The sequence below is a fragment of the Oceanibacterium hippocampi genome (assembly GCF_900172325.1).
GTDB lineage: Bacteria > Pseudomonadota > Alphaproteobacteria > Sneathiellales > Sneathiellaceae > Oceanibacterium > Oceanibacterium hippocampi.
The window spans coordinates 340,081-453,984 of sequence record NZ_FWFR01000002.1 but is presented as its reverse complement, the minus strand read 5'-3'; the positions used below and the strand labels follow the sequence as shown (position 1 = coordinate 453,984).

Sequence of the window (113,904 nt, the reverse complement as noted above, 5' to 3'; positions counted from 1 at the left end):
ACATGGGCGGTCTGTCCGAGGCGGCGCGGGCGCGCCATCTGGCGGAAATGCGGGACCAGGGTTTCACTGTGGTTCCCGACGTGGTGCCCGCCGAGCTGATCGCCGGCCTGCGCGCCGCCATCGATCGGCTGGAAGCGGAGGAGGGGCAGGGCTATGCCCGTACCCGCTTCGAAGGGCTGAAGACGCTGCGAATCTACAATCTGCTTGCCCATGACGCGATCTTCGCCCGGATCCCGGTGCATCCGCCGACCCTCTCCATCGCCGAAGGTGTGCTGGACAGCGGCCTGCAGCTCTCGTCGCTTTCCGCGATCGTTCTCGGGCCGGGGCAGGAGGCACAGCCGATCCACGCCGACAGCCAGTTGATCCCGCTGCCGCGGCCGCATCCGCCGCTCGCGGTCAACTGCATGTGGGCCCTGACCGACTTCACCGAGGCGAACGGCGCGACGCGGGTCGTGCCGGGCAGTCACCGTCTGGACCACGCGCCCGACTATTTCAGTTCGCATGACAGCCTCGCCGCCGAGATGCCGGCCGGCAGCGCGATGTTCTTCGACAGCGCGCTCTGGCACGGCGGCGGCGGCAACCGGACCGCCGAGCGGCGCTACGGCATCGCCTGCTATTACTGCGCCGGCTGGGTGCGCCAGCAGGAGAACCAGCAGCTCGGCGTCCCGGCCGGGAAGATGCGTGGCTTCCCCCGCCGGCTGCAGGAACTCTGCGGCTACAGCGTCTACCAGGGCCTCTACGGTCACGTCGACAATCGCGACCCGATCGAGATGCTGGGCTGCGCGCCCGGCAGCCGGATGATATGGGAGGCAAGCGACGAAGCCCATGACCGGCAACGGGACTGAGCTGTGCGAATCCGCCCGGTTGTCCGCCGCCGGTCGCCACGTCTATGCTCCGCGTGACCGTATCGCTCTTGATTGTCCCGGACACTGGCGGACTCCATGCTGCGCTCCATTGCCATCGTCGGCGCCGGCCCGGCCGGGCTCTATCTCGCCTATCTCCTGAAGCGGCGCTGGCCAGCGCTCGACGTCACGGTGCACGAGCAGAACGCGGCCGACGCGACGTTCGGTTTCGGCGTGGTGTTTTCCGGCCGGGCGCTTGAATTCCTCGCGGCGGACGATCCGGAAACCCATGACGCGATCATCCCGCACATGGAAAGCTGGGACGACATAACGGTCATCCATCGGGGCGAGACGATCCGGATCGACGGGGTCAGCTTCTCGGCCATCGGACGGCTGCACCTGCTGACCCTGCTCCAGGCGCGTGCGCGCGACGCCGGCGCCCGGCTGGTCTTCGGATCGCGGCTGGAGAGCCTCGATGCGCTTGCCGGGGCCGATCTGGTGGTCGGTGCCGACGGCGTCAATTCGCTGGTCCGCGAGGCGGCGCCGGTCGATTTCGGCGCCCGTATCGATCATCTTGGCAACCGCTTCGTCTGGTACGGCGTGGAGAAGCCGTTCGACACCCTGACCCAGACCTTTGTCGAGACCGAGTTCGGTGCCTTCAACGCCCATCACTATCGCTACACGCCGACGATGAGCACCTTCATCGTCGAGGCCGACCCGATTGCTTGGGAACGGGCCGGCTTCGCCGGGATGGACGAGGCCGCGACGCGGGCGCTCTGCGGCGAGATCTTCGCCGATGTGCTCGAAGGGGCGCCGCTTGTCGGCAACAAGTCGCACTGGCGGAACTTCCCGAAGCTCGCCTGCGCGCGCTGGCACGGCGGCCGGCATGTCCTGCTCGGCGACGCGCTGCATACCGCGCATTACTCGATCGGGTCCGGCACCCGGCTTGCCGTGGAGGACGCGATCGCCCTCGACCGGGCGCTCGGCGCTACGCCCGATGACCTCGGGGTGGCGCTCGCGGCTTACGAGGCGGCCCGCCGGCCGGTCGTCGACAAGCTGGTCGCCGCCGCCAACCGGAGCGCCGAATGGTACGAGGATTTTGCCAGCCACATGGCGCAGGATCCCTGGCGCTTCGCGCGGAGCTACATCACCCGGGCCGGGCGCGTGGACGAGGAACGACTGAACCGGATGGCGCCGCGCTTCATGCGCGACTATCGCCGCAATTGTCACTGAAGGAACGAGAGGGGGAGCATGTCCGACTTGCCTGAAGGCTTTAAACCGCTGTTCCGGACGAGCCCGTTCATCGATCTCGTCGGACCGGTCTTCTACCGGGACGGCGTCGAGGGCGGTTTCGTGCTGGGGCTCAGGATCGAGGAGAAGCATTGCAACGGCCGCGGCTTCGCCCACGGCGGGCTGTTCATGACGCTCGCCGACATCGCGCTCGGCTACAATACCGCGCTCTCGGTCGATCCTCCGGCCAATCTCACCACCGCGAGCCTGACGACCGATTTCGTCGGAACGGTCCGCAAGGGCGACTGGCTGGAAATCGAGGTCGAGATCGAGCGCCTGGGCAACCGCCTCGCCTTTGCCAACGCGCATATGAACGTCGACGGCAAGCGAGTCTGCCGGGCGAGCGCCGTGTTCTCGCGAAGCGAGGCAGCCGTCAGGTCCGCCGGCTGACGCCTTCCCGGTCGGGGCGCGGCGGCGGCCCGCCTTCGGGGAGGCGACGAGGATCGCGCGAGGCGTTCGCTGGGAACATAGCTGCCGTGCGAGCTTTGCTCTGACTGGATGGGTAAATAAAGGTTAGATTTCTCAGCGAATGACCGCAAAGCAGAGTTGACAGATGGTTCCGTCTTCAATCCGGGCCATCGGCGCCCGCATGTCCGGCAATACGGCCGGTGTGCTCCTGATGGCGCTCGGCGGTATCTGCTTCGCCGGCTTCATGGCCATCGTCCGTTATCTCGGCAGTGACATGAACCCGGTGCAGGCGGCCTTCCTGCGCTATTTCTTCGGGCTGATCCTGATGCTGCCGATCCTGCTTCGGCTGCGGATCGTCGACATCGTCGGCTCGAGCATCCGCTGGCATATCATGCGCGGAATGGCCCACGGCACCGGCGTGATGCTCTGGTTCTACGCGATGGCGCGGGTCCCGCTCGCCGAAGTCACGGCGCTCGGGTTCACCTCGCCGGTCTTCGTGACCATCGGCGCCGCGCTGTTCCTTGGCGAGCGCATCCGCATCTACCGGATCGGGGCGATCGTGCTCGGCCTCGTCGGCGTGCTCATCATTCTCCGCCCGGGCGTGGCGGCGATCGAGCCGGGCGCGGCCGTCATGCTGATCGCGGCGCCGCTGTTCGCCATGTCCGACCTGATCGCCAAGCGCCTGACCCGGACCGATCCGGCGCTGGTGATCGTCGCCTTCCTGTCGGTATCCGTGACGGTGATGATCGGCCCGGTCGCCTATTTCATCTGGCGCACGCCGACAATCGCCGAACTGATCTGGCTGTTCCTGACGGCCGCACTTGCGACCGGCGCCCATCTCGCCATGGCACAGGCCTTCAAGGTCGCCGACCTCGGCGTGACCCAGCCGGTCCGCTTCCTGCAACTGGTCTGGGCGGCGCTGATCGGTTATGTCGCCTTCGGCGAAGCGCCCGACGCCTTCACCTGGATCGGCAGCGCCGTCATCGTGACCAGCGCCGGGGTGATCATGCATCGCGAGATGCGCCTCCGCCGCAGTCTGTCGGTCCCGGGCATCGCCGACAAGATGTAGGCCGGCTCAGCCCTTGAGCCGCCGTTCGCGGTGGAAGACATAGACCCCGGAAAGGACGATCAGGACGATGCCGAGCCAGGTCGTCGGTCCGGGAAACTCCGCGAAAACCAGGTAGCCCAGGATGGTCGCGCTGACAATCTCCAGATACTGGAACGGTGCAAGCAGTCCGGCCGAGGCGCGCCTGAGGGCGAGCACGACGAGCTGGTGGCCGATCGTCGCGATGACCCCGAGACCGGCCAGCATCAGGAACTCGCGGCCGTCAGGCATCACCGGGTCGAGCACGGCGATGCCGGCGAATGAGCCGATGACCAGCGCCACCGCCATGATCAGCGCCCCGAAGACGCCGGCGAGGAACTGCATCGTCACGGCGTCGCCGGAGGGCGCCAGCCGGCGCGTCAGGATCAGGTAGAAGGCGAAGCAGGTCGCCGCGCCAAGCGGCAGGAAGGCCGCGAGGCCGAACAGGGCGGCGCTCGGCCGGATCACGATCATCGCGCCGGCAAGGCCGACGGAGATCGCGACAATCCGGCGCCAGCCGATCTTCTCGCCAAGCAGCGGTACCGAGAGCAGGGTCAGGATCAGCGGTTCGACGAAGAAGATCGCGACCGTTTCGGCGAGCGGCATGTAGGCCAGGGCGCTGAAGAAGAGCAGGGTCGCCGCGGCCAGCAGTCCGCCACGGAGTGCATTCGGCAATAGCCCGAGACCGGCTGTCCTGCGCGGGCGGAACAGCATCAGCGGCGCGAGAAGCACGCTCTGGAAGACGAAACGGGCAGCGGCGATCTCGCCGCTCGGCATGGTCTGGGTCAGGACCTTCGCGAAGGCATCGATACCGGGCACCATCAGCATCGCCGTCACCATCATCAGCATGCCGGTTTCGTTGTCCCGGCTGCCCGGGGCCGGGGCGGCCGCCTTCAGCACGGCCGGTCGCCGGCAGGCAACGGGGCCGGACAGACCGGACAGAACCGCGGCCGGGCCGCCTCGGCTTCTATTGTTTCCATTCAGGATACGAAGTGGTTCTGGATGTCATATTGTTGAACAAAGGTGCCGTTCCCTAATTGAGAGGCATGAGCCGGCGGGCCTGCCGGCAGTCGATCCGAACGAGGAACAGGACCATGACCGTACACCCCGCCGAAGCATTGCTCGATCGCCAATTCCGCAAAGCACGTACGCACATGCAGTGGACCGATAAGCCGGTCGACCCGGCCCTGCTGACCGAAGCCTATGATCTGGCCAGGTGGGCGCCGACCGCCTTCAACGCCTCGCCGATGCGGGTGCTCTTCCTGCGCTCGACCGAGGCCAAGGAACGGCTCCGTCCGCTGCTCTCGCCGGGCAATGTCGACAAGACGATGCGCGCGCCGGTGACGGCGATCGTCGCCCAGGACAGCCGCTTCCAGGATCACCTGCCGACGCTTTTCCCGTTCATGGACGTCAAGCCGCTGTTCGACGGGAATCCGGACATGGCGGCGGAAACCGCCTTCCGCAATTCCTCGCTCCAGGGCGCCTACCTGATCGTCGCGCTCCGTTCGGTGGGGCTCGATGTCGGGCCGATGTCCGGCTTCGACGCCGAGGGCGTGAACCGGGAATTCTTTCCCGACGGCCGCTACCGCTCGAACTTCCTGATCAACATTGGCCACGGCGAGGCATCGGCGCTCCATCCGCGCGGCCCACGGCTTGCCTTCGACCAGATCGCCGAGATCATCTGAACCGTGACGGGCCGGCTCCGGTGGGGCCGGCCCGTCTGTCCGGCCGTTCAGCCGAGCACCGAGAAGGAGCTTTCCGGGTTGATGTGGCGGTTGCGCGAGTAGAAGCCGACGCTGATCTCGCGGCCGATGTTCGGCAGGCGGAAGGTCAGGGGATCGCGGTCATGGTCGTGACCGGCCTGGCAGGCCTCGACCAGCGCCGCCATCATCTTGCCGGCAATCGGGGCATTCTTGAACTGGTTGCCGCTGGTGCCGATCGCCATGTAGAAGCCGTCCAGGTCGGAGCGGTCGTAAATCGGGATCCAGTCGTCGGTGACGTCGTAGAGGTCGACCACGCCCTTCATGCGGCTCGGGATGCCGAGGCTCGGGATCCTTTGCGCGGCGCGCAACGCCTGGACCCGCCACTGATCGGTGAAGTCGGTGTTGTAGTCGTCCGGATCGACCCATTCGCGCTCGTCGCATTCGGGATCCTCGGAACCGACCAGGATGTTGTTGCCAAGCTCGGGCCGCATGTAGCAGGCGATGTCGCTGTCCGACGTGACATAGCCGGTCTTCTCGACGTCGTAACCTGCCGGGGCCGGGACATGCACGACCTCCTGCCGCAGTGCCCGGGTCTTGATCTTCATGCCCTCCTCGACGCCGGCCATGCGGTTGATCTTGGAGGAATGCGGGCCGGCGACGTTGATCACCACGGGGCTCGCGATCGTCCGCCCGTCAGCCAGCTCGATCCCGGTGACCCGGCCATCGGCGCGCAGAATCTTCACCACCTCCGCATTGAACAGGAATTCGCCGCCCCTGGCCTCGGCGGCGCGCTGGACGTTGTGGCTTGCCAGTTGCGGGTCGCTGATATAGCCGGCGAGCGGGAAGAACACGCCGCCGGCAAGCTCGCCACCGGTCGGTTCGCCGAAATGCGGGTCGTCGAGACGCTTCGGCGGTGAGAACAGTTTCGTGTCGAAGACCGGGATCGCCTTGCGCACCCGCTCCGCGTCCCAGTCCTCCCACGGGATGCCAAGCGCATCCATGTTGTCGCAGACCGGCTTCAGGTAGCGGTTCTGCCGTGTCTTCATGACGACGCAGCCGGTCTTGTGGAATTTCGCCAGCCCGCGCTCGTCCTGCACGCCCAGGTAACTCGCCCAGTCGTCCCAGTAGAAGAAACCCTCGTAGGCGAGGGCAGAGCCGTCGAACGTCGAGTAATGGGTCCGGATGATCGCGCAGGAGCCGCCGGTGGAGCCGTAGCCGGCCGCCGGCAGCCTGTCGACGTTCAGCGTCTTCCAGCGCTTGGCGGCCAGTTCATGGCCGATCGAGCCGCCGATGATCCCGGCCCCGATGATGATCGCGTCGTACTGGCTCGCCAATGCTCCCTCCCTGAACGCCATGCCATGCCGTGCGGCCCATGACGGCCGTGGCGGGCGGTTTCGCTCCGCCGATTTGCGGCCGCCTCGAACGTCGATGATAGACGATTTGCGTCATGGCGATGCCCGTGCGCGACGGGCCTTCCCGAAAAAGAATTCCGGGCGGGCCTCGGCCGGGACGGGTGGTCGGCGCGGCCCGGTTCCGGTCGCGACGCAGGCGGAAGAGCGTCAAACAAGGTTAATGAAAATGGTTAACAGTACAGATGAGGTGCGGCCAAGCATCATCTTGCGAAAAGCAAGAATTTGGTTAAAAATTGGTTAAAATTATCCGCAACAGAACGGAGGCAGAACAATGATCTTCATAAAATCGGCTCTGTACGGATATGCGGGTGCTGCGCTCGCCGGTACCGCGATCGCCGTATTCGGCTTGATGTTCGGATTTGCCGAGAAGGCGATCATCGGCGCCGCCGCGCCGGCCGGGATCGCCGCCGGACTGTTCGGGTTCGGGTTGCCCTGGGCGCGGCAGGCGCTCGCGTCGGCCCGCCGCGACCCGACCTGATTGAAGGCGCGGGCAGGGGCGGCAGGCGCCGCTATTGCCGCATCTTCGCGCCGGTCGGATCGTAGACCGGTTCGAGTGCCAGCCTGGCCGGGCGCCGTTCGCCCAGGATTTCCACTTCGAAGTCTGCCGCGGCGTCGCGCAGGGCCGGCGGGATGTAGCAGTGGGCATAGCTCCGCGCCGTCCGGTGGCCGTAGGCGCCGGAGGTCGTGAACCCGACCACCCGGCCGTCATGGAAGACCGGCTCGTTGCCGCTCGCGTCGGCGTCGACCGCCTCGATGACGAGGGTGGAGAACATCCGCGCGACCTCGCCGTCGCGCTCGGCCAGCGCCGCCTCGCGGCCGATGAAGGCGCTTTTCCGGAAATCGACGAAACGGTCGAGACCGGCCGCCCTGGGGCCGTAGTCGGGGGTGAATTCCAGCGTCCAGGCGCCGAAATTCTTCTCGAAGCGAACCGAGTTGAGCGCGCGTCCGCCAAACGGACGGATCCCGAGATCGGCGCCGGCGGCGAGCAGCGCGTCGAGCAGGCGGCGGACATAGTCCATCCGCACATAGATCTCGTAGCCGAGTTCACCGGTATAGGAGATCCGGGCGACCAGGGCCGGAACGTTCGCGACCTCGGTCTCGCGGATATGCAGGAACGGGAAGGCCTCGGTCGCGAGATCGTCCGGGCAGAGCCGGGCGAGCAGTTCGCGTGCCTTCGGGCCGGCGATCGCGAAGCCGCCGAGATCGGCCATGCGGGGGCTGAGCGTCACCCCGGCATCGGGCAGCAGGCCGCGGAACCAGCGCAGGTGATAGGCCTCGGCCGCGCCGGAGCCGAACAGCATGAAGCGGTCGTCGGCGAGCCGGGCGACGGTGAGGTCGCCGATGATCCGGCCCTTCGGCGACAGCATGGGCGAGAGCAGCATGCGGCCGGACTTCGGCAGCCGGTTGGCGAGGATGCCGTCGAGCCAGCCTTCGGCGTCCGGGCCGGCAATCTCGTATTTCGCGAAGTTGGCGATTTCCAGCAGGCCCACAGCGTCGCGGATCGCGTGGCATTCCCCGGCGACAACCTCGAAGGCGTTCGAGCGGCGGAAAGTCGGCGTCTCGTGCGGCTCGGTCCCGGCCGGGGCGAACCAGAGCGCGTGTTCCAGCCCGTATGACTGGCCGAAGACCGCGTTCATGTCCTTGAGGCGATCATAGGCCGGCGTCGTCCGCTGCGGCCGGGCGCCGGGAAGCTCCTCGTTCGGGAACGAGATCGAGAAGCGCCGCTGGTAGTTCTCCCGGCTCTTGTCGTGGGTGTAGCCCTTCGTCGCGAAGCCGCCGAAGCGGGCGACATCCATGGCGAAGACGTCCATCGGCGGCTCGCCCTCGATGATCCATTCGGCGACCGCGAGGCCGACGCCGCCGCCCTGGCTGAAGCCCGCCATCACGCCGCAGGCGGCGAAATGATTGCGCAGGCCCGGCACCGGGCCGATCAGCGGATTGCCGTCCGGGGCGAACACCATGGCGCCGTTGATCACCCGCTTGATGCCGGCATTGGCGAGCGCCGGGTAATGCCGGTAGGCGACCTCCATCTGGTCCATCAGCCGGTCGAGGTCGGCGGGCAGGAGCTCGTGGCCGAAGTCCCACGGCGTGCCGTCGCGCGACCAGGGCACGCAACCCTGTTCGTAGGTCCCGATCAGGAAGCCCTTGCCCTCCTGCCGGGTATAGTTTTCGCCCTCGAAATCGATGGTCGCGACCAGTTCCCGGTCGAGCGCCTCGATCTCCGGCATCGCCTCGGTGATGAGATACTGATGTTCCCAGGGGAGGATCGGCAACTCGACGCCGGCCATGTGGCCGACCTCCCGGGCCCAGAGGCCGCCGGCATTGACCACGACCTCGCATTCGATCGTGCCGCCCTCGGTGACCACGCGCCAGCCGCCGTCGGCGGTCGGCACAAGTTCGGTGACCCGGTTGTGGCGATAGACCTCGGCGCCGTTCTGCCGGGCCGCCTTGGCATAGGCATGCGTGACGCCGGACGGGTCGACATTGCCGTCGTTCGGATCGTAGAGCGCACCGATGAAATGACTGCTGTCGACCAGCGGATTGAAGCGTTCGACATCGGCCATCGAGATGAAGTCGAGATCGAGACCGAGGAAGCGGGCCTTGGCGCGCTCCGCCTTCATGTAATCGAGGCGGTCCGGCGAGGCGGCGAGATACATCAGCCCGGTCCGGTGCAGGCCGACCGACTGGCCGGATTTCTCCTCGATCTCGTTATAGAGGTCGATCGTGTATTTCTGCAGGCTGGCGAGGTTGCGGTTCGAGTTGAGCGTGTGCATGCCGCCGGCCGCGTGCCAGGTCGAGCCGGAGGTGAGCTCGGCGCGCTCGACCAGCACGACGTCGTGCCAGCCGAAGCGGGTCAGGTGGTAGAGGACGCTGGCGCCGACCACCCCGCCGCCGATCACCACGACGCGCGCATGCGATTTCATTGCATCGAACTCCCTCGACCATCCCGTTCCGGTCATGAAAGCATGTCAGAGGGAAGAGGGGGCATGGCTGTCCCGTATTGACCTCAGAGCGGTCGAATTGCGACATAGGCGCACAGCGACAGCGCAGGGACGGGCAGGACCATGGGCGAGACAGGCAGCGGCAGGCGTTACACCATCCACGACCGGTCCCGGCTGCTGGACGGCTTCCTGCCGGTCGACACGGTCTCCGTCAGCTTCGAGCGCTTCGACGGCGGCTTCGCCGGGCCGATGGAACGCCGGGTGCTGATGCGGGGCGATGCGGCCGCGGCCGTGCTCTACAATCCATCCGCCGGCACCGTCGTGCTCGCCGAACAGTTCCGCGTCGCAACGGTCGACGGCGGCAGCGGCTGGCTGGTCGAGATCCCGGCCGGGATGATCGACGCGGGCGAAGAGGCGGAGGCGACGATGCGCCGCGAGATCCTCGAGGAAACCGGCTATCGCGTCGGCGCGCTGGAAAGCTGGGGCTGGTATTTCGCCTCGCCCGGCGGCTCGGCCGAGCGGGTCCACATGTTCTATGGCGAGATCGGATCGGGCGATCGGGTCGCGGGCGGCGGCGGCCTGGATCACGAACATGAGGACATCCGCCTGATCGAACCGACACTGGCCGAGGTCTGGCGGATGCTGGACAACGGTTCGATTCTCGACGCCAAGACGCTGATTGGCCTGCAGGGGCTCAGGCTGCGCCTCGCCGGGGCCGGATAGGCGGCGGTTGCTCACCATCGTTGTTCCCGATATGTTCTCATAGTCCTGCTATTGCAGCGCGCGAGGGAGATGACGCCATGACCGACTTTCCGGGCTTTTCACCGGCTTTCTTCGCCTTCTTCAGGGAACTTGCGGCGCATAACGACCGCGACTGGTTCAATGCCAACAAGGATCGCTACAAGGCCGAGGTCGTGGCCCCGTTGTCGAGCTTCATCGAGGCGATGGCGCCCCGGCTCGGCGCGATCTCGGCGCATTTCGTGGCCGACCCGCGCCCCAATGGCGGGTCGATGTTCCGCATCTACAAGGATGTGCGCTTCTCGAAGGACAAGCGGCCCTACAAGGAGCATGGTGCCGTCCAGTTCCGGCATGCCGCCGGCAAGGATGCCCATGCGCCGGGATACTACGTGCATCTGGCGCCGGACGAGATCTTCTTCGGCGGCGGCATATGGCTGCCGCCGTCGCCGCAGCTCAAGGCTATCCGCGAGGCCATCGCGAAACCCGACGGCGGCTGGGACAAGGTGATCGGTGACCGGGATTTCGCCAAGACCTTCGGTGGCGTGCATGGCGACGGGCTGTCGCGACCGCCGCGCGACTTCGACAAGGACCATCCCCATATCGAGGACCTGAAGCGGAAGAGCTTCTTCGGCATGCGGCGGGAGGCACCGGATTTCGCCCTCCGGCCGGATTTCGTCGAGGCCGTCGGCGCGACCTTCCGGGCGGCCACACCGCTGATGCGGTTCCTTACCCGCGCGGTCGGCCAGCCGTTCTGAACGGGATGGAACCGGGGGGCGAACAGTCACCGACATTGGCGATTGTCACGATTGGGACTATCTTCTTCGGATAAGTGTTTCGCGTCCGCGTCTCGTCCTGCCCCCTGACATCCGGTGACCGTGCCATGAAAAAACTCCTGATCGGCCTTCTCGTCCTCGTCGTGATCGTGGTCGCGGCGGCGGTGATCCTGCCCTTCGTGATCCCGATCGAGACGATCCGCGAACAGGTCATCGTCCGTGCCAAGGAGGCGACGGGTCGCGATCTTGCGATCGACGGCGACTTCAGCCTGTCGCTGCTGCCCCGGCTGGAATTGCAGGCCACCGATGTCCGTTTCGCCAATGCCCCCGGACAGGAGCCGGCCGACATGGTGCGGCTGAAGGAACTCGGGATCGAGCTCGAGGTGCTGCCGCTGCTGAGCGGCAACGTCAAGCTCGGCCGCTTCGTGCTCGTTGAGCCCGACATCCACCTGGCAGTCGACAAGGCGGGCAAGCCCAACTGGGCCTTCGGGACGCCGGGCGAGGCGCCGGCCGCCGAAAGCGGCGCCGGCGGGGTCGGAGGGCCGAGCGAGATCAGTCTCGGCGAGGTGCGTATCGTCGACGGCCGGGTCATCTACGACGACCAGTCGACCGGCCAGAAGGTGGTTCTGGAGCAGATCAATTTCGACGTCGCGCTGACCGGGCTCGACAGTCCCTTCAAGGCGAGCGGATCGCTGGTGCAGAACGGCGAGAAGCTGGAACTGGCAATCGATTCGCCGACCATCCGGCCGATCCTGGAAAATGGCACCTCCGAGATCGTGATGAACCTCAAGTCTGCCGTCGTCACCGCCGGATATGCCGGGACCGTGACCGTCGGCAAGGCGCCGCGGGTAACCGGCGACGTCGATCTGGAGATCCCGTCGCTGACGGCGCTCGCCGCCTGGGCCGGGCAGCCGCTTGAGGCCGACTTCGCGACGCCGCTGGCCTTTGCCGTCAAGGGCGCGCTCGACGCAACCGGCCAGAAGGTCTCCTTCAACGAGGCCACGATCGCCTTCGACGACATCAAGGGCACCGGCGATCTGGCGGTCGCGCTTGGTGGCGCGCGGCCGGCGCTCAGCGGGCGGCTCGATCTCGGGCTGGTCGACGTCAATCCCTACCTGCCGAAGGAAAAGGCGGACGCCGCCGGATCGGGCGGGCAGGGCTCCGGCACCACGTCCGGTTCGGGCGGCAAGGCTGCCGCTGCCGGCTGGAGCGACGAGCCGATGGACTTCTCCGGGCTCGGTGCTGCCGATGTCGATTTCAAGCTCAGCGTCGAGGGCCTGCATGTGCAGGAACTCAAGATCGGCCGCAGCGCGCTGGCGATGACGCTGAAGAACGCCGTTCTCGGGGTCGATCTCAGCGAACTCAACCTCTATGGCGGCAAGGGGCAGGGCAAGATCGGCCTCGATGCCTCGAAGGCCGTGCCGGCGCTCAGCGAGCAGTTCGTGCTCGAGGGCATCCAGGCCCAGCCGCTGCTGACCGACGCCGCCGGCTTCGAGAAGCTGGAAGGCACCGGCCGGATCGAAGTCGCCGTCACCGCCAGCGGCAAGAGCCAGCGGGCGATGGTTGAAAGCCTCAATGGCAAGGGCGCGATCAAGTTCGAGAACGGTTCCATCAACGGCATCAATCTCGCCGCCATGGTGCGCAACGTCACGACGGCCTTCTCCGGCGGCGGCGGCGAGCAGAAGACCGATTTCGCGGAGCTTTCGGGCACCTTCACGATCACCGACGGCCAGCTCGAGAACAAGGACATGGTGCTGCTGAACCCGCTGATCCGGGTGAACGGCGCCGGAACCTCGGACCTGCCGGCGCGGACCGTCAACTACCGCGTGACGCCGAAGGTGGTGGCGAGCCTCGAAGGCCAGGGCGGCGCGACCGACAAGAAGGGGCTCGCGGTCCCGGTCATCATCGAGGGGCCGTGGGACAATCTGTCCTATCGTCCCGACATGGAAGGCGTCGTGAAGGACCTGGTGAAGGATCCGGGTGCCGCGGTCGACAGCGTCAAGGACACCCTCAAGGGGGTCAAGGAAGGCGGCGCGGCGGGCGCCCTCGGCAAGGTCCTGCAGGGCGGTGACGGCGGCGCGGCGACGTCCGGGAGTGGCGAGGCGCCGGCCAAGCCGGACGTGAAGAAGACGCTGAAGAACCTGCTCGGCAACTGAGCGCCACCGCCTGAGGGTTACCGGGACGGGCGGCAGTTACTGGCGGATCTGCCAGCTGCCGTCCGGCTGCCGGCAGGCCTCGCCATAGGCCTCGCTCTGGCGGCCGCCGATCCAGACGGTCTGGGTATATTCCCGGCAATAGCGCCCGTCCGAACGATATGTGCGGAGCGGGGTGACGCTGCCGTAATGGCCGCTGTCGGGGTTCTGCCATTCGATCGTCTCGCCGCTCGGATAGCGTTCGAGCGCTGCCTGCTGAGCCTGCGCCGCATAGGTCGCGTCGGCGCGGTCGAGGCTCTGGCCGACGGCATTGCCGAGCACGGCGCCCCCCAGGGTGCCGATGGCGGTTGCCACCAGGCGACCCTTGCCATGGCCGAACTGGGCGCCGGCAATGCCGCCGCCGATGGCGCCGAGGATCGTGCCGACACCCTGTTTCGGGCCGGGCTGGTTGGTCGCGCAGCCGCCGAGTACGAGAGCGCCGGCGAGCAGGGCGGCGAGGGGGAGGGCTGATTTGCGGGTCATTTCTTGTTCTCCTTACGCGTGTCGTTGGCGATGCGGGCGGGGATCAGTCCGGAACCGGGGTGAGCGGCCCGATGATCTTCCAGCTCCCGTCGGCTTGCTGGCAGGCGGTGCCGTACATCTCGCGCGGCTGGCCGCCGATCTGAGCGGTGGTGCTGTATTCCCGGCAATAGCTGCCGTCGTAGCCGCCGCTCACGGACGGAACGGGTGCCGGTGCCGGTGTCGGTACAGGCACGTAGACCGTGCGCGGCGGCGGGGTATAGACCGGCGCCGGGCGCGGTGCCACGACGATCGGGAAATTCAGGAAGAGGGACGAGCTGCTGCCGTGGCGATGGCGGTGCTTGTAGTGCTTGTGGTGCGGACGGTAATGCCGGTAATCCCGGTGATGGCCGTAGCCGTGGCCCTTCCCGTGATAGGACCGATCATGGTGACGGGGGCCGCCGGCCGTGGCGGCGCCGGTCGCCGCGATCAGCAGCGCCGCGGCAAGGCAACCGGTAACGAACAGATTCCTCATGTGACCTCTCCAACGGAGCGCCGCGACCCGTCGCGGCTCATGCAGGTGACAATAGGGAACGCCGTTTGAGCGGAGCCTGAACGCGCCGTTCATCGGCCGTTCATGTTCGCGGCCCCGAACGGCGGGCTTCTATCAGCTGTTCCGGCGCGGCAGGCCCGGCAAGGTGAGGCGAGCCTCGAGACCACCCTGGGCAGCGGTGCCGAGTTCGAGCGTCCCGCCGTAGAGTTCGGCGATATCCTTCACGATCGACAGGCCGAGGCCGGAGCCCGGGACCGACTCGTCGAGCCGGCGGCCGCGAAGGACCGCCGAATCGAGAACCGAGGCGTCCAGTCCCGGTCCGTCGTCGGCGACGGCGATCCGCAGCGCGCCGCCGCTCGTGCCGAGCGACAGGACGACCCGGCTCCCGGCCCACTTGCAGGCATTGTCGAGGAGGTTCCCGAGCATCTCCTCGAAATCCTCCCGCTCGCCGCGGAAGTCGGGCAGGTCGTCGCCCTGCAGCGATATGTCGAGATCGCGGTCGCGGTGCAGTCGCTCGACGGTCCGGACCAGGGCCTCGGCGACCGGGCGCACCTCGGTGCGGGCGCCGATGACCCCACCGGTGGCCGCGGTCCGCGCCCGGGCCAGGTAGTGATCGAGCTGGCGGCGGATCAGCTCGGTCTGGTGCGTGACCAGTTCGCCGAGGCCGGAGCGGTCGCCGGCCGCCTCGTTGCCGAGCACCGTCACCGGGGTCTTCAGCGCGTGGGCAAGGTTGCCGACATGGCGTCGGGCGCGCTCGACCACGGCCGCGTTCTGGCGAAGTAGGGCATTCAGCTCGCGGGCAAGCGGGCGGATCTCGTCCGGGACGCCCTCGTCCAGGGTCTCGGCGCGACCGTCGCGGATCGCCGCCAGGCCGTCGCGCAGCTTGCGGAGCGGTCGAAGACCGAAGCGGACCTGCAGCAGGATCGCGACGATCAGGCCGAGCCCGAGAGCGGTGAGGGAGAAGATCAGGGTCTGCTGGAAACTCGCCGCGGCGGCGTCGATCTCGGCCCGGTCACCGGCCACGGTGACGATAAGCGGCCGGTCGGGCATGGCGGGCAGGGTGATCCGCAGGCTGAGCGCGACCAGCGCCTTGTCGTCCGGTCCGTCGAGAGCGCTTCGGCGCGGACCGCTCCCGCCGTCCGCCCAGGACGGTGCGGCGAGTGCCTGGTCCCACAGCGAACGCGAGCGGGCAATCGCGCCGTCGGCGCCATCGACCTGCCAGTACCAGCCCGAGTAGACTTGGTGAAAACGGGGTTCGCCGGGCGGCGAGGCGGCATCGAGCGCGCCGTCCTCGGCGACGTCGAGTTCCGCGACGAGACCGTAGAGGAGGACCGTCAGGCGCTGTTCGAAATTGTCCTCGACCCGCTCGCGAAAGATTGCCGAGAGAGCGATGCCGCCGGCGACCAGGGCGATCGCCGACCAGATCGCGGCGCCGAGAAGGAGCCGGAAAAGGAGCGAGTTAGACCGCATCACCTTCGCCGGCCAGGACGTAACCGAGGCCGCGGACGGTCCGGATCAGGTCCTGCCCGAGTTTCTTGCGGAGACGCCCGATGAAGACCTCGACGGTATTCGAATCGCGGTCGAAATCCTGATCGTAGAGATGCTCGATGATCTCGGTGCGGCTGACGATGCGGCCACGATGGAGCGCCAGATAGGAGATCAGCCGGTATTCGAGCGCGGTCAGCCGGACCGGGTTCCCGTCGACGGTCACACGCGCGGCCCGGGTGTCGATCCGCATCGGGCCGCATTCGATCTCGTTGCTGGCGCTGCCGGCGGCGCGGCGAATCAGGGCGCGGATCCGGGCCAGCACTTCCTCCATGTGGAATGGCTTGGCGACATAGTCGTCGGCGCCGGCGTCGATTCCGGCAACCTTCTCGCTCCAGCGGTCGCGGGCGGTGAGGATCAGGACCGGCATGACCCGGCCGTCGCGGCGCCATTGCTCCAGCACGCTCAGGCCGTCCATCTTCGGCAGGCCGATATCGAGAACGACCGCGTCATAGGGTTCGGTATCGCCAAGAAAATGGCCTTCCTCGCCGTCCATCGCCACGTCGACGGCATAGCCGGCGTCGCCGAGCGCCGTGGAAAGCTGGCGCGAGAGATCGGGTTCGTCTTCGACGACCAGAATTCGCATGTCGTTCGCTCCCTATCTGCCGATGATCTGGCCGGTCCGGCCATCGACGGTCAGCCCGCGGACGCGACCGTTCGGCTCGAGGATCTTGATCCGGTATACCCAGCGTCCGCCGCGCCGGTCGAGGTCGGCGTCGAGCAGCTTGCCCGGATAGTTCTGGCGGATCGGGCCGAGAATGCGGGAGAGCGGCAGCACCTCGCCCGAGCGGACCGCCTGGCGCGCCTCGTCCTGGCTCACCGCAAGGGCGGGCGTCGCCGCGCCGAGGGCGAGAAAAGCGCAGATCAGGGCAAGGAGTAACCGTCGTCGCATGCGGGAATTCCTAATGCCGGCAAACTGAACGGCGCATGAATGATCGTCTCAGGCGGCATTCATGCACGGTGCGTCATGGTCGAACCCGTTCACTCGGACTAGATCTAACGCAGGAGACGATGATGATGCACAAAACACTGCTTGCCGTCGCCATGATTGCCGCGACCGCCTTCACCCTTCCCGCCGCCGCCGATTCCGCGAAACGCCCGGCCGCGGCGGTCGTCATCCATGTCGACGGCGGCCATGACGGCTACCGCGACGGTCGTAACGACAAGGGTCGGCACGACAAGGACCGTCACTACAAGAAACGCGATTACAAGGATCGCCACGATTACAAGAAACACCATGGCGACAAGCACGGCCGGTCCGACTGGTCGAGGCGTCCGGGCGCCCATGGCAGCCCCTATGGCGGTGGCCGATGGCATCGGGATACCTATCGCCATCCGGCATCGCCCTACTACGAGGGCCGCCATTATTACAACCAGCGCCATTACCGGGATCTCGGGCCGGTCCATTTCGACGGCCGCCACTACTGGCGGAACGGCCGCGACGCGCGCGGCGGATGGGTCCGCCTTGCCATCGACCCGCGGTCCGGTCTGATCGTCGCCGTGATCCCGTTCCGCTAGGACGGCCTCATGCCCCGTCGTTCAGTCCGGGTAACAGTTGAACGACAGGCTGATTCGTTCCGCCTCGTCGGTAAACGGCACGGTTCGATGGAACAATGCCGATGGGAACAGCACCAGAAGACCGGGTTCGGGCCGCACCAGATGAACCAGCGGTTCGAACCCGGCGGTGAAGAACGGGGTCGGCCGGCCGAACTCGATCCAGCCTTCGGGGTTCTCCGGGCTGGTTCCGTTCATGTCGGGGAGAGTCGCGTAATAGGCTCCGGACAGCCAGGAATGTTCGTGGATATGGCTGTCGATCAGGCCCCCGGCGCGGGTCAGCGTCGCCCAACTGACCATGTGATAGGCCTTTGGCCGGGCCCGCAGGATCGGGTGCGAGGGCTCGATCGGCAGCGCCGTCCGGTAATCCTCGATCGCCCGGCGGACGGCACCGATGAAGGCGGCGTGGGCCGGGCTCGGGTCGGCCAGCAGGTTGTCGGTCAGCGCGGCGCCGTGGGCGACACGACCCTCCGGATCGAACCGCAGGGTCGGATGGGCACGGATCTCCGCCGCGAGCTTGCGATTGAGCTCGGCATGATCGGCGAAGCCCTCCGGCAGCGGCAGCAGCGCCGGGCGGACCAGCCGCCTGTAATCCATCAGGGGGGCAGCCAGCTCGCCATGACTGAGCGCCTGCAACGTAACGAAAAGCGCGGCGACGCATTCAGCGTGGCTCGGCGACCGGTTTTCCGGATCGCGGGCGAGGCTGGTCTCGAAGGCGGCGCGTGCCGCCTCGACGCGGTTAAGCTTGTAAGCCGCGGCCCCGGCCAGGTAATGCGCCTCGGCGGAGTCCGGATCGGCCTCGATCGCCCTGGACGCGGCTGCTTCCGCCGCCTCGTAATCGCCGGCCAGGATCGCGGCGCGGGCGAGGCCGACCTGGGCGGAGAGCGCCCGGGGCGCCAGCGCGGCGGCCTCCCGGGCGGCGGCCAACGCCTCTGCCCGGCGGCCGGGGGCGCCGATGACCTGGGCGAGGATCTCGTGCGCCCGTGCCAGTCCCGGGCGCGCGGCGATGGCGCGGCGCAGCAATGCCTCGGCCTCGTCGCGGTGTTCCGTCTGGTAGCGGTTGGCGAGCAGGGCGGCCAGGTTGACCATTGCCTCGACCATGCCGGGGGCGTGCGCGAGCGCCTTGCGGAAATGTCGCTCGGCCTCTTCCAGCGCGCCGCGCCGGCGCAGCAGGTCGCCGAGGTTGTTCAGCGCGGCCGGATCGTCCGGGGCGCGTTCGAGACAGGCGCGGATGCTCGCCTCGGCCTCCTCGGTCCGTCCGGCTGCGGTCAGTGCGATCGCCAGGTTGAAATGATTGCGGGGATCGTCGCCCGCGCGCCGGACCAGCATCCTGAAGCAGTCGACGGCGGCGCCCGCCTGGCCGAGGCCGAGCCGGGCGGCGCCGAGCAGGGAACGCGTCGTGTCATCCCGGGGGTCGGCCTTGAGCGCCTTTTCGTAGGCCCGTGCCGCCTCCTTCAGCCGTCCGGCCTTGTGCAGCGCGCGACCCTCGCCGGCGGCATCGACGCCGGCCTTCGTTCGTGCTCTCGCTGATCCTGTCGTTCTCATTCGTGCCGTCGTTTCCTGGCCGCCACGGGAGGCCGGGCGCTCCCGTTCAGTGCGGCGGATGGTGACAATTTTTTGCCGCCCCGTCCACCCGGCGGCGCGTCTCAGGCGGCGGTACGGGTGAGCCGCGGGGTCGCCATGTTGAGCCCGAGGAAGAGCAGGGCCGCGGCGAGGGTGTATCCGGCCATCGCCAGGATCTGGTCGGTGATGTCGATCCCGAGATCGATCAGGGCGCCCATCATGCCGGGTGCGACGCCGGTGGCGAAGACCATCGAGGCGACCGCCAGTGCCCGGATCGCGCCGAGATGGCGGGTGCCGTAGATCTCCGCCCACAGGGCGCCGAGCAGGGTCGTCGCGGCCCCGGCGGTGAAGCCGCTGAGCGCCATGAAGGCCAGCGGCGTCCAGGGTGCCGTTCCGAACGCGAGAAGGACCAGGGCGCTGGCCAGCGGCAGCAGGTAGACCGGCAGCAGCCGCCCGGAGCCCCAGCGGTCGGTGGCGATCCCGTAGAGCAGCGAGGCGCTGACCGCGGCCAGCGAATAGGCCGGGTAGGCGACGGCGAAGGCGGCAAGGCTCCAGCCCTTGACCTCGACCAGATGGACCTGGTTGAAGATCACCCCGGTCAGGATGAAGGGCGGGGCGAGCAGGCCCGGCATGAGGGCGTAGAACAGCGGGTCGCGAAGCACCTCGCCGCGGGTCCAGTCGCGCGGCGCGGTTCCGTCATCGTCGCCACCGTCGGCGCGGTAGCCCTTCGGGGTGCGGCCACGGCTGAGCAGCAGGAGCATCGCCGGCAGCAGGACCGCGAGCAGGACGCCGGCGGCGACCAGCCAGGTCTCGCGCCAGCCGATCCATGCGACGAGGGCCACGGCGACGATCGGGAAGAGTGCCTCGCCGGCCGGGAAGCCCATGGCGGCGATGGCGATCGCCTGGCCCCGCTGCGCCCGGTACCAGCGCCCCATGGCGGTGAAGGCGAGATGGCTCAGCATGCCCTGGCCGAGCAGCCTGAGAGCGTAGAAGACGACGACGAGCATGATCGGCGAGAATACCGACGCCATGGCGATTGCCGCCAGCGCAAGGCCGACGATCGTCATCGACGCGAGCCGGGCAAGCGGCTGGCTGTCCGCCAGCTTGCCGAGCCAGACCAGGGTCGCCGCGCTGGACAGGGTCGCGATCGTGTAGAGGCCGCCGAACTCGCCATGACTGAGACCGAACAGGTCCCGGAGATCGCCGGAGAACAGCGAGATGAAATAGGTCTGGCCGAAACTGGACGAGAAGCTGAGCAGGAAGCCGGCGCCAAGCCAGCGAAGATTGCTGCGGATGAAGTCGATATTCAGCATCGCGGAAGTCCCGTTCGTACGGACGCGGCTGGCAGGGCGCCCGGGATAGCGTGTCTCGCCTCTGAGCCGGATCGCGCGGAGCGGTCCCGCGCGGTTGCAGGTATCGGCCGACCCCGGCCGGGCGGCGGCGCGAAGGCGACCATGATCCGGAATCGGCGATGCTGCAAGGTCCGGCATGCCTGTCCCGGCGGGAACAGGATGGTCAGGGAAATCGGATACCGCTAGCCTTGGCCGAAATTCGTAGCGTCGAGCAATCTGGGGGAAGTGCCGTGGGGCCGCTCAAGGGTAGGAAGATCGTTGAAATCGCCGGGATCGGGCCGGGTCCGATGTGCGCAATGTTGCTTGCCGATCTCGGCGCCGAGGTCGTCCGCGTCGACCGGACCGTCGATTCCGGGCTCGGGCTCCGGCGGGGCAAGGGCGACGATTCGGCGTATAACCTGCTCGCCCGCGGCCGGAAGTCGGTTGCCGTCGATCTGAAGAAGCCGGAGGGGGTCGAGACCGTGCTCCGCCTGGTCGAGCAGGCCGACGGGCTCATCGAGGGTTTCCGGCCCGGCGTCACCGAACGCCTCGGTATCGGGCCGGATGTCTGCCTCGAACGAAATCCCCGCCTGGTCTACGGCCGGATGACGGGTTGGGGGCAGCATGGCCCGCTCGCCCAGGCGGCCGGACACGACATCAATTACATCGCGCTCACCGGGGCCCTGCATGCCATCGGGCGCAAGGACAGCGGGCCGGTGCCACCGCTCAACCTGGTCGGCGATTTCGGCGGCGGCGCGCTTTACCTGGCATTCGGCATCGTTGCCGCGATGCTCGAGGCGGAGCGTTCCGGCAAGGGGCAGGTCGTTGACGCGGCGATGACCGACGGCGCCGCGTCGCTGATGACCATCTTCTACGGCATGCATGCCTCGGGCATGTGGCGGGACGAGCGTGGCGTGAACGTTCTCGATACCGGGTCGCATTTCTACGAGGTCTACGAGACCGCCGATGGCAAGCATGTCTCGATCGGCTCGATCGAGCCGAAATTCTATGCCGAACTGGTCCGTCTCGCGGGTCTCGAGGGCGAAGAACTTGCGCCGCAAATGGACCCCGCCAACTGGCCGGGCCTGCGGGCGCGATTCGCCGAGATCTTCCGCCGCAAGACCCGGGAGGAATGGTGCGCGATCATGGAAGGCACCGATGTCTGTTTCGCGCCCGTGCTGTCGCTTGCCGAAGCGCCCGGCCATCCACACAACAAGGCACGCGAGACCTTCGTCGAGGTTGCGGGAATCGTCCAGCCCAACGTCGCGCCGCGCTTCAGCCGCACTCCCGGCGCGGTACGGATGCCGCCCGCCAAGGCAGGCGAACATTCCCGGGAGATTCTCGCCGATTGGGGGTTTTCCGAGCAGGAAATAGGCAGTCTGCTCGCGAACAAGGCAGTCCTCCAGCAAGAGGTGTAGCGGATCGGCCACGCTCCGGCAGGGCAGTTTCGCGATGCAGCAATTCTATATTGCATGCGCGTTCAAGAGAGCGCTTGGTTGGCATCGCTATTGCTTGTAGTGAAGTAACGGGACTGGCTGTTCCGTCTTTCGGGAGCCTTTGAACATGCGAAGACTATTATTCGGAACGACGGCGCTCGGCGCCGTCGCGTTCGCCGCTGCCACGGCGCAGGCCGCCGAGCCGATCCAGATCGGCGTTGGCGGCTTTTTCAGTGCCTTCGGCGTCTACGTGAACGAAGACGACGGCGCCGGCGAGCCCGGCGCGGGAACCCGTGACTATTATCTGGCCCGTGAAGGCGAGATCATCTTCTCGGGTTCGACCGTGCTCGACAATGGCCTCAGGGTCGGCGTCAACGTCCAGCTCGAAGCGGAGACCTGCGGGGACCAGATTGACGAAAGCTACGTCTTCCTGGCCGGCAACTGGGGCGAGATCCGGCTCGGCTCGGACGATCCGGTCACCGATGCCTTCTCCACGGGTTACATGACGGTCGTCCCGGAACACGGCATCAACGACCCGACCCATTTCCATGTTCATATCGGGGCGAACTCGCTGGAGACCCCGATCACGACGCTCGGAATCGGCGGTGACTCGGAGAAGGTCAGTTACTTCAGCCCGACCTTCTCAGGCTTTCAGTTCGGTGTCTCCTACACCCCCGACAATTGCGAAGAGGGCGGTTGCGGCGGTACCTACAGCGGCAGCGAGACCGACAATGATCCGTCCGAGCAGGGCGACATCATCGAGGTCGCAGCGATGTACGAGGGCGAGTTCCGGGGCATCGGCATCGCGCTCAGCACCGGCTATTCGCGCGGCGAACTCGAAGCCGATGCCGGCGGCGACGACGATCAGGAAGTCTGGGGTTTCGGCGCCGTCCTGTCCTACATGGACTGGTCGGTCGGCGGCGGCTTCCGGCATGACAATCTGGGCAGCGACAACTTCGACCGGCGCGACTGGACGGTCGGCGTGAACTACAACCCTGGCCCGTGGGGCGTCAGCCTCGAATATGGCGAGGCCGAGCAGGAGACGGCGGCCGGTGACGACGAGGTTCGCGGTGTCGAGCTCGGCTTTGCCTATGCGGTCGGACCGGGCGTGACCTTCGGCGCCGCGCTGCAATACTGGGACCTGGAATCGGGCGCCAACAATCCGGCGGCCGAGAACGAGGCCTGGGTCGTTTCGGTCGGTACGATGCTCGAGTTCTGACGGGCGTTCTTCGATCGTCCTGATGCGACGGGGCCGGCCAGCAAGGCCGGCCCTTTTCGTTTTTCATCGGTATTGGTGACCGGCTGCCGGTGGGGCCTCGGGATGCGTGGCCGGTGGCGCCCGTTCGTTAAGGAGTTGTTCAGGGATTTGAACTGAAATGATTTCCTTCGGCGTCGTGATCGATACTCCGGCAAGGGAGGATCGGTCTGGCGGTGTTGCCTTGCCTTCGACCGGCGAAGGCAGGCCAGTAGTATGAGAGGAAAGGGTTCGATGGCGCCGCTTGGCGACGGTCACAGCCATGGCGCGCGACCGGGCAACGATTCGTCGGTCGATCCGCGGATATTGTCCGAGCAGATCGACGCGCTTTTCCGGATCAATTCCCTCTCGACATACAAGACCCTGCTCGCACTCGGAGCGATTGCGCTGGTCTTCTGGCCGGTCGCGCCGGTCTGGATACCAATCGTTGTCCTGTTGGCCCACGGCGGCGGTACGGTTTGCCTGGTTCTTCTTGCCAAGGCCTACCAGCGAAATCGGCAGCCGGGAGACAGCCTGCGCTGGGCGCGGGTCTTCTCCGCGATCACGGTCGCCACCGGTGGCGCGTTCGGGCTCGCGGCATTCTGCTATTTCGGCTACGGCGATACCGGGACCCAGGCGTTTCTGCTGGTTGTCGTGGTCTCGGTCGCGACCGGCAGCGCGGTGACACGCTCTGCCTATCTGCCGGCTTTCTATGTCTACATCGTCGTCAGTGGGGTGCCGGTACTGGCGGTACTGGCCACCCAGGGCGATTTCCTGTCGATCCTGCTGGCGCTTCTCGGAATCGTCTATTTCAAGACCCTGATCGGCGTGGCGCGGGAGAACAACCGAATTCTGGTCGAGCAGATCAGGCTCCGGTTCGAGAACTCGGAGATGGTCGAAAGCCTGAAGCAGGCGCGCGCGGATGCCGAGCGCGCGCGCGAGGAGGCGGAGATCGCGCGCGATGCGGCGGAAGCCGGGAATCGCGCCAAGACCGAATTCCTGGCCACCATGAGCCACGAGCTCCGGACACCGCTGAACGGCATTCTCGGCATGGCCGAGCTCCTGCTCAAGACGCCTCTCGACGGAACCCAGCGGGGCTTTGCCCGAACCGTCATGGAATCGGGCCGCGGGTTGCTCACGCTGATCGGCGACATACTCGATTTTTCCAAGATCGAGGCCGACAAGATCCAGATCGAGGCCACTGAATTCGATCCGGGCGAACTGCTTGTCGAGGTGGTCGACCTGATCGCGCCGGCCGCCTGGCAGAAGGGCCTTGAATTCGCCCTCCATGTCGATCCGGCGGTTCCTGCTCTGGTCGTCGGCGATGCCCAGCGCTTGCGTCAGGTGATCCTCAATATCGCCGGGAACGCGATCAAGTTCACCGACACCGGCGCCATTGCCGTGACGCTTGCGGTCGAATCGATCGACGACGATGTCGCCCATCTCGTTTTCGTGGTCCGCGATACCGGTTCGGGCATCCCTGAATCGCATCTTCCGTACCTGTTCGAACGCTTCGTGCAGGGCGATGCGTCCTACAGTCGCCAGCATGGCGGGACGGGTCTCGGCCTCGCCATATGCCTGGGGTTCGTGCGCGCGATGGGCGGCATGATCGGAGTGCGAACGCTGCCCGGTGTCGGTAGCAGCTTTCGTGTCGATCTGCCGTTTCGCATCGCCCAGCGCAAGCGATCGCTTCGCGACTTCACCGGCCGGCGCATCCTGTTCCTGCACCCGGTCGGCTGGAGTCGTGACCTGACGATCCAGAAGCTCCGCTCACGGCGGCTCGAATTCGCTGCCGCGGCCGATGTCGCCGTCGCCGTCCGGCAGTTGCGGGAGGGCGAACGACCGGACGCGATCGTCGTGCGCGGTTGCAAGGATGCCGTGACCTTTCGCCAGACCGTCCAAAGGCTCCGCGAGGCCTGTGGCGGTGAACGTCCGATCCTGCTGGCGCTCGTCAACGGGGGTGAGGAACTGCGGGCGGCGCTGGCCGTCGAGAGCGAGATTGACGGCCATCTTCTCGGGCCCCTCAAGGCGCGTGCGCTCGATACCGCCTTCTCTGCTATCTGGCCGGCGCAGGCCCCGGATCCCGCGGCCGGGGACGCGGCCCCGTTGCCGGGGCTGGAGGCCGGGATTTCCCCGAGCGCGGAAGTGGTCTCCGGCGCCGCCGTCCTGGTCGTCGACGATGTCGATCTCAATCGCAAGCTGGCGGACATCCAGCTCACCAAGCTGGGCCACCGAGTCGCGGTCGCGGCCGACGGTGACGAGGCAATCGCCCACCTCGCCGGGCACCGACCGGATCTCGTCCTGCTCGACATCCAGATGCCGAAGCGCGACGGCTTCTCGGTCGCCCGCGAGATCCGGAGGATGCCCGGTGGAGACAGCCTGCCGATCGTCGCCATGACGGCACATACCGGTCCGGAGTACGAGCAGCGCTGCCTCGAGGCCGGCATGGACGGCGTGCTGACCAAGCCCTTCCATCTCGAGCAGCTTCGCGATGTCGTCGTCCGCTGGGCCCGGGGCAGGGCGCCGCGGCGGGACGATCCGCGCTTGTCAGGCGATGACGACTCGCTTAAGGCTTCATCTCGTCCCTGATATTCGCGGGTTCCGCATGTCCGATCGGTTTCGCGCGCTTCTGGCCGAGCGTCCGTACCTCGTCGCCGACGGGGCGATGGGGACATCGCTGTTCGCGGTCGGCCTGGAAAGCGGCGACGCACCCGAGCTCTGGAACCTGAGCCGGCCGGAAAAGGTCGAGGCTGTGCATCGCGCCTTTGTCGCCGCCGGGGCGGACATCCTGCTGACCAATTCCTTCGGCGGCAACCGCTACCGCCTCGCCCTGCACAGGGCCGAGGGCGAGGTCGGGCCGCTGAACCGGGCCGCCGCGGCACGCGCCCGGATGGCCGCCGACGACGCGGGGCGGCCGGTTCTCGTCGCCGGCTCCATGGGACCGACCGGCGAACTCATGGCGCCGCTCGGCAGCCTCACCGAACAGGCCTGCGCCGATTCCTACCGGGAGCAGGGCGAGGCGTTGCGCGACGGCGGCGTCGACCTGCTTTGGCTGGAGACCTTGTCCTCGGCGGAGGAACTGCAGGCGGCGGTCGCCGGGATTGCCGATCTCGGCCTCCCCTTCGTCTGCACCATGACCTTCGACACGAACGGACGGACCATGATGGGCCTGACCCCGGCCGCGATGGTCACGCTGATGGCGGGGTTGCCGGTCGCGCCCGCCGCCTACGGCGCCAATTGCGGGGTCGGCCCGGGCGAGCTGCTCGACAGCGTGCTCGCACTCTCGGAGGCGGCCGCGCCGGACGCGGTGATCGTGGCCAAGGGCAATTGCGGTATTCCTGAATATGACGACGGGGCGATCCGCTACCGCGGGACGCCGGCGACGATGGCCGAATACGGCCGGCTCGCCCGTGGCGCCGGAGCGCGCATCATCGGTGGCTGCTGCGGCACGACGGCCGAGCACCTGGCCAGTCTTGCCAACGCGCTCGCCGCGTTCGACGGAAACCCGCTGCCGCGCCCCGACCGCAAACAGGTGGCTGCGGCGCTCGGGCCGCTCTGGGGCGGCCGTTCGACGACGCCGTCCGGCGAACCGTCGCGCGGTCAGCGGGAACGCCGTCGGCGCCGTTAGGCAGGGCCTAGCCGCGCCGGCTCTTGTCCTGTTCGTTCGCCGCCTTGATGGTGTCGCGGATCGAATGCCATTGCGCGTCGTCGAGGGCCCAGAGATCGGCGAAGCCGCCGGCCGATACCAGCCACTGACCGCCGTCGATATTGACGACCTCGCCGGTGATGTAGCCGGATTCGTCGGACAGCAGGAAGACCGCGAGATTGGACAGTTCCGACATCTTGCCGACCCGGCGAAGCGGGATGCGATGGGTCATGTCTGAGCGGACCTCGGACGAGCCTTGCGGGCGCAGCCGTTTCCACGCGCCCTCGGTCGGGAAGGGGCCCGGCGCGATCGCGTTCAGGCGGATATTCTTCGGACCCCATTCGACGGCGAGCGACTGGGTCATCGCCTTGACCCCGGATTTCGACATCGCGCTCGGCACCACGAAGGGCGAGCCCGTCCAGACCCAGGTCGTCAGGATCGACAGCACGTTGCCGGGCCGGCCCTCGGCGATCCAGCGGCGGCCGCAGGCGCTGGTCACGTAGAAGGTGCCGTGCAGGACGATGTTGGCGATCGCGTCGAAACCGCGTGGCGACAGGTCCTCGGTGCGCGAGATGAAGTTGCCGGCGGCATTGTTGAGCAGCCCGTCGAGCGGCCCGCCCTGCCAGATCTCCCCGACCATCTCGTCGACTGCCTCGGCCACCCGGATGTCCACCTGGTGCGCGGTCACCCGGCCGCCGGTCTTCTCGGACATCTCGGCGGCGGCATCCTCCAGGACCTGGCGGCGGCGGCCGCAGATCGCCACCTCGGCGCCGAGTTCGAGCAGGCGCTCGCTCATCACCCGGCCGAGACCGGTGCCGCCGCCGGTCACCAGGTAACGCTTGCCCTTCAACAGGTCGTCACGAAACATCGCGGTCTCCTCCGGTTGTCGTTGTGATGGCAGATGCACCGCTGGCAACGGGCCGCGCGGGGCCGTCGGGTTGCTCTTGCCAGCGCGCGCGGCCGGGTCATAATCCGGGACGCGTCCACCGGTAACGAGGCCAGAAATGAAGCTCCGTCACAGCCCGATCTCGCCCTATTCGCGCAAGGTCCGCATCGTTGCCGCCGAACTGGGCCTGGCCGGGCGCATCGACCTCGTCGATCACGATACCTCGCGCCCCGGAACGGGGGAAGCGCCCGAGAATCCGCTCGGCAAGATCCCGACGCTGACGCTCGACGACGGCGAGGTGCTGGTCGATTCGCCCGTGCTCTGCGATTACCTGGAGGAGATCGCGGACCGGCGCCTCACCGCCACCTCGGGGCCGGCGCGTCGGCGGGCGTTGCGCCTGCAGGCGATCGCCGACGGTATCTGCGACGCCGCGCTGCTTCGCCGCTTCGAAACGATGCGTCCGGAAGCGCAGCGCTCGGCCGCATTCGATGCCCGCCAGAAATACGCGATGACAACCTCCCTCGACTGGCTCGAGGCGCACGCGGGCGACCACGAGGCTGCCTTCGATGTCGGCGCCATCTCGGTCGTCTCCGCGCTCGGCTATGTCGGCTTCCGCTTCGCGCACGAGCCGTGGGCGGACGGCCGGCCGAAGCTCGCTGCCTGGTACGAGACAGTACTGAGCCGCCCGAGCGTCCGGGATACCGCGCCTGCCTGACAGGGTTCTCTCCTTGCCACGGCACGCGGTGGCGTCATAATCCCCGCCAGACAACATCGGGACAGAGGCTAGGAATGAAACTTCGCTACAGCCCGCTTTCGCCTTACGCGCGCAAGGTGCGCATCGTCGCCGCCGAACTCGGACTGGCCGACCGGATCGAACTGGTCGATCTTGACGCATCGCGGCCGGAGGCCGGCCTCGCGCCCGAGAATCCGCTGGGCAAGATTCCCGCGCTGACGATCGAAAGCGGTGACGTGCTCGTCGATTCCCCGGCGATCTGCGACTATCTCGAGGATCTCGCGGGCAAGCGGGTCACGGCGCCTACCGGCGCGGCGCGCTGGCGGGCCCTGCGCCTGCAGGCGATTGCCGATGGAATCTGCGATGCGGCGCTGCTCCGCCGCGCCGAGTCGCTGCGTCCCGAGGCGCAGCGCTCGGCCGAGTTCGATTCCCGCCAGAAACACGCGATGGAGGCGTCGCTCGACTGGCTGGAGGAGAATGCCGTCGAACTGGACGGCGATCTCGATCTCGGGCAGATCTCGGTTGTCAGCGCGCTCGGCTATATTGCCATCCGCTTCGCGCACGAACCCTGGGCAAAGGGCCGGCCGAAGCTCGCCGCCTGGTTCGAGAGGATCATGGCCCGGCCGAGTGTCCGGGATACCGCTCCGGCCTGACCGGGGTTATGCTCTTGCCATGAAAATCGACGGCAAACCCTATCGCACGATCTGGCTGAACGACGACGGCCGGACGGTGCAGATCATCGACCAGACACTGCTGCCGCATGAATTCGCGACGGTGACCCTGGGCTCCCTCGAGGACGCGGCGCACGCGATCCGAGTCATGCAGGTTCGCGGCGCCCCCCTGATCGGCGCGACCGCGGCGTACGGGCTTTGTATGGCGCTCGCCGTAGATCCGTCCGACGAGGCGCTGGAGGCGGCGGCGGCAACACTGCTGGCCACGCGGCCGACGGCCGTCAACCTGCGCTGGGCGCTCGACGAGATGGTCGCGGCGGTCCGCAACCTGCCGCGCGGCGAACGCCGGGCCGCCGCCTATGCGCGGGCCGCCGAGATCTGCGACGAGGATGTCGCGCAATGCTACGCGATCGGCGGTTACGGGCTGGAACTGATCCGTGCCGTCCATGGCGGGAAGGGGGCCGGGGAACCGGTCAACATCCTCACCCATTGCAATGCCGGCTGGCTCGCCACCGTCGACTGGGGTACGGCGCTGGCGCCGATCTACCGCGCCCACGATGCCGGGATCCCCGTGCATGTATGGGTCGACGAAACGCGGCCGCGCAACCAGGGCGCGGCGCTGACCGCCTGGGAACTCGGGCGGCACGGCGTTCCGCATACCCTGATCGCCGACAATGTCGGGGGTCACCTGATGCAGCATGGCAAGGTCGACCTCTGCATCACCGGTACCGACCGGACGGCGGCGAACGGCGACGTCTGCAACAAGATCGGCACCTATCTGAAGGCGCTCGCGGCCAGCGACAACGACGTGCCGTTCTATGTCGCGCTGCCGCGGAGCACGATCGACTGGGGAATCGCCGACGGTGTCGCCGAGATCCCGATCGAGGAACGCGACGCCGCCGAGGTGACCCGCCTGCGGGGCCGGGATACGGCGGGCCGTGTCGCGGAGTTCGATATCGCGCCGGAAGGCACGAATGCCGCGAACTATGCCTTCGACGTCACCCCGGCGCGGCTGGTCACCGCCCTGATCACCGAGCGCGGGGTCTGCGCCGCCAGTCGGGAGGGGTTGCTGTCGCTCTATCCGGAACGGGCCGACGGCGCCTGAGCCGGCCGGCCCGGACGGTTAAACCGGGGCCGGGCCGTAGCGTTTGGGTGACACCAGGGCGACGCCCAGGAGCAGCAGGGCGAGGCTGATCCAGACGCTTTCGTCGAGCCTCTCGCCGAACAGCACGATCCCCCAGACGACCCCGCACAGGGTGACGAAATAGCCGACCTGGCTGGTGAAGACCGGCCCGGCCCGGCCGATGACGAAAAAGAACACCGTCTGGGACAGTCCCGCGATCAGCACCAGCGAGAGGATCGCCGCGTGCGTCCTGTCCCAGGGCGGGGCGATGTCGTAGACGACGTCGAAGGGCACGACGTAGGCGGCGAGGAAGGTCGCCGCGACCGCGAGCATGCCGCAGGCGAGCGCCATCGAATCGCTGTCGGCGGGTCGCAACCGGGTCGCCACGATATTCTGCGACGCGTAACAGATGGGCGCGATGAGCGCGACCAGGGCCCAGCCGGCGGCGGCCCTGTCGGGCAACGCGGCCGAGGGGCCGACCAGCAGGGCGACGCCGCCGAAGCCGACCACGATGCCGAGCGCCCGGCGCCGCTCGAAGCGCTCCATGCGGAGCAGCAGCGCGAAGAGATAGGTCATCATCGGCCCGGTCGAGACGAGGATCGCCATGATGCTGGCCGGCAGGTGCGGCGCGGCGACATAGATGGATGTCGAGGGAATGGCGACGCCGACCAGCCCGGAGGCGGCGTAATAGCGCAAGTGCGCGCGGTCGATGACCGGCCGCTTGCCGCGCGAGACGGCCACCGCGAACAGGATCAGGGCGCCGCCGAACGCCTGCCAGAGGGCGATGCCGGCCGGATGGCCCCCGGTCGAGATCGCGATCTTGGCGGCGCTGAAGGAAAACCCCCACAGCATGCCGAGACCGAACAGCGGCAGGTAGAGCCAGAGCGAAGGCCCAGCGCCACCAGCGGTCTTGAGCGGCAGGCTCATACGCGAGTCAAAGCGTGGTCGGCCAGTTGGCCAGCAGATGCTCGCCGATCCCGCCGTTCGGACGCCGGGCGAGGATCTTGAGCATGCGGATCAGCCAGTCGCGGCTCTCGCGCGGATCGATCACCGCGTGCGCCAGGTAGGGGCCGGCGAGATCGTAGGCGGAGGTGCCGCGCGCCAGCTCGCTCACCAGTTCGGCGAACCGCGCCGGGTCGTCAGCCTGGCGCACGCCATGGACCACGTTCACCCCGACCGCCGGATCCATGAAGCCGATCTCGGCGCCCGGCCAGGCGGCGAGCACGTCGACCCGGCCGCCGCCCATGTTGATATAGGCCTGGCCGTAGGACTTGCGCAGGATGATGCCGAGCTTCGGCACGGTCGCGAGTTCGAGGGCCTGCAGGAAATTCATGATCTTGCCGGGCATCCGGCGGCGCTCGCCCTCGACCCCGATCAGGAACCCCGGTGTGTCTGTCAGCAGGACGAGCGGGATGTTGAAGCTGTCGCAGAGCGTGATGAAGGACGCCGCCTTGTCGCAGGCGTCCGGGTCGAGTGCGCCGCCCTTGGCGATCGGGTTGGTGGCGATCATGCCGACGCTCTGCCCGCCGAGCCGGCACAGGGCGGTCACGATGGATTTCCCGAAGCGTTCCTTGAGCGGAAAATAGCTGTCCCGGTCGACGATCGCCTGGATCGCGCGCCGGATGTCGTAGGTCTTCACCCGTTCCGCTGGCACGATATCGAGGATCGACGCGGCCGCATCGTCGGAGCCGGCCGGCACCGCGACAGTCGGCGGGAGCTCGCCGGCATGGCCCGGCAGGTAACCGAGATAGGCCTTCAGTGCTGCCAGTGCCTCTTCGTCGTTGTCGACGGCCATGTCGACCTGTCCGGTCACCGCGGTCTGCATGCGCCAGCCGCCGAGTTCCTGCTCGTCGATGGCCTCGGCGATCGCGACCTCGGTGACGCGGACCGACGAGACCGCCATGACCGCGCCCTTCCGCATCACCACGAAATCGGACATAGCCGCGTTCCAGGTGCTGCCGCCGTAGGACTGGCCAAGGACCGCGGCGATCCACGGTACCTTGCGCCGCCGCATGTAGTGGCCCTTGGTCGCGATGCCGCCGATCCCGCCATGGCCGTCCGGCCCGGCGGCACCCATCGTGTCGGGCATGCGGGCGCCGGAGCATTCGCCGAGGAAGACGATCGGGGTGCCGTTCTCGACGGCGAGACGCGCGAGGTGGGCCTGCTTCTTGCCGGCGACCATCGCCGAGGACGCGCCCATCGTCGTGAAGTCGCTGGCCGAGACCGCGGCGATCCGCCCGTCGATCTCGCCGAAACCCTCGATGATGCCGTCGGCGGGGGTCTTCCCGGCGTCGGACATGCGGGACGAATGGGCGAACAGGCCGAGCTCGGTGAAGGTCCCGGGGTCGACGAGGCGGGCGAGCCGTTCGCGCGCATTCAGGATCCCGGCGGCGCGGCGTTCCGCTAGCCGTTTCGGGGAGCCCATGGCAAGCGCCCGGGCCTTGCGGCGCTCGTAGTCGGCAAGTGCCTCGTCGTGATCCATGACCATCCCCCTGGCGCGACCCGGACGGATCCTCTTATGGATTTTGCCGGGGGATGTCAAAAGCCGCCGTTCTGGGTCAGCTCGCGGCGCGGGCCATCCGTTTCCGCTCATGCGGGTCGAGGAAGCGCTTGCGCAGGCGGATCGCCTTCGGCGTGACCTCGACCAGCTCGTCGTCGGAGATGTAGGCGAGGGCCTGCTCCAAGCTCATCCTGCGCGGCGGCGTCAGGCGGATCGCCTCGTCGGTGCCGGCGGCGCGGATATTGGTGAGTTGCTTTTCCTTGAGCGGATTGATGTCGAGATCGTTGCCGCGGCTATGCTCGCCGATCACCATGCCGGAATAGACGTCGGCGCCGGGTTCGATGAACAGCGCGCCGCGCTCCTCCAGGTTCCAGAGCGCGTAGGCGACCGCCTTGCCCTGGCCGTTCGAGATCAGGGCGCCGTTCCGGCGGGCCGCGATCGCCCCCTTGTAGGGCGCGAACGAATGGAAGACCCGGTTCAGGATGCCGGTGCCGCGGGTGTCGGTCAGGAACTCGCCGTGATAGCCGATCAGGCCGCGCGTCGGGCAAAGGAAGAGGAGCCGCATCTTGCCGCCGCCAGACGGCCGCATCTCCTGCATCTCGCCCTTGCGCTGGGCGATCTTCTCGACGACGACGCCGGAGTATTCCTCGTCGACATCGACGACGACCTCCTCGATCGGCTCCATCTGCTGGCCGGTTTCCGGGTCGCTCTTGAACAGCACGCGTGGCCGACTGACCGAAAGCTCGAAACCCTCGCGGCGCATCATCTCGATCAGCACGCCGAGCTGCAGTTCGCCGCGGCCCGAGACCTCGAAGGCATCGCGTTCGGCGGTTTCCGCGACACGGAGCGCGACATTGCCCTCCGCCTCGCGAAGCAGGCGGTCGCGGATGACCCGGCTCTGCACCTTGTCGCCGTCCCGACCGGCAAGCGGCGAGGTGTTGACCGAGAAGGTCATGGCGAGCGTCGGCGGATCGATCGGCGTGGAGGCGATCGGCTCGGTCACGCCCGGATCGGCAATGGTGTCGGCGACGTTGGCCTTGACCAGCCCGGCAATGGCGATGATGTCGCCCGCCTCGGCGCGCTCGACCGGCGTGCGATCGAGGCCACGGAAGGCGAGCAGCTTGGTCGCCCGGCCGTCCTCGACCGTCTTGCCATCGCGCGACAGCACCCGGATCGGGCGGTTGATCTCGATAATGCCGGATTCGATGCGGCCGGTCAGGATGCGGCCGAGATAGGGATCTGCCTCGACCGTCGTCGCGAGCATCCGGAACGGGGCATCGAGCGTCACGTCGGGGGCGGGGACATGGGCGATCAGGGTCTCGATCAGCGGCGCCAGGGATTCGCGCGGATCTTCCAGGTTGTGGGCGGCCCAGCCGAGCTTGCCCGAGGCATAGAGGACGGGGAAATCGAGCTGCTCCTCATTGGCGTCGAGGGCCAGGAACAGGTCGAAGCATTCGTCCAGCACCTCGTGCGCGCGGGCATCGGGACGGTCCGCCTTGTTGACCACCACGATCGGGCGCAGGCCGAGCTTCAGCGCCTTCTGGGTGACGAACTTGGTCTGCGGCATCGGGCCTTCGGCCGCGTCGACGAGCAGCAGGACACCGTCGACCATCGACAGGATGCGCTCGACCTCGCCGCCGAAGTCGGCATGGCCCGGGGTGTCGACGATGTTGATCCGCGTGCCGTGCCAGTCGACCGAGGTGCATTTGGCGAGGATCGTGATCCCGCGCTCGCGCTCGAGGTCGTTGGAGTCCATCGCCCGCTCGGCGACTTTCTGGTTGTCGCGGTAGAGACCGCTCTGCCGGAACAGGCCGTCGACGAGGGTCGTCTTGCCGTGGTCGACATGGGCGATGATGGCGACGTTGCGAAGCTGCATGATATGTGATCCAAAAAAAACAAGGCGGGCACCGTTATGGGTGCCCGCTTGTGCACTGCAACATAATCGAATATGCCGACAAAATCAAGTCCGGCTGTGGCCGGTCAGATTTTTTCGAGACCGCACCAGTCGGCGATGAACAGCGCCATGGCCTGCGTGTTCCGGCGCACGGATTCGAGATTCACCCGTTCGTTGAAGCCGTGGATATTCTCCGAAACCGGTCCGTAGACCAGCGCCGGGGTGTCGGCATACAGCCCGAAGAAGCGGGCGTCGGTGGTCGCCGTGGTCGCGACCTCGCGCAACGGTTCGCCGTAGACGGTGCGGTGGGCATGGCCGAGCTTGGCCTCGGCCGCCTCGGCGCCCTTCAGCTCGTAACCCTCGGCGAGGAAGCCGTGATAGGCAATCTCCGGCGGCGAGTTGGCGAGGAAGCGGTTGTTCCGGGCGGCCTCGCGGATGACCGCCTCGATCTCGGCACGGGCCTCGTCGAGCGGCTGGTCGGGAAAGATCGCGACGCGGACGTCGAAAACGCACCAGGCCGGCACGCTGGACGGCCAGTCGCCGCCCTGGATGCGGCCGATGTTGAGATTGATCGGATGCTCGACCCCGGCATAGGCCGGATGGCGGCGCCCGGCGCTGTTCCAGTCGGCCTCGAGCCGGTGCAGCGCCTCGATGATCGGCATCGCCGCCTCGATCGCGTTGGCGCCCGCGCCGGCGTCGGCGACATGGACCGGATAGCCGGCAATCTTCACCTGGAACCAGATGACGCCGATCTGGGCGCGGATCAGCTTCTCGCCCATCGGCTCGGGAATCATCGCCAGGTCGGCCCGGTAGCCGCGTTGCAGGCAGGCCAGCGCGCCGTTGCCCGTGCATTCCTCCTCGACCACCGACTGGACGTAAACCTCGGCCGCCGGCGCGTGGCCGGTGCGCTTCAGGGCGTCCAGCGCGAAGACGCAGGCCGCGAGCCCGGCCTTCATGTCGCCGGCGCCACGGCCGTACATCCAGCCGTCGTCGACATGGGGGTCGAAGGGCGGACGGTCCCACATGTCCAGCGGACCGACCGGCACCACGTCGATATGCCCGTTCAGGATCAGCGACTTGCCCGTCGCGCCGCGCGGCCGGTGCGTGCCGACAACGTTCCAGGCGTTCTCGTAGGAGACATGGACCGGCGAGAAGCCGGGCAGGTGGGCGATGTCGTCGACCTCGATCTTCCAGCGGTCGACGGCGAGACCGCGATCGCGCATCTCGCGGGCCATGAAATCCTGCGCCGTCTGCTCGGCGCCGCGCGTGGAAGGAAAGCAGGTGAGTTCGGCGGTGAAGTCGCATTGCGCGTCGAAGCCCGCATCCACGGCCTTCATGATCTCTGCGGTCGGCAGGGTTCCGCTCATCCCGGTCTCCTCCAGCATGCCTTGACGAAGCTTATCATCGTCGCTACCCGGGCCGGCAAGCGCCGTCAGCCGGCGACGGTCGCGGCGGCCTGGACAATGGCGCGGACCTCCGCCTTCAGAATCTTCCCGTTGGCATTCCTCGGCAGCGGCTCATGGTCGAAGACGATCGAGACCGGGACCTTGAAGCCGGCCAGGCGTTCCCTGACCCAGGCTTGCAACTCAGCCTCGGAAACCCTTGATTCCCTTTTCACCTGGACCATCGCGGCAACTTCCTCGCCGAGTACCCTGTGGGGGATGCCGACGACCGCGGCGTCCATCACGCCGGGATGGCTGTAGAGGGCATCCTCGACCTCGACGCAGTAGACGTTCTCGCCGCCGCGGATGACCATGTCCTTGGCCCGGTCGACGATATAGACGAAATCGTCCTCGTCCTTGCGGGCGAGATCGCCGGAATGGATCCAGCCCTCGGTGATCGCCTGGGCGGTCGCTTCCGGATTGCGCCAGTAACCGGCGATGACGTTCGGCCCTTTCATCCACAATTCGCCGATCTCGCCGGGGCCGAGGTCCTGGCCGTCGGCTCCGACGATCCGGTAGTCGCAGACGGCCACAGGCGCCCCGACGCTGTCCGGGTGGGCGACGAAATCGTCGGCCCAGTTCATCGCCGCGACAGACGAAGTTTCGGTCATGCCATAGCCATTGCGAACAAGGGCTTGCGGGAAGTACTTGCGGCATTGTTGCAGCAATTCGGGAGCCGCCGGCGCGCCGCCGTAGCCGACGCTTACGACCTTCGACAGGTCATAGCGGGAAAAGTCCGGGGACTCGATCAGCTGCCAGATCATGGCCGGCACGCCGCTGATCGCCGTGACCCCCTCGCGGTCGACCAGCGCCAGCGCGCGTTCCGCGTTCCAGCGATGCATGAGCACCATCTTGTTGCCGGCGAGCGTGTTCGTGACGAGCGCCGAATGGCAGCCGGTGACGTGGAAGAGCGGGACCGGGACGATCGAGGCGCCGGGCGGTGAGGGCCGGACCGCGTCTTCCGCCGAAAGACCCCGGCGGAGCGCCGCACGGGCGCGGGTGAAGGCGACGCTGACCGGATTGGTGCAGATGTTGCGGTGGGTGCCGAGCGCGCCCTTGGGCCGGCCCGTGGTGCCGGAGGTATAGAAGATCGTGGCCGGATCGTCGGGCGCGATCGCGACATCGGGCAGCTCGGCGTCGGCCGGCGCGGTGTCGAGCAGCGCCTGCCAGTCGACCGCCTTCGGCGGCAGGGTGCCGTCGTGGCGGGTGGCGACCAGGCCGCGCAGGGCCGGCAGGTCATCCAGGTAGGGTTGCAGGCTGGCCAGCCGCTCGCCGTCGGCGATCAGCACCGAAACCTCGGCATTCTCGAGGCCGTAGTGCAGTTCCTCGCCGGTCCACCAGGCATTCAGTGGGACGACGATGGCGCCGGTCGCGGCCGCCGCCCAGAAGGCGGTGATCCATTCCGGCCAGTTCCGCATGGCGATCGCAACCCGGTCGCCCTTGGCGACCGCGAACCGCGAAACCAGCCGCTCGGCCAGCCGCGCCGCCCGTCGATACTGCTCGCCGTAACTGATCGGCGGCTCGTCCTCGAAGACGAGGTAGGGGCGGTCGCCGAAGGCGCGGCTTTCGACCAGGATCGTCCGGAGGTCCGGCCTGGCATTCTTCCAGACCCTGAGCGACACGCCGCGGATCGTCGCTTCCTCCATCTCGAAGGGACAGCCGGGGGCGGTCAGGCGCCGGGTCGCCTCCGCGTTGGTCATGGCCGCTGGCATCAGGGCTCGGCTCCGACGCGAACGATCAGCTTGCCGAAATTGCGGCCTTCGAGCAGCCCCTGGAACGCCGCGACCGCGTTCTCCAGCCCGTCGACGAAGTCTTCCTTGTACTTGATCGAGCCGTCGCGAACCCAGCCGGCCATCTCGGTCAGGAACTGCTGCTCCTGCTCGGCGAAGTCCCAGACGATGAAGCCGCGCACCAGGATGCGCTTGGTCAGGATCTGGCGCATCAGGATCGGCAGGCGGTCCGGTCCCTCCGGCAGCGAGGTCGCGTTGTAATGGGCGATCAGGCCGCAGACCGGCATGCGCGAGAATTCGTTCATCAGGGGCAGGACCGCGCCGAACACCGGGCCGCCGACATTCTCGAAATAGACATCGATACCGGACGGACAGGCGCCCTTCAGCGAGCCGGCGAGGTCCTGGTCGCGGTGGCTGACGCAGGCATCGAAGCCGAGCTCGTTGACGACGAAGTCGCATTTCTCGCGGCTGCCGGCGATGCCGACGGCCCGCGCGCCCTTGATCTTGGCGATCTGCCCGACCAGCCCGCCGACCGCGCCCGAGGCGGCGGCGACCGCGACCGTCTCGCCGGCCTTCGGCTGGCCGATGGTGAGCAGCCCGGTATAGGCGGTCATCCCCGGCATGCCGAGAACGCCGAGCGCCGTCGAGATCGGCGCCAGCGACGGGTCGATCCGGCGGACGTCGGACCCGTCGCTCAGCGAATATTCCTGCCAGCCCGTGCGGCCCTCGACGATGGTGCCCGTTGGAAAGTCGGGATTGTCGCTTTCCATCACCTCGGCGACAACGGCGCCGGTCATGACGTCGCCGATCTGCACCGGCTTGGCGTAGGAGGGGCCGTCGTTCATCCGTCCGCGCATGTAGGGGTCGAGCGACAGGTGGATCGTGCGGAGCAGGATCTGGCCGGCGCCCGGGCTCGGGATCGGCGTTTCCTTGAGTGCGAAGTCGCTGTTCTTGGGCGCGCCGGACGGACGGGCGGCAAGGACGATCTGACGGTTCTTACCCGCGGACATGCTTCTCTCCCTGAAACTGATTTGTCGGCAACTCTAGTCGACTTTGCCGGCCCGGCAAGGGCTGTGGCTGCAAGAGAGCCGTATCAGGGATCGAAACCCCGTGCCGCATGACGGCGTTGCGCGGCCCGGCCGAGCCCGGCCCCGCATCGCCCTCGGCGCGTCGGTCAGGCGGCGCTGGCGGGTCGCCGCCGGCGTTCGGCGATCAGGTCGGCGATCGTCATGACCGGGATATTGTGGAGCAGCGCGAACTCGACCACCTGCGGCAACCGCGCCATGGTGCCGTCCGGGTTGGTCAGTTCGCAGAGCACCGCCGCCGGTTCGCGCCCCGCCATCAGGGCGAGATCGACCGAGGCTTCGGTATGTCCCGGCCGCGTCAGCACACCGCCGGCCGAGGCCCGCAGCGGGAAGATGTGGCCCGGCCGGGCGAGATCGCCTGGACGGGTGGCGGGATTGGCGGCGGTCCGCACCGTGGTTACCCGGTCGGCGGCCGAAACGCCGGTCGTCACGCCTTCCTTCGCCTCGATCGAGACGGTGAAGGCGGTACCCATCCGGGAACTGTTGTCGGCCACCATCTGCGGCAGTTCGAGCGCCGCCAGCCGCTCGGCCGTCATCGCCAGGCAAACGATACCGCTGCAATCGCGGATCAGCATGGCCATCTGTTCGACGCTGATCGAATCGGCGGGAAAGATGAGGTCGCCCTCATTCTCGCGATCCTCGTCGTCGACGACGAGCACGCCGCCGCCGGCACGGAACTGCTCGACGGCCCGGCGGACCCGGGTTTCGGAATCGCCGAAGGAGGCAAGCGGCGCCCCCAGCGGATCGGCAAACTGTACGGGTTTCGTGTTGATCTGATTCATGGTTGTCACCTCGAACGAACGGCGGACCAGAATCAGGGCTTTGGCGGGATGCGCCTCCGATCGGACCGGGACCCGGTGACCGGCAGACGCGAACAGACACGACATGCGACAGGCACGAATGCCCGGCGAACGCGCGGCTTATCCTCTCCCATCCGGACTGTACCGTCGGCTCCGGCTTCTCACCGGATCTGCTGACCCCGTTCCGTCGGAACGGGCGCTCGCGGGCTCGTCCCAGTCACCTGGGACATACCGCCGGTCGGGAATTTCACCCTGCCCTGAGAACAAGCGCCAAATTGCACATCGCCCTCCCACCGGGAAGGCGAGGGAAGTTTAGGACCACTTTTCCGCGCCCGCAATGGCGGAAGCGGACAAAAGCCGGTCGCCCAGCGCTGGACAGGCGGGCACCGGCTCGCCTTTCATGGTCGGGTCGTCCCATCGGCAGGGAGCCCGCACGCGCATGTCCGGCAACGATCCGCTACTCGAACCATATCAGTTGAAGCATCTGACGCTGCGCAACCGGATCATGTCGACGGCGCACGAGCCGGCCTATTCCGCGAACGGCATGCCGACCGACCGCTACCGCCACTACCACGTGGAGAAGGCAAAAGGCGGGATCGCCCTGACGATGACCGCCGGGTCGGCGATCGTGGCGGAGGATTCCGCGCCGGCCTTCGGCAACCTGTTCGCCTACAAGGACGAGATCGTCCCCTGGCTCCGGCAGCTGGCCGACGAATGCCACGACCATGGCGCCGCGGTGATGATCCAGCTCACCCACCTCGGGCGCCGGACCGGCTGGAACCATTCCGACTGGCTGCCGGTGCTGGCGCCGTCGCCGGTCAGGGAGCCGGCCCACCGGGCCTTCCCGAAGGAGGCCGAGGACTGGGATCTCGACCGTATCGCCGGCAACTACGCGGACGCCGCGGCGCGCATGCAGGCGGCCGGGCTCGACGGCATCGAGCTCGAATGCTACGGCCATCTTCTCGACGCCTTCTGGTCGCCCGCCACGAACCGGCGCGAGGACGAGCATGGTGGCCGGCTCGACAACCGGTTGCGCTTCACCCATCGGGTGCTCGACGCGATCCGCTCGGCGGTCGGCGAGGAGTTTGTCGTCGGCCTGCGCCTCGTCGCCGACGAGGACTGGCAGCGCGGGCTGAGCCGTGACGAGGGGCTGGAGATCGCGCGCCGCCTGGCGGCGAGCGGCAAGATCGACTTCCTGAACGTGATCCGCGGCCATATCGAGACCGACGCCGCGCTCTCCCGGGTGATCCCGATCCAGGGCATGAAGGCCTCGCCGCATCTGGATTTCGCCGGCGAGGTGCGGGCGCTGACCCGCTTCCCGGTCTTCCACGCGGCGCGCATCAACGATGTGGCGACGGCCCGCCACGCGGTGGCGAGCGGCAAGCTCGACATGGTCGGCATGACGCGCGCCCACCTGGCGGATCCGCATATTGCGCGCAAGATCGCGACTGGACGGGAGGCGGAGATCCGCCCCTGCGTCGGCGCGACCTACTGCCTGGACCGGATCTACGAGGGCCACGAGGCGCTCTGCATCCACAATCCCTCGACCGGGCGCGAGGCGACAATGCCGCACGAGATCGCGCCTGGCGACGGTCCGGCGCGGCGCGTCGTGGTGGTCGGGGCCGGTCCGGGCGGGCTCGAGGCGGCGCGGGTCGCGGCGCTGCGCGGGCATGATGTGATCCTGTTCGAGGCGGCCGACCGTCCGGGCGGGCAGATCCGGCTCGCCGCCCGCAATCCCCGACGCAGCGAGCTGATCGGCATCGTCGACTGGCGCATGGCGCGTTGCGAGGCGCTCGGTGTCCGCTTCCGCTTCAACTGCCTCGTCGGCGCCGAAGAGGTGCTGGCCGAGGACCCGGACTTCGTGATCGTCGCCACCGGAGGCCTGCCGGATTGCGGTTTTCTCGAGACCGGTGCGGAACACGTGGTGTCGAGCTGGGATATCCTCTCGGGCGACGTCAAGCCGGCTCGCGAGGTGCTGCTGTTCGACGACAATGGCGGGCACCCCGGGATGCAGGCCGCGGAAATGCTGGCGGAAGCCGGCGCCGGACTCGAGATCGTCAGCCCGGAGCGCTACTTCGCGCCCGAGATCGGCGGCCTCAATCATGTCCCTTACGCGGAGGCGTTCCAGCGCCACGGCGTCAGGATCACGATCAACCGGCGTCTCGCCGCCGTGGCGCGGGTAGGGAACCGGCTCCGCGCCACGCTCGGCAGCGACTACGGCGATTTCCCGGAGACCCGCGAGGTCGACCAGGTGGTGGTCGAACACGGGACCCTGCCGCTCGACGAGCTTTACCGGGCGCTCAGGCCGGACTCGGTCAACCAGGGCGCGGTCGACTATCGCGCCCTGATCGACGGCCGGCCGCAGGCGCTCGCGCGGAATGCCGAGGGCCGCTACCGGCTCTACCGGATCGGCGATGCCGTGGCGTCACGGAACATCCATGCCGCGATCTATGATGCGCTGCGTCTCGTGCGGACGTTCTGACGCCCGCGTTCAGCGGTGATGCTTCTCGGCGTAATCCTGCAACTGTCGGCGGGCGGCGGCAAAGGCATCGCGAACCGCCACATAGACATCCTCGTGGGCCCGGTTCGCTTCCGGCTCGCGATCGACGACGAGCGTCGAGCCCGGCACGGAAATATTGATGCGGGTGTGAAAGATCCTTCCCTTGTTCTGGCTCTTGTGATCGGCGGAGACGACGACACGACAGCCGATCAGCGCGCTGTTGAAGCGTCCCAGCTTCTCGATTTCGTCCCGCACGCGGGTTTCGACCGCGTCCGAATGATCCATGTTGTGAAAGGTGATTTCGGAAGGAAACTGCACGGGGTACCTCCTGAGTTTCTTCGCCGTTTTCCGGTGGCGCGGGAACGCTCCCGGTATTCGCGGCCGCGTGCCGCTACGGATCGGACAGGTCCCGGTCGGAACCGGTCCGGCGGATCCGGACGAGGCCCACGAAGGCGCCTGACCCGGGTTCGCAGGGAACCGGCGCTCTTGCCCGAACGGGCTACTTTAATAGATGGTATTGATGCCCCCCGCGCCAAGCGATGGCATCACGCGGCGATCACGATTATGGTTTTGTGACGGGTAGTGGTGGCCTTGTCGGCACGAGCGTCGCAAGGTTATAGAATTCCTTCATTTCTAGGGCTTATTAGGAATGGATTGCACCCTCCCTCGCGAAGCCGAGAGCGCTTCGCCCGGGATCTGTCCAGTTACTCCCGATTTGGCAGCTCATGGCCTTGCAACGCGTCACAACGGATAGACCGGTTCTGCTGACCGCGATTCATGCGGAGGAGGAGTTCGACTGGCACGCCGATTTCGACCGCGCCTCAACCGGCGTCGGTCACATGCGCGAGATCGACCGGCTGCAGGATGTGTTTGCCGCGACCGGGACCCGGGCGACCTATCTCGTCGGCTATCCGGTCGCGACCCAGGACGAGGCGATCAGGCCGCTGCGGCGTCATCTCAAGGCGGGCTCGATCGAAATCGGTGCGCACATGCATCCGTGGGTCGCGCCGCCCTATGACGAAGCCGTCAACCGGCGGAATTCCTTTCATCACAACCTGCCGCCGGCGCTCGAACGCGAGAAGCTCCGGCAATTGACGAAGGCGATCCAGGGCTCGTTCGGCATCCGGCCGCGAAGCTATCTCGGTGGACGCTACAGCTACGGTCCCAATACCGGCCGGATCCTGCGCGAACTCGGCTACGAGATCGACCTGTCGATCAATGTGACCGGTGATTATTCGCCGGAAGGCGGGCCGGACTACACCGGCTACAGCAACCAGTATTTCTGGGACCCGGAAGCTGAAGGGTTGCTTCGCCTGCCGGGTAACGGCGGCTATCTCGGCCTGCTCGGGCCATTGGCCGGCGCACCGCTTTACCGGCTGATCGTGCGACACGGACTGCAAAGCACCCGGCTTGAGGGGCTGCTGTCCCAGCTCGGACTGTTCGAATGCATCCGGCTGTCGCCGGAGGGTTACACGCTGGCGGAACTGAAGCGGCTGACCAACCGGCTGATGAAGACGGGGATTCGGGCCTTCGTCTTCAATTTCCACTCGACCTCGATCGTCCCGGGCTGCACGGAATATGTCCGGAGCGCTGACGATCTGCGGGCCTTCCTCGGGCGAATTGACGCGTATCTCCGCTTCTTCCACGAGGAACTGGGCGGCGTCAGCATGACCGCGTCCGAGTTCCATCAATCGGTCAGCGGGTCGGCGGAATCCGTCGCCTCCGACGACCGGTTGCCGGCGGCGGCGGCCCAGTAGCCTCAGTCGCCGGCGCGGAAGCAATCCTCGAACGCGCCCGCCAGTCCCTCCATCAGCAAGAAATAGGCGTTGTCGCCGGGTTGCAGCGTCGCTCCGAGGGGGTCGAGCATGACGATCCGTGTCGCCGTGTCGTCGACTAGCATGCGGGCGATCGCCGGCTCGAACTGCGGTTCCACGAAGACGCAGGCCGCGCCGGCCTCGACGATCGTCTTGCGGATCTCGTGCAGGCGACGGGCGCCCGGCGACTGGTCCGGGCTGACGGTGATCGAGGCCGCCGGCGCCAGGCCGTAGCGCCGTTCAAAATACTGGTAGGCATCGTGGAAGACGACATAGGGGCGCCCCGCGAAGCCGGCCAGGCGGGTGGCAAGCGACTGGTCCAGTGCCCGCAATCGCGCGTCGAGACGGGCGGCGTTGGCTGTGTAGTTCGCAGCGTTGTCCGGGTCCCGCGCGCCGAGCACCGCGGCGATCCGCGCGCTCATGGCGATCGCGTTCTCAGGATCGAGCCAGATATGCATGTCCAGATCGAGTTCGCCGTGGCCGTGGTCGTGGTCGTCGTGGTCGGCGCCATGATGGTCGGCGTCATGGTCCTTGTCGCTGGCCTGCGCGCCGGCATGATCGGCGTGGCCCTCGCGGAAGCGGAGAATGCCGACGCCGGGCGCCTCGTGCAGCGCGATGGCGCGATCGTTTCCGCCCAGTGCGGCGATCGGCTTGGCCAGGGCCATTTCCATGGTCGGCCCGACCCAGAAGACAATTTCCGCGCGTCGCAGCTTCAGGGCATCGGACGGACGTAGAGCGTAGTTGTGCGGCGAGGCGAGCCCCCGGATCAGCAGGTCCGGCGTACCGACGCCGGCCATGATGGCGGCGACCAGCGCATGGACCGGGGGAATCGAGACAAGCACGGACGGCGCCGCCGCGGTGGCCGGCAAGGACCCCATGAGCAGGGCGACGGCAACGATCGGCAGGCGTAGGAAACGGTACATGGAAAGCGGTCTCCGGGCTTGAAGCGGCGAGATCGGCGCGATAGTGTGTCGAGGTATGAAATGTTATGTTGTAACATGTCAAGCCGTGACGAATGAAAATCGACGGGCAGGGATTGCAGCCGATGCCGAAACGTGACGACGAGGCGATCGAAACCGCCTTTCCGGACGAGACGCACGATCACCGGGCCTGCGTGCGGAGCTCGCTCGCCGCGGCCGAGCGGATCTGCGAGGCGCGCGGCCGCCGGCTGACCGCGCAGCGCCGGCAGGTGCTCCGTATCATCGCCGATTCTCACCGGGCGATCGGCGCCTATGACATCCTCGAGCGGATGGCGTCGTCCGGCCGCCGCCCGGCGCCGATCACCGTCTACCGGGCGCTCGATTTCCTGATGGAGAATGCGCTGGTGCATCGGCTGGCAAGCCTGAACGCCTTCGTTGCCTGCCGCGGCGGCGGGCACGAACACGGCGCGCAGTTCCTGATCTGCGCCGAATGCGGCAATGTCGGCGAACTGGCGAGCGACCGGGTCGACCGGGCGATCGACGCGGCGGCGGCGTCAGCCTCTTTCCGGGTGGTGCAGCCGATCATCGAGGTGACCGGGGTCTGCGGCGACTGCAACGACGGGGCACCGGCGGAGCAGGGCCGGTGAACGCCGTCACGGATCCGTCCGGGGACGCCGGGCCGCCCGGCGAACGGCTGATCGCGGCGGAAGGGCTCGAAGTCGCATTCGGCGGGCGTCGGGTACTCGAACATGTGGACATCACCGTCTCCGCCGGCGAGATCGTCACCGTGATCGGCCCCAACGGTTCCGGCAAGTCGACCCTCGTCCGCACGCTTCTTGGCCTGCAACCGTTGAGCGCGGGCCATGTCTGGCGGAAGCCGGGACTCACGATCGGCTACGTGCCCCAGAAGCTGCAGGTCGATGCGATCATGCCGCTCACCGTCACGCGTTTCCTGACGTTGACCGGACGCCACGACCGGGCGACGGTCGAAAGGGCGCTCGCCGAAACCGGCGTCGGCCATCTCGCCGACGCACAGTTCCATGTGCTGTCGGGCGGCGAGCATCAGCGCGTCCTGCTTGCCCGCGCGCTGCTGCGCTCGCCCGATCTGCTGGTGCTCGACGAACCGGTTCAGGGTGTCGATTTCACCGGCGAGGCGGCGCTCTACGAGCTGATCGGTGTGATCGCGCGGCGGCACCGGTGCGGCATCCTGATGGTCAGCCATGACCTGCATGTGGTCATGGCGGCGACCGACCGGGTCGTCTGCCTGAACCATCATATCTGCTGTGCCGGAACGCCGGAGGCGGTGACCCACCATCCGGAGTATCGCCGGCTGTTCGGGGCGCGGGCGGCCGGCGCGCTGGCGCTCTACAGCCATCACCACGATCATCACCATCATACCGTGTCGGGCGCCGTCGTGACGCCGGAGACGAACCGGCCGGAGCCGCCCCATGCCTGAGGATTTCCTGGTCCGCGCGGCGCTCGCCGGGATCGGCGTGGCGCTGGCGGCGGCGCCGCTCGGCTGCTTCATCGTCTGGCGGCGTATGGCCTATTTCGGCGACACGATGGCCCATTCGGCGCTGCTGGGCGTCGCGCTCGGCTTCCTGCTCGGGCTCGCGCCGACGGTCGGCGTGATCCTGGTGACGACCGGCATCGCGATCCTGCTGATCCTGCTGCAACAGCAGCGTCGGCTGGCGACCGACACGCTGCTCGGCATTCTCTCGCATTCGGCACTCTCGACCGGGCTGGTCGCGCTGTCGCTGATGGCCTGGCTCCGTATCGACCTGATGGGCTACCTGTTCGGCGACATCCTCGCGGTGACGGCGCTCGACCTCTACCTGGTCTATGGCGGGGGGGCGCTGGTTCTGGCGACGATGGCGGCGATCTGGCGGCCGCTGCTGGCGGCGACCGTGCACGAGGACCTGGCCCGCGCCGAGGGCGTGCCGACCCTGATCGTCCGTCTCGTCTTCATGCTGCTGGTCGCGCTGGTCATCGCCATCGCCATGAAGATCGTCGGGATCCTGCTGATCACCGCGCTTCTGATCATCCCGGCGGCCGCGGCGCGGCGCTTCGCCCGCACGCCGGAACAGATGGCGGTGATGGCGGCGCTGATCGGGGCGGTCGCGGTGCTGCTCGGGCTTGGCGGCTCGTTCGGCTTCGATACCCCGTCGGGGCCATCGGTCGTGGTGGCCGCGATGCTGCTCTTCGTTCTCAGTCTGGTCCCGATCGGTCGGCGGATCGACGGCTGACCGGTCCGTCCTGTCAAGCGGCGGTCAGCCGCCCCAGGAGCGGACCCGGCCGGTATCGAGATGCACGAAGTTCGATTTCGGGTAATAGCCGACGCCGCCGGCCTTCATCGCGCGGGCCGCATTGCGAAGCCTGGCCAGCTCGCAGCCGGGCAGCCGGATGTCGATCGCCTGTCCGAGCATGTGCATGCTTTTCTTGGCGACGCCATTGCTCTTGCGCGCCAGTGCGGCGTTGGTTTTCGGCGAGCGGTAGCCGGAAATGATCTGGATCGGCTTCTGGCAGCCGAGTTTCTGGCCGAGCGCATGAACCAGGTCGAGCAGCTTCGGATCGATGGGGTGAATTTCGCCGGAGCGCCAGTCGCGCAGCAGGCGGTTGAATTCATCGATGGCATCGGGCTGGTAGGCGCCGCCTTCCCAATAGGTCGCCTTGAGCCGCTCTCCCGTATTCAGGGAGACGAGCGATAGCGTCCGATGAGTACTGCGGGGAAGGGCCGCCCGGACCGCCGAGGGGGCGAGGCCCGACAAAAACATGCCGCCGGTGACGCTGGCGGCCGATTGAATAAAGAAACGTCGGGTGAGAAGAGTCTGTCGTTCCGCCAATCTTTCGCGCCCCTGATCGCGAGCCCCGTTGGCTCCATGATGCTGATTGCTGGATAGCACAGCCATGGTTAATCGAAAATCGACAAAGCCCGCGAAACGGCCGCCAAGGCTGTGCCATTTCTGTGACCTTGGGCGAAATCGCCCGGCGCGGCGCGGTCAGAGGTCGGTTCGGGGGTGCCTCATGGCGTGGCGCGCGGACCAAGCAAGGCGCGGGCGAGCAGGGCATCGCGGCCGTAGACGTCGTTCCGGAACTGGACCAGGCCCACGTCGTCGACCCAGGCGGTGAGGTAGACGATATGCACCGGTACGGGCACGCGCAGATTGACGACCTGGCGGTCGCCGCGCTCGATCGCGGCGCGGACCTTCGCTTCGCTCCAGTCACCTGAATCGGCCAGCAGCGCGACCGCCAGATCGATCGGCCGGGCCACCCGGATGCAGCCGTGGCTGAATGTCCGCTCGGTTTTCGCGAACAGCGATTTCGATGGCGTGTCATGGAGGTAGATGTTGAACTTGTTCGGGAACATGAACTTGACGCGGCCGAGCGCGTTCTGATCGCCCGGGCGCTGGCGGATCAGGTAGGGAAACGGCCGGGCGGCAAGGTCGACCGTCGCGGCCGGCACGACCCTGTCGCTGTGCACGAATTCGTAACCCGCCTTGTCGATCTCGGCCGGGCTGCGCCGGAATTTCGGCAGCAGTTCCTTGCGCGCGATCGAGGTCGGCACGTTCCAGTAGGGGTTGATTTCCAGGTAGCGCATCCGGTCGCTGAAAACCGGCGTCCGGTGGAACGGCGCGCCGACGACGACGCGGCTTTCGAAGACCGGCAGGCCCCGGTCGACGATCTGCAGGGTGAAGTCCGCCAGATTGACGATGATGTGGCGTTCTCCCCGCTCGTCACTCATCCAGCGGAGCCGTTCCAGATTGATCTGGATCTGGTTGATTCGCGCCTGCACGGGCGTGTCGAGCGCCGCCCGGGTCTTCTCGCCCACGACGCCGTCGCTGTCGAGGCCCTGGCGCGACTGGAACCGGCGGATCGCGGTGACGATTTCGCCGTCGTAGAGATCCGTCTCGCCGGCGGCCGGCGCGCTGTCGTCCGCGAGCTCGCCGGTTGCCTGCAGTCGCTTGCGGATCGCGGCGACGCGGCCGTCGCGCATGCCGGGCTTGAGCGCTGACCCACTTGCCACGCGCGGCCAGCCGCCAGCCTCGGCGATCGCGCGATAGCGGGCGAGGGCACCCTTCAGGCGGTCATAGTCAGGATGCTGCGGGGCGAAGGAGGCGAGCGTCGTGGCGATGTCGGGATTTGCCAGTGCCGCTTCCCAGATCGCGAGCGGCGGGATGTCCTGGGGATAGACGAACAGCTCCTCGTCGACCTGGCTGGGCTTGAGGCGCCCGGCGCCGAGGTCGGCGGCATAGTCGAGCAGTGCCTGGCTCAGGCGGACCTCGAGGTCGATCAGATAGGGCGGCGACGAGGCGGAGAGCAGCGCATGGGTCGCGTCAGCGCCGTAATCGTCCGGGTCGAGACCTTCCTCGGCCGCGGCGCGAAGCACACGATCCAGCGCCACAGCGCGCGGCAGGACGGCCTTGTCGGACACCCAGACCGGCTCATGATCCCGGGCCGCGTAGAATTCCCGCAGCGCCTTGTAATCGGCCGCGGCGCGCGCCGAGAAAAGCGGGCTCCCGGTTTCCTGGAGCCGGGTCGCGAGCGCCGCGCGGAAACCGTCGCTGGCAGCACCGGCGGGCCCGCCGAACGCGGCCACGAGAAGCAGGACGACGAACAGGGGGAAGAGGCGGAAGTGAACTCGCATCGGGTACCTGCCTTCCTACGCACGACTACGGGACGGGAGCGCCCGTCGGAACAAGCCGGACAATGTGATTGTGGTGCTCGGGGCAGGCGGCGGCAACCCGTTATTCGGGCGTGAAGGCGGCGGCCTCGCGGTCCAGTTTCTCGCGCGTCGCTTCATCGAGTTCGCGCCTCAGGTCCCGCAGATAGACGGCCGCCAGATCGGCATTCTGCGAGGCGGCGATCGTCATCCAGTAGTAGGCCCGCTCCGGGTTGCGGGGCTGTCCCTCGCCGAGAAAGAGGATACGGCCGAGAAAGATCTGCGCCTCGCCGTTGCCGGCCCGCGCGGCATTCTCGAAATGCCGGGCAGCACGCTGGTAGTCGGGCTCGACGCCGTGGCCGCGATAGTAGATCCGGCCGAGATCGAACTCGGCCTTGTCGAGGCCGTCGTCCGCGGCCTCCTGGAACAGCGCCGCGGCCTTCGCCAGGTCGCGTGGCGTGCCCCAGCCGAAATAATAGCGATAGGCCAGGTTGCGCTTCGCTTTCAGGTTGCCCGCGCTGGCCGAGAGTTCGAACAGTTCCATGGCTTTCTTCGGGTCGGCGGCGACGCCGTGCCCGGCCACGTAGAGCGTGCCGAGATTGCGCATCGCCTTGTCGTTGCCCTGGGCCGAGGCCAGCGTGTACCACCGCGCCGCTTCCTCGAAGTTGCGCTCGGTGCCCTTGCCCTCCTCGAAATAGATGCCGACGATGCGCTGGCTCTCGGAATGCCCGGCCTCCGCCGCGCCGAGGAACCAGCGGAAGGCCTCCTTCGGGTTCGCCTCGACGCCGAGCCCGGCGTCATGGATCCGCCCGAGCCAGTATTGCGCCTCCGCATCGCCGCTTTCGGCGAGCGGCGTCAGTTCGGCCAGTGCGCCGGGGTAGTTCCCGGCCATGTAGGCGTCCTTGGCGGAGGCCAGGTCGGCCTGGGCCGCAAGCGGATAGAGGACGGCCCAAAGCACCAGAAGCGTTGCGATCGGTCGCATGTAAGAGCCCGTTCCAGAATGATCAGCGAGGATAATGCGGGTCCGTCCGCGATGTCTAATCAACAAAAACCTTTATATACCGGCTCGGCAGCGTCGCGGCCGATTTCGCGATTCATTGACGCGTCCGGCCCGGTCCGTCTACCCTGCGCGAATATTTGCGAACGCGAATTTGCGCGACGATGATGCCGTCGCGCATGACTGCGGAAAGGTAGTGCCATGTCGATCCCTCTGTTTCAGTTCGCCGCGCGTTGCTCCGCTGTTCTCCCCGTCGCTGCCATGTCTCTTGCGATCGCGCTGGCGCCGGCCGCGACCGTCGTCCTTTATCTGGATGCCGCGCCGGCCCTGGCGAAAGGGGGCGGAAATGGCGGCGGCAACGGCGGTGGCAACGGCGGTGGCAACGGCGGTGGCAACGGCAACGGTGGTGGCAATGGCGCCGGCAACGGCAACGGCGGTGGAAATGCCGGCGGGAATTCGGGGAACAGTGGTAACGCGGCCGGGCATGGACAGGGCTCGGCGACGAGTTCCAGTGCCGGCCATGGCAATGCCTTCGGACACGACAAATCCGGGAAGGGCGTTGCGTCTTCGCTCGGCGCCAAAGGCGCGAAAGGCGCGAAAGGTTCGAAATCATCCGACGATGCCGAGAGCGGACATGCCAAGAGCGCGATGAAAAGCGCGCTCGGCCGTTTGAACGCGGCGCATGCCTCGACCACGGCGCAGGCCAACGCCGCGCCCCATTCGGCGGTCGGCCAGATCGCGGCCTATTCCCGATCGGCCACGGATTATGCCGAGACGATGAGCGAGGAATCGCTTGCCGCCGCGGCCCAGGCGCTCGCCAATGCCGCCAACAAGAGCGTCAATCCCGAGGTCGTCGCGGCGCTCAACGACTTGCTGGGTCTCGAGACCACGCTCAGCGAAGAGGAGCAGGCGGCCGTCAACGAGGATATCGCGACCGCGGCCGAGGATATCCAGGCGACGGAAAGCAATCAGGGGCTGGGACAGGCCAAGGGTGACGACAGCGATGTCGCCGACGCCGACGATCCGGACGCCGAGATCGACGACGACTGAGCCCTAGCGCCCGGTGGCTCTGAGGGCCGCCAGCAGCTCCGCTTCCGGAAGCTTGTCGGCGGGAAGACCCGAATCCGCCCGGAACCGGGCGAGGGCGGCATTGGTGCGGGGGCCGCGAAGCCCGTCGACAGGACCCGGAGAATACCCCAGCGCGGCAAGCCGGACCTGGATGTACCGGGTCGCGGCATCGCCGCTGGCGGTGTCGTTCGCGATGCCGCCGCGAATCGACCGGGCGCCGGCCCGCTCGGCGGGGGTGGCGCGGGCGGCAAGCGTCCGCTCGGCGGTGATCGCCGGTTCATGACCCTGTGCCGCTGCCGCCGCCATCCATGCGAGGGCCCGAACCCTGTCTGGCGGGCTGCCGATCCCTGCGGCGAGCTTGGTGGCGAACATGAAGCGGGCCTCCGGAAGGCCCTGGCGGGCGGCGCGCTCGTACCAGTAGTTCGCCCAGTCCTGCTCGACTGCGACGCCGCGGCCATGGCTGAAGGCTTCGCCGAGCAGGAACTGCGCGCGGGCATGGTTCCGGGCGGCGGCGCGTTCCAGCCAGGCGACGCCGCGCACCTCGTCGCGTTCGCTGCCGGTGCCGGACATGTAGGCTGCGCCGAGGAAATACTGCGCCGCCGGATGGCCGCCCTCCGCCGCGCGCACCATGAGCTCCGTGGCGCGGGCGAGGGCGGTCTCTCCGTCGTCTCCGCCGTTCGCATCGCCGATCAGAACGAGCGCCCGCTGGTAGTCGGCCTCCGCTTCGGCGGTCGTTTCGTCCGACACCGCGACCGGGTCCGACGTCGGCGCTCCGACGTCGAGGGCCGTGCATGCGGCCCCGATCGGCATCGCGAGCGCGAGGACGAGGACGGCGGAAAAGGGACGTCGCCGTATCGCATCCGGATCACCGCGTTTGGGCACTCGGGGGCTCCTGTTCAGGCCGCGTCGAAGCGCGTCGCCGCATAGGGGGCGAGGTCGACCAGGGGGGTGTCGCCGGCGATGATCTCAGCCACCAGCCGTCCGGTGACCGGCCCAAGGGTCAGCCCGATATGGCCGTGGCCGAAGGCGAACCAGAGGCCCGGATGGCGCGGGGCCGGCCCGATCACCGGCAGCGAGTCGGGGAAGGACGGCCGGCGGCCCAGCCAGGGTTCGTCCTGCAACGGTTCGCCGAGCGGGAAGGCGGCCCGGGCGAGCGGCACGACCTTGTCGATCTGCCGACGGCTGGCCGGCGCGTCGAGGCCGGCGAACTCGACGCCCGAGGTGACGCGGATGCCCTTCTCCATCGGCGCCAGCACGAAGCCGCCGTCGATGTCGCAGACCGGCCGCGCAAGGCTGGCGCCGTCGCCGGCCGTGAAATGCAGGTGGTAGCCGCGTTCGAAATCCATTGGCAGGCGATAGCCGAGAGGCTTCAGGAAATCCCGCGACCAGGGCCCGAGGGCTACGACCACATGGTCGGCGTCCAGATGGCGGCCCGGCAGCCTGACCCGGTAACCGTCGTCGCGCGCCTCGATGCCCTCCACCCCGTCGATCAGGAGCGCCCCGCCGGCCTCGCGGAACCAGCGGGCATGGCTCTCGCAGACCGCACCCGGATCGGTGAGCGAGGCGGTGTCGAGGATATGCAGCGCCCGGGCGTAAAGCGGCCGCAAGCTCGGTTCGCGCTCGGCCAGCGCGGCCGGATCGTAGATCGCGTGGCGGATTCCGGCCTCGTCTAGGCGGGCCCGTTCGAAGCCGCTGGCCCGGAAACTCGCCTCGCTCCGGTAGAGCTTCATCCAGCCCTCGCGGACCAGGTAGCGGCCGGCGCCCGACAACTGCATCAGCGCCTCATGCTCGGCCAGGGCATGACGGGCGAGAGCGTCGAGCGCGGCGACGGTCGCGGCGAGCCGGGGGCCGGTGATCGCCCGGGCGAGGCGGGCGAGCCACGGCACGATTGCCGGCAGGTAGCGCCAGTCGACCCAGACCGACGGATCGGCGTTGCTCATGTAGCGCGGCAGCGCGCGCCACATGGACGGCAGCATGACCGGCATGATCGAACCGCGGCTGATGACCCCGGCATTGCCGTAGCTGGTTTCCCCGGCCGGGCCCTTGCGATCGACGAGTGTGACCTGGAACCCGCGCCGCAGGAGATGCACGGCACTCGCCGTTCCGACCATGCCGGCGCCCAGCACGACCACATGTCCCCGACCGGTCATCGACGAATTCTCCCGCTGCGGTCCGATTGCTTCCGGCGCTACTATGCGGGGGTGAAACGGGCGAACGCAATCGGCGGGTGAATGCATGGCGAGCGGCGACGACGGGCCGGCGGGGACGGTCGGAATCGTGATGCTGGATACCGCCTTTCCCCGTCCGGCGGGTGATATCGGCAACCCGGCGAGCTTCGACGGCCCGGTGCGCCTGGCGCGGGTTCCGGGCGCGGCGGTCGGTCGCGTGGTCGTCGACGAGGCGATCGATGAGGGGCTGGCGTCCGACCTGCTGGCCGCGGCCCTGCGCCTCGAGGCGGAGGAGGCCTGCGCCGTGATCGCCACAAGCTGTGGCTTCCTGGCGCCGCTCCAGACACGATTCCAGGCGGCCCTGCGCGTTCCCTTCCTGTCCTCGGCCCTGCTCTGGCTGCCGATGCTCGGCGCCCAGTATGGCGGCGATGCGCCGCTCGGTATCTTGACGTTCGACGCCGACCGTCTCGGGCGGCGGCATGTTCCGGGCGGCAACCTGGACGGCCTGGCGATCGAGGGCCTGCCGAAGACAGGCGAACTCTATCGCGTGATCGCGGAAGACCGGCCGGCGCTTGACGAGGAAAAGGCGGCGGCCGACGTGGCGCTTGCAACCGGGCGGCTGCTCGGTCGCGCACCCGGATGCCGGGCGATCATCCTCGAATGCACGAATCTGGCGCCCTATCGCGCGGCGATCCGCAACCATTTCGATGGTCCGGTCCTGGGTTTGTGCGAGCTTGTGCGTACTTACCTCGACCCGCACGCAATATGCGCGTGGCGCCCGGCGGCAACCTCCGGTTAAGATACCGGCCATTGCCCGAGCGCAGAAATGCCGATAACGGCGACAGGGTAGGCGATTCATTACCAACAGGGAGCAAAAACATGCGCTTTCAATCGATCCTTCTGGCCTCCGCGATGGCCGCGGCAAGCCTTGCGGCCCCGGCGCTGGCGGCCGACAAATGGGACATGCCGCTCGCCTATTCGGCGACCAACTATCATTCCGAGAACGCAATCCGCTTCGCCGCCGCGGTGACCGAGGCGACCGGTGGCGCCCTCGAGGTCGTCGCCCATCCCAGCGGCTCGCTGTTCAAGGGCGACGAGATTTTCCGCGCCGTGCGGACCGGGCAGGCGCCGATCGGCGAACGCCTGATCTCCGCCCTCGGCAACGAGGACCCGCTGTTCGAGATTGACGCGCTGCCGTTCCTCGCCACCAGCTTCGACGACGCCTGGAAGCTTTATGTGGCGAGCAAGCCGGCAATGCAGGAACTGCTGTCCGAGAAGGGGCTGATGCTGCTTTATGCGGTGCCGTGGCCGCCGCAGGGGCTCTACAACAAGACCCCGGTGGCGAGCGCGGCGGACATGAAGGGCGTCAAGTTCCGCGCTTACAACGCGGCGACCTCCCGGCTGGCCGAACTGCTCGGCGCCATCCCGACCAAGATCGAGGCTTCCGAGCTCAGCCAGGCCTTCGCCACGGGCGTTGCCGACAGCATGATTTCCTCGGGCTCGACCGGCTATGACCGGAAGATCTGGGAACATGTGAAATACTGGTACGACGTCCAGGCATGGCTTCCGAAGAACATGGTCATCGTCAACAAGGACGCCTGGAACGATCTTGATGCCCAGACGCAGGGGATCGTGCTCGGCGCGGCGGCGATGGCGGAGCAGGCCGGCTGGGCGAAGGCGCGCGAACTCTCCGACTGGTACAAGGAAAAGCTCGCCGAGAACGGCATGACCGTCGAGGGGCCGAGCGACCAGCTCAAGGCCGACTTCCTCAAGATCGGCGAGACGATGACCGCCGAATGGGAAGCCAAGGCCGGCGAGAAGGGCAAGGCGATCGTCGAGGCCTATCGCGCCAAGTGACGCTAGCGACGGGCCGGGCGGACCGGATGGCAGCCGTGCCGTCCAGCGCCGTCCGGCCGTTGTGCCCCCCGACGCCCGGATTGCGGAGGCGACATGACCTTCCTGCGCGCATTGGAGCGCGGCCTTGACCGACTCTACCTGCTGAGCGGTTACCTGGCGGCGCTGTTTCTCGTCGTGCTCGGGGTGCTGATCTTCATCAGCATCGCCAGCCGCGCCCTCGGCGTCTACATGGCCGGACTGACTGCCTATTCCGGCTACGCGATGATCGCCTCAACCTTCCTCGCCTTTGCCTATACGCTGAAATCGGACGCCCATATCCGGGTCGAGCTGTTCATCAACCGCGCCGGCATCCGGCTTCGCAAGGGCATGGAGATCTGGTGCCATGTCGTCGCGGCCGGTTTCGGCAGCTATTTCGCCTTCTACAGCATCCGGATGGTCTGGGTTTCCTATCGCTTCCAGGAGCGCAGCGAGGGATCCGACGCGATCCTGCTGTGGATCCCGCAACTGGCCATGGCGCTCGGGACGACGATCTTCGCCATCTCGCTGGTGCATTCGCTGGTCCGCGTGCTGATCACGCCGGCGGCGGAGATCCGGCGGGCTCCGGCGCAGGAGATCGGCCATTGACGCCGGTAGGGGGAGGCTGAGGCGATGGACGAGTTGATCCTGATCGGGGTCTTCCTGACGATCCTGCTGTTCTTCCTCGGTTCCGGCATCTGGGTCGGGATCTCGCTGATCGGCGTCTCGGTGGTCGGCATGTTCCTGTTCACCTCGCGACCGGTCGGCGACGCGATGGCAACGACGATCTGGAGCGCGTCGTCATCCTGGACGCTGACGGCGCTGCCGCTCTTCATCTGGATGGGCGAGATCCTGTTCCGCACGAAGCTGTCGGAGAACCTGTTCCGTGGTCTGGCGCCGTGGCTGAACCGCCTGCCGGGCGGCCTTCTGCATGTCAATATCGCGGGCTGCGCGATCTTCGCGGCGATTTCCGGCTCTTCGGCCGCGACCGTCGCGACCGTCGGCAAGATGTCGATCCCGGAGTTGCAGCGGCGGCAATATCCCGAACGGATGATCATCGGCACCCTGGCCGGCGCCGGCACGCTCGGGCTGCTCATTCCGCCCTCGATCATCCTGATCATCTATGGCGTGACGATCAACGAATCGATCGCCAAGCTGTTCATGGCCGGGGTCTTCCCGGGGATCATGCTGGCCCTGCTGTTCATGAGCTACGTGGTGATCTGGTCGCTGCTCAACCGCTCGAGGATGCCGGACCCGGACCCGCCGGCGAGCTGGGGCCTGAAGATCCGGGCCTTCATGGAGCTGGCGCCGGCGGCGCTGCTGATCATCGCCGTGCTCGGCTCGATCTATCTGGGCATCGCGACCGCGACCGAGGCCGCCGTGCTCGGCGTCATCGGCGCTTTTCTGATCGCCGCCTTCCAGGGCTCGCTGACCGTCGAGAGTTTCCGGGAATCGCTGCTCGGCGCGACCCGGACCTCGGCGATGATCGCGCTGATTCTCGCCGGCTCATCCTTCCTGTCGCTCGCCATGGGCTTTACCGGCCTGCCACGCGGGCTGGCGAGCTGGATCGGCGAACTCGGCCTGAGCCCGCTGACGCTGATCGTCGCGCTTACGATCTTCTACATCGTCCTCGGCTGCTTCCTCGACGGGATCTCGGCGGTGGTGCTGACCATGGCGGTGATCGAGCCGCTGGTCCGCCAGGCAGGTTTCGACATGATCTGGTTCGGGATCTACCTGGTGGTCGTCGTCGAGATGGCGCAGATCACCCCGCCGATCGGCTTCAACCTGTTCGTGCTGCAGGGCATGACCGGTCGCGACATGGATTTCATCGCCCGGGCGGCACTGCCGATGTTCGGGATCATGATCCTTGCCGTCGTCGTGCTCTACGCGGTCCCGGAGGTGGCGACCTATCTGCCGCACGTCATGTCGCAACCGACCCGTTGAGAGAAGAGGTATCCTGGTGAACGTGATCCTGCCGGCGCTTGAGCTGCCGGCCGCACGGGTCGAGACCCCGCACGGCGCGATGGTCGTTCCCGGCCGCGCGCTGCCGGCCAGGTCCGTCGATATCGATGCATCGCTCGTCGCCCGCCTGATCGGCGCCGCGCGCAGCGCGGCCGGCTGCGCCCATGTGCCTTACTCGAACTTTCATGTCGGCGCGGCGCTGGTCATGGCGGACGACCCGCAGGCCCGGGTCTTCACCGGCGCCAACATCGAGAATGCGAGCTACGGGGCGACCAATTGCGGCGAACGCTCGGCGATCTTCGCCGCCGCTGCCGCCGGGTTCCGGCGAATCCGCTATCTCGCCGTGTCGACCGTGGATTCGCTCGGCCAGCCGATCGAGCAGCGCTCGCCCTGCGGCATCTGCCGCCAGGTGATCGGCGAGTTCGCGATGCATGCCGATCCGGGAAATCCGGGAAGCCCGGGCGATCCGGACGCCCTGGCCGCGTCGGGGGACGAGACGCTCGTCTTCATCGACAGCGGCGCCGAGGGCGTGCTCTGCGAGATCCTCGACATGGAGCGCCTGCTGCCCTTCAGCTTCCGCCTCGGTTGAGCGGTTCGGCCCCCGGGCGGAGGCTTCAGGGCAGGGTGCGCCAGTCGCAGCGCAACTCGCGTTCGCCGAGCCGGTCGGTGCGGAGTTGTTCGCAGACCTGAAGCAGCCCTCGCTTCCGGTCGACCAGCCAGACGCGCTTGCCAGCGACCGCCTGCAATCCGGACGACGCCGGCGCCTCGACCCGGGCGCGGTGGACGACCGGGGTGCCACGCTGGACCATGACACCCTGGATCTTTTCGGCGTTCACCACCTCCGGGGACTGACCGCCGCGATGAACGACGACGCCCTCGGCCCAGGCCGGGCCGGTGATGAGCATGAGAAGCGCCGCCGCCGACGCCGTTCCAATATTCATGATGCTGCCTCCCGGGCCGGGATCGATCGCCCGGACCTTCATGGTTTCTTTACCATGACCCGCAAGTTCCTTGCCATTTACGGGGCGAGAGAAATCAACGGCTTGGCGGAACCGGACTATGCGGGAACGGCGGGAGTGTCAGGCAGGCCGACAGTTTCGGCGGGTGACGGTCAGGCCCTGTTGAAGAACAGGAGATGGACCAGACGGCCGTTCTCCGGCTTGTCGCCGAAGGAGTTGCCGGGCGCGTGCCAGAGCCAGGGACGGAGCAGGATCAGCCGATTGAAGCGCATCGGGATCGTTGTCAGCAATTCCCACTGGTCGGGATCCTTGCTGCTGTCCGCCAGGATCTCTTCCGAGGCCTCGAAGGAGGAATTGTAGCCAAGCGGCTTGTAGTCCGATTCGAAAATGGGCGCCTGGTCGGTGCCGAGCTTCCTGTGGCGGTAGAGATGGGTGCCGCCCTGGCAATGCTCGGGCAGGGTCAGGTAGATGATCCCGGACCAGTAAACCGCGTTGTCGACGTGGATGTCGGAGGTCGCTGCCTCGTCGTCGCCGGCAAGGCCGATCCGGAAATTGCCGTGCGGGGTCTTCATCGCCCCCTTCACCGGTTCGTTGACGAGGCGGGAGACGATGTCGTCGACCTCGCGGAAGAGGACTTTCCCCTTCGAATTCCGGCCGTGATAGATGTTCGGCGGCGGCTGGACGGGATAGTCCAGCTCGAGCGCGCGCTTCCGCACCTCGTGCGGGTCCGGGTAGAAATCGTCCACGACTAGGAAGGAAAGATGCATCGCCTGGTCGGTCCCCAGCTTCGGCCGGCCGGCACGATCCGGTCGCCGGCCATCGGTCCGCTTTTAGCGGAGCCGGCGCGGACGCTCAACCATCGCTGGCTTCGCGCCCGGCCGGAAGGCGGCGCTCAGAGCGGACGGTCGTCCCAGTCGATGACCGCCTGGCGCTGTGCGCCGAGGCCATCGACCCCCAGGGTGACGGTCTGGCCCTTGCGGAGATAGGTCGGCGGCTTCTTGCCCATGCCAACGCCCGGCGGCGTTCCGGTCGAGATCACGTCGCCCGGCTCCAGGGTCATGAAGCGGCTGACATAGGCGATGATCTCGCGAACCGGGAAGATCATCGTGCCCGTGTTGCCGGCCTGCTGGCGGACGCCGTCCACGTCGAGCCAGAGATCGAGTGCCTGCGGATCGGCGATCTCGTCGGCCGTCACCAGCCACGGGCCGAGCGGCGCGAAATTGTCGGCGCTCTTGCCCTTGGTCCACTGGCCCGTGCTCTCGAGCTGGTAGGCGCGCTCGGAGACGTCGTTGCAGACGCAGTAGCCGGCGACGTGATCGGCCCAGTCGGCCTCTTCGATATAGCGGCCGCCCTTGCCGATGACGAAGGCGAGCTCGACCTCCCAGTCGGTCTTCTGCGAGCCGCGCGGCAGCAGGATCGGGTCGTCCGGTCCGCAGATCGAGCTGTTGGCCTTGAGGAAGATCACCGGCTCGGCCGGCGGCGCGACGCCTGCCTCGGCGGCATGGTCGGAATAGTTGAGCCCGATGCAGACGAGCTTGCCGATCCGCCCGACGCAGGGGCCGAGGCGCGGCGTGCCCGGTACCGTCGGCAGCGTCGCCGCGTCGAGCCCGGCCAGTTTCGCAAGGCCGGCCGGCAGCAGCACATCGCCGGCAACGTCGTCGATCACGCCGGAGAGATCGCGGAGCGTGCCCTGTCCGTCGATCATGCCGGGCTTTTCGGCGCCCTTCGGGCCGAAGCGTACCAGTTTCATCGTTCGTGGATTCCCTGCTTGATTCGTTGTCGCTCGGTCGCTGCGGGACGCGAGCCGGATTCAGACCGGTGTGACCGCCCGCCGGCCCGCGAAATGCGCCCGCAAATTCTCGATGACCAGGTCGCCCATGGCATGGCGCGTCTCGATCGTCGCGCTCGCTTTATGCGGCTGAAGGACGACGTTGTCGAGGGCGAGCAATGCCTCGGGCACATGCGGTTCGTCCGCGAAGACATCGAGCCCTGCTGCGCCGAGGCGCTTCTCGACCAGGGCGGCGACCAGTTCCGGCTCGTCGACCACCGTGCCGCGGGCGACATTGATCAGCGTGCCCTCGGGGCCGAGCGCGTCAAGTACGGCGCGGCCGACGAGATTGTCGGTCGAAGGTCCGCCGGGGCAGAGGACGACCAGGTGGTCGCAGGCCGCGGCCATCTCGACCAGGTCGGGCATGAAGCGGTAGGGCTGGTCAGGCTGTTCCCGGCGGCCATTGTAGACGATTTCCATTCCGAAGAGCCCGGCCTTGCGGGCAAAGTCCTTGCCGATCCGGCCAAGCCCGAGAATGCCGAGCCGGGTGCCGCGCAGGCCGTGTTCGAGCGGCATCGGCCCGTCGCGCCATTTACCCTCCCGGACGAAGCGATCGCCGGCCACGAGCCGCCGCGTCGTCGCGAGCAGCAACGCGAGGGCCATGTTGGCGACTTCGTCGTTCAGCACGTCCGGGGTGTTGGTGACGATGATGCCGCGGTCATGCGCATGCTCGACGTCGATCGTGTCGACGCCGACGCCGAAACTGGCGATGATCTCCAGGTTCGGCAGCCGGTCCATGAGCGCGGCGTCGGCGCCGCTTCGGCCGCCCGTGCCGATGGCGCGGATCTGTCCCGCGACCCGGTCGAGCGTCTCCTCGCGATCCTCGGCCTCCCAGAGGCGATGAACGATGTAGTCGCTTTCCATCGCGGCCATGACATGCGGCATCATGGGGCCGACGAGAAGCAGCTCCGGTTTTTTCATTATCTCCCCCCGCGATATCGTCGCCGACTCATTAGACTTGACGACCGATTCACGAACGGGCGTAGGGTAGCTTCCATTGGACGCCGGAACAATGCGGGTTGTCGGGCAATCCGGACGTGCGTTTCAATAACATCTGGACAGCCGGAAAGTCGGGGGACGACGTGACGACGACGAAGCGGAAGATGCGTAGCAGCGAATGGTTCGGAAAGGCCGGCAAGGACGGCTTTCACCGGCGCAGCTGGATGAAGAACCAGGGCCTGCCCGATCATCTGTTCGACGGGCGCCCCGTCATCGGGATCTGCAACACCTGGTCCGAGCTCACGCCCTGCAATGCGCATTTCCGGGTGCTGGCCGAGCGGGTCAAGCGCGGCGTCTACGAGATGGGCGGCTTTCCGCTGGAGTTCCCGGTCATGTCGCTCGGCGAGACGCTGATGCGTCCGACGACGATGATGTTCCGCAACCTTGCCTCGATGGATGTCGAGGAATCGATCCGCGCCAACCCGCTCGACGGCGTGGTCCTGCTGGTCGGCTGCGACAAGACGACCCCGTCGCTGGTCATGGGGGCGGCGTCCTGCGATCTGCCGACCGTCGTGGTCTCGGGCGGGCCGATGCTCAACGGCCGCTGGCGGGGCGAGGAGATCGGTTCCGGCACCCATGTCTGGAAATTCGATGCGATGGTCAAGACCGGCGAGATGTCGCTCGACGACCTGGCCGACGCCGAGGCCTGCATGTCGCGCTCGGTCGGCCATTGCATGACCATGGGCACCGCCTCGACGATGGCCTCGATGATGGAGGCGCTCGGCATCGGGCTGCCGTCGAACGCGGCGATTCCTGCCGCCGATTCCCGGCGCAATGCGCTCGCCCACGTTGCCGGGCGGCGGATCGTCGAGATGGTGCGGGAGGATCTCAGGCTGTCGAAGATCCTCACCCGCGCGGCATTCGAGAATGCGATCCGCGCCAACGGCGCGATCGGCGGCTCGACCAACGCCATCGTCCATCTGCTGGCGATCGCCGGCCGGATCGGTGTCGACCTCACCCTCGACGACTGGGACCGGCTCGGCCGCGAGGTGCCCTGCCTGGTCAACCTGATGCCGTCCGGGGCGCATCTGATGGAGGATTTCTACTACGCGGGCGGTCTGCCCGTGGTGTTGCGGGAACTGGGCGAGAACGGCCTGCTGCATCGCGACGCGCCGACGGTGAGCGGCCGGACGATCTGGGAGAATGTGGAGGGGGCGACCTGCTACAACCGGGACGTCATCCACGGCTTCTCGGCGCCGTTCAAGGCGCATGGCGGGATCCGCGTGCTGCACGGCAACCTCGCCGCCTCGGGCGCGGTGATCAAGCCCTCGGCGGCCACCCCGGCGCTGATGATCCATCGCGGGCCGGCCGTCGTGTTCGAGGATATCGACGATTACAAGGCCCGCATCGACGATCCCGATCTGGACATCGACGCGGACAGCGTGATGGTCCTGAAGAACTGCGGGCCGAAGGGCTATCCGGGCTTCCCGGAAGTCGGCAACATGGCGCTGCCGGCGAAGCTGCTGAAAGCGGGCGTGACCGACATGGTGCGGATTTCCGACGCCCGTATGAGCGGCACCGCCTATGGCACCGTCGTGCTGCACGCCGCGCCCGAGGCCGCCGTTGGCGGTACCCTGGCACTGGTCCGGAGCGGTGACATGATCGAACTCGACGTTGCCGCCGGACGCCTGCACCTGGATGTCACCGAGGACGAACTGGCCCGACGCCGCGCCGCCTGGCGGGCGCCGGAGGCGCCGGCGCCGCGCGGCTATGCCTGGCTGCATCACCAGCATGTCATGCAGGCCGATGTCGGCGCCGACTTCGACTTCCTGCGGGGCGCATCGGGGGCGCCGATCCCGCGCGAGAGCCACTAGCAGGAAAAGCGTGCCTTCAGAGCCGCCTCGAGATTTCCAACTGGCCGGAAAATGGATTAGGGTGCCGGCCGCACGCGGATGGAATCGGGGGACGATGCGGCGATGAGCGGGGACGGCGACATCAAGATCAGGCTGGTGGATGTCTGCAAGCGCTTCGGCGACAAGCAGGTGCTCGATCATGTCAGCCTGGATATCGCCGCGCGGCGGAATGCGGTGCTGGTCGGCAGCGCGGCGAGCGGCAAGTCGGTGCTGCTGAAATGCCTGGTCGGCCTGCATCGCCCGGAAAGCGGCCGTGTCGAGATCGACGGTGTCGACACGGTCCATCTCAAGCGCGGCGAGCGGATCCGCATGATGCTGCGCTTCGGCGTGCTGTTCCAGCGCTCGGCGCTGTTCGACAGCCTGCCGGTCTGGGAGAATATCGCCTTCAAGCTGATCCAGGCGGAGCGGATGCCGCGGCCGAAGGCGCGCGAGCATGCGCTGGAGAAACTGGGCCAGGTCGGTCTCTCGGCCGATGTCGCCGACCTGATGCCGGCCAGCCTTTCCGGTGGCATGCAGAAACGCGTCGGCCTGGCACGCGCCATCGCCGGCGATCCCGAATTCCTCATTCTCGACGATCCGACAGCCGGCCTCGACCCGATCAACACCCGCAACATCAACCGCCTGATCAACAAATGCGTCGACGAGCTCGGAGCGACCGCGCTCAGCGTCACCGGCGACATGGCGAGCGCACGCGAGGAATACGACGACCTGACGATGATCCACGAAGGCCGGGTCATCTGGTCGGGGCCGACCGCCGATATCGACAGGTCGGACGATCCCTATCTGCAGCAGCTGATTAACGGACGGGCGAAGGGGCCGATCAAGATGCGCGTCCGGGCCCGCGGGCCGTCCTAGGTCGGCGCAACCTTTGCCGGCGGCTTTTCCCGGCGGCGGTCGAGCCCTATATCGCAGATGCAGGTAACGTGAGGACTGGGCAGCGGAGTAGCGCCATGTGGATGAACATGTTCGGAACCAGGAAGACGGAACTGCCGTCGGCGGCCGACGCGCTGCCGGGTCGGCCCGATCCGCTCGAAACCGCGGCCACCCACTACGTGAACGGCAATCCGCTGAAGGGGCCCTATCCGGACGGCGCCGCCTTCGCCCTGTTCGGTCTTGGCTGCTTCTGGGGCGCCGAGCGCCTGTTCTGGAAACTGCCGGGCGTCTGGGTAACGGCCGCGGGCTATGCCGGCGGGTTCACCCCCAATCCGACCTATGAAGAGGTCTGCAGCGGCCGGACCGGTCATACCGAGGCGGTCTTCGTGGTATACGATCCGGCGCTGACCTCCTACGAGGCCCTGCTCAAGGCCTTCTGGGAGGGGCACGATCCGACCCAGGGGATGCGCCAGGGCAACGATGTCGGCAGCCAGTATCGATCGGCCGCCTATTATTTCGACGCGGCCCAGAAGGCGGTGATCGAGGCAAGCCGCAAGAACTTCGAGAAAAGTCTGAAGAAGGCCGGCTACGGCGCTGTTACCAGCGAGATCGCGCCGGCGCCGGAGTTCTATTTCGCCGAGGATTATCACCAGCAGTATCTGGCGAAGAATCCGCAGGGATATTGTGGTCTCGGCGGGACCGGGGTGACCTGTGGCGTGACCGCCTGAGGCGATGGCGGCGCGGCCCGGCTTTGCCGGCCACTGTGTCAATCACCGGTTCTTGTGCGCGAAGCGGCATTCCGGCGGTGAAAGCCGGGACCGGCATCCTATATCGTCAGGGAGATGTCGATCCCTGGCGAAAAATCACAAAGGGTGCGCCGTGCCGTTCTTCGAAGAGATCAACACCGATGCGCTGACGGTCAATGCCGACGGCGCCGACCGGGAACTGGACTTGCGGGGCGTCGGCCTTGCCGAGGCGCTCGGCCGTCTGCAGCAGGCGTTGCGTGGCGGGCGGGACGATCCGGCGGCGCGGCTGTTCGTACGCATCGACCCGGCCGGGCCGGACAGCGGCGAGACGCTGTTCCAGCCGCTGGCGCGCTATCTCCTCCGGATGCGCCAGAAGGGCCATATCGTCCGATTCATGCCGGTCGCGCCGGGCGACGACGCCGGCTTCATGATCGAACTCGGCATGGGTCTTGACGACGCGGCCGGGGCGATGGACAAAAGCGGCGGTGAACCTTAGGTTTCCAGTTACTCACGGGGGAGTGGCAACAACCGGCGGCGGTCGCGGCGGATGATCCGCCCGGCGCCGGGTTCGGGGAAAGTTCGATGGTCGCGCTCAAGGACCTGTATACGAAGGAGATCCTGCGTTACGCGCTGGAAATCCCGCTGACCGACCGGCTGGACGCGCCGGACGGGGCAGTGAGCCTGAGCAGCCCGGTCTGCGGCAGCCGCTACAGCGTTTCCCTGACCTACGGGGATGGCCGGGTGACCGGCTTCTCGCATGCCATCAAGGCCTGCGCCCTCGGCCAGGCAGCCGCCTCGGTGCTGGCCCGCCATGTGGTCGGCGCCACGGGCGACGAATTGCGCGATCTGAGGGAGCGGATGTGGGCGATGCTGAAGCGCGAGGGCGAGCCGCCGACCGGCCCCTGGGCCGAACTTGAAGCACTCCTCCCCGTCAGAGATCTCAGCGCCCGCCACGGCTCGGTCATGTTGCCGTTCGAGGCGGTCGTGCAGGCCATCGATGAAATAGAAGGACGGACAAACGGGCAGGCGACGCCGTTGGCGGACGTCGTCCGGGTCTAGCGATCACTCCGCTCCGACAGGACAAGAACGGAAGAACAAGATGATGCGTATCGTGCTGCCGGACGGCTCCGTCCGGGAATGCGAGGACGGCGCCACGGGCGCTGATCTCGCTTCGCAAATCGGCAAGTCGCTGGCCAAGGCGGCGGTCGCCGTGAAGGTCGACGGCGAACTTCGCGACCTGTCCCGGCCGCTGCATGACGGGGCGAAGGTGGCGATCGTGACCCGGACCGACGAGGACGGTGTCGAACTGCTTCGCCACGATGCGGCGCATGTCATGGCCGAGGCCGTGAAGGAGCTCTATCCCGAGACCCAGGTCACGATCGGCCCGGCGATCGAGAACGGCTTCTATTACGATTTCGCGCGCGACGAACCATTCACGCCGGAGGATCTGGAACGGATCGAGGCGAAGATGCGCGACATCGTCGAGCGCAACGAGGAGATCGTCCGCGAGGTCTGGGAGCGCGACCGGGCGGTCGAGTTCTTCAAGCAGCAGGGCGAGGCCTACAAGGCGGAGATCATTGGCGACCTGCCGGCCGGCGAGGAGATCACGCTCTATCGCCAGGGTGACTTCATCGACCTCTGCCGCGGCCCGCATCTGCCCTCGACGGGCAAGCTCGGCAAGGCCTTCAAGCTGATGAAGCTTGCCGGCGCCTACTGGCGCGGCGATTCCCGGAACGCCATGCTGCAGCGGGTCTACGGCACCGCCTGGCCGGACGAGAAATCGCTCCAAGCCTACCTGCACCAGCTCGAGGAGGCGGAGCGCCGCGATCACCGCAAGCTCGGCCGGGAGATGGACCTGTTCCATTTCCAGGAGGAGGGGCCGGGCATGGTGTTCTGGCATCCCAAGGGCTGGCGCCTGTTCCAGACGCTGATCGACTACATGCGCGATCGCCAGACCGAGGCCGGCTATGTCGAGATCGCGACGCCGGAAGTGCTCGACCGCTCGCTGTGGGAGGCATCCGGCCACTGGGAGAAGTTCGGCGAGAACATGTTCACCACGGAATTGCCCGATGAACGTGTGCATTGCCTGAAGCCGATGAACTGCCCGGGCTGTGTCCAGATCTTCAAGCAGGGTATCAAGAGCTACCGCGATCTGCCTCTGTCCATTGCCGAATTCGGCAAGGTTCATCGATACGAGCCGTCCGGCGCCCTGCATGGGCTGATGCGCGTGCGGGCCTTCACCCAGGACGATGCGCATATCTTCTGCACCGAGGAGCAGATTTCCGAGGAATGCGAGAAGGTCTCCAAGCTGATCCTCTCGATCTACCGGGATTTCGGCTTCGAGGACGTCCGCATCAAGTTCTCCGACCGGCCGGCCAAGCGGGTCGGTTCGGACGAGATCTGGGACAAGTCGGAAGCGGCGTTGAAGGCCGCGGCCGAGGCCTCGGGCCTCGAATTCTCCTACAATCCGGGCGAGGGCGCATTCTACGGCCCGAAGCTCGAATTCGTTCTACGCGACGCGATCGGGCGAGACTGGCAGTGCGGCACGCTGCAGGTCGATCTGAACCTGCCGGGCCGGCTCGGCGCCAGCTATGTCGGCGAGGACGGCCAGAAGCACGTGCCGGTGATGCTGCACCGGGCGCTGTTCGGTTCGCTGGAGCGCTTCACCGGGATCCTGCTGGAGCATTATGCGGGGCGCCTGCCGCTCTGGCTGGCCCCGGTACAGGTGGTGGTCGCGACGATCACCTCGGACGCCGATGCGTTCGCGCTGGAGGTCAAGGCGGCGCTGAAGGCGGCCGGGATCCTGGCCGAGGTCGATCTGCGGAACGAGAAGATCAACTACAAGGTCCGCGAGCACAGCCACCAGAAGGTGCCGGTGATGTTCGTCGTCGGCAAGCGCGAGGCCGAGAACGGTTCGGTCGCTGTCCGCAGGCTCGGCCTGAAGGACCAGGCCGTGCTGCCGCTCGGCGAGGCGATCGCGCGGCTCCAGAAGGAGATCGGCGGACGCATCAACGAGGCCGAGGAGGCCGCGGTCGAGGCCGCCTGACGCCGGGCTTTCTGCAAGAACGACGGGGCGGTCCGGTGGGCCGCCCCGATTTCGTGTCGCCCGTCTGCCCGGATGAGCGGCGGCGGTTATTCCTCGGGCGCGATCGTCAGGGCCAGCCCGTCGAGATCCGGCGTCATGCGGATCTGGCAGGACAGCCGCGAATTCGGCTTGTGGAAGATTGTCTCGCCGACCAGTTCCGCTTCCGCCTCGCTCTTCGGCTGCAGCTTGGGCAGCCAGGCATCGTCAACGAAGACATGACATGTGGCGCAGGAACAGCAGCCGCCGCAGATTGCCTCGACCCCGAAATCGTGGTCGCGCAGATTCTCCATGACGGAAATACCGACATCCGCCTCGATCAGATACTCGTCGCCCTCGCGGTCCGTGACCCGGATCTTTGGTAGTTCGTTCATGCACTTGTCCGCCTACGCTTCATCTTCCGTGCCGATGTTCTGCCAACCGGTGTTTGCCGGAACAACCCCGGTTTGTTCCATATAGGACAGATAGCGCCTCCCGACCCGAAAATCGCCCCTGTCGCCTGCGTTGCGTTGTCGCGTCCGCCGGGGGCGGGGAGTTATCGCGCCGTGCGGTCCGGATCGCTGTCCGGATTGGCGATGGCCAGGAGCTTGGCCCGCGAGAGCACGGTGATATGGCCGCGTTCGAGGCGGATCATGTGTTCGCGTTCGAGCGACTTGAGCTGCTTGTTGACCGCCTCGCGGGTCACGCCGAGAAGCTGCGCCAGGTCGGTCTGCGACTGCCTGAGGCGGATGAAGGTGCCGCTCTCGGTCGTCTCGCCGTGCGAGATGCCGAGTTCGAGCAGCCACTTGGCGAGCCGTGCGCGCAGGTCGAGGAAGGCGGCGTCGGCGATATCCTCGGCCGAGTTGCGCAGCATCTCGCACAGCATGTCGATGATGTTCCGCATGATCCGCGGCTCGTCGTCGAGCAGCGCCATGAACGGTTCGCGCGGCAACCGGACGAGGGTCGTATCCTCCGCCGCGCGGGCGTCGGCGGTGCGCGACAGGCCGTCGAGAAGCGCGATCTCGCCGAAGAAGTCGCCCGGCTCCATCAGGTTGAGACTGACTTCCTTGCCGTCGGGACCGACGATCGAGATGCGGACCGTGCCCTCGTACACCGCGTAAAGTGCATCGCCTTCGTCGCCGCGATAGAACAGCACGTCGCCGCGCTTCAGGGGGACCACGGTGCTGAGGCCGGCCAGCCGTTCGAGGGTTTCCTCCGCCACGTCGGAAAACAGGAAATGCCGGCGAAACAGTTTCTGTCGGTCGTCCAGGGTCGGTATCATCGTCTATTGCATCCGCGCCGCTAAATTGCCAATAGGGGCGGGACAGACGCGATGGTGATCGCCTTCACATCGCGTTTCCGGTGTGAGTCCCAGCTTGTCATGCAACGGCTCGTCCCCCGATCGCGCCCGGTCGGTGTGCTTTTCAGCCCCGCACAGGGACCGATGAACGGACTATGGCACGATTTCGTCATGCGTAGCACCGGGCAGGGCACCCGCCCCTGCCGACGGAAGTAGTTATTTCATCCGATAGATACGCGCGATGCCTGCGGGCGCGCTATACCTTTTGCGTGTGGGGGAGAGGATGTCTGCCATGCTATTCGCCGTGTGGCGCCCGGGCTGGTCGCCGTCGCGTTCGATGATCCTTTGTGCCGCGGTCGTCGGGCTTTGCCTCGCCGCAGCGACCTGCGTCCGCGCCGATGAGGCCGCGATCGGCCGCGTCATCAAGCAGGTCGGGAATGTCGTCGCCATGCGCAACGGCACGACCCGTGCGCTCCATATCGGCGCCGACGTCCATGCGGGCGACAGGATCGTTACCCCTGCGCGGTCGCGGGTGAAGATCGAGTTCGCCGACAGTTCGATCATCAGCATCGGCGCCTCGACCGACCTCGAACTCGTGACCCCGACAGATCCAGGGCGCGGTCGCGGCGTCTTCAGCCTGATCAGCGGCATCGTCCGCATGCTCCTGATGCCGTCGGACGAACGGGACGGATTCGACATCGAGACCCGGACCGCCGTGGCCTCGGTACGCTCGACGGAATGGATGATCGAGGCGGCAGACGACAGCACGGCAGTGGTCGTCCTTGCTGGCAGGGTGGTGGTGGCCGCCAGGGCAAGCGGCCAGGACGTCCTCCTCGGCCCGGGAATCGGGACCGACCAGAAGGGGGACATGCCGCCGAGCGCGCCGAAGAAATGGGGAGCGAAGCGCGTTGCCGCGTTTATCGAGCGCACGACCGTCGAGTGATCCGGGAAGCCGCCTGACCGGAGGTCCCCCGGTCCGGCGCGGCCGCGTCGTCCTCCGTGTCGCGCTGTTCCTGGTCGCCGCGGTTGCCGGGCTCGTGGTCTATGGCAACTGGCGCGACCATGCGGTGCTGCAGGCCATGGAAGGGGCGGCGCTGGACTGGCGGTTCCGTTTGCGCGGCTCGGCCCCGCCGCCGCCCGATGTCGTGATTCTCGCGATCGACGAGCGAACGATCGCCGAGACGGGCGGCTGGCCCGTCGCCCGCCACGTGCTTGCCGAGGCGGTTCGCGGCCTCGACGCGGCCGGGGCGCGGACCGTCGCGTTCGATCTCATGCTGACCCGCCGCGCAGGCGACCAGACCCAGGAACTGCTCCGCCGTGGCAACGCGGAGCTGGCGGCCGCGCTCGATGCTGCCGGCAACTGCGTCCTTCCCATCGCCTTCGTGTTCGGGCCGCGCGCCGGCGACAGCCGCGACATCGAGAGGGAGCATCTGCAGGATGCGGCCTACAAGGTCGTTCGCATGGCGCCGAGGCAACGGCCGCGGGTTGCGCCGCCGCCGTCCGGCGTGCTGATGCCGTCGAAGGCGCTGCTCGGCCATGCCGCGCTCGCACATGTCAACGTCGTGCTCGATCGCGACGGTGCGCTCCGCCACCTGCCCACGGTGCTTGCCTATGCCGAACAATACTATCCGCCGCTCGCGATCGAGGCGGCGCGTCGCCATCGCGGCCTCGCTCGGGGCGAGGTGGTCGTCGATTTCGCCGCCGGCATCGTCTTCGGCGGTCATCTGAACGCGGCCGATTCGGCGATGCGGTTGCCGATCAACTATTACGGCCCGACCGGGACCTTCCCGACCTATTCGATGATCGACCTGTTGCGCCGGGAACTCCCGCCCGACGCGCTGGCCGGCAAGCTGGTGCTCGTCGGCTCGATCGCGACCGGGGTCGGCGATTTCTTCCGCTCGCCCTATGCCTATCTCCTGCCGGGCGTGGAGTATTTCGCTACCGCGACGGCCAATCTGCTGGAAGGTCGCTTTCTTGATCGCAGCGACAGGGTCGTTCTGCTGGACGCGCTGGCGATCATGGTGATGGCGGCCGCCGGCACGCTGGTGACCCTGCTGCCGTCGATACGGCTGATCGCGTTCGCCGGTATTGTCCTGTTGGTCGGATTCGGGGCCGTCGCCCAGATGGCCTTTCAGGGGGCGCTGATCTGGCTCAATGTCACGGTGCCGGGCCTTGTGTTGGCGCTCGTTGTCATCGCCGCCGCAGCCATGCGCGCCCTTCAGGACGCCGGCGAGGCTCGTGAGCAGGCGCGCCAGCGCGGCGTCCTCGCCAGCCACATGCCGGCGACCTTTGCCGACATCCTGACCAGCCGCGGCGGACCCGCGCTCGACGGCAGGCCCCGACCGGCCGCGGTCCTGTTCGCCGACCTGCACGGATTCACCAGTGCGTCCGAACGGCTCGGGCCGGAACGGACGGCGGCGCTGCTCCGTCGGCTGCACGGCGTCGTCGAGGAGGTCGTCCTGCGCCATGGCGGGATCATCCAGATGTTCGTGGGCGACGGCGCGATGATCCATTTCGGCCTGCCCGAGGGCCGGCCCGACGACTGCGTGCGTGCCGTTGTCTGCGGCATCGAACTGATCGACGACATGGCGTCGCAGGCGCGCGATCCAGCTTTTGAAGGCGCGATTCCCGATATCCGGGTCGGCATCGATTACGGCGCGGTCAGCTTCTCCGAGCTGGGCGGCAGCCGCCAGCGCCAGCTCACGGCGAGCGGCGATACGGTCAACGTGGCAAGCCGGATGGAGGCGATGACCCGAACGCTGGACGCGGACATTGCCCTTTCAGGCGCGGTCGCGACTTTGGTCCGGGCGAACGGCCGTGGCGACCTGCTGGCGTCCTTCAAGCGTCTCGATGACCAGCCGATCCGGGGCCGCGCCGGTCATCTGGATGTCTGGTATCGGCCCCGGGCGGCGAGCCCGCCCGATACGTGAGGGCAGATGTCCGGCCGGCACGAAAACGGGCGGCCGGACCGGGATCCGCGCCGCCCGTGCATTCGGTGCCGGTGTCGCTTACTGAGCCAGGGTCTGACCGGCGCCGCGCTTGCCGATCAGGCCGTCGAAGGCCGCCCAGGCGCCGTCCGCGCCATGCCAGCTGCCGCGCGTCGCGCCCTTGGAATACTCGGTCGCGCGGGCCTCGAAGAAGTTGGCATGCTCGACGCCGTTCAGGATCTCGGTCAGCCAGGGCAGCGGGTGCTCCTTGACCGCGAAGACCTCGGGCAGGCCAAGCTGGCGCAGCCGCCAGTCGGCGATGTAGCGGATGTAGTTCTTGATGTCGTCCGGCGTCATGCCCTCGACCGGGCCCATCTCGAAGGCGAGGTCGATGAAGCGGTCCTCGAGCCCGACCACGGTCTTGCAGCAGTCGACGATGTCGTCCTTGACCGCCGGGGTGAGCGCGTCGGTCTCCTTCGAGAAGGCATGGAACAGCTTGATCATGCCCTCGCAATGCAGGCTCTCGTCGCGCACCGACCAGGAGATGATCTGGCCCATGCCCTTCATCTTGTTGTGGCGCGGGAAGTTCAGCAGCATCGCGAAGCTGGCGAACAGCTGCAGGCCCTCGGTGAAGGCGCCGAACATGGCCACGGTGCGCAGGATGTCGGCATCGCTCTCGACGCCGAAGCCCTGCATGTAGTCGTGCTTGGCGGCCATCTCGCCATATTCGAGGAAGGCGGTGAACTCGCTTTCCGGCATGCCGATGGTTTCCAGCAGCAGCGCGTATGCGGCGATGTGGATCGTCTCGATATTGGAGAACGCGGCCAGCATCATCTTCACCTCGGTCGGGAGGAAGACGCGGGCGTAACGCTCCATGTAGTTGTCGTTCACCTCGACATCCGACTGGGTGAAGAAGCGGAAGATCTGGCTCAGCAGGTTGCGCTCGGAATCGCTCAGGCGATTGGCCCAGTCCCGGCAATCCTCGCCGAGCGGCACTTCCTCCGGCATCCAGTGGAGCTGCTGCTGGCGCTGCCAGAAGTCGAAGGCCCACGGATAGCGGAACGGCTTGTAGGCATGGCTGGGCGTCAGCAGGCCGGGGCGCATGGCGATTTCAGGCTTCATGTTCATGATGTCCGGCTTTCACTGGCAACTGAGGCATTCTTCGTAGTCGGTCCGTTCGGCGAGCTGCCGTTCGGGCCAGGCGCGCGTGTTGTCGCCCTCGACGCCGGCGAAGGAGGCCCGCTGGACCGACTTCGAGCGGCAGTAATAGAGGCTCTTCACGCCGCGTTCCCAGGCCACCCAGTGCAGCATCATCAGGTCCCACTTGTCGATGTCGCCCGGCAGGAACAGGTTGACGGACTGGCCCTGGCAGATGAAGGGCGAGCGGTCGGCGGCGAGATCGACGACCCAGCGCTGGTCGATCTCGAAGGCGGTCCGGTAGCAGGCCTTCTCGTCCTCGGTCAGGCAGTCGAGATGCTGCACCGAGCCCTCGTTCCCGAGGATCGAGGTCCAGGTCGCGTCGTCGTTCCGGCCCTTCTTCTCGAGCAGGGCGGTCAGGTGCCGGTTCTTCACCGTGGTCGAGCCCGACAGCGTCTTGTGGGTGTAGATGTTGGCCGGGATCGGCTCGATGCAGGGGCTGGTGCCGCCGCAGATGATGCTGATCGAGGCGGTCGGCGCGATCGCCAGCTTGTGGCTGAAGCGTGCCATCAGGCCGCGTTCCTGGGCATCGGGGCAGGGTCCGCGCTCGTGCGCCAGCGCCACCGAGGCGGCGTCCGCGCCGGAACGGATCGCCTTGAACAGGCGCAGGTTCCAGCTCTTCGCCATGGCGCTTTCGAAGGGCACGCCGAGCGATTGCAGGAAGGAATGGAAGCCCATCAGGCCGAGGCCGACCGAGCGTTCCCGCATCGCGGCGTATTTCGCCCGCTCCATGCTCGACGGCGCGCGGTCGATGAAGTCCTGCAGGACATTGTCGAGGAAGCGCAGGACGTCCTCTATGAACTGCGGCTCTTCCGACCATTCGAAATATTTCTCGGCATTGATCGACGACAGGCAGCAGACCGCGGTCCGTTCCTTGCCGAGGTGATCGGTGCCGGTATGCAGCATGATCTCGCTGCACAGGTTCGAGGTCGAGACCTTGAGGCCGAGTTCGCGCTGATGCAGGGCCATCGAGCGGTTCACGGTGTCGGAGAAGATCAGGTAGGGCTCGCCGGTCTGCAGCCGGGTCTCGAGGATCCGCTGCCAGAGATCGCGGGCGCTGGTCTGGCGGAGCGCCTCGCCGGTCTTCGGGCTGCGCAGCGAGAAGTCGGTCCCGTCGCGCACCGCCTCCATGAATTCGTCGGTGATGTTGAGGGCGTGGTGGAGATTGAGGCTCTTTCGGTTGAAATCGCCGGACGGCTTGCGGATCTCGAGGAATTCCTCGACCTCGGGATGATGGACGTCGAGATAGACCGCCGCCGAGCCGCGCCGCAGCGAGCCCTGGCTGATCGCCAGCGTGAGCGAATCCATGACCCGGACGAAGGGGATGATGCCCGAGGTCTGGCCGCAGCCCTTGACCCGCTCGCCGATCGACCGGACGCCGCCCCAGTAGGTGCCGATGCCGCCGCCGTTCGAGGCCAGCCAGACATTCTCGTTCCAGACGTCGACGATGCTGTCGAGGCTGTCGGAGACCGAATTCAGGAAGCAGGAGATCGGCAGCCCGCGGTCGGTGCCGCCGTTCGACAGGATCGGCGTCGCCGGCATGAACCAGAGGCGCGAGATATAGTCGTAGATTCGCTGGCCATGCCGGGAATCGTCGGCATAGGCGCGGGCGACGCGGGCAAACATGTCTTGGTAGGATTCGCCCGGCAGCAGGTAGCGATCGCGAAGGGTCGCCTTGCCGAAGTCGGTCAGCAGCGCGTCGCGCGACGGATCGGTCCTGATCTGGATGATCTTGCTGATACTTGCGGTTGGCTGTTCGGCCTTTGCCGGCTTGGCATTGGCTTCTCGTTCGTTGACTACATTCTGCGCAACGTTCATCGGACCCCAGTATCCCCTAATCGCTTGCCGGTCATCCCTCCCGGCCCCAACTCACACAGCAACGCCTGTCCCAGACCGCCGTTCGCTTCGTCCGATGTCTGACCGGTTGGCAAAACCGCCCCGTTCGCGCACAATGGAATGCGCGCCGGTCGACACGTGTTTCTATATGAAGCGTTCGACTGAACCGTCGCTACAAGATATGGTATTGAAAGCGGGTCGGGGCGTCAACAGCTTCTGTCATGGGATGACAGACAAGGCCCCCGGGCCGGAGGACCATCATGAAGGCCGCCAACGGAAAATGGCTGATCCTGGGTGCGCTGCTGATCGCGGTTGCCGGCCTGGCACTCTGGCCGGGCGAGGTGCAGGCCCTGGCCGAGCGCCTGTCCGCCTCGGTAGAAGGCGGCTATCTGCGCGTCCTACTGGACGGCGCCGGCGGTATTCTCGGCTGTTTCTGAGGCTCGTGACCGCTCGACGATACTGAGCAGGAGGTCGCGCTCGAAGCCCGGATGATCGAGCGACTGCGCCTCGCCGCCAGAGATCTCCAGCGCCGGGGCGACCGGCTCGAGAGTGCGCGGATCGAGCCAGGACACGCGATACTGCCCCTCGGGGAGCGCCCCGATGGTGAGCTTGCCGGGCATCGTCGCGCCGGTGTCGCCGGTTGCGGCGAAATAGGTGACATAGACGGCGCCATCGGCGACCCGGGTCCGCGAATAGTCGACGCCCCGGGGACCGCCCGATGCCCAGTTCCCGACCGAGCGCATGGTGTTGATGTCGACAGGCAGCGCCTCGATGTAGCGGCGCAGCGTCTGCTGATCGGCCATCACGTTCAGTACCGCCTCGTCGAGCGGCTTGCTGATATCGAGCCAGGTCGCCTCGGTCGAACCGGTGCCGCCGTAGGTGAAATTGCGCCAGAAGGTCCGGCGGTAGCTGTAGCGGCTGGCCGGGTCGCGCATGACCTCGTCCTTCCAGAGCACGTCACCCTCGCCGCCGAAGACCAGTTCGTTCATCATCGCCGGCCGCCGCGAATCGATCCAGACGCCATGGATCAGCCGCTTGCCGAGGCTCTTGGCGCCGTGGATCAGGCGGTCGGTCAGCCCTTCGCCCTTGGGCAGGGGCGGCAGCCGGTCGGTCTGGTGCAGGAAGGCGATGTCGACGTTGGTCGTCCAGTGGATCCCCTCGGACAGGCCGATCGGCAGGTCGTGGGGATCGGCCTCGCGAATCCACGGCAGGTAGAACTCGTTGGCGAGATCCATGAAGACCTCCCCCGAATTGGTGTGCTCCATCTCGTTGCCGAGTTCCCAGTAGACGTTCGGGAAACCGGCGAAGCGGGCGACGATGGTGCGGACATAATTCCGCTCCGCCGCCATGTCGTTCCGGTCCCAGACGTTGAAGACATGTCGCTCGCCGTGGGTGTCGTGCTCGAACCATTTCCCGGCCACGCGCGACCAGGTGTCGAAGATGTTGAGGTGGACGTAGATGCCACGCGCCGCCGCTTCCCGGACCAGCCATTCGGCCCGGCGGATCCACGCGAGGTCCCAGCGCATCTTGTCGTCGGCGAGCGGAAACAGCGCGGTCTTAACGAGAATGCCGTTATGGTCATACTCGACCAGCCGGTCGAGATAGGCGAGCAGGGTGGCGTCGTCGAGGAAGTGCTCGTTCTCCTGTCCACCCTTCCGCTTCGGTCCGTAGTTCGGGCCGTTCACCCATTTGCCGCCCCACCAGTAATGCGGGGTGCCGTCCCGGTAGCGCAGGCCGTAGGGGTTCTCCGGATCGATCGCGACATGGCCGTGCAATGCCGGGTTCCGGCGGGGGCCGACCGCGAAGCTGCCGTCGCCGCTCTTGCTGTCGTCGGAGAATCGATAGCTGTAGCGCCAGGTCCCGGTCTCGTCGGGCTGGAAGCGGAGCGCCCATACCATGCCCTGCTGTCCGCCTGCGCCGTCGCCGTCGTAATAGCCGGCGAACGCGTATTCCCGGCCGGACGGTGCGATGAAGCGGGCCTCCAGCGCGATTTCGTCATAGTCGAAGGGGTTGGTGTAGGTCCCGGGGTTCTCGACCTGCAGTTCGAACGGCTCGTATAGCGCGACGTCGCAACCGGAACAGACCGCGACTGAGGCCGGCGCCTCGTCGTATTCGCCGAGCACGATCTCCGCCTGGGCGCTGGCGGACGCACCGGCAAGGCCGAACAGAAGCACGAACAGGCCGCGGCGCAACAGACCGATCGGCCGTCCCGCCGCCACTCGAATACCCATGCCGTAGTTCGTCATTGCCTCGTACACGATAGGGATCCCCTGCAACCGTCGCCGTCGCCGAACGCCCGGAGTCTAGATTTGGTTCGCTGAAGAATTGTTAAAAGGGGACGGCCGCCTTGCCGCCGTTCCCGACGGCGGTCAGGGCGCGGCGATCAGCGCGGAGGCAGGCTGCCGGCCGTCTGGCCGAAGAGGATCTTGTTGGCCTCTTTCGGATCGTTCCTGTTGAGATTCTTGATCGGCCGCGATTTCGAATAGGCCCGCGCCGTGCCGGAACGCGCGTAGATCGTCTCGTACCAGCGCTTGAGATGGGGGAAGTCCTCGAGGTCCTGGCCCAGGCTCTTGTAGGGGCGGACCCAGGGGTAGCAGGCCATGTCGGCGATCGAATAATCGCCCGCGAGGAACTCCCGATCCTCGAGCCGCTTGTTCATGACGCCGAACAGGCGATTGGTTTCATTGCGATAACGGTCGAGCGCGTAGTCGATCTTCTCGGGCGCGTAATTGACGAAATGGGAGTTCTGCCCGGCCATCGGCCCGAGCCCGCCCATCTGCCAGTGCAGCCATTGCAGGACCTCGGCGCGGCCGCGGATGTCGGTGGGGAGGAAGCGGCGATACTTGTCGCCGAGATAGACCAGGATCGCACCGGATTCGAAGACCGTGAGGCTTTCGTAGCCGTCGGCCGGATCGTGGTCGACGATCGCCGGCATGCGGTTGTTCGGCGAGATCTCGAGGAATTCCGGGGTGAACTGTTCGCCCTTGCCGATATTGAGGGGCACGAACCGGTAGGGAACCGCAGCCTCTTCGAGAAACATCGTGATCTTGTGGCCGTTCGGCGTCGGCCAGTAATAGAGGTCGATCATTCTCCGCTCCGATTCCCGTGCGATAGCGTATCCTGAAGACGAATCTAGTGCGTGCGGGCCGCCGGTAACAGTCCGCATTCACCGAACTGCCACGGGCGCCGATCTTTTCGCCGTGCCTTAACTTGCCGGTATGGCTTCAGGCGATATGATCTGGACCACCCACGAATTTTCGCCGTTCCCGCCGCCATTTCCCGGATGCCCATGACCCTGCCGACCCCGAAGCCCGACTGGGCCCTGTTCCTGGACTTTGATGGCACCCTTGCGGAGATTGCCCCGACCCCGGAAACGGTCGCGGTCGAGAGCAGCCTGCCCGCCTTGCTCGGTCGCATCGACATTGCGCTCTGCGGCGCCCTTGCCGTCGTTACCGGGCGGCCGCTTGCCCAGGTCGATCAGTATCTTCAGCCGCTGGCGCTCGCAGGCGCCGGTCTGCACGGGGTCGAACTGCGCTTCTCCGCCAACGGCGCGGTGAACGGCGCGCTCGCCGGGCAGGGGGAGAAACCGGTGATGGTGGCGCTGCGCCGTCGTCTCGATGCCGTTGCCGCCGACTGGCCCGGCGTTCGCGTCGAGGACAAGGGCCAGAGCCTGGCGCTCCACTACCGCGCCCGGCCCGACGCCGCCTGGGCCTGCCGGACGGCGGTGCGGGAAGCCGCCGACGCCGCCGGCGGCGCCTTCGAGGTGCTGGAGGGAAAGATGGTCGTCGAACTGAAGCCCGCCGGCTTCGACAAGGGCAGCGCGATCCATGCCTTCATGACCGATCCACCTTTCCGGGGCCGGGTCCCGGTCTTCGCCGGCGACGACGTCACCGACGAGGCCGGCTTTCGCGCGGTCAACGCGCTTGGCGGGCATTCGATCCGGGTCGGCGGGGCAGGGCCGACCGAAGCCGGTCACAGGGTCGACGACGTCGGCGCCCTGCTGGCCTGGCTGGTCGAGGTGGCGACCGCGCTCGACTGAAGCGAAATCCGGAAGAAAATGGCGCAAGCCATTGGTAAGAAATACGGAAAGGCTAATCGATGAACGAACTTGAGCTCGGCGCGATCGGCAATTGCCGGATCTCTGCCCTGGTCGATCGTCGCGGGCGGATCAACTGGTGCTGCTGGCCGCGGCTCGACAGCGATCCGGTCTTCTGCGATCTGCTGTCGGGCGCCGACAGCCCGGAGGCGGACGACCGGCGCGGGCTCTACGAGATCGCACTCGACGGCATGGTCGAGGCCGAGCAGTCCTACGTGTCGAACACGGCGATTCTCCGCACGCGGCTCGCCGATGCGGCGGGCAACGCCATCGAGATCACCGACTTCGTGCCGCGCTTCAACCAGTTCGGCCGGATTTTCCGGCCAACCATGATCGTGCGCCAGGTGCGGCCGGTTTCGGGGACGCCGAGGATCACCATCCGCATCCGTCCGGCCTTCGAGTACGGCGCCGCCGGGCCGCAACTCACCCACGGCAGCAACCATGTCCGCTATGTCGGTCCCGACGAGACGCTTCGCCTGACGACCAATGCCCCGGTCGCCTACGTGCTCGACGAACGGCCGTTCCAGCTCGCCGAGCCGATTTCCCTGATCCTCGGTCCGGACGAGAGCCTGACCCGGCCGGTCGTCGAAACCGCCCGCATGTTCGAGGAACAGACCGAGAGCTACTGGCGCAACTGGGTGCGCTATCTCTATCTGCCGCTGGAATGGCAGGAAGCGGTGATCCGCGCCGCGATCACGCTCAAGCTCTGCGTCTTCGAGGAGACCGGCGCGATCATCGCGGCGATGACCACCTCGATCCCGGAATCGCCGAACAGCCAGCGCAACTGGGACTATCGCTTCTGCTGGCTGCGTGACGCCTTTTTCGTCGTGCGCGCGCTGAACCGGCTCGGCGTCGTCGATATCATGGAGGAGTATCTCCGCTACCTGAACAACGTCACCGCGCTCGCCGACGGCGGTCATTTGCAGCCGGTGTACGGCATCGCGCTGGAAGCCCGCCTGACGGAACGGATCGTGGAGACCCTGCCGGGGTACCGCGGCATGGGCCCGGTGCGGGTCGGCAACCAGGCCCACGAGCATCTGCAGCACGACGTCTATGGCGACGTGGTGCTGGCGGCGACCCAGTCCTTCTTCGACCACCGGCCATTGCGCAGACCGGGCGAGGCCGATTTCGACCGTCTCGAGAAGATGGGGGAGCGCGCCTTCCGGCTGCATAACGAGCCGGACGCGGGGATGTGGGAACTGCGCTACCGGGCCCGTGTCCATACGTCGTCGAGCCTGATGTGCTGGGCGGCCTGCGATCGGCTGGCGAAGATCGCCGGCCATCTCGGCAAGACGGATCGGGCGACCTACTGGCGCGACCGGGCCGACGAGATCCACGAACGGATCTGCACCGAGGCGTGGAACGAGGAGCGCCAGACCTTCACCGAGAGCTTCGGCGGCACCGATATCGACGCCAGCCTGCTGCTCATGGCGGAAGTCGGCTTCGTGAAGGCGGACGACCCGCGGTTCGTGAAGACGGTCGAGGCGATCGAGGGACATCTGCTCCGCGACCGCCACCTGATGCGTTACCATGCGCCGGACGACTTCGGCGCCCCGGACGCGGCCTTCAATATCTGCACCTTCTGGTATGTCGAAGCCCTCGACATGATGGGGCGACGCGAGGAGGCGCGGGAGATCTTCGAGGAGATGCTGCGCTGCCGGAACGGCCTCGGCCTGCTGTCCGAGGATTACGTGCCGCGCACCGGCGAGCTCTGGGGGAACTTTCCGCAGACCTACTCGTTGGTGGGCATCATCAACTGCGCGATGCGCCTGAGTCGAAGCTGGGGAGAGGTTTTGTGAGCCGCCTGATCGTCCTGTCCAACCGGGTCGCCGATCGATCGAAGAAGGCATCCGCCGGCGGACTGGCGGTGGCGCTCAAGGCGGCGCTCGCCGATTCCGGCGGCGTCTGGGTCGGCTGGAGCGGTCAGTTCGCGGATGTTTCCGACCCGCATGTCGCCGAGGAAACCCACGAGGGCGTGACCTATTCGACCTTCGATCTGAGCCGCACCGACTACGAGGATTATTACAACGGCTTCGCCAACCGCTCGCTCTGGCCGCTGTTCCATTACCGGGTCGATCTGACGACCTACGACCGGCGCTATTATGCCGGCTACCAGCGGGTGAACAGCTATTTCGCCCGCGCCGTCGCGCCGCTCCTGACCGACGACGACATCGTCTGGGTGCACGATTTCCATCTGATGCTGGTCGGCGAGGAACTGCGCCGCATGGGCAAGCAGCAGGCGATGGGCTATTTCCTGCATATTCCCTGGCCGCCATCGGAGATCCTGCTCACGCTGCCCAATCACCAGGCGCTGGTGCGCGGCCTGTTCGCCTATGACGTCATCGGCTTCCAGACCCAGTCGGACCTTCGATCCTTCACCGACTACGTGCTGTTCGAGGCCGGCGGTGAGGTTCACGACGACGGTTCGATGAGCGCCTTCGGGCGGCGAATCCTGGCACGGGTCTATCCGATCGGGATCGACGCCAAGGAATTCGAGGACCTGACCCGCTCCCGCGAGGCGCGCCGCATCCACCACCGCATGCACACCGCGCTCGGCGAGCGCTGGCAGATCATCGGGGTCGACAGGCTCGACTATTCCAAGGGCCTGCTGGAGCGCTTCGGCGCCGTCGAGAAACTGTTCGACGCCTATCCCGAGAACAAGGGACGGGTCTCCCTGCTGCAGATCGCGCCGCTCTCGCGCTCCGACGTGCCGGAATATATCGAGATGCGGCACGAACTCGAGGCCGCCGCCGGGCGCATCAACGGCCGGCTTGCCGAATATGACTGGAACCCGATCCGCTACACCAACCGGCTCTATACCCGCACCGCGCTTGCCGGTCTCTACCGGGCGAGCCGGGTCGGCCTGGTCACACCGTTCCGCGACGGCATGAACCTTGTGGCCAAGGAATATATCGTCGCCCAGCCGTCGGAAGACCCGGGCGTCCTCGTGCTGTCGCGCTTTGCCGGCGCGGCGGAGGACATGGATGCGGCGCTGATCGTCAATCCCTACGACAGCGCCGATGTTGTCGACGCGCTTCAGAAGGCCCTGCACATGTCCTTCGAGGAGCGGCGCAACCGTCACCAGTCACTGCTCGGCCGGCTGTTCCGCTACGACGTGCACGACTGGCGGAACCGCTTCGTCGAGACCCTTGAGGCTGTCCGGACGCAGCGGCGGGACGTGCCGGCCTGATCGGCCCGCTGCCTCCGGGCCTGCGTTGACGGTGGCGATATCCTTTCCTACGGTCTGCCGGTCAGCCCGGAGCGCGAGGAGAAGCCAATGGCCTCCGATATCAGCGAAACGTTGAACGCCTTCATCGTCGATGGCCGGATCAAGGGCTACCCGCCGGCCCGTCCGTCGGTCGCGCTCGGCGAGATCGGCAGCCTCGGTCTCAACCTGTTGCGGGGCGACCTGCCGTTCCCGGTGGCCGTGATCGACCGTGCCGCTCTCGAGCACAACAGTGACTGGATGCGCCGCTTTACCGAGGCTTTCGGGGTCCGCATCGCGCCGCACGGCAAGACGACGATGAGCCCGGCGCTGTTCCATCGCCAGCTTGCGGACGGCGCCTGGGCGATCACGGTGGCGACGGCCCAGCAACTGAAGGTCTGCCGGGATCATGGCATCGGCCGCGTCGTCATGGCGAACCAGCTCGTCGACGAGGCGTCGATCGCCTACGTCCTGGACCAGATGGCGGGCGATCCGGATTTCGAGTTCTATTCGCTGGTCGACAGCCCGGCGCTCGCAGCACGCCTCGCCGCCCGCCACCGCGCGGCAGGGTTGGGACGGCCGCTCCGGCTGCTGCTCGAGATCGGATACGAAGGCGGGCGGACCGGATGCCGGAACCTCGAACAGGTGCAGGCGGTCCGGGCGGCGGTTCGCGAGGCGGGCGGCGCCCTTTCGCTCGCCGGCGTCGAGGGCTTCGAGGGGATGATCGCGGGGGCTGACGCGGCCGCACGGGATCGCAACATACGGGCCTTCTCGGCGCGCATCGTCGAGGCGGCGACGCTGCTTGCCGCCGATGGCGCGTTCGGCGACGGGCCGGTGATCCTGAGCGCCGGCGGCTCGGCCTTCTTCGACATCGTGGCCGGCGATCTCGCCGCCGCCCGGATCGGCGCGCCGGTGCTAACGGTAATCAGGAGCGGGTGCTACCTGACTCACGATTCGCGGATGTATCGCGACTATTTCGAGCAGCTCCGTCATCGCACCCCGGAAGCGGGCTCGCTCGGCGAGGGCCTACGTCCGGCGCTCGAGGTCTGGGCAATGGTGCAGTCGCGTCCCGAGCCCGGTCTTGCCATCTGCACCATGGGCAGGCGCGACGTCTCCTTTGATGCAGACCTGCCGGTGCCGTGGCATGTCGCCCGTGCGGGCGAGGGCGCACGCGCCGCGCCGGAGGGCTGGCGGGTCAGCGGTCTCAACGATCAGCATGCCTATCTGCGGATACCGGAGGACGCGGCGCTGGCGGTCGGCGATCTGGTCGGCTTCGGGGTGTCCCATCCCTGCACGACGTTCGACCGCTGGCAGCTCGTTTATCTCAGGGAAGCCGATTATTCGATCAGCGGTGCGATCCGGACCTTCTTCTGAGCGGCGCGATTCATACAAACAGAAAATGTTGAGAAATTATCAAGAAAAGATTGCAATGACTCGGCGGGGAGCCTAACTTTCGGTTGTAGCCGATCGTTGATGTCGGTCGAACCCGGTCCGGCCTGCCGATGCGGCGGAGGGACCCTATCCGATGGAGGAGAGATGCCATGGCGAGCCAGGCCATCGCACAGCCGGTCCGACCGGCGCTCGACGCTGACGAAACCGTTCCAGTCGTTGCCCCTTTGACCGCCGAAGCCGCCTGCGGCGAAGTGAACGAGATCCTGTGGCGTGCGGCGATGACCAAGGTTCTGACCGATCAGGAGATCGCGAAGCGCTTCGCCCTGCCGGCCGAGCGGGTGGCCTCGCTCAGGCAGGACTCATTCGACAGCTGCGAGGTGATGCGCGGCACGCTCTGAGCCGGCTGCGTTCCGTCAGGGGGCGGCGGTCTCCGTGACATCGGCGGCCGTCGCGTCCCCGTCCGGCGGCATGTCGTCCGGGCTCTCGTCGCTTCGCGGGTCCAGCTCCGTGGTCAGGGTCGCCTGCGGGACCGCGACGACGAAGGGCGCCTGGTCGACCATCGGCGGCGATTGCCGTTGCGACATCCGGCGAATGCCGAACAGCATGAGAATCAGATAGCAGGTACCGGTGAAGCCGAACAGCATCTGGAAATGGATGTGGTCCATCATCGTCGAGGCGATGATCGGGCCGGCGACCGCCCCGATCCCGTAGGTCAGCAGCAGCCCGCTTGAGCCGGTGACGAAGTCGCCGCGGTCCATGTGGTCGTTGGCATGGGCAACCGCCAGCGCGTAGATCGGGAAGGACAACGCGCCGTAGATGAAGATGGTGAGCAGCAGCATGCCGAGGTGACTGCCGCCGAAATAGACCACGCCGCCGGCCGAAAGGGTGCAGAGACCGGTGACCGTGACCAGAACAACGCGGCGGTCGAGAACGTCCGACAGCTTGCCGATCGGCCATTGCGCGATGGCGGCGCCGATGATCGCGATGCTGATCATCATGGCGACCTGGTCGACCGTCAGGCCGCGTGCCTGGGCATAGACCGGGGCGAGGCCCCAATAGGCGCCCGTTGCCATGCCGGACATGAAACAGCCGAAGAAGCCGAGCGGTGACACCCGGATCAGCATGCCGAGGCGGAGACGGACGGATTGCGGCGCCGCCGGCTGCAGCTTGGCGGTCAGCGCGACCGGCACCAGGGCGAGCGAAATCAGCACCGAGACGATGCCGAACAGGGTGAAGGCGAGCGGATCGGCAAGCGGCAGGATGAACTGGCCGATCACCACCGAGACATGGTTGATGGTGGCGTAGATCGACAGGACCCGGCCCCGGTTCTCGTTCGTCGACTGCTCGTTCAGCCAGCTTTCGATGACCATGTAGAGACCGGCGAAACAGAAGCCGGTGAGCGAGCGCAGCATCCACCAGACCACCGAATCGATTGCCAGGACGTGGATGATCGAGGCCGTCGAGGCCATTGCCGTCAGCACCGAGAAGGCCCGGATATGACCCGCCCGCTTGACCATCCAGGGCGTCGCCATGCAGCCGAGCACGAAGCCGACCGCGTAGCCGGCGACCAGCAGACCGATCATGGTCGTGGAAAATGATTCCAGGTTGGCGCGAACCGCGACCAGCGTGTTCTGCAATCCGTTCCCGGCGAACAGGATGCCGATCGACAGGAAGAGCGCCCCGAAATTGCCGATCGCTGCAATCATCTCGCTACACCCTGGAAGGGCCGTTCAGGGCCCGGTCGGCGGTTGCCGCGCCGACATACCGGAGGCGCCAGCCGCCTTTAGCGGCGGCGATGACGGCTGTCCATCGTCAACGTACGACGAGGACGGAATTCTTCGCGAGGCTGGCCACCTTGTGCGCGACGCTGCCGAGCAGCAGGGCCTCGAGTTCGCCCAGGCCGCGAGCGCCGAGCACTGTCAGGTCGACATCGTGGTGGTCGGCATAGGCGACGATATCGCGGGCCGGCTTGCCGGTCATGACCGCGGTTCGGATCTTGGCGACGCCGGCCTCGCGCGCGCCCCGGGCGGCGTCCTCGAGCGTCTTCTCGGTGCGCTCGTCGAGAATGTATTGCGGCGTCCGGGACTGATTCTCGATCTCCACGTAGCGCTTCAGTTCGCCGGTCAGCGCCAGTTCGCGGGTGATCGTGATGAAGGTCAGGCGACTGCCGTGCCGGACCGCGAGATCGGTCGCCACGGTCGCGGCCTTGCGTGCGTGTTCCGACCCGTCGATGGCACACAGGATATGCGCGAACATGATCGTCTCCCAGCTGTGCGGCGGCCACGGGGCGACAGGGAGGAGATCCCCGGCGCGCCGCGACCGGGCGAACTCCGATCCTCGTTGATGCCGTGCAATGCACGCCTTCGCTGTTCGCGGAACGACAGGCCATGTCCGGATCGTGCTGCGGCCGGGCGGGAAGGGGCTTCCATCTCCGGAAAAGGACCTCCGGCCGACCCCGGGCGGGCGTCTTCCACCCTTGACGCCGTTCCCCTCTTTCGCCATGTCCGAAGCCGCGCGCTTAACCTCCCCTTAAGTGTATCCGGCCTAAATTCGCCATGCGGTATCAGGCGGAATCGGCCTGTGGGACCGGACCCGGAACCGACCAGCGGGCGGGCCGGCACAAAGGTTCCACGAAGCCGTGTTTTGCCGTGATCGCGCCACAATGCTGTGATCGGTTGGCGACGCGTCGGCGGGGGGTCGCGGGCGTGATGTTCGGGCCGAATGAGGGGCTCGGTATGTGGACATGCAGTTTTTCGGACGAATGTTGATGCTCTATTGCCTCGACCGGCGGGTCGTATCGCGACATGTTGCCGGAGTTGCCCTGTTTGCCGTCTTGTTGCTGGCGGGATGCGAAGGTATTGACGTGTCGCTGCAGGAACCGGCGCCGGTGGCCCCGGTTGCCACGGCGGAGGTCCCGGATGACGGGTCGACGGCCGAGAGCGCGCGCCAGGACAGCCTGGACGACGACCCGGCCATGAAGGGCGCCGGCGGCGCGAACGCCGCACCGGTGCAGGCAACCGAGGCCGCGGATCGTCCGACCCCGGAAGAGGCCGCGCCGATTGTCGCATCGCGGGCGCCGTTGCCGGGCATCACCATGCGGCCGGAATGGCTTCGCGGCATGGGCGAGGAGGACGTCGTGCTGCTGTTCGGCGAACCGGAATCGAAAGAGACTCTCGAAGGCTCGCGTCTGTGGCAATATTCGGCCGACGATTGCGTCCTGAACCTGTTTTTCTATATGGACATCGACAGCGGCGATTACCGTGCCTTGGCGTGGGAGATCGAGACCGGGGACGATGATGATGAAACAAAAAAGCGCTGCCTTGACCGCTTTGCGCACCGAACCGGTGCAGGGAAAGGATAGTTTGGCCAGCGGGCGTGTCGTTATCGTCGACGACGACGAGGCGTTTCGCGAGATCCTCGGCTTCAACCTGAGCGACGAAGGCTACCACGTCACCGAGTTCCGCAACGGCCAGGAATTCCTCGACTATCTGGGCGAAGGCGGCGACGCGGATATCGTCCTGCTCGACTGGAAGATGCCGGAAAAGAACGGCCTCGAGGTGTTGCGCGAGATGCGTGGCGCCGGGAACGACCTGCCGGTCGTGTTCCTGACCGTGATGAGCGACGAGATGTACGAGGAAGCCGCACTCGCCGGCGGCGCGGTCGATTTCGTCGACAAGTCCCGCAGCCTCACCATCATCACCCGGCGCATGCGTCTCATCCTCGAGGGGATCAAGGGCGCCGCCTCGGCCGACGTCAACGAGAATTCCGGCGATGTGGTGATTCGCGGCGAACTCGAGCTTCGCCCCGATATCGGCCGCGCCTTCTGGAAGGGGGAGCGGGTCGAACTCACGCTCACCGAATTCGATATCGTCAAGTTGATGGCGACCCGAAACGGCGAGGATCTGACCTACCGGCAGATCTACGACCTCGTGCATGGGGCGAATTTCGCGGTCGGCTACGGGGCCGAGGGCTACCGCGCCAACGTGCGTTCGTTCATCAAGAGAATCCGTCAGAAATTCCGCGACATCGATCCGCAGTTCAACAAGATCGAGAATTATCCCGGGTTCGGCTATCGCTGGGTCGAAGGCAACTAGGGGGTTGCTGCTTTGGCGTCTCGACGCCTTTCAACGATCCGCGGTTCATTGTGGCTGCGGGTCATCGTGCTGCTGGCAATTTTCCTGTCGGTTCCGATCCTGCTGTATCAGCAGTTCCGGGTCGCCGACGGGGAAAAGCAGGCGCTGTTGCTCAGAAGCGCCCATGAACAGGGCCGTCTCGTCACCCGCGCGCTGACGCCGACGCTGACCCGTGAGGACGCCAAGCCGTTCATCGGCCTGGCCGAGGCGCTGAAGCCGCTGGTGCCCGAGGGTGCCTCGATCAAGGTGCTGTTCCGGCCGATCGATTCGCCGCGCGCCGCCGCCTTCTATTACGTGGCCGCCGAACCGCCGGTGCCCGATACCCTGCTCGAGGAGGAGTTCGGCCGCCTGATCAACCAGGGGCTGCTGGACAGCCTAGCCTCGACCTGCGCCGACAATATCCCGCTTTCGCTCCGCTATCGCACCGCGTCGGGCAACGAGGAGTTGCTGACCTCGATCAACTCGATCAACTCGAACCAGGGATGCTGGGCGGTGGTGACCACCCACCGGGCCGCCGACTACCTGCAATCGTCGCTCGGGCGGCCCTACTGGCAGACGCCGGAAGTCAGCTTCGCGATGATCATCTACATGGCGATGGCATTGATCACCTTCGCCATGTTCCTCAGCCTGTGGCGAACCTTCAGCCGCTTCGGCCAGCTCGCGCGCGACCTAAGGACATCGGGGAGCAAGACCAAGCGGACCTTCTCGGAACATGCCGAAACGCCGGAACTGGTCGGCGTGGCGCGCGACATCGACCGGCTGGTCGAGACCCTGCGCGGTTCGGCCGATGCGATCCGCCAGGCGGCCGAGGAGAACGCCCATGCCTACAAGGGCCCGATCGCGGTCATCCGCCAGGCCGTCGAACAGGCCCGCAAGGCGGTTCCCCAGGAGCAGGTGCGCGGACGCTGGGCGGTCAACGAGATCGACCGGCAGCTCGACCGTCTCGACGGTATCGTCGCCTATGCCTGGCGCATGGACGAGGCGACCGCCGACCTGATTGATCCGCCGCGCGAGAATGTCGATCTCTCGACCCTGCTCAACCGCATGCTGAGCGGTTATGCCAGCCTGCTCGAATCGCGCCGGGTCATGCTGCAGCCGGAGGTTGACGAGGGAGTCGTCGTGCAGGCCAGCGAGGAACTGCTGGAGACGGTCATCGAGAATCTTCTGGAAAACGCGATCTCCTTCTCGCCGGCCGGCGGCAGCCTCAAGGTCGCGCTCCGCAAGAACGGCGATTCCGTGGCCCTCGCGGTCGAGGACGACGGGCCCGGCGTCAGCGCCGGCGAGCTGGAGAAAATCTTCGACCGCTATTACACGAAACGTCCGAAGCAGGATCCCGAGGTGCCCGACAGCAATGCGGGCGAGGGGGCCAACAAGCATATCGGCATCGGGCTCTGGATCGTTCGCCGCAAGGTCGAGGCGGTCGGCGGCAAGGTCCGCGCCGAACTCCAGGAGGCCAAGCACGGCCTCCGCATGAGCGTGACCCTGCCGCTGGCAAGCTGAGCGCCGGACCGCGCGCCTCCCGCGTCCATCCTTTGTCACAACTTTCTTCCGCCCCTGTCACGGTGGCACGGCTAACCTCAACTGGTCGGTCGGGGGTTTCAGGGAGAGTAAGGTCATGGCACTGGCGCACCGCATAGCAGATCAGGGACTGGGACAGGATGTCTCCGCCTTCATGCCTGCCGCCCGCCCCGTCGCGTCGACTGCCTGCCGCGAGCTGCACCAGATGGTCGCGACGCTCAGCCGCACACGGGTCCGTCTCAGCCTTTTCTTCGTCGATCTGCCCGGCGCCGACGACGCCACCCTCGACAGCGTGGTGGCATGCATCGACGGCGCTGCCGGCCTGACCTGGCGCACCGCCGATCACCGGATCGCCCATCTCTATGCCGGGCCTCGTCCGCCGCGCGGCGCCGGCGACCGTATCGCGCTCGGCCAGTTCCTGCGCCGGCTGCTCCGCGCGCTTCGCGTCAGCGAGGCGAGCGTCGAGCGACTGCCGGTTCTCTCGGCCCATCATTTCTGGAGTCAGGATCAAAGCGACGTGACGCTGCTGCTCGCGGGCTTCGATCCGGTCAACGACGACGATCCCCTGCTGCCGCCTTCGTTCCGGCCGAACGGCAGCCCTTCCACCTCCGCAAATGGGGAAGACAAGCACTAGCCGGAAGAAGGAGCGGCACCCGGTTCCGACAAGCCCCTCAGTCGGACCCGGGTGCCGCCTCTCTTGCCATTCACGGGCAGGAAACGGGGATCGCCCGCGCCGCTAGAGTTCCTTCGAGCGAAACACGATCATTTTCTCGATCTGCATTTCCGCCATGGTGTGCGGGATGCCGCCGACCCCGAGGCCGGAGCCGCGGAGTCCGGCGAAAGGCATCCAGTCGACGCGGAAGGCGGTATGGTCGTTGACCATCACCGCGCTCGCGTCGAGGCGGGCATAGGCATGCAACGCAGTATCGATATCGCGCGAGAAGACCGCCGCCTGGAAGGCGTAGGGAAGCGCGTTCGCTTCCGCGATTGCCGCATCGATGTCCTCGTAGGGATACACGCAGACCACCGGGCCGAAGATTTCCTGCTTCGAGACCCGGGCGTCGGCCGGCGGATTGTACAGCACCGTCGGGGCGTAGCAGGTGTTTCCGATCCGCGTGCCGCCGGTCAGCAATTCGCCGCCACCTTCGACCGCTTCCCGGACCCATTGATCGACCCGTTCGGCCTCGGCCGGCTTGATCAGCGGGCCGACCGCGGTTTCCGCGAGCGTCGGATCGCCGACGACCAGCTTCGCGGCGCCGGCGGCGAGGCGCTCCGCGAGATCGCGGGCGATCGAGGCATGCGCGTAGACCCGCTGCACCGACACGCAGACCTGGCCGGCGTGGTAGAAGCCGCCCTTGAGCAGGGTCGGCAGGGCCTCGTCGATATCGGCGTCGGCGGCAACGATGACCGGCGCCGCGCCGCCATGCTCGAGGATTGCCCGGGCGCCGGGCGCGAGCTTGGAACGAAGTCCCCAGCCGACGCGGGCGCTGCCGATGAAGGAGAACAGGGCGACGCGCGGATCGGTGACCAGCGCTTCCGCCTCCTTGCGGCTCTCGGTGACCGTGACCTGGCACCATTCCTTCGGCAGGCCGGCCTCGTGCAGGATGGCCGCGAACCGCAGGCAGGCAAGCGGCGTGACCTCGGCCGGCTTGACCACGACAGGGCAGCCGGACGCGACGGCCGGCGCCACCTGGTGGGCGATCAGGTTGAGCGGATGGTTGAAGGCCGAGACCGCGGCGACGACGCCGATCGGCTCGCGCCGGGTCATCGCCATGCGGTTTTGCGACGATCCGGTGATGCCCATCGGCACGACATGGCCGGTCTCGGTCCTGAGCGTTTCGACGCAGAGCTTCAGGCTGTCGATGGCGCGCGCCACCTCGACCTGTGAATCAACCAGCGGCTTGCCGCCTTCGCGCGCCGTCTCGCGGGCCAGCTCCTCGGCGCGGTCATGCAGGAGGCCCGCCGCCTTCTCGAGGATTTCGATGCGCTTCGGTATCGGGATCCAGGCATCGCGGTCGCGGAACAGCCGATAGGCAGTCGCCAGCGCGGTCTCGACGGTGGCGCCGTCGGCGGCCGCGAGGGTCGCGATGGGCTGCTCGTCGAACGCCGCTGTCACGGTCTTGTCGGGTGCCGCGCTGCTGGCGCCGGGCACCATCAGGGGAAAATGCGGAAGGGATGATTGTTTTTGCATTCTGGCTCTCCGCTCGCTTTTTTTCTGGAAGGGCAGGAGCGTCCGGCGCACGACGGCCGGGTACGGCCGCCGGAATGATGCATGCGCGCTCCGACTCACGCGCGCGCGAGCCTGCCATTCGCGCTGATCCTAGCGCGAAAGCCGCCCGGTTTCATGACATTTCGGGAAAATACCGGGGATGGCCGCCCCGCGGGAAGGGGCAGGGCGGCCAGCACCGGCTTTCAGATGAGATGGAGACGGGGCTTGAGCGCCGCTGCCGTGATCGCCGTGATATCGCGGGCGACCTCGAGGAAAGCGATGCCCATCCGGTTGTTCAGACGCCAGATGACGTTGCCGACATAATCGGTCTGCTCTTCGATTCTAAGCGTGACCTCGCCCGTGAATTCCGGGCCGACCGGTTCGGGCAATTCGACCTTGGCGCCGGTGAGCGAGAAATTGATCACCTTGCAGGCAACCGTTCGATCGGAAAACACGAGCTGGGCCGTCAGGTTGACCGGGATACGCGTGTACTTGCGGACATCCTTGGCGAAGTTCGGGTTGGACGGTGAACTCATGGCTCTCTCTTTCCCGTGTAAACGGACCTAACCGTATGCGAACCCCCGAGAATCGATGGTAGCGGTCGAACGCTTAACAATGCGTAAAGGTCTTGCTGCGCCATCGCCGGGTCAATTCGCCTCGGCGCCTTCGAGCACCTCGTCGAGGCGCCGCTGAAGGCCGAAGTACTTGGCCCGCTCGTAGAAGCGCGGACGCAGCCCGGAGAACCGGAACTCGCCGATCAGCCGCCCGTTTCGGTCTTCGCCCGAGGCCACGTATTCGAACAGGTTCTGCAGCGTGACCACGTCGCCTTCCATCCCGATCACCTCGGAAATCTGGGTGACCCGGCGCTTGCCGTCGCGAAGCCGGGCAACCTGGATGATCAGGTTGATGGCCGAGGAGATCTGGCCGCGCACCGCGTTCCCGGGCAGGCGCATGCCGGACATCGCGACCATGTTCTCCAGACGGGTGAGGGCCTCACGCGCGCCGTTCGCATGGAGGGTGCAGAGCGATCCGTCATGGCCGGTATTCATGGCCTGCAGCATGTCGATCGCTTCCGCGCCGCGGACTTCGCCGAGAACGATCCGGTCGGGCCGCATGCGGAGCGCGTTCTTGAACAGGTCGCGCTGGCTGAACTCGCCGCTACCCTCGATGTTCGACGGCCGGGTTTCGAGACGCACCAGGTTGGGCTGGTCGAGTTGAAGTTCCGCCGTGTCCTCGATCGTGACGATCCGTTCGCTCGGGTCGATCAGGCAGGAGAGGGCGTTTAGCATCGTCGTCTTGCCCGAGCCGGTACCGCCGGAAATCACGATATTGAGCCGGGTCCGCGCCGCGACCTTGAGGATCACGGCCATTTCCGGCGACAGGTTTTCCTGTTCCGTCATCTGGTCGATGGTGATCCGGTTGCGCGAGAATTTCCGGATCGAGATTGACGTTCCGTCGATGGCCAGCGGCGGCGCGATGATATTGACGCGGCTGCCATCGGCGAGGCGGGCGTCGACCAGCGGCGTGCTTTCGTCGATCCGCCGGCCGATGCGGCTGACGATGCGCTGGGCGACGGTCATCAGCTGCGCCTCGTCACGGAAACGCACGTTGGCGGCGACGCACTTGCCTTCCCGCTCGACGAAGACCCGTTCCGGCCCGTTGACCATGATGTCGGTGACCGTCTCGTCGGCGAGCAGCGGTTCCAGCGGGCCCAGTCCGACCATCTCGTCGACCAGCATCCGGATGAGCTGGCGCTGTTCCTCGAAGTTCAGGCGGATCTTCAGCTCTTCGAGGATTTCCGTCGTCAGGTCGACAATCTGTTCGGAAAGTTCCTCGTGGCTGAGCGCGATCGCCTTGTCCGGCTCGATCAGTTCCATCAGCCGCGACAGCACCCGGCGGACGATCTGCGGATCGACTTTCCCGAAACCGTTGATCTCGAACATGCCGATCGGACGGGTCCAGTTGTCGTCGAACTCGTCCAGGTGGCCGTCCTGAGCCTGGGTCTTCGGCAACGTGCTTTGGGCCACGTCCTCCACGGCGTCGAATCCGGCGCTCTCTTCAGGTTCGGACCTGTTGCGCCGGGCCTTGGCCGCCATGGCTTCCATACGCCGGCTGAAGGTATCCGCGTCCAGTTCTGGTGTCTCCTTGCCGCGCAAGGCTTCCTCCCCTGTTCCAGGTCGTTGGCGACAGACGGCAGGCTGCTGCCGGCGACCATGCTATTCGCGATCCGTAAAGATTATGGAAACGTCCGGCCGCGAGACTGCATCGATCATTCATTTGGGGGATGCGGGCCTGTTCCCCGCTGCGTAGCCTTGGCGACAAGGTAACGAATCAGGAGAGTTTCGATGGTCGACTCGGTGCAGAACGACAAGGGCGGCAAGGAAATGTCGGCGGATACGCATGCAGCGGACCGCGTTGCGCCCGAAATCGTTCTCGACGGCGAAACCGGCGCGCTGCAACAGGCCGCCGCTGTTGCCGTTGCGATGCCGGCGGCCGGAGAGCCGCCGCGGACCGTCACGGTCGATCCCGGCGAAACCTATTCCGTGCAGGGTGTCAGCCGCGATTCGGCAGAATTCGCGCAGCAGGGCGGGAACCTGGTGGTCAGCGATGGCGCCGGCGGGGTCATTGTCTTCCAGGACTTCTTCGTCATCGCCGATACCGGTCTGCCGCCGGCACTGACCTTCGCCGATGGCGCGGTGGTATCGGCCGAGTTGCTCGAAACCGCGCTGATCGAGAATTTCGATGCCGACGCGGTCGCCCCGGCAGCCGGTGGCCCGCAAAGCCAGTCGGCCGGTGGCGGCGCCGCGTTCAATCCGTTCGATCCGGGCTCGATCGGCGACGGTCTGGGCATCGTCGACCTGCTCGACCCGACCGAACTGACCTTCCCGGGGATCGACACCGTCGAGGAAAGCGACGGCGAGGATGACGGTACTGGTACCGGTGATGGCACTGGCGGTGGCGGCGGCGGTGGCGGCGGCGGCGGTGGCGGCGGAGGGACCGGGGGCTCCGACGGCGATCCTGGCGCCGGCGACAGTGTCGTCGCTGCGGACGAGAGTGGTCCGGTGGCGATCGATGCGCCGCTCGGACCGGATGGCGAAGTGCCGATCTCCCATGCGGCGGGGACGGTCAGTTTCGATTTTGGACCGGATTCGGCGGGCGGCGGTGTTGCGCTGACCTCCGGCCCGACGATCACCTCGGCGGGTGAGGCGGTGACGGTCGTGGTAACGGATGGCCAGGTGACCGGCACGACGGCCGGCGGCGATCTCGTCTTCACGCTGACGCTTGGCGCTGACGGCGCCTACCAGTTCACCCAGTATCGCCAGATCGATCACGCCGACGATGCGGACCCCGACGACGTGACATCGCTTCCCTTCGGTTACACGGTGACCGACGGAGACGGCGACAAGGCGTCCGGCACGATCACGGTGAATGTCTCCGACGACGGCCCGTCGGCCGGCGATGACACGGTCGCGACGGACGAGACCGGCCCGGCGGTGGCCATTCTGGACGGCCCGGGCGGCGAGCCTGCCTTGGCGGGCGCGTCCGGCACGGTCGCGATCGACGTCGGCACCGACAGCATCGGATCGAGCGTCGCGCTGACCTCCGGCCCGACGATCACCTCGGCGGGCGAAGCGGTGACGGTCGTGGTGACGGATGGCCAGGTGACCGGCACGACGGCCGGCGGCGATCTCGTCTTAACGCTGACGCTTGGCGCCGACGGCGCCTACCAGTTCGCGCAGTATCGCCAGATCGATCACGCCGACGACGCGGACCCCGATGACGTGACGTCGCTTGCCTTTGGCTATCTTGTCACCGACGGGGATGGCGACGAGGCGTCCGGCACGATCACGGTGAATGTCTCCGACGACGGCCCGTCGGCCGGCGACGACACGGTCGCGACGGACGAGACCGGCCCGGCGGTGGCCATTCCGGACGGCCCGGGCGGCGAGCCTGCGCTTTCCGGCGCTTCCGGCACGGTCGCGATCGACGTCGGCACCGACAGCACCGGATCGAGCGTCGCGCTGACCTCCGGCCCGACGATCACCTCGGCGGGTGAGGCGGTGACGGTCGTGGTAACGGATGGCCAGGTGACCGGCACGACGGCCGGCGGCGATCTCGTCTTCACGCTGACGCTTGGCGCTGACGGCGCCTACCAGTTCACCCAGTATCGCCAGATCGATCACGCCGACGATGCGGACCCCGACGACGTGACATCGCTTCCCTTCGGTTACACGGTGACCGACGGAGACGGCGACGAGGCGTCCGGCACGATCACGGTGAATGTCTCCGACGACGGCCCGTCGGCCGGCGACGACACGGTCGCGACGGATGAGACCGGCCCGGCGGTGGCCATTCCGGACGGCCCGGGCGGCGAGCCTGCCTTGGCGGGCGCTTCCGGCACGGTCGCGATCGATGTCGGCACCGACAGTATCGGATCGAGCGTCGCGCTGACCTCCGGCCCGACGATCACCTCGGCGGGTGAGGCGGTCGTTCTGAGCGTCACCGACGGCCAGGTCAGCGGTTCGACGGCCGGCGGCGATCTCGTCTTCACGCTGACGCTTGGCGCCGACGGCGCCTATCAGTTCGCGCAGTATCGCCAGATCGATCACGCCGACGATGCGGACCCCGATGACGTGACGTCGCTTGCCTTTGGCTATCTCGTCACCGACGGAGACGGCGACGAGGCGTCCGGCACGATCACGGTGAATGTCTCCGACGACGGCCCGTCGGCCGGTGACGACACGGTCGCGACGGACGAGACCGGCCCGGCGGTGGCCATTCCGGACGGTCCGGGTGGCGAGCCCGCGCTTTCCGGCGCTTCCGGCACGGTCGCGATCGATGTCGGTACCGACAGCATCGGATCGAGCGTCGCGCTGACCTCCGGCCCGACGATCACCTCGGCGGGTGAGGCGGTCGTTCTGAGCGTCACCGACGGCCAGGTCAGCGGTTCGACGGCCGGCGGCGATCTGGTGTTCACTCTGACGCTTGGCGCCGACGGCGCCTACCAGTTCGCGCAATATCGCCAGATCGATCACGCCGACGGCGCCGATCCGGACGATGTCCTGTCAATGGCCTTCGATTATGTCGTCACCGATGGCGACGACGACACGGCGACAGGCACGATCACGGTCAATCTGGCGGATGATGGACCGAGCGTCGTGTCGAGCGAGGCGGTCTTCGATCCGACCGAGAATCCGGGCGAGACGATCCAGGTGGAACTGGATCGGGTCGACGGGCTCTATGCCATCGACAATTCGACCAATGTCCGCGTCACCAGCCAGTTCCTCGGCACCGAAGCCTCCTACAGGAACAGCTTCGGGTACTTCCTTGCCGATGCGGACGGCAACCCGATGTCGGGCGAGGTGATCTGGCGCGATCTCAAGCTCCGGAGCTTCGACGACTTCGCGGTCAACCTGTCGCCGGCCCAGACCGCGGGCGCCTCCTTCGTCGGGTTCTTCCTGATCCCGAACGGCGCGAACCTGAACAACAACACGGTTCTGAAGACCGGGTCCGATGTCGTCTTCCAGCAGGTCGACGGCGTCTGGACCGCCTTCGTCAACGGCACTCCGCTGGTCGGGCAGGACGCGCCGGCCTTCTTCTCCTCGCCGGTGCTCAATCCGGACAATGGCGCCACCCATGTCCGCGACACCAGCATGCCGGGCAACTCGAACTGGGAAGACATCGCCGTTCCCGACGATGACGGCGATTTCAACGACGCGCAGTTCAACAACTTCGTCTTCCAGACGGTTACCCAGCCGAACAACGAGGGCGAGGCCGGGGGCACGGTCGGGTTCGATTTCGGCACCGACGAGATCGGCGGCGTGCTGGCGCTGACCGACGCGCCGGACGGGCTGACCTCGGCAGGAGAGGCGGTGACGTCTAATGTCACGACGCTGCCGGACGGCAGCTCGCGCATCGACGGCACGCTTGGCGACGGGACCCCCGTCTACACGCTCGTGCTCAACGCGGACGGAAGCTACGATTTCGAGCAGTTCCTGCCGATCGACCGGACGCCCGGCGACGACGCGGGGCCGCTCTCGATCACCTTCGGCTTCTCCGCGACTGACGGCGACAATGACACGGTCAACGGCACGATCACGATCAACGACGTAGCCGACGGGATCGAGGCATTCGACAATTTCGCCCAGGTCGTCCAGAGCACGCGGACGGAAGTGATCACCCCGGTCGAGACGCTGGTCGAGGATTTCAGCGATCCGGCCGGCGCCGACCCGGCAAGCGGCTGGGTTCTGCACGGTCATCAGGACGGCGGTCTCGATGTCGACGGCTCGACCGCCGCGGTGCTCGGCACCGACGAGGCGGGCGGCGCGCTCACCACCGCCAGCCTGGAAGCGGCGCTCGGCCTGCCCGCCGGAACGATCGAGGCGGAACTCGCCGGTGCCCTCGCGAGCAATGACGGCGGCGACAGCACGCTGACCCAGGGATCGGCACTGTCCCGAGAATTCTCGGCCTCGGCCGGGGACGAGGTCAGTTTCGACTGGGCCTTCGACGGCGACACCTCGACCGACAATGGCTTCCCGGGCGATGCGGCCTTCTACATCGTGACCAACGAGGCGGGCGATGTGGTCGCCTCGGGCGTGGTCGCCCAGGATAACGTGCCTGGTACGGCGACCGGGACGACGACGATCAATATCGCCACCTCGGGAATTTTCACCCTGCATGTGGGCGTGCTCGACGCCATCGACACGCTGCGCAACTCGCGCCTCGCGGTCGACAATATCGTGCTCGCCTCGACGGTTTCGACACTGGTCGACGCGTTCAATGACGTGACCGGCAACCTGATCACCGATGGCACCGAGCATCCCTATTCGAGTGACCCGATCGGGGCGGTCGACGGAGCCGACGCGGGTGCCCTGGTGATCAGCAAGATCGTCTATGACAACGGCGCCGGACTGACCGAGGTCGAACTCGACGGCAGCCCGGCAAGCATCGTGACACCGGCCGGCGGCACGCTCGAGATCGATCCGAACGGCACCTATACCTACACCGCGCCGATCGATTCCGGTCCGGTCACCGAGAATTTCACCTACACGGTGACCGACAGCCTCGGCAACGGGTCGACCTCTACGCTGACGGTGGAAGTCGCCGCGTCGGCGGCGGAGCAGAGCAACGTCATCCTCGGCACCGATGGCCACGACATGCTGGTCGGAACCGCCGGCGACGACGTGATCCGGGGCGGGATGGGTGACGATATCCTGACCGGCGGCGACGGCGCGGACGTGTTTGCCTATACCTCGGCCAACGACGGCCAGGACCGGATCACCGATTTCGACGTTTCGGCCGACACCGTCGATCTGCACCAGCTGTTCGAGAATCTGGGGATCGCGCCGGAGAATCGCGTCGAGGGCGACGGCTACCAGATCACACTGGATGCCTTTACCGGGGAGGCGGTGCTCACCGTGACCGGTACCGACGTCAGCATCACCTTCGAGGGCGTCGACGGGGCGGCCGAGATCGACCAGTTGAAGACCCGGATCGTCACCAGCGACGAATCCTGACACGGGTATCGCGGCGCGCGTCCGGCGGAAGGAATTCCGCCGGACTTGCGTTCGCGCAATTACCCGGCTCCCGTCGGGCGCTAGAAAGGCGCCATGAAGACCGCGAGAGACCGGACCGAATTGGTCGATGACGGCCGGGCTTCCGGCCTGCCCTGGCACGCGCGCGACAGCGCCGGCGTGCTCGGCGCCCTTGAAAGCACCGAAGCCGGCCTGAGCGAGGCCGAGGCGGCGCGTCGCCTCGAGCGCGACGGCGCGAACAGGCTTCCCGCCGGCGCCGTGCGCGGACCGGTGCGTCGTTTCCTCGACCAGTTCGCGAATATCCTCATCCATGTCCTGCTGGCAGCGGCGGCAATCACCGCCGTTATCGGGCATTGGATCGATGCCGCCGTCATCGCCGGCGTCGTGGTCATCAACGCGGTGATCGGCTTCGTCCAGGAAGGTCGCGCCGAGCGTGCACTCGCCGCGATCCGCGATATCCTCAGTCCGCACGCCCAGGTCCGCCGATCCGGCCGGGTCCTGTCCATCGACGCGGCGGAAATCGTGCCGGGCGACGTCGTGCTGCTCAAGGCCGGCGACCGGGTGCCCGCCGACCTGCACCTGCTGGGCGCGAACGCGCTGCAGGCGCAGGAGGCAATGCTCACCGGCGAATCCCAGCCAGTCGACAAGCTCGTCGGGACGCTCGCTGCCGATACCGTGCTCGGCGACCGGAGCAACATGGCCTATGCCGGGACTACCATCGTGCATGGCCTGGGCCACGGCGTCGCCGTCGCGACGGGACCGGCGACCGAGCTTGGCCGGATCGGCACGCTGATCGGCAATGTGGAGCGGGTCCAGACCCCCTTGCTGCTCCATTTCGAACGCTTCGCCCGCCAGCTGACCTTCGTCATCCTGGCCTTCGCCGCGGCAACCTGCCTGTTCGGCATCCTCTATCACGGCGCCGCCGTCTCGGAGATGTTCCTGGCCGGCGTCGGCCTTGCGGTCGCGGCGATCCCCGAGGGTCTGCCGGCGATCCTGACGATCTCGTTCGCCATCGGCGTGACCCGCATGGCCAGCCGCCGCGCCATTGTCAGGCGTCTTCCGGCGGTCGAGACGCTGGGCGCGGTCACGGTGATCTGCACCGACAAGACCGGTACCCTGACCCGCAACGAACTGGTCGTGCAGCGGGTTGTGACCGCGAACGGCGATTTCCGGGTGAGCGACGAGGATGGCGGGGGCGGCATCGTCGATTCGCGGGGCGCGGATGCGCCTCCCGACGCGCATCCGGATCTTTCCGCCGCACTCGACGGCGCGCTGCATTGCAACGATGCCGAGATGCGCAACGACGAGGGTCGCCTCTCGGTTATGGGCAACCCGGTCGATCGGGCCCTGGTCCTGCTCGGTGCCGGGGCCGATCCGCTGTCGGATGCGGCAACGGGCCGGGATCCGACGCTCGACCTTGTCCCCTTCGATTCGACCGCGAAGTTCATGGCGACCCTGCATCGGGGCGACGGCGACGGGCTCAGGCTCTACGTCAAGGGCGCGCCCGAACGGGTGCTCGAGATGTGTGCGCACGAGATGGCGGCCGACGGAACAAGGGCGGCGCTCCGCAAGGACCATTGGGCGGACAGGATCTCGGCGCTCGCCGAGGCCGGGCTGCGCGTACTGGCGCTGGCCGAAACCGTTGTCGAGGGTGACGCCAGGGCCAAATGGCAGGCACCCCTCGAAGGCGATCTGACGATGGTCGCGCTGTTCGGGATCAGCGATCCGCCGCGGGCCGAGGCGATCGACGCCATTGTCCGCTGCCGGGAGGCCGGGATCACCGTCAAGATGATCACCGGCGACCATGCCGCGACGGCGCGGGCGATCGCCACCGATGTCGGCCTTGATGCGCCGGAGCGGGTCATGACCGGACGTGAACTGGACGCGCTCGGCGACGACGAACTGGCCGCGGCGGCGAAGGATATCCAGGTCTTCGCCCGCACGACGCCGGAACACAAGCTTCGCCTCGTCACCGCGCTGCAGGCGCAGGGCGAGATCGTCGCCATGACCGGCGACGGGGTCAACGATGCGCCGGCCCTGCGGCGCGCCGATATCGGCGTCGCCATGGGGGTGAAGGGCTCCGAGGTCGCCAAGGAAGCGGCGGAGATCGTCCTCCTTGACGACAATTTCGCGACCATCGCCGCGGCCGTCGCCGAGGGCCGCACGGTTTACGACAATCTGAAGAAATCGATCATGTTCATCCTGCCGACGAGCGCCGGCGAGGCGATGGTGATCGTGCTCGCGGTGCTTTCGGGCCAGTTGCTGCCGATCACGCCGGTGCAGATCCTCTGGGTCAACATGATCACGACCGTCACGCTGGCGCTCGCGCTTGCCTTCGAGGCCGGAGAGGAGGGGGCCATGCGGCGGCCGCCGCGCGGTGTCGGCGAGGCGCTGATCGGCCGCTTTCTCGCCTGGCGCCTGGTTCTGGTCACCGTGTTGATGGTGGCCGCAAGTTTCGGGCTTTTCCTGTGGCAGCTCGATGCCGGGGCGGGCATCGACAAGGCCCGGACGGTTGCCGTCAACATGCTCGTCGCGGCCGAATCGGTGTATCTGTTCAACACCCGGCAGCTCGAAGCCCCGGGCTGGACGATGAAGGGCCTGTTCGGTGGCCGGGCGGTGCTGATCGCGACCGGCGCGGTACTGCTGATGCAGGTCGGATTCACCTATCTTCCGGTGATGCAGACGCTCTTCGGTGTCACGCCGCTGGGGCTCATCGACTGGGCGGCGATCGCCGCCGTCGCGGTGCTGATCTTCCTGGTCGTCGAGATCGAGAAGCTTGCGGTGCGTCGCCGCCGGGCCTGACGGTCCGCCCCATTCCCGCCGTGAAATGGTCCCGTTCGGCCCCGATCCGGCCCAAGGATCTCCCGAATATCCTGTTTCCCTGATGGGCGATCGGGGTTCAACGGGGAGATTCAGAATGCTCAGGCAGTTATCGGCGGCCTTCGTGGCCGTCTTCACGATGTCCACGGCGGCAGTGGCGGCGCCCGCGCCCGGTGGCGGAGAGCAGATTCCGGGACTGGTCGCGCCGGGCGAGGTTGGCAGCGGCACCTTGCTTCTGCAGACCAATGTCGAGGGCCGCTACCTGCCGGCGCCGACGGTCGCGACCGATGCCCGCATGGTGGTTCGCGGCGATGTCGTCCGCGCCACGGTGGTGCAGCAGTTCGCCAATCCGGGCGACCGCTGGGTCGAGGGGCTCTACGTCTTTCCGTTGCCCGACGGGGCGGCCGTCGACCGCATGCGCTTCCAGGTCGGCGATCGCTTTGTCGAGGGCAAGGTCATGGAGCGCGCCGCCGCCCGGCAGGTCTACGACGATGCGAAGGCGTCCGGCCGCAAGGCGAGCCTGCTCGAACAGGAACGGCCGAACATCTTCACCGTCTCGGTCGCCAATATCGGCCCGGGCGAGGCGGTCCGTGTCGAGATCGAGTATCAGGAAAAAGCCAGGCGCGACGGCGGGCTCTATTCGCTCCGCTTCCCAATGGTCGTGGCACCGCGCTACAACCCCGAACCGCGTCCGGTCGCGTCGAGCGATGGCGGCGGCTTGATCGATCCGGTTCCCGACCGGGACCGTATCACGCCGCCATACGCGCGGCCGGAGGAGGGGCCGGCGAACCCGGTCCATATCACCGTCTCGCTCGATGCCGGGTTCCCGATCGGGCGTCTCGAGAGCCCCTTCCACAAAGTGGCGATCGCACGTCCCTCGGACAACGCGGCCGAGATCGCGCTGACCGAAACGGCAGCGGCGAACCGGGATTTCGAGCTGGTCTGGAGCGCCGGTGCCGGGGCCGCGCCCGAGGCGGCGCTGTTCGTCGAGAAGGGCGAGGCGGCGGATTATTTCCTGCTGACCGTCATGCCGCCGGACCAGGTCGCCGAAAGCCTTCCGCCGCGCGAACTCGTTTTCATTCTCGACGTCTCCGGATCGATGGCCGGCGATTCCATCCGCCAAGCCAAGGCGGCGCTGAAGCTCGCGATCGACCGGCTCGGGAGCGATGACCGGTTCAACCTGATCGTCTTCTCCAACGACGCCTTCCAGCTCTTCCCGGCAGCGCGCGGCGTGACCGCCGCCAGCCGTCAGGCGGCACTACGCTTCATCGACAGGATCGAGGCGGACGGCGGCACCGAGATGGAGGACGCGCTTCGCCTGGCGCTCCGCGACGACGATCCGGGCAAGGGCTATCTCCGCCAGATCGTGCTGCTCACCGACGGCGCCGTCGGCAACGAGGCAGAGCTGCTTCGCCGCATTCAGGGCGGTCTCGTGCAGAGCCGTCTCTTCACCGTCGGAATCGGCTCGGCGCCGAACAGCTATTTCATGCGTCGCGCCGCCGAAACCGGCCGCGGCAGCTATACCTTCATCGGTTCGCCCGACCAGGTGATGGAACGGATGTCGGCCCTTTTCGGGAAGCTCGAGCGCCCGGCGCTGACCGATCTGCGGCTCGACTTCGGCGACGGCGCGGGAGCGGTCGAGAGCTATCCGGCCACGGTGCCCGATCTCTACTACGGGGAGCCGGTGTCCGTGAGTATCCGCCTGCCCGAGGCGAAGGGTATTCTCACCCTGCGCGGGACAGCCGCCGGCGAGGCCTGGGTACGGCGGATCGACCTCGCCACGGCATCTCCCGGTGCCGGCATGCGGCCACTCTGGGCGCGGGCGAGGATCGCCGGAATCGAAAACAGCCTGCTCGACGGCAACGACCCCGAGCGTGTGCGGCAGGAAATCCTCGACGTTGCTCTGACGCACCGGTTGCTCAGCCGCTATACGAGCCTTGTCGCCGTCGATGTCACGCCGAGCAGGCCCGATGATGCCGGGCTCGACAGCCGCAAGATCCCCGCGCAACTGCCGGACGGCTGGGAATGGGACAAGGTGTTCGGCGCCGAGCGGGCAATGCCGGCCTCCCCGCCGTCGCAGGTGCCGGGCTTCTCGCCCGCCGACCGGGCCCTGCTCAAGAAGGCCGGACCGGCCGGTTCGGCCGCGGCCCCGCAGGTTACCGCCATGGCGGCCGAGATCGCCCTGCCGCAAGGGGCGACCGATGCCGAATGGCGGATCCTGAGCGGTCTCGCCGGGTTCATCCTGTTCGCCATCTTCTTCCTGCTCCGCAGGCGCCTGCCGGCGACGGGGAGGCCGGCATGAGGGCCGGGCGGGCGATGTCCGGCGCGATTCTGACCGGGATCGCGCTGTTCGCCGGCTGGCAGGTCGCGAGCGGCGTCTGGATGACCGCAAAGGCGCGGCTGGCGCAGGTCCTGCTGGACCGCGCCTTTGCCGGGACGGTGACGGCAGGTGCAGCTGTGAGACCCTGGCCCTGGGCGGATATCCGCCCGCTGGCGAAGCTCACCGTGCCGCGGCTGGGGCGGACGGCGGTGGCGCTCGATTCGGCGAGCGGCGAGGCGATGGCCTTCGGTCCCGGCCATGTCGCGGGGTCGGCCCAGCCGGGTGCGCCGGGCCTCTCGATCTTCGCCGGGCATCGCGACAGCCATTTCGCCTTTCTGCGTGCCCTTCGGGCCGGCGATGCGGTGGAGGTGACGGACGGCGGCGGCAGGCTTACGCGCTATCTCGTCCGGGATACCCGTGTCGTCGACGCCGGCCGTTCCGGTCTCGATCCGGACATGCCCGGGCGCTGGCTGGCGCTCGCGACCTGCTGGCCATTCCACGCGATCCGGCCCGGCGGTCCGGAGCGTTACGTGGTGCTAGCCGAAGCGGTTGCCGAGGCGCCCGAGCCGGTTCAGTCGGGCGCGCGATTCTCGCGCCCGGCCGGGCTTCTCGCCTCGGCGTCGCGGGACCACCAGCTCGGCATGTCCAGGCCGTAGGGTGGCTGCCTGTCCGGCACGCCGACCGATCGCCAGTAGGCCAGGCGGTCGATGCGGTCGTGATAAAGCGGCAGGACATAGGCGCCGGCCAGCAGGACACGATCGAGCGCCCGGGTGGCCGCGACCAGCCCGGCCCGGTCGCGGGCTGCGACGATCTCGCCGATCAGTGCGTCGACCAGCGGACTCTCGATGCCGGGGTAGTTCCGGCTGCCGGGAGTCCGCGCGGCGGCCTGTGACCAGTAGTGATACTGTTCGGTGCCGGGCGAGAGCGACTGTCCCCAGAAATAGACGATGGCGTCGAAATCGAACTCAGACAGGCGCTGCTGATAACTCGCGCTGTCGACGCTGCGGATTCGCATGGTGACGCCGAGACGGCGGAGATTGGCCGCGAGCGCCAGCATGACGCGCTTGAGCGCGGGGTCGTTCAGCAGCACTTCGAAGGCAAGCGGTTGGCCGTCGCCGTCCTGGCGGGCGCCGTCGACGATCCGCCAGCCGGCCTCGTCCAGCAGGCGTCCGGCCCGGAGGAGACGATCCCGGCGGCTTGAAATTCCGTTTGCCGCCTCAGGCCCGGGTGCGGCCAGCAGCCGCTCGGGGACCGGCGAGACATGGCGGGCGAGCAGGGCGCGTTCGGCCTCGCTCGCGGGACCGCTCGCGGCGAGTTTCGAGTTCTCGAAGAAGCTCGTGGTCCGGGTCATCGCCCCGTCGAAATAGGCGCGGTTGATCCAGTCGAAGTCGAAGGCGAGCGCAATCGCCCGGCGAACGGGGGTGGCATCGAACGGGGCCCGTCGGTTGTTGAAGGCGAGCCCGAACATGCCGGCTGAGCGATGGTGCGTGAAACTCAGCCGCCGCACGCGGCCGTCCTTCGCGGCCGGAAAGTCGTAACCGCGGGCCCAGCGTTCCGGGTTGCCTTCGAGCGTGAAGTCGTGGCCGCCGGCCTTGAAATCCTCGAACGCGACCGACTGGTCGCGGTAATAGCGGAAGCGGATGCTGTCGAAATTGTAGCGCCCGCGGTTGATCGCCAGTCCCGCGCCCCAGTAGTCGGCGACCCGGCGATAGCGGACCTCGCGGCCCGGCTCCCAGCTTTTGATGCGGTAGGGGCCGCTGCCGAGCAGCGGCGCCAGCCCTGGCCGGTCGAAGCTGTCGGCGTCCGTGGCATGGGCGGCCAGGATCGGCATCAGGCCGAGGATCAGCGGCAGTTCCCGGTTCTCGCCGTCGGCGAAGCGGAAGCGGACACGCCGACCGTCGAGGGCGTCGGCCCCGACCACCGCGCGGTAGTAGAGCCGGAGGTTCGGACGCCCCTTGTCCTTCAGGAGACGCCAGGAGAACAGGACATCCTCCGGCGTTACCGGGCTGCCATCGTGGAAGCGGGCGCGCTCGTCGAGGCGAAAGGTCACCCATGTACGGTCCGGGGCGACATCGATCGACTTCGCGAGCAGGCCGTAAAGCGTGAACGGTTCGTCGAGGCTGCGCGCCATGAGGCTCTCGCGAACAAGGCCGAGACCCTGCGCCGGTACGCCAAGCACGATATTGGGATTGAAGCTGTCGAAACTGCCGTAGGCCGGGATGGTCAGTGTACCGCCGATCGGCGCATCGGCACGGACATGGTCGTAATGGGGGAATCCGGCGCCATGGGCCGGCGGACCATGCATCGCGAACCCGGCCTGTTCATCGGCCCGGGCATCGGGCGCCGCGAAGGTAATGGCCAGCAGCAGGAAGAGTAGGAGGCGGCTGGCGCATTCGAACGGGCTTCGGGCGCCGGTGACCCGCCTAGCTTTCCTCGGCCAGCTCGGACAGCTTCTCGTCGTCCGGAATGCGGACGTTGTGGCTGTCGGGCAGGTTGATGACGCCGTCATTCTTGAGCCGGGTGAAGGTACGGCTGACCGTCTCGATGGTGAGGCCAAGATAGTCGGCGATGTCATTGCGGCTCATCGGCAGGAAGATCCGGTCGCTCTCCGGGTCGAACCGGCGGGCGTCTTTCAGGCGGCGCAGCAGGAACGACGATACCTTCTCGATCGGCGTCTTGCGTCCGAGCAGCAGCATCTGGTCCTGGGCGGCGGCCAGTTCGTCCTTCGCGATCGCGAACAGGCGGGCCCGCATGGCCGGGAAGCGTTCGAACAGGCCTTCGAGTTCGCGCACGCCGAACTGGCAGAGCCGAAGCTCGGTCACCGCCTCGGCACCGTAGGAATAGATGTCGCGTGCCGCAAGCCCGAGGAAATCGCCGGGATAGAGAAAACCGGTGATCTGCCGCCGGCCGTTCGGCAGCAGCTTGTAGAGGCGGATCGTACCGGAGGAGACGTTGTAGACGTAACGCGCCTCGTCGCCTTCCTCGAATATGGGGGTGCCGGGTTGCATTTCCTTGTGGCGCACAAGGGACTGCAACTCCGAAAGATCATTCTCGGGCAGCTCGCCGCAGAGCGAGATTTCGCGGACTTCGCATTGCAGGCAGGCAACAGCCCCGCTTCGCCGCGCCGCCGCACATGGGGAACCCCGGCTCATTGCATCCACCCTGACACTTCCTGCCGCGGGTGAGGCCGCGCGGCGGTCCGAGTTTCCCAAGAATCCGTTCCCAATACAAGCGGCACGCGAACTTCCGGCGGTTTGATCGGAATCAAGGACTGGCGGTTCCCTTTCCGGCGAAGGTCCCTGTCATGGCAAATATGACGCGCGAGAACCATCACGATCTGAGCCTGGTGCCGCTCACGGTTTCGCGCGTCGATCTCGCCTATCCGCTGGTCAGGGAGGGACGATCCGATCTGACGCTTGAGGAATGGCGCGGCCTTGCCCTGCCGCTGGCCGCGCCGGATGACTGCCGTACGCTCCCCGACGCGCCCGAGCGCGAGGGGATCGTTGCCGTCGAGAGACACGGCTACCTGCGTGGCCTGGCGGTATACTCGGTGTCCCCGGATCTTCGCCGGGGGCGGATCATGATGGTTCCGGACCTGGTCGTGGCCGGGTCGCTCGAAGCTCCGGCGGTCCTGGAATGTCTCATTTTCGGGTTGCGGGACATGGCCCGCCGACGGGCCTGCGAGGCGATATCGATCACCCTGGAGAGCGGCTTCGTCTGGGCGGGCGTGATCCTCGAGCGCCATGGCCACAGGCACGGCGGACGTCTCTATCGCTGCGACGACCTGTCCCAGGCCTTCCGAGGGTGGACGCAACGATGCTGACCGCGCCCGGCATGGCCCTCCGGTTGCGGGGGAACGCCCCTCGTCAAGCCGACGTGCACAAACGCGGCAATATCCCTTAAGCTGCGAACTTTCCGCGGGAGGAGGAGTGTTGGCGTTGCGGGGGCGTTTCGGAATTGTCGGCAGCGTCATGCTGCTGGCCGTGGTGTGGTGGCGGCCGACGTCGGCGGCGGCCTTTTCGGTACTGCAGGCCGGCGGATTGCCGCCTGACATGCAAATCGCCGGCGGGGCGGACGGGATCTTCCTGAACGCGCCGGGAACCGCGCGCTATCGCGTCGTCATCCGCGATTTCGCGCTGGCGCTCGAACCGGCCGGTGCAGCGCCGGTCGCGCCCGATGGCGACGATGAGATCCTGCCCGACGGCACCGTGCGCGCGGCCAGGGGGCGTCTTGTCGCGGCCTGGCTCGCCGAGCCGACCGACCGTTACCGCCACGGCGTGCTCGGCGATGCGATCGAGGCCGGTGCGCTTCATGCCCGCCTTGCCGACGGCACGGTCGTGGCATTCCGGCTCGACGACGGCTCGGTCTTCGAGGACCTCTATCCGCGTCCCGTGGATATCGACGGCGACGGCAACGACGAACTCCTCACGGTGCGAAGCTATCCCGACCGGGGCGCCGCACTGGTCCTCCTGGGTCTCGCCGGAAGCGCGCTCGATCTCATCGCCGAGGGACCGGCGATCGGTCAGCCGAACCGTTGGCTCGACCCGGTCGGCATGGGCGACTTCGATGGCGACGGCAGATCCGAACTAGCCGCCGTGCTGACCCCGCACATCGGCGGCGTGCTGACGGTCTATCGCCGGGACGGCGCGCGGCTTGTGCCGCGCTATCGTGCCGAAGGCTATTCCAGTCACCGGATCGGCAGCCGGGTACTCGGCCAGTCCGCCGTGCTCGACGTCGACGGCGACGGGGTCGACGACATCGTTCTCCCGGACGCCACGCGGCGCGCCATGCGCGTGGTCAGCTTTCCCGAGGGGCGGTTCCGCGAACTCGGCCATGTCGCGCACGACGCAGAGATCGTCTCCGATATCGCGACCGGGGATATCGACGGCGATGGCATCCGCGACGTCGCCTATGTCCTCGGTGACGGCACGCTGGTCGTGCTCAAGCCGAAACGGTAAAGGGCGGCGCTTGACAGCCGGGCTCTTTCCCGCATAACCGACCAGAGGTCAGTTATGCGAATGATACCCATCAACGGGCGCCGGGCGCGCAGCGACGATCAGAAGAAGGCGCGCGAGGCGGCGATCCTCGAGGCGGCGGAAGCGATCTTCGTCGAGCGAAGGGTGCTGCCGCCGATCGCCGAGGTTGCGGCCCGCGCCGGGCTCGCCAAGGGCACGGTCTACCTTTATTTCCGGGGCAAGAACGAACTCTTCCTGGCACTGCTCGAGCAACGCCTGCACGCCGCGCTGGACGCCCTTCAGGAACTGCTCGCGCAACCGGCGATCGACGCCGGGATGCTGGTCGACGGTCTCGTCGCCTTCTTCCTCGCCCATCCGACGACGCTGGATCTGGCGCGCTTCAGCGACAGCCATCTCGAGCATGAGGGCGATGTCGAGGCGATCTACGGCTTCAAGCGGGATCTCGCGACGCGGACCCTGGCGGTCGGCGCCGAGGTGGAACGCTGCTTTCCGGCGTTGCGTCCGGGCGAGGGCGCGCGGCTCGTCTACTGGACCTTCCTGTTCCTCCAGGGGATCTGGCAGGCGGCATCGCCGCCGGCGCCGGTCCGCGAGGCGCTCGCCCGGCCGGGTCTGGAATTGTTCCGCCTGGATTTCGAACGCGAGGCCCGTGACGGGCTGATGGCCTTTTGGCGCCCGGCGGCGGACAAAGCGCGACAGAATAGCTGACCAGGGGTCAGTTTTGGGTTGCGTGACAGGGCGCGTTGTCGATTTAATGACCCTTGTTCAGTTATCTGCGGAAGGAAATCGGCATGATCCGCATCACGGTGAACGGCAAGCCACATGAGCTCGATGTCGAGCCGGAGATGCCGCTGCTCTGGGCGCTGCGTGACGAACTCGGGCTGACCGGCACGAAATTCGGCTGCGGGGTCGCCTATTGCGGCGCCTGCACGGTGCATGTGGACGGCACGCCGACGCGAAGCTGTGTTACCGGGGTCGGTGATGTCGACGGCGCGGCCATCACCACGATCGAGGGGATCGCCGGTCGGGACGGCGACGGCGCGCCCTTGCTGCACCGGGTACAGGCGGCCTGGATCGAGGCGCAGGTGCCGCAATGCGGCTATTGCCAGTCGGGCATGATCATGGCCGCGGTTGCCCTTCTCGACAGCAATCCGAACCCGTCCGATGCCGAGATCGACGAGGCAATCGACAATGTCTGCCGCTGCGGGACCTATCAACGGATCCGCAAGGCGATCCACCTGGCCGCCGGCTGAGGGGGCACGACGATGAACAGGCCATTCCAGACGAGCCGCCGCCGGTTCCTGATCGGTGCCGCCGCCGGCGGCGGGCTGATCGTCGGCTATCAGCTGCTTGGCCGGCCGGCCGGCGCCGAAACCTTCCTCGACATGACGGTGGCCGGCGAGGCGCCGCTCAATGCCTGGGTCCGGATTGCCGCCGACGGCACCGTGACAGTGGCCGTGCCGCGCGCCGAGATGGGCCAGGGCGTCTATACCGGGCTCGCCATGCTGGTCGCCGAGGAACTCGAGGCCGACTGGGCCAGCGTCCGGGTCGAGCAGGCGCCGATCGACGGCGTCTACGGCAATATCGAGATACTCGTCGACGGCCTGCCGTTCCTGCCCGAGGACGACGGAATGGTCGCCGGATCGGTGCGCTGGATGACCCGCAAGGTGGCCGGAATGCTCGGTCTGCAGGCGACCGGCGGCTCGACAACGCTGCGCGATGGCTGGGAGGGCATGCGGCATGCCGGCGCCGCGGCGCGCGAGATGCTGATCAGCGCCGGGGCCGGGAAGCTCGGCGTCGGTCGCGGGGAATGCCGGGCCGAGAAGGGCCGGGTGGTGCACCCGGCAAGCGGCCGGTCGGTCGGCTACGGCGAGGTCGCCGAAGCGGCCCGCCGGGTCGAACTGTCCGAGGAACCGCGTCTCAAGACACCGGAACAATGGACGCTGATCGGTACCTCGCCGGCCCGGGTCGACATCCCGGCAAAGGTCGATGGCAGCGCGGAATTCGGCATCGACATCCGCCGCCCCGACATGCTGCACGCGGCGATTGCCACCTCGCCGGTCTTCGGCGGCACGCTGAAATCCTACGATGCGACCAAGGCCAAGGCGATGTCCGGGGTGGTCAAGGTCGTCGAGGCGGCCGGCGGCGTCGCCGTGATCGCCGACAATACCTGGCGGGCGCGGCAGGCGCTCGATGCCGTCGCCATCGAGTGGGACTCCGGCGAAAACGGGACGGTGACCTCCGAATCGATCTTCGCCCGGTTCGCCCGCGACCACGATGAGGGCGACATCGACACCCACCGCGACGACGGCGATGTCGAAGAGGCGCTGGCCGGTGCCGCGACCGTGGTCGAGGCCGAGTATCGCGTGCCCTACCTGGCGCACGCCTGCATGGAGCCGATGAACTGCACCGCCCTGGTCGACGACCATCGGGCCGAGATCTGGACCGGCAACCAGGCGCCGCCGCTGATGCGGATGGCGGCGGCCGAGGCGGCCGATCTCGACGGCGACGACGTCACCGTGCACACGCCCTTCCTCGGTGGCGGTTTCGGCCGGCGGTCGGAGACCGACCTTGCCTTCCAGGCGACGGCAATCGCCCGCCAGGTGCCCGGGCGTCCGGTAAAGCTCACCTGGTCGCGCGAAGACGACATGCGCCACGACATGTACCGCCCGGCCGCGCTCAGCCGTTTCCGGATCGGGCTCGACGCCGCCGGAGCGCCGGTCGCCTGGAGCAACCGGATCGTCTCGCAGTCGGTCGTGGCGAATTTCATGGGCCGCCTGATGCCGGGCGCGCCGATGCTGCTGAAGGACAAGACCACGGCCGAGGGTGCCTTCGACCGGCCCTACGAGTTCGCCAACCAGCGGGTCGAGCACGTGGTGAGCGAAACCCATGTGCCGGTCGGTTTCTGGCGCAGCGTCGGCCATTCGCTGAACGCCTTCTGCGTCGAGAGCGCGATGGACGAGGCCGCGCACGCCGCCAAGGCCGATCCGGTCGCCTTCCGGCTGGCACTGCTGAAGAACCACCCGCGTGCGGCAAGAGTTCTGCAGACGGCGGCCGACGCGGCCGGATGGGGCACGCCGCTGCCGGCCGGGCGCGGGCGCGGGGTGGCGCTCCATCGTTCGTTCGGCTCGACGGTGGCGGAGATTGCCGAGGTCACGGTCCGGGGCGACGGCACACTGAAGGTCGATCGCGTCGTCTGCGCCGTCGACTGCGGCCGTGCCGTCCAGCCCGACGGGGTCGTTGCGCAGATGGAAAGCGGCATCGTCTATGGCATGACGGCGGCCTTCTACGGGGCGATCGATATCGTGGATGGCGCCGTCGCGCAGGGCAACTTCCCCGACTACGAGATGCTGAGGCTTGCCGACATGCCGGTCGTCGAGACCCATATCGTCGAGAGCGGCGAACCGCTTGGCGGCGTGGGCGAGCCGGGAACGCCGCCGATCGCCGCTGCGCTGGCGAACGCGATCTTCGCCGCGACGGGCAATCGGATCCGCACCCTGCCGCTGCAGAAGGCCGGCTTCGCGCCGGCCGGCGTGGCCTGAACCCGGCCGTATCGGCGGTGCGGTCGATCCTCCTCGCGGCGCTCGCGTTGCTTTGCCTGTGGCTCCCCGTGACCGCCTCGGCAATTGCGGCGGAGGCGCCCGATTTCCTCGCGCCGGACCTGGTGCCGGGATCGATCGACGTGGACAGGGTCTCGCGGCAGTTCCTGCTGCATGTGCCGGCCGGCGACCCGGCCGGGCCACGCCCGCTGGTCGTGGTTCTGCATGGCGGGGCGGAGCGGGGCGATGCTCTCTCGGTCGCCCGCCTGACCGGCTTTCACCGGCTCGGCGCGCGCGAAGGCTTCGCGACGGTCTATCCGAACGGGGTCGGCAATACCTGGAATGACGGCCGGGACGGCGCCTTCACGCTGAGCCGCCCCTCCGCCGGCATGGACGACGTGGGTTTCGTCGTCGCCCTTGTCGAGCGGCTGGTGCGGGCCGGAATCGCCGATCCGCGCCGGGTCTACCTGACCGGGCTGTCGAACGGCGGGATGCTGACATTCCGGCTGGCCTGCACCCATGCCGGCCTGTTCGCCGCCGCCGCCCCGGTGATCGCCGCGCTGCCGGTATTCCGGTCTGGCACCTGCCGGCCGTCGCGGCCGATTCCCGTCCTCATGATCAACGGCGATCGGGATCGTTTCGTCCCGTTCGACGGCGGCCCGGTCGCGGGGTTCCTAGGCCAGGATCGCGGCGCGGTTCATTCGGTCGCGGAATCGCTCGCCGTGTTCGCCCGCGTCAATGGCTGCGGCACCAGCCCGATGACCGTTGCGCGCCGGGACGCAGTGCCCGACGACGATACGCGCCTCGTCATGGAAGACTATCCGGGTTGCAGAGACGGTGCGTCGGTCCGGCTTTACCGTGTCATCGGCGGCGGCCATACATACGCCAACCCCGACAGACCGGCGGCGGGCCCCATCGTTCGCCGCATCCTCGGGCCGGGCTCCCGCGAATTCGACGCGACAGAAGCGATCTGGGCGTTCTTCCGCGACAAGCTGCGGAATCCGGAACCGGCACGGGCGGATCGCTGACGCCGACAATCAGTGCCGTTCGCGGAC

99 protein-coding genes and 1 riboswitch (1 of these 100 only partly in view) are annotated in these 113,904 nt (G+C 67.3%); of the genes, 56 read left to right on the top strand and 43 right to left on the bottom strand.

The genetic code is table 11. The features are described from left to right. Window positions 1-2: 2 nt before the first annotated feature. From OCH7691_RS13120 to OCH7691_RS13105, 4 genes are all read left to right on the top strand, one after another. The gene (locus OCH7691_RS13120; RefSeq protein WP_085883982.1) at window positions 3-845 is read left to right on the top strand and encodes a phytanoyl-CoA dioxygenase family protein; all 843 of its coding nucleotides are present in this window, start codon (window positions 3-5) and stop codon (window positions 843-845) included. Window positions 846-941: 96 nt separating this feature from the next. Then, window positions 942-2,075: an FAD-dependent monooxygenase gene (locus OCH7691_RS13115; RefSeq protein WP_085883981.1), complete on the top strand. Its 1,134-nt coding sequence runs from the start codon at window positions 942-944 to the stop codon at window positions 2,073-2,075. Window positions 2,076-2,093: 18 nt separating this feature from the next. Beyond that, window positions 2,094-2,522, top strand: a complete 429-nt coding sequence (locus tag OCH7691_RS13110) for a PaaI family thioesterase (protein WP_085883980.1) — start codon at window positions 2,094-2,096, stop codon at window positions 2,520-2,522. Between the two features lie 163 nt (window positions 2,523-2,685). Next, window positions 2,686-3,609 carry a DMT family transporter gene (locus tag OCH7691_RS13105; RefSeq protein WP_139839695.1) on the top strand — a complete coding sequence of 308 codons (924 nt, stop codon included), beginning with the start codon at window positions 2,686-2,688 and terminating at the stop codon, window positions 3,607-3,609. 6 nt (window positions 3,610-3,615) lie between these two features. Here the strand turns inward: OCH7691_RS13105 and OCH7691_RS13100 are convergent, their stop codons facing one another. Next, window positions 3,616-4,524, bottom strand: a complete 909-nt coding sequence (locus OCH7691_RS13100; RefSeq protein WP_217807965.1) for a DMT family transporter — start codon at window positions 4,522-4,524, stop codon at window positions 3,616-3,618. 194 nt (window positions 4,525-4,718) lie between these two features. Here OCH7691_RS13100 and OCH7691_RS13095 point away from each other — a divergent pair, with 194 nt between their 5' ends. After that, window positions 4,719-5,309, top strand: a complete 591-nt coding sequence (locus OCH7691_RS13095) for a malonic semialdehyde reductase (RefSeq protein ID WP_085883979.1) — start codon at window positions 4,719-4,721, stop codon at window positions 5,307-5,309. Between the two features lie 47 nt (window positions 5,310-5,356). Here OCH7691_RS13095 and OCH7691_RS13090 read toward each other — a convergent pair whose 3' ends face one another. Then, window positions 5,357-6,661 carry an NAD(P)/FAD-dependent oxidoreductase gene (locus OCH7691_RS13090; RefSeq protein WP_217807963.1) on the bottom strand — a complete coding sequence of 435 codons (1,305 nt, stop codon included), beginning with the start codon at window positions 6,659-6,661 and terminating at the stop codon, window positions 5,357-5,359. A 349-nt stretch (window positions 6,662-7,010) separates the two neighbouring features. Here OCH7691_RS13090 and OCH7691_RS13085 point away from each other — a divergent pair, with 349 nt between their 5' ends. Then, complete coding sequence (locus OCH7691_RS13085; protein WP_085883977.1) at window positions 7,011-7,217, top strand: hypothetical protein; 207 nt, start codon at window positions 7,011-7,013, stop codon at window positions 7,215-7,217. Between the two features lie 31 nt (window positions 7,218-7,248). Here the strand turns inward: OCH7691_RS13085 and OCH7691_RS13080 are convergent, their stop codons facing one another. Continuing rightward, entirely contained in the window at window positions 7,249-9,663 is a 2,415-nt protein-coding gene (locus OCH7691_RS13080; protein WP_085883976.1) for a GcvT family protein, read from the bottom strand. A gap of 141 nt (window positions 9,664-9,804) precedes the next feature. Between OCH7691_RS13080 and OCH7691_RS13075 the strand changes: the two genes are divergently transcribed. The 3 genes from OCH7691_RS13075 to OCH7691_RS13065 all read left to right on the top strand — a co-directional run bounded on the left by OCH7691_RS13075 (window position 9,805) and on the right by OCH7691_RS13065 (window position 13,348). Next, window positions 9,805-10,404, top strand: coding sequence for an NUDIX domain-containing protein (locus tag OCH7691_RS13075; RefSeq protein ID WP_085883975.1), 600 nt, complete (start codon window positions 9,805-9,807; stop codon window positions 10,402-10,404). A 77-nt stretch (window positions 10,405-10,481) separates the two neighbouring features. Beyond that, window positions 10,482-11,174, top strand: a complete 693-nt coding sequence (locus tag OCH7691_RS13070) for a DUF2461 domain-containing protein (protein WP_085883974.1) — start codon at window positions 10,482-10,484, stop codon at window positions 11,172-11,174. A gap of 125 nt (window positions 11,175-11,299) precedes the next feature. Next, window positions 11,300-13,348, top strand: coding sequence for an AsmA family protein (locus tag OCH7691_RS13065; RefSeq protein WP_085883973.1), 2,049 nt, complete (start codon window positions 11,300-11,302; stop codon window positions 13,346-13,348). Between the two features lie 36 nt (window positions 13,349-13,384). On the opposite strand, the gene OCH7691_RS13060 is transcribed toward OCH7691_RS13065, so the two are convergent. The 5 genes from OCH7691_RS13060 to OCH7691_RS13040 form a co-directional block, all read right to left on the bottom strand. Next, window positions 13,385-13,867: an RT0821/Lpp0805 family surface protein gene (locus tag OCH7691_RS13060; RefSeq protein WP_085883972.1), complete on the bottom strand. Its 483-nt coding sequence runs from the start codon at window positions 13,865-13,867 to the stop codon at window positions 13,385-13,387. Between the two features lie 43 nt (window positions 13,868-13,910). Beyond that, complete coding sequence (locus OCH7691_RS13055; protein WP_085883971.1) at window positions 13,911-14,378, bottom strand: RT0821/Lpp0805 family surface protein; 468 nt, start codon at window positions 14,376-14,378, stop codon at window positions 13,911-13,913. Between the two features lie 132 nt (window positions 14,379-14,510). Next, entirely contained in the window at window positions 14,511-15,866 is a 1,356-nt protein-coding gene (locus OCH7691_RS13050; RefSeq protein ID WP_085883970.1) for an ATP-binding protein, read from the bottom strand. Beyond that, complete coding sequence (locus OCH7691_RS13045; RefSeq protein WP_085883969.1) at window positions 15,856-16,527, bottom strand: response regulator transcription factor; 672 nt, start codon at window positions 16,525-16,527, stop codon at window positions 15,856-15,858. Before OCH7691_RS13045 ends, OCH7691_RS13050 begins: the two co-directional genes overlap by 11 nt. Window positions 16,528-16,539: 12 nt before the next feature. After that, the gene (locus OCH7691_RS13040) at window positions 16,540-16,833 is read right to left on the bottom strand and encodes a PepSY domain-containing protein (protein WP_085883968.1); all 294 of its coding nucleotides are present in this window, start codon (window positions 16,831-16,833) and stop codon (window positions 16,540-16,542) included. Between the two features lie 122 nt (window positions 16,834-16,955). Here OCH7691_RS13040 and OCH7691_RS13035 point away from each other — a divergent pair, with 122 nt between their 5' ends. Further along, complete coding sequence (locus OCH7691_RS13035) at window positions 16,956-17,459, top strand: hypothetical protein (protein WP_139839694.1); 504 nt, start codon at window positions 16,956-16,958, stop codon at window positions 17,457-17,459. A 21-nt stretch (window positions 17,460-17,480) separates the two neighbouring features. Here OCH7691_RS13035 and OCH7691_RS13030 read toward each other — a convergent pair whose 3' ends face one another. Together OCH7691_RS13030 and OCH7691_RS13025 are read right to left on the bottom strand one after the other, a co-directional pair. Then, window positions 17,481-19,040 carry a tetratricopeptide repeat protein gene (locus OCH7691_RS13030; RefSeq protein ID WP_085883966.1) on the bottom strand — a complete coding sequence of 520 codons (1,560 nt, stop codon included), beginning with the start codon at window positions 19,038-19,040 and terminating at the stop codon, window positions 17,481-17,483. 101 nt (window positions 19,041-19,141) lie between these two features. Then, window positions 19,142-20,371 carry an MFS transporter gene (locus OCH7691_RS13025; RefSeq protein WP_085883965.1) on the bottom strand — a complete coding sequence of 410 codons (1,230 nt, stop codon included), beginning with the start codon at window positions 20,369-20,371 and terminating at the stop codon, window positions 19,142-19,144. A 269-nt stretch (window positions 20,372-20,640) separates the two neighbouring features. On the opposite strand from OCH7691_RS13025, the gene OCH7691_RS13020 reads away from it, so the two are divergent. The 4 genes from OCH7691_RS13020 to bmt all read left to right on the top strand — a co-directional run bounded on the left by OCH7691_RS13020 (window position 20,641) and on the right by bmt (window position 26,687). Further along, the gene (locus tag OCH7691_RS13020) at window positions 20,641-21,807 is read left to right on the top strand and encodes a CaiB/BaiF CoA transferase family protein (protein WP_370853113.1); all 1,167 of its coding nucleotides are present in this window, start codon (window positions 20,641-20,643) and stop codon (window positions 21,805-21,807) included. A gap of 145 nt (window positions 21,808-21,952) precedes the next feature. After that, a complete protein-coding gene (locus OCH7691_RS13015; protein ID WP_139839692.1) occupies window positions 21,953-23,044 on the top strand; it encodes a porin in 1,092 nt (363 codons plus the stop codon). 270 nt (window positions 23,045-23,314) lie between these two features. Continuing rightward, on the top strand, window positions 23,315-25,648 hold the full coding sequence (locus tag OCH7691_RS13010; RefSeq protein ID WP_176245048.1) for a response regulator: 2,334 nt from the start codon (window positions 23,315-23,317) through the stop codon (window positions 25,646-25,648). Between the two features lie 16 nt (window positions 25,649-25,664). Further along, entirely contained in the window at window positions 25,665-26,687 is a 1,023-nt protein-coding gene (gene bmt / locus OCH7691_RS13005; RefSeq protein ID WP_085883961.1) for a betaine--homocysteine S-methyltransferase, read from the top strand. A 7-nt stretch (window positions 26,688-26,694) separates the two neighbouring features. Here the strand turns inward: bmt and OCH7691_RS13000 are convergent, their stop codons facing one another. Next, on the bottom strand, window positions 26,695-27,573 hold the full coding sequence (locus tag OCH7691_RS13000; RefSeq protein WP_085883960.1) for an SDR family oxidoreductase: 879 nt from the start codon (window positions 27,571-27,573) through the stop codon (window positions 26,695-26,697). A gap of 136 nt (window positions 27,574-27,709) precedes the next feature. Here OCH7691_RS13000 and OCH7691_RS12995 point away from each other — a divergent pair, with 136 nt between their 5' ends. The 3 genes from OCH7691_RS12995 (at window position 27,710) to mtnA (ending at window position 30,100) form a co-directional block, all read left to right on the top strand. Continuing rightward, on the top strand, window positions 27,710-28,306 hold the full coding sequence (locus OCH7691_RS12995) for a glutathione S-transferase family protein (protein WP_085883959.1): 597 nt from the start codon (window positions 27,710-27,712) through the stop codon (window positions 28,304-28,306). Between the two features lie 74 nt (window positions 28,307-28,380). After that, window positions 28,381-28,977, top strand: a complete 597-nt coding sequence (locus OCH7691_RS12990; protein WP_085883958.1) for a glutathione S-transferase family protein — start codon at window positions 28,381-28,383, stop codon at window positions 28,975-28,977. 19 nt (window positions 28,978-28,996) lie between these two features. Continuing rightward, window positions 28,997-30,100 (top strand): S-methyl-5-thioribose-1-phosphate isomerase, encoded by a 1,104-nt coding sequence (mtnA, locus tag OCH7691_RS12985; protein ID WP_085883957.1) that lies wholly within the window; start codon window positions 28,997-28,999, stop codon window positions 30,098-30,100. An 18-nt stretch (window positions 30,101-30,118) separates the two neighbouring features. Here mtnA and OCH7691_RS12980 read toward each other — a convergent pair whose 3' ends face one another. The 7 genes from OCH7691_RS12980 to ribB form a co-directional block, all read right to left on the bottom strand. Then, window positions 30,119-31,045: a DMT family transporter gene (locus tag OCH7691_RS12980; RefSeq protein WP_085883956.1), complete on the bottom strand. Its 927-nt coding sequence runs from the start codon at window positions 31,043-31,045 to the stop codon at window positions 30,119-30,121. A 7-nt stretch (window positions 31,046-31,052) separates the two neighbouring features. Next, a complete protein-coding gene (locus tag OCH7691_RS12975; RefSeq protein ID WP_085884462.1) occupies window positions 31,053-32,600 on the bottom strand; it encodes an acyl-CoA carboxylase subunit beta in 1,548 nt (515 codons plus the stop codon). A gap of 76 nt (window positions 32,601-32,676) precedes the next feature. Further along, on the bottom strand, window positions 32,677-34,494 hold the full coding sequence (gene typA, locus OCH7691_RS12970) for a translational GTPase TypA (protein WP_085883955.1): 1,818 nt from the start codon (window positions 34,492-34,494) through the stop codon (window positions 32,677-32,679). 104 nt (window positions 34,495-34,598) lie between these two features. Further along, window positions 34,599-35,879 carry an ArgE/DapE family deacylase gene (locus tag OCH7691_RS12965; protein ID WP_085884461.1) on the bottom strand — a complete coding sequence of 427 codons (1,281 nt, stop codon included), beginning with the start codon at window positions 35,877-35,879 and terminating at the stop codon, window positions 34,599-34,601. 65 nt (window positions 35,880-35,944) lie between these two features. Continuing rightward, the gene (locus OCH7691_RS12960) at window positions 35,945-37,666 is read right to left on the bottom strand and encodes a class I adenylate-forming enzyme family protein (protein WP_085883954.1); all 1,722 of its coding nucleotides are present in this window, start codon (window positions 37,664-37,666) and stop codon (window positions 35,945-35,947) included. Next, window positions 37,666-38,694 carry an NADPH-dependent curcumin/dihydrocurcumin reductase gene (gene curA / locus OCH7691_RS12955; protein ID WP_085883953.1) on the bottom strand — a complete coding sequence of 343 codons (1,029 nt, stop codon included), beginning with the start codon at window positions 38,692-38,694 and terminating at the stop codon, window positions 37,666-37,668. The genes OCH7691_RS12960 and curA overlap by 1 nt, the downstream gene beginning before the upstream one ends. Window positions 38,695-38,858: 164 nt before the next feature. Further along, window positions 38,859-39,551: a 3,4-dihydroxy-2-butanone-4-phosphate synthase gene (gene ribB / locus OCH7691_RS12950; protein WP_085884460.1), complete on the bottom strand. Its 693-nt coding sequence runs from the start codon at window positions 39,549-39,551 to the stop codon at window positions 38,859-38,861. Window positions 39,552-39,687: 136 nt separating this feature from the next. Further along, window positions 39,688-39,838, bottom strand: a riboswitch (FMN riboswitch). Window positions 39,839-40,008: 170 nt separating this feature from the next. On the opposite strand from ribB, the gene OCH7691_RS12945 reads away from it, so the two are divergent. Next, the gene (locus tag OCH7691_RS12945; RefSeq protein WP_085883952.1) at window positions 40,009-42,051 is read left to right on the top strand and encodes an NADH:flavin oxidoreductase; all 2,043 of its coding nucleotides are present in this window, start codon (window positions 40,009-40,011) and stop codon (window positions 42,049-42,051) included. Between the two features lie 9 nt (window positions 42,052-42,060). Here the strand turns inward: OCH7691_RS12945 and OCH7691_RS12940 are convergent, their stop codons facing one another. After that, window positions 42,061-42,387, bottom strand: coding sequence for an HPF/RaiA family ribosome-associated protein (locus tag OCH7691_RS12940; RefSeq protein WP_085883951.1), 327 nt, complete (start codon window positions 42,385-42,387; stop codon window positions 42,061-42,063). Between the two features lie 413 nt (window positions 42,388-42,800). Here OCH7691_RS12940 and OCH7691_RS12935 point away from each other — a divergent pair, with 413 nt between their 5' ends. Continuing rightward, window positions 42,801-43,826 (top strand): polysaccharide deacetylase family protein, encoded by a 1,026-nt coding sequence (locus tag OCH7691_RS12935; protein ID WP_139839691.1) that lies wholly within the window; start codon window positions 42,801-42,803, stop codon window positions 43,824-43,826. Window positions 43,827-43,828: 2 nt separating this feature from the next. Here the strand turns inward: OCH7691_RS12935 and OCH7691_RS12930 are convergent, their stop codons facing one another. After that, window positions 43,829-44,806 carry a zinc ABC transporter substrate-binding protein gene (locus OCH7691_RS12930; protein WP_085883949.1) on the bottom strand — a complete coding sequence of 326 codons (978 nt, stop codon included), beginning with the start codon at window positions 44,804-44,806 and terminating at the stop codon, window positions 43,829-43,831. Between the two features lie 122 nt (window positions 44,807-44,928). Between OCH7691_RS12930 and OCH7691_RS23655 the strand changes: the two genes are divergently transcribed. From OCH7691_RS23655 to znuB, 3 genes are read left to right on the top strand one after another with little or no spacing between them, the layout of a single operon-like run. Next, window positions 44,929-45,450, top strand: coding sequence for a Fur family transcriptional regulator (locus OCH7691_RS23655; protein ID WP_085884459.1), 522 nt, complete (start codon window positions 44,929-44,931; stop codon window positions 45,448-45,450). Next, window positions 45,447-46,259, top strand: coding sequence for a zinc ABC transporter ATP-binding protein ZnuC (gene znuC / locus OCH7691_RS12920; RefSeq protein WP_085883948.1), 813 nt, complete (start codon window positions 45,447-45,449; stop codon window positions 46,257-46,259). Before OCH7691_RS23655 ends, znuC begins: the two co-directional genes overlap by 4 nt. Continuing rightward, window positions 46,252-47,049, top strand: a complete 798-nt coding sequence (gene znuB / locus OCH7691_RS12915; RefSeq protein WP_085883947.1) for a zinc ABC transporter permease subunit ZnuB — start codon at window positions 46,252-46,254, stop codon at window positions 47,047-47,049. The genes znuC and znuB overlap by 8 nt, the downstream gene beginning before the upstream one ends. A 24-nt stretch (window positions 47,050-47,073) precedes the next feature. Here the strand turns inward: znuB and mepK are convergent, their stop codons facing one another. The 3 genes from mepK to OCH7691_RS12900 all read right to left on the bottom strand — a co-directional run bounded on the left by mepK (window position 47,074) and on the right by OCH7691_RS12900 (window position 50,445). Next, window positions 47,074-47,577 (bottom strand): peptidoglycan L,D-endopeptidase MepK, encoded by a 504-nt coding sequence (gene mepK, locus OCH7691_RS12910; RefSeq protein WP_139839689.1) that lies wholly within the window; start codon window positions 47,575-47,577, stop codon window positions 47,074-47,076. A gap of 248 nt (window positions 47,578-47,825) precedes the next feature. Continuing rightward, window positions 47,826-49,448, bottom strand: coding sequence for a L,D-transpeptidase family protein (locus OCH7691_RS12905; RefSeq protein ID WP_085883945.1), 1,623 nt, complete (start codon window positions 49,446-49,448; stop codon window positions 47,826-47,828). Between the two features lie 100 nt (window positions 49,449-49,548). Next, window positions 49,549-50,445 carry an SEL1-like repeat protein gene (locus OCH7691_RS12900; protein WP_085883944.1) on the bottom strand — a complete coding sequence of 299 codons (897 nt, stop codon included), beginning with the start codon at window positions 50,443-50,445 and terminating at the stop codon, window positions 49,549-49,551. Between the two features lie 276 nt (window positions 50,446-50,721). Here OCH7691_RS12900 and OCH7691_RS23300 point away from each other — a divergent pair, with 276 nt between their 5' ends. Beyond that, on the top strand, window positions 50,722-51,510 hold the full coding sequence (locus tag OCH7691_RS23300) for a hypothetical protein (RefSeq protein ID WP_176245047.1): 789 nt from the start codon (window positions 50,722-50,724) through the stop codon (window positions 51,508-51,510). A 3-nt stretch (window positions 51,511-51,513) separates the two neighbouring features. Here OCH7691_RS23300 and OCH7691_RS12885 read toward each other — a convergent pair whose 3' ends face one another. Together OCH7691_RS12885 and OCH7691_RS12880 are read right to left on the bottom strand one after the other, a co-directional pair. Then, complete coding sequence (locus OCH7691_RS12885; protein WP_085883941.1) at window positions 51,514-52,410, bottom strand: SEL1-like repeat protein; 897 nt, start codon at window positions 52,408-52,410, stop codon at window positions 51,514-51,516. 14 nt (window positions 52,411-52,424) lie between these two features. Continuing rightward, the gene (locus tag OCH7691_RS12880; protein WP_176245046.1) at window positions 52,425-53,678 is read right to left on the bottom strand and encodes an NAD(P)/FAD-dependent oxidoreductase; all 1,254 of its coding nucleotides are present in this window, start codon (window positions 53,676-53,678) and stop codon (window positions 52,425-52,427) included. Between the two features lie 85 nt (window positions 53,679-53,763). On the opposite strand from OCH7691_RS12880, the gene OCH7691_RS12875 reads away from it, so the two are divergent. The 5 genes from OCH7691_RS12875 to OCH7691_RS12855 all read left to right on the top strand — a co-directional run bounded on the left by OCH7691_RS12875 (window position 53,764) and on the right by OCH7691_RS12855 (window position 58,119). Continuing rightward, window positions 53,764-54,495, top strand: coding sequence for an aspartate/glutamate racemase family protein (locus OCH7691_RS12875; protein WP_085883939.1), 732 nt, complete (start codon window positions 53,764-53,766; stop codon window positions 54,493-54,495). A gap of 80 nt (window positions 54,496-54,575) precedes the next feature. Then, window positions 54,576-55,553, top strand: a complete 978-nt coding sequence (locus OCH7691_RS12870) for a TRAP transporter substrate-binding protein (protein ID WP_085883938.1) — start codon at window positions 54,576-54,578, stop codon at window positions 55,551-55,553. 93 nt (window positions 55,554-55,646) lie between these two features. Next, window positions 55,647-56,177, top strand: coding sequence for a TRAP transporter small permease subunit (locus tag OCH7691_RS12865; RefSeq protein ID WP_085883937.1), 531 nt, complete (start codon window positions 55,647-55,649; stop codon window positions 56,175-56,177). A gap of 24 nt (window positions 56,178-56,201) precedes the next feature. Next, window positions 56,202-57,512: a TRAP transporter large permease gene (locus OCH7691_RS12860; protein WP_085883936.1), complete on the top strand. Its 1,311-nt coding sequence runs from the start codon at window positions 56,202-56,204 to the stop codon at window positions 57,510-57,512. A gap of 16 nt (window positions 57,513-57,528) precedes the next feature. Further along, the gene (locus OCH7691_RS12855; RefSeq protein ID WP_245826559.1) at window positions 57,529-58,119 is read left to right on the top strand and encodes a cytidine deaminase; all 591 of its coding nucleotides are present in this window, start codon (window positions 57,529-57,531) and stop codon (window positions 58,117-58,119) included. Window positions 58,120-58,144: 25 nt separating this feature from the next. On the opposite strand, the gene OCH7691_RS12850 is transcribed toward OCH7691_RS12855, so the two are convergent. The 4 genes from OCH7691_RS12850 to OCH7691_RS12835 form a co-directional block, all read right to left on the bottom strand. Then, window positions 58,145-58,471: a hypothetical protein gene (locus OCH7691_RS12850; RefSeq protein ID WP_139839688.1), complete on the bottom strand. Its 327-nt coding sequence runs from the start codon at window positions 58,469-58,471 to the stop codon at window positions 58,145-58,147. A 170-nt stretch (window positions 58,472-58,641) separates the two neighbouring features. Then, window positions 58,642-59,256 (bottom strand): DUF6445 family protein, encoded by a 615-nt coding sequence (locus OCH7691_RS12845; protein WP_139839687.1) that lies wholly within the window; start codon window positions 59,254-59,256, stop codon window positions 58,642-58,644. A gap of 125 nt (window positions 59,257-59,381) precedes the next feature. Continuing rightward, window positions 59,382-60,239: a fumarylacetoacetate hydrolase family protein gene (locus OCH7691_RS12840; protein ID WP_085883933.1), complete on the bottom strand. Its 858-nt coding sequence runs from the start codon at window positions 60,237-60,239 to the stop codon at window positions 59,382-59,384. Between the two features lie 60 nt (window positions 60,240-60,299). Continuing rightward, on the bottom strand, window positions 60,300-61,238 hold the full coding sequence (locus OCH7691_RS12835) for a 2-hydroxyacid dehydrogenase (protein ID WP_085883932.1): 939 nt from the start codon (window positions 61,236-61,238) through the stop codon (window positions 60,300-60,302). A 161-nt stretch (window positions 61,239-61,399) separates the two neighbouring features. On the opposite strand from OCH7691_RS12835, the gene OCH7691_RS12830 reads away from it, so the two are divergent. The 6 genes from OCH7691_RS12830 to thrS all read left to right on the top strand — a co-directional run bounded on the left by OCH7691_RS12830 (window position 61,400) and on the right by thrS (window position 67,834). Then, window positions 61,400-63,130 carry an IlvD/Edd family dehydratase gene (locus OCH7691_RS12830; RefSeq protein WP_085884457.1) on the top strand — a complete coding sequence of 577 codons (1,731 nt, stop codon included), beginning with the start codon at window positions 61,400-61,402 and terminating at the stop codon, window positions 63,128-63,130. Between the two features lie 102 nt (window positions 63,131-63,232). Further along, the gene (locus OCH7691_RS12825) at window positions 63,233-64,024 is read left to right on the top strand and encodes an ABC transporter ATP-binding protein (protein WP_085884456.1); all 792 of its coding nucleotides are present in this window, start codon (window positions 63,233-63,235) and stop codon (window positions 64,022-64,024) included. Window positions 64,025-64,131: 107 nt separating this feature from the next. Then, on the top strand, window positions 64,132-64,770 hold the full coding sequence (gene msrA, locus OCH7691_RS12820) for a peptide-methionine (S)-S-oxide reductase MsrA (protein WP_085884455.1): 639 nt from the start codon (window positions 64,132-64,134) through the stop codon (window positions 64,768-64,770). A 151-nt stretch (window positions 64,771-64,921) separates the two neighbouring features. Next, on the top strand, window positions 64,922-65,284 hold the full coding sequence (locus OCH7691_RS12815; RefSeq protein ID WP_085883931.1) for a hypothetical protein: 363 nt from the start codon (window positions 64,922-64,924) through the stop codon (window positions 65,282-65,284). An 86-nt stretch (window positions 65,285-65,370) separates the two neighbouring features. Further along, window positions 65,371-65,847 (top strand): iron-sulfur cluster assembly scaffold protein, encoded by a 477-nt coding sequence (locus OCH7691_RS12810; protein ID WP_085883930.1) that lies wholly within the window; start codon window positions 65,371-65,373, stop codon window positions 65,845-65,847. 40 nt (window positions 65,848-65,887) lie between these two features. Then, window positions 65,888-67,834 (top strand): threonine--tRNA ligase, encoded by a 1,947-nt coding sequence (gene thrS / locus OCH7691_RS12805; RefSeq protein ID WP_085883929.1) that lies wholly within the window; start codon window positions 65,888-65,890, stop codon window positions 67,832-67,834. A gap of 86 nt (window positions 67,835-67,920) precedes the next feature. Here the strand turns inward: thrS and OCH7691_RS12800 are convergent, their stop codons facing one another. Continuing rightward, window positions 67,921-68,244 carry a 2Fe-2S iron-sulfur cluster-binding protein gene (locus OCH7691_RS12800; RefSeq protein ID WP_085883928.1) on the bottom strand — a complete coding sequence of 108 codons (324 nt, stop codon included), beginning with the start codon at window positions 68,242-68,244 and terminating at the stop codon, window positions 67,921-67,923. 161 nt (window positions 68,245-68,405) lie between these two features. Beyond that, window positions 68,406-69,131 (bottom strand): Crp/Fnr family transcriptional regulator, encoded by a 726-nt coding sequence (locus OCH7691_RS12795; RefSeq protein ID WP_085883927.1) that lies wholly within the window; start codon window positions 69,129-69,131, stop codon window positions 68,406-68,408. Between the two features lie 310 nt (window positions 69,132-69,441). Here OCH7691_RS12795 and OCH7691_RS12790 point away from each other — a divergent pair, with 310 nt between their 5' ends. Both OCH7691_RS12790 and OCH7691_RS12785 read left to right on the top strand, forming a co-directional pair. Next, a complete protein-coding gene (locus tag OCH7691_RS12790) occupies window positions 69,442-70,092 on the top strand; it encodes a FecR family protein (RefSeq protein WP_176245045.1) in 651 nt (216 codons plus the stop codon). Then, on the top strand, window positions 70,058-72,079 hold the full coding sequence (locus OCH7691_RS12785) for a CHASE2 domain-containing protein (protein ID WP_176245044.1): 2,022 nt from the start codon (window positions 70,058-70,060) through the stop codon (window positions 72,077-72,079). Before OCH7691_RS12790 ends, OCH7691_RS12785 begins: the two co-directional genes overlap by 35 nt. Before the next feature lie 78 nt (window positions 72,080-72,157). On the opposite strand, the gene OCH7691_RS12780 is transcribed toward OCH7691_RS12785, so the two are convergent. Both OCH7691_RS12780 and OCH7691_RS12775 read right to left on the bottom strand, forming a co-directional pair. Further along, window positions 72,158-73,198 carry a ribonucleotide-diphosphate reductase subunit beta gene (locus OCH7691_RS12780; protein WP_139839686.1) on the bottom strand — a complete coding sequence of 347 codons (1,041 nt, stop codon included), beginning with the start codon at window positions 73,196-73,198 and terminating at the stop codon, window positions 72,158-72,160. Window positions 73,199-73,216: 18 nt separating this feature from the next. Beyond that, window positions 73,217-75,091, bottom strand: a complete 1,875-nt coding sequence (locus OCH7691_RS12775; RefSeq protein WP_085883923.1) for a ribonucleoside-diphosphate reductase subunit alpha — start codon at window positions 75,089-75,091, stop codon at window positions 73,217-73,219. A 278-nt stretch (window positions 75,092-75,369) separates the two neighbouring features. Here OCH7691_RS12775 and OCH7691_RS23295 point away from each other — a divergent pair, with 278 nt between their 5' ends. Continuing rightward, entirely contained in the window at window positions 75,370-75,546 is a 177-nt protein-coding gene (locus tag OCH7691_RS23295; protein ID WP_176245043.1) for a hypothetical protein, read from the top strand. Here the strand turns inward: OCH7691_RS23295 and OCH7691_RS12770 are convergent. Both OCH7691_RS12770 and OCH7691_RS12765 read right to left on the bottom strand, forming a co-directional pair. Then, entirely contained in the window at window positions 75,508-77,340 is a 1,833-nt protein-coding gene (locus OCH7691_RS12770; protein ID WP_176245042.1) for a DUF5060 domain-containing protein, read from the bottom strand. The two genes, OCH7691_RS23295 and OCH7691_RS12770, sit on opposite strands and share 39 nt — an antisense overlap. 152 nt (window positions 77,341-77,492) lie before the next feature. Continuing rightward, a complete protein-coding gene (locus OCH7691_RS12765; protein WP_085883921.1) occupies window positions 77,493-78,197 on the bottom strand; it encodes a glutathione binding-like protein in 705 nt (234 codons plus the stop codon). A gap of 201 nt (window positions 78,198-78,398) precedes the next feature. On the opposite strand from OCH7691_RS12765, the gene otsB reads away from it, so the two are divergent. The 5 genes from otsB to OCH7691_RS12740 all read left to right on the top strand — a co-directional run bounded on the left by otsB (window position 78,399) and on the right by OCH7691_RS12740 (window position 84,200). After that, the gene (gene otsB / locus OCH7691_RS12760) at window positions 78,399-79,148 is read left to right on the top strand and encodes a trehalose-phosphatase (RefSeq protein ID WP_176245041.1); all 750 of its coding nucleotides are present in this window, start codon (window positions 78,399-78,401) and stop codon (window positions 79,146-79,148) included. Between the two features lie 59 nt (window positions 79,149-79,207). Continuing rightward, window positions 79,208-81,004 carry a glycoside hydrolase family 15 protein gene (locus OCH7691_RS12755; RefSeq protein ID WP_085883919.1) on the top strand — a complete coding sequence of 599 codons (1,797 nt, stop codon included), beginning with the start codon at window positions 79,208-79,210 and terminating at the stop codon, window positions 81,002-81,004. Next, a complete protein-coding gene (locus OCH7691_RS12750; protein WP_085883918.1) occupies window positions 81,001-82,395 on the top strand; it encodes an alpha,alpha-trehalose-phosphate synthase (UDP-forming) in 1,395 nt (464 codons plus the stop codon). Before OCH7691_RS12755 ends, OCH7691_RS12750 begins: the two co-directional genes overlap by 4 nt. An 87-nt stretch (window positions 82,396-82,482) precedes the next feature. Further along, the gene (locus OCH7691_RS12745) at window positions 82,483-83,784 is read left to right on the top strand and encodes an amino acid deaminase (RefSeq protein ID WP_085883917.1); all 1,302 of its coding nucleotides are present in this window, start codon (window positions 82,483-82,485) and stop codon (window positions 83,782-83,784) included. Window positions 83,785-83,951: 167 nt separating this feature from the next. Beyond that, window positions 83,952-84,200: a hypothetical protein gene (locus OCH7691_RS12740; RefSeq protein ID WP_085883916.1), complete on the top strand. Its 249-nt coding sequence runs from the start codon at window positions 83,952-83,954 to the stop codon at window positions 84,198-84,200. A 15-nt stretch (window positions 84,201-84,215) separates the two neighbouring features. Here the strand turns inward: OCH7691_RS12740 and OCH7691_RS12735 are convergent, their stop codons facing one another. Together OCH7691_RS12735 and OCH7691_RS23290 are read right to left on the bottom strand one after the other, a co-directional pair. Next, entirely contained in the window at window positions 84,216-85,508 is a 1,293-nt protein-coding gene (locus tag OCH7691_RS12735; protein ID WP_085883915.1) for an MFS transporter, read from the bottom strand. A gap of 106 nt (window positions 85,509-85,614) precedes the next feature. Then, window positions 85,615-86,058 carry a universal stress protein gene (locus OCH7691_RS23290; RefSeq protein ID WP_085883914.1) on the bottom strand — a complete coding sequence of 148 codons (444 nt, stop codon included), beginning with the start codon at window positions 86,056-86,058 and terminating at the stop codon, window positions 85,615-85,617. Between the two features lie 487 nt (window positions 86,059-86,545). Between OCH7691_RS23290 and OCH7691_RS12725 the strand changes: the two genes are divergently transcribed. The 4 genes from OCH7691_RS12725 to OCH7691_RS12710 all read left to right on the top strand — a co-directional run bounded on the left by OCH7691_RS12725 (window position 86,546) and on the right by OCH7691_RS12710 (window position 90,087). After that, window positions 86,546-87,163 (top strand): hypothetical protein, encoded by a 618-nt coding sequence (locus OCH7691_RS12725; protein ID WP_085883913.1) that lies wholly within the window; start codon window positions 86,546-86,548, stop codon window positions 87,161-87,163. 1 nt (window position 87,164) lies between these two features. Further along, on the top strand, window positions 87,165-87,896 hold the full coding sequence (locus OCH7691_RS12720; RefSeq protein WP_217807961.1) for a response regulator transcription factor: 732 nt from the start codon (window positions 87,165-87,167) through the stop codon (window positions 87,894-87,896). A 66-nt stretch (window positions 87,897-87,962) separates the two neighbouring features. Further along, window positions 87,963-89,435, top strand: coding sequence for a sensor histidine kinase (locus tag OCH7691_RS12715; RefSeq protein ID WP_139839683.1), 1,473 nt, complete (start codon window positions 87,963-87,965; stop codon window positions 89,433-89,435). A gap of 115 nt (window positions 89,436-89,550) precedes the next feature. Next, complete coding sequence (locus tag OCH7691_RS12710) at window positions 89,551-90,087, top strand: hypothetical protein (protein ID WP_139839682.1); 537 nt, start codon at window positions 89,551-89,553, stop codon at window positions 90,085-90,087. 102 nt (window positions 90,088-90,189) lie between these two features. Here the strand turns inward: OCH7691_RS12710 and OCH7691_RS12705 are convergent, their stop codons facing one another. The 3 genes from OCH7691_RS12705 to OCH7691_RS12695 form a co-directional block, all read right to left on the bottom strand. Beyond that, window positions 90,190-91,644: an aldehyde dehydrogenase family protein gene (locus tag OCH7691_RS12705; protein WP_217807960.1), complete on the bottom strand. Its 1,455-nt coding sequence runs from the start codon at window positions 91,642-91,644 to the stop codon at window positions 90,190-90,192. A 221-nt stretch (window positions 91,645-91,865) separates the two neighbouring features. Next, entirely contained in the window at window positions 91,866-92,198 is a 333-nt protein-coding gene (locus OCH7691_RS12700) for a PilZ domain-containing protein (RefSeq protein ID WP_085883908.1), read from the bottom strand. Between the two features lie 111 nt (window positions 92,199-92,309). After that, entirely contained in the window at window positions 92,310-93,818 is a 1,509-nt protein-coding gene (locus OCH7691_RS12695; protein WP_217807959.1) for a TadA family conjugal transfer-associated ATPase, read from the bottom strand. Window positions 93,819-94,007: 189 nt separating this feature from the next. On the opposite strand from OCH7691_RS12695, the gene OCH7691_RS12690 reads away from it, so the two are divergent. From OCH7691_RS12690 to OCH7691_RS12675, 4 genes are all read left to right on the top strand, one after another. After that, on the top strand, window positions 94,008-99,179 hold the full coding sequence (locus OCH7691_RS12690) for a beta strand repeat-containing protein (RefSeq protein WP_085883907.1): 5,172 nt from the start codon (window positions 94,008-94,010) through the stop codon (window positions 99,177-99,179). 93 nt (window positions 99,180-99,272) lie between these two features. Next, window positions 99,273-101,999 (top strand): cation-translocating P-type ATPase, encoded by a 2,727-nt coding sequence (locus OCH7691_RS12685; RefSeq protein ID WP_085883906.1) that lies wholly within the window; start codon window positions 99,273-99,275, stop codon window positions 101,997-101,999. A 115-nt stretch (window positions 102,000-102,114) separates the two neighbouring features. Continuing rightward, window positions 102,115-104,319 (top strand): marine proteobacterial sortase target protein, encoded by a 2,205-nt coding sequence (locus OCH7691_RS12680; RefSeq protein ID WP_176245040.1) that lies wholly within the window; start codon window positions 102,115-102,117, stop codon window positions 104,317-104,319. Continuing rightward, entirely contained in the window at window positions 104,316-104,993 is a 678-nt protein-coding gene (locus OCH7691_RS12675) for a class GN sortase (protein ID WP_085883904.1), read from the top strand. Before OCH7691_RS12680 ends, OCH7691_RS12675 begins: the two co-directional genes overlap by 4 nt. Here the strand turns inward: OCH7691_RS12675 and OCH7691_RS12670 are convergent. Further along, complete coding sequence (locus tag OCH7691_RS12670) at window positions 104,909-106,642, bottom strand: extracellular solute-binding protein (RefSeq protein ID WP_176245039.1); 1,734 nt, start codon at window positions 106,640-106,642, stop codon at window positions 104,909-104,911. The two genes, OCH7691_RS12675 and OCH7691_RS12670, sit on opposite strands and share 85 nt — an antisense overlap. A gap of 118 nt (window positions 106,643-106,760) precedes the next feature. After that, a complete protein-coding gene (locus OCH7691_RS12665) occupies window positions 106,761-107,489 on the bottom strand; it encodes a cyclic nucleotide-binding domain-containing protein (protein WP_085883902.1) in 729 nt (242 codons plus the stop codon). 152 nt (window positions 107,490-107,641) lie between these two features. On the opposite strand from OCH7691_RS12665, the gene OCH7691_RS12660 reads away from it, so the two are divergent. The 6 genes from OCH7691_RS12660 to OCH7691_RS12635 all read left to right on the top strand — a co-directional run bounded on the left by OCH7691_RS12660 (window position 107,642) and on the right by OCH7691_RS12635 (window position 113,877). Then, window positions 107,642-108,160: a hypothetical protein gene (locus OCH7691_RS12660; RefSeq protein ID WP_139839681.1), complete on the top strand. Its 519-nt coding sequence runs from the start codon at window positions 107,642-107,644 to the stop codon at window positions 108,158-108,160. A 115-nt stretch (window positions 108,161-108,275) separates the two neighbouring features. Continuing rightward, window positions 108,276-109,295, top strand: coding sequence for a hypothetical protein (locus OCH7691_RS12655; RefSeq protein ID WP_139839680.1), 1,020 nt, complete (start codon window positions 108,276-108,278; stop codon window positions 109,293-109,295). A gap of 54 nt (window positions 109,296-109,349) precedes the next feature. Beyond that, window positions 109,350-110,018 (top strand): TetR/AcrR family transcriptional regulator, encoded by a 669-nt coding sequence (locus OCH7691_RS12650; protein ID WP_085883899.1) that lies wholly within the window; start codon window positions 109,350-109,352, stop codon window positions 110,016-110,018. An 83-nt stretch (window positions 110,019-110,101) separates the two neighbouring features. Further along, on the top strand, window positions 110,102-110,563 hold the full coding sequence (locus OCH7691_RS12645) for a (2Fe-2S)-binding protein (RefSeq protein ID WP_085884453.1): 462 nt from the start codon (window positions 110,102-110,104) through the stop codon (window positions 110,561-110,563). A gap of 12 nt (window positions 110,564-110,575) precedes the next feature. Beyond that, window positions 110,576-112,852, top strand: coding sequence for a xanthine dehydrogenase family protein molybdopterin-binding subunit (locus OCH7691_RS12640; RefSeq protein WP_085883898.1), 2,277 nt, complete (start codon window positions 110,576-110,578; stop codon window positions 112,850-112,852). Window positions 112,853-112,869: 17 nt separating this feature from the next. After that, window positions 112,870-113,877: a CE1 family esterase gene (locus OCH7691_RS12635; protein WP_176245038.1), complete on the top strand. Its 1,008-nt coding sequence runs from the start codon at window positions 112,870-112,872 to the stop codon at window positions 113,875-113,877. Window positions 113,878-113,886: 9 nt separating this feature from the next. On the opposite strand, the gene OCH7691_RS12630 is transcribed toward OCH7691_RS12635, so the two are convergent. After that, on the bottom strand, window positions 113,887-113,904 hold the 3' portion of the coding sequence (locus OCH7691_RS12630) for a GspH/FimT family protein (protein WP_139839679.1). Its footprint extends 471 nt past the window's final position; the window shows 18 of its 489 coding nt (coding positions 472-489); its start codon lies beyond the right edge, outside the window; it ends in the stop codon at window positions 113,887-113,889.

Bases quoted from the DNA above. Each gene is read 5' to 3' on its own strand.
- OCH7691_RS12650 (WP_085883899.1), top strand. From the start codon at position 109,350: ATGCGAATGATACCCATCAACGGGCGCCGGGCGCGCAGCGACGATCAG.
- OCH7691_RS12770 (WP_176245042.1), bottom strand. From the start codon at position 77,340: ATGGGTATTCGAGTGGCGGCGGGACGGCCGATCGGTCTGTTGCGCCGC.
- thrS (WP_085883929.1), top strand. From the start codon at position 65,888: ATGATGCGTATCGTGCTGCCGGACGGCTCCGTCCGGGAATGCGAGGAC.
- OCH7691_RS12845 (WP_139839687.1), bottom strand. From the start codon at position 59,256: ATGCATCTTTCCTTCCTAGTCGTGGACGATTTCTACCCGGACCCGCAC.
- curA (WP_085883953.1), bottom strand. From the start codon at position 38,694: ATGTCCGCGGGTAAGAACCGTCAGATCGTCCTTGCCGCCCGTCCGTCC.
- OCH7691_RS13095 (WP_085883979.1), top strand. From the start codon at position 4,719: ATGACCGTACACCCCGCCGAAGCATTGCTCGATCGCCAATTCCGCAAA.
- OCH7691_RS12700 (WP_085883908.1), bottom strand. From the start codon at position 92,198: ATGAGTTCACCGTCCAACCCGAACTTCGCCAAGGATGTCCGCAAGTAC.
- mtnA (WP_085883957.1), top strand. From the start codon at position 28,997: ATGAAAATCGACGGCAAACCCTATCGCACGATCTGGCTGAACGACGAC.
- OCH7691_RS23300 (WP_176245047.1), top strand. From the start codon at position 50,722: ATGTCTCTTGCGATCGCGCTGGCGCCGGCCGCGACCGTCGTCCTTTAT.
- OCH7691_RS13035 (WP_139839694.1), top strand. From the start codon at position 16,956: ATGATGCACAAAACACTGCTTGCCGTCGCCATGATTGCCGCGACCGCC.
- OCH7691_RS13060 (WP_085883972.1), bottom strand. From the start codon at position 13,867: ATGACCCGCAAATCAGCCCTCCCCCTCGCCGCCCTGCTCGCCGGCGCT.
- OCH7691_RS12765 (WP_085883921.1), bottom strand. From the start codon at position 78,197: ATGATCGACCTCTATTACTGGCCGACGCCGAACGGCCACAAGATCACG.
- OCH7691_RS23655 (WP_085884459.1), top strand. From the start codon at position 44,929: ATGCCGAAACGTGACGACGAGGCGATCGAAACCGCCTTTCCGGACGAG.
- OCH7691_RS13085 (WP_085883977.1), top strand. From the start codon at position 7,011: ATGATCTTCATAAAATCGGCTCTGTACGGATATGCGGGTGCTGCGCTC.
- znuB (WP_085883947.1), top strand. From the start codon at position 46,252: ATGCCTGAGGATTTCCTGGTCCGCGCGGCGCTCGCCGGGATCGGCGTG.
- OCH7691_RS13025 (WP_085883965.1), bottom strand. From the start codon at position 20,371: ATGCTGAATATCGACTTCATCCGCAGCAATCTTCGCTGGCTTGGCGCC.
- msrA (WP_085884455.1), top strand. From the start codon at position 64,132: ATGTTCGGAACCAGGAAGACGGAACTGCCGTCGGCGGCCGACGCGCTG.
- OCH7691_RS12945 (WP_085883952.1), top strand. From the start codon at position 40,009: ATGTCCGGCAACGATCCGCTACTCGAACCATATCAGTTGAAGCATCTG.
- OCH7691_RS13065 (WP_085883973.1), top strand. From the start codon at position 11,300: ATGAAAAAACTCCTGATCGGCCTTCTCGTCCTCGTCGTGATCGTGGTC.
- OCH7691_RS13010 (WP_176245048.1), top strand. From the start codon at position 23,315: ATGGCGCCGCTTGGCGACGGTCACAGCCATGGCGCGCGACCGGGCAAC.
- OCH7691_RS12960 (WP_085883954.1), bottom strand. From the start codon at position 37,666: ATGCCAGCGGCCATGACCAACGCGGAGGCGACCCGGCGCCTGACCGCC.
- OCH7691_RS13105 (WP_139839695.1), top strand. From the start codon at position 2,686: ATGGTTCCGTCTTCAATCCGGGCCATCGGCGCCCGCATGTCCGGCAAT.
- OCH7691_RS13030 (WP_085883966.1), bottom strand. From the start codon at position 19,040: ATGAGAACGACAGGATCAGCGAGAGCACGAACGAAGGCCGGCGTCGAT.
- OCH7691_RS12685 (WP_085883906.1), top strand. From the start codon at position 99,273: ATGAAGACCGCGAGAGACCGGACCGAATTGGTCGATGACGGCCGGGCT.
- OCH7691_RS13115 (WP_085883981.1), top strand. From the start codon at position 942: ATGCTGCGCTCCATTGCCATCGTCGGCGCCGGCCCGGCCGGGCTCTAT.
- OCH7691_RS13075 (WP_085883975.1), top strand. From the start codon at position 9,805: ATGGGCGAGACAGGCAGCGGCAGGCGTTACACCATCCACGACCGGTCC.
- OCH7691_RS12870 (WP_085883938.1), top strand. From the start codon at position 54,576: ATGCGCTTTCAATCGATCCTTCTGGCCTCCGCGATGGCCGCGGCAAGC.
- OCH7691_RS12645 (WP_085884453.1), top strand. From the start codon at position 110,102: ATGATCCGCATCACGGTGAACGGCAAGCCACATGAGCTCGATGTCGAG.
- OCH7691_RS12975 (WP_085884462.1), bottom strand. From the start codon at position 32,600: ATGGATCACGACGAGGCACTTGCCGACTACGAGCGCCGCAAGGCCCGG.
- OCH7691_RS12670 (WP_176245039.1), bottom strand. From the start codon at position 106,642: ATGCATGGTCCGCCGGCCCATGGCGCCGGATTCCCCCATTACGACCAT.
- OCH7691_RS12755 (WP_085883919.1), top strand. From the start codon at position 79,208: ATGAACGAACTTGAGCTCGGCGCGATCGGCAATTGCCGGATCTCTGCC.
- OCH7691_RS13120 (WP_085883982.1), top strand. From the start codon at position 3: ATGGGCGGTCTGTCCGAGGCGGCGCGGGCGCGCCATCTGGCGGAAATG.
- OCH7691_RS12780 (WP_139839686.1), bottom strand. From the start codon at position 73,198: ATGAAGCCTGAAATCGCCATGCGCCCCGGCCTGCTGACGCCCAGCCAT.
- OCH7691_RS12980 (WP_085883956.1), bottom strand. From the start codon at position 31,045: ATGAGCCTGCCGCTCAAGACCGCTGGTGGCGCTGGGCCTTCGCTCTGG.
- OCH7691_RS12725 (WP_085883913.1), top strand. From the start codon at position 86,546: ATGCAGTTTTTCGGACGAATGTTGATGCTCTATTGCCTCGACCGGCGG.
- otsB (WP_176245041.1), top strand. From the start codon at position 78,399: ATGACCCTGCCGACCCCGAAGCCCGACTGGGCCCTGTTCCTGGACTTT.
- OCH7691_RS23290 (WP_085883914.1), bottom strand. From the start codon at position 86,058: ATGTTCGCGCATATCCTGTGTGCCATCGACGGGTCGGAACACGCACGC.
- OCH7691_RS12675 (WP_085883904.1), top strand. From the start codon at position 104,316: ATGAGGGCCGGGCGGGCGATGTCCGGCGCGATTCTGACCGGGATCGCG.
- OCH7691_RS12745 (WP_085883917.1), top strand. From the start codon at position 82,483: ATGGCCTCCGATATCAGCGAAACGTTGAACGCCTTCATCGTCGATGGC.
- OCH7691_RS12860 (WP_085883936.1), top strand. From the start codon at position 56,202: ATGGACGAGTTGATCCTGATCGGGGTCTTCCTGACGATCCTGCTGTTC.
- OCH7691_RS13000 (WP_085883960.1), bottom strand. From the start codon at position 27,573: ATGTTTCGTGACGACCTGTTGAAGGGCAAGCGTTACCTGGTGACCGGC.
- OCH7691_RS12840 (WP_085883933.1), bottom strand. From the start codon at position 60,239: ATGAAACTGGTACGCTTCGGCCCGAAGGGCGCCGAAAAGCCCGGCATG.
- OCH7691_RS12965 (WP_085884461.1), bottom strand. From the start codon at position 35,879: ATGAGCGGAACCCTGCCGACCGCAGAGATCATGAAGGCCGTGGATGCG.
- OCH7691_RS12705 (WP_217807960.1), bottom strand. From the start codon at position 91,644: ATGCAAAAACAATCATCCCTTCCGCATTTTCCCCTGATGGTGCCCGGC.
- OCH7691_RS13040 (WP_085883968.1), bottom strand. From the start codon at position 16,833: ATGCGACGACGGTTACTCCTTGCCCTGATCTGCGCTTTTCTCGCCCTC.
- OCH7691_RS23295 (WP_176245043.1), top strand. From the start codon at position 75,370: ATGAAGGCCGCCAACGGAAAATGGCTGATCCTGGGTGCGCTGCTGATC.
- OCH7691_RS12680 (WP_176245040.1), top strand. From the start codon at position 102,115: ATGCTCAGGCAGTTATCGGCGGCCTTCGTGGCCGTCTTCACGATGTCC.
- OCH7691_RS12740 (WP_085883916.1), top strand. From the start codon at position 83,952: ATGGCGAGCCAGGCCATCGCACAGCCGGTCCGACCGGCGCTCGACGCT.
- OCH7691_RS12735 (WP_085883915.1), bottom strand. From the start codon at position 85,508: ATGATTGCAGCGATCGGCAATTTCGGGGCGCTCTTCCTGTCGATCGGC.
- ribB (WP_085884460.1), bottom strand. From the start codon at position 39,551: ATGAATCAGATCAACACGAAACCCGTACAGTTTGCCGATCCGCTGGGG.
- OCH7691_RS12930 (WP_085883949.1), bottom strand. From the start codon at position 44,806: ATGTACCGTTTCCTACGCCTGCCGATCGTTGCCGTCGCCCTGCTCATG.
- OCH7691_RS13070 (WP_085883974.1), top strand. From the start codon at position 10,482: ATGACCGACTTTCCGGGCTTTTCACCGGCTTTCTTCGCCTTCTTCAGG.
- OCH7691_RS12835 (WP_085883932.1), bottom strand. From the start codon at position 61,238: ATGAAAAAACCGGAGCTGCTTCTCGTCGGCCCCATGATGCCGCATGTC.
- OCH7691_RS12690 (WP_085883907.1), top strand. From the start codon at position 94,008: ATGGTCGACTCGGTGCAGAACGACAAGGGCGGCAAGGAAATGTCGGCG.
- OCH7691_RS12995 (WP_085883959.1), top strand. From the start codon at position 27,710: ATGAAGCTCCGTCACAGCCCGATCTCGCCCTATTCGCGCAAGGTCCGC.
- OCH7691_RS12865 (WP_085883937.1), top strand. From the start codon at position 55,647: ATGACCTTCCTGCGCGCATTGGAGCGCGGCCTTGACCGACTCTACCTG.
- OCH7691_RS12900 (WP_085883944.1), bottom strand. From the start codon at position 50,445: ATGCGACCGATCGCAACGCTTCTGGTGCTTTGGGCCGTCCTCTATCCG.
- OCH7691_RS12905 (WP_085883945.1), bottom strand. From the start codon at position 49,448: ATGCGAGTTCACTTCCGCCTCTTCCCCCTGTTCGTCGTCCTGCTTCTC.
- OCH7691_RS13055 (WP_085883971.1), bottom strand. From the start codon at position 14,378: ATGAGGAATCTGTTCGTTACCGGTTGCCTTGCCGCGGCGCTGCTGATC.
- OCH7691_RS13045 (WP_085883969.1), bottom strand. From the start codon at position 16,527: ATGCGAATTCTGGTCGTCGAAGACGAACCCGATCTCTCGCGCCAGCTT.
- OCH7691_RS12800 (WP_085883928.1), bottom strand. From the start codon at position 68,244: ATGAACGAACTACCAAAGATCCGGGTCACGGACCGCGAGGGCGACGAG.
- OCH7691_RS12665 (WP_085883902.1), bottom strand. From the start codon at position 107,489: ATGAGCCGGGGTTCCCCATGTGCGGCGGCGCGGCGAAGCGGGGCTGTT.
- OCH7691_RS12710 (WP_139839682.1), top strand. From the start codon at position 89,551: ATGGCACTGGCGCACCGCATAGCAGATCAGGGACTGGGACAGGATGTC.
- mepK (WP_139839689.1), bottom strand. From the start codon at position 47,577: ATGTTTTTGTCGGGCCTCGCCCCCTCGGCGGTCCGGGCGGCCCTTCCC.
- OCH7691_RS12880 (WP_176245046.1), bottom strand. From the start codon at position 53,678: ATGACCGGTCGGGGACATGTGGTCGTGCTGGGCGCCGGCATGGTCGGA.
- OCH7691_RS12660 (WP_139839681.1), top strand. From the start codon at position 107,642: ATGGCAAATATGACGCGCGAGAACCATCACGATCTGAGCCTGGTGCCG.
- OCH7691_RS13110 (WP_085883980.1), top strand. From the start codon at position 2,094: ATGTCCGACTTGCCTGAAGGCTTTAAACCGCTGTTCCGGACGAGCCCG.
- OCH7691_RS12775 (WP_085883923.1), bottom strand. From the start codon at position 75,091: ATGAACGTTGCGCAGAATGTAGTCAACGAACGAGAAGCCAATGCCAAG.
- OCH7691_RS12850 (WP_139839688.1), bottom strand. From the start codon at position 58,471: ATGAATATTGGAACGGCGTCGGCGGCGGCGCTTCTCATGCTCATCACC.
- OCH7691_RS12640 (WP_085883898.1), top strand. From the start codon at position 110,576: ATGAACAGGCCATTCCAGACGAGCCGCCGCCGGTTCCTGATCGGTGCC.
- OCH7691_RS12795 (WP_085883927.1), bottom strand. From the start codon at position 69,131: ATGATACCGACCCTGGACGACCGACAGAAACTGTTTCGCCGGCATTTC.
- OCH7691_RS12825 (WP_085884456.1), top strand. From the start codon at position 63,233: ATGAGCGGGGACGGCGACATCAAGATCAGGCTGGTGGATGTCTGCAAG.
- OCH7691_RS13015 (WP_139839692.1), top strand. From the start codon at position 21,953: ATGCGAAGACTATTATTCGGAACGACGGCGCTCGGCGCCGTCGCGTTC.
- typA (WP_085883955.1), bottom strand. From the start codon at position 34,494: ATGCAGCTTCGCAACGTCGCCATCATCGCCCATGTCGACCACGGCAAG.
- OCH7691_RS12810 (WP_085883930.1), top strand. From the start codon at position 65,371: ATGGTCGCGCTCAAGGACCTGTATACGAAGGAGATCCTGCGTTACGCG.
- bmt (WP_085883961.1), top strand. From the start codon at position 25,665: ATGTCCGATCGGTTTCGCGCGCTTCTGGCCGAGCGTCCGTACCTCGTC.
- OCH7691_RS12990 (WP_085883958.1), top strand. From the start codon at position 28,381: ATGAAACTTCGCTACAGCCCGCTTTCGCCTTACGCGCGCAAGGTGCGC.
- OCH7691_RS13050 (WP_085883970.1), bottom strand. From the start codon at position 15,866: ATGCGGTCTAACTCGCTCCTTTTCCGGCTCCTTCTCGGCGCCGCGATC.
- OCH7691_RS13080 (WP_085883976.1), bottom strand. From the start codon at position 9,663: ATGAAATCGCATGCGCGCGTCGTGGTGATCGGCGGCGGGGTGGTCGGC.
- OCH7691_RS12790 (WP_176245045.1), top strand. From the start codon at position 69,442: ATGCTATTCGCCGTGTGGCGCCCGGGCTGGTCGCCGTCGCGTTCGATG.
- OCH7691_RS12875 (WP_085883939.1), top strand. From the start codon at position 53,764: ATGGCGAGCGGCGACGACGGGCCGGCGGGGACGGTCGGAATCGTGATG.